At 70.3% G+C, this 112047-nt stretch carries 104 protein-coding genes (2 of these 104 cut by a window edge); 65 read left to right on the forward strand and 39 right to left on the reverse strand.

Annotation, left to right across the window (positions count from 1 at the left end; all coding sequences use genetic code 11):
* The 6 genes from JYJ93_RS34485 to JYJ93_RS34510 all read left to right on the forward strand — a co-directional run.
* A protein-coding gene (locus JYJ93_RS34485) for a PAS domain-containing protein (protein WP_206798761.1) crosses the window boundary here: on the forward strand, nt 1-797 show its end. The gene continues 1606 nt to the left of window position 1, outside the view; only the last 797 of its 2403 coding nucleotides appear in the window; its start codon lies beyond the left edge, outside the window; its stop codon occupies nt 795-797.
* Between the two features lie 69 nt (nt 798-866).
* Nucleotides 867-1691 carry an aminotransferase class IV gene (locus JYJ93_RS34490; RefSeq protein ID WP_206798762.1) on the forward strand — a complete coding sequence of 275 codons (825 nt, stop codon included), beginning with the start codon at nt 867-869 and terminating at the stop codon, nt 1689-1691.
* Nucleotides 1692-1695: 4 nt separating this feature from the next.
* Nucleotides 1696-2289: an alpha/beta hydrolase gene (locus JYJ93_RS34495; RefSeq protein ID WP_269013065.1), complete on the forward strand. Its 594-nt coding sequence runs from the start codon at nt 1696-1698 to the stop codon at nt 2287-2289.
* Nucleotides 2290-2386: 97 nt separating this feature from the next.
* On the forward strand, nt 2387-2560 hold the full coding sequence (locus JYJ93_RS34500) for a hypothetical protein (protein WP_206798763.1): 174 nt from the start codon (nt 2387-2389) through the stop codon (nt 2558-2560).
* A gap of 78 nt (nt 2561-2638) precedes the next feature.
* Nucleotides 2639-3100 (forward strand): carbonic anhydrase, encoded by a 462-nt coding sequence (locus JYJ93_RS34505; RefSeq protein WP_206798764.1) that lies wholly within the window; start codon nt 2639-2641, stop codon nt 3098-3100.
* Between the two features lie 44 nt (nt 3101-3144).
* Nucleotides 3145-4329 (forward strand): MFS transporter, encoded by a 1185-nt coding sequence (locus JYJ93_RS34510; protein ID WP_206798765.1) that lies wholly within the window; start codon nt 3145-3147, stop codon nt 4327-4329.
* Between the two features lie 414 nt (nt 4330-4743).
* On the opposite strand, the gene JYJ93_RS34515 is transcribed toward JYJ93_RS34510, so the two are convergent.
* Nucleotides 4744-5457 carry a tetratricopeptide repeat protein gene (locus JYJ93_RS34515; RefSeq protein WP_206798766.1) on the reverse strand — a complete coding sequence of 238 codons (714 nt, stop codon included), beginning with the start codon at nt 5455-5457 and terminating at the stop codon, nt 4744-4746.
* A gap of 91 nt (nt 5458-5548) precedes the next feature.
* Between JYJ93_RS34515 and JYJ93_RS34520 the strand changes: the two genes are divergently transcribed.
* Together JYJ93_RS34520 and JYJ93_RS34525 are read left to right on the forward strand one after the other, a co-directional pair.
* Complete coding sequence (locus tag JYJ93_RS34520) at nt 5549-6265, forward strand: hypothetical protein (RefSeq protein ID WP_206798767.1); 717 nt, start codon at nt 5549-5551, stop codon at nt 6263-6265.
* 39 nt (nt 6266-6304) lie between these two features.
* Nucleotides 6305-7135: an alpha/beta hydrolase-fold protein gene (locus JYJ93_RS34525; RefSeq protein WP_206798768.1), complete on the forward strand. Its 831-nt coding sequence runs from the start codon at nt 6305-6307 to the stop codon at nt 7133-7135.
* A 59-nt stretch (nt 7136-7194) separates the two neighbouring features.
* Here the strand turns inward: JYJ93_RS34525 and JYJ93_RS34530 are convergent, their stop codons facing one another.
* Both JYJ93_RS34530 and JYJ93_RS34535 read right to left on the reverse strand, forming a co-directional pair.
* Entirely contained in the window at nt 7195-8346 is a 1152-nt protein-coding gene (locus JYJ93_RS34530; RefSeq protein ID WP_206798769.1) for a GntR family transcriptional regulator, read from the reverse strand.
* A 658-nt stretch (nt 8347-9004) separates the two neighbouring features.
* Nucleotides 9005-9889, reverse strand: a complete 885-nt coding sequence (locus JYJ93_RS34535) for an SDR family oxidoreductase (protein WP_206798770.1) — start codon at nt 9887-9889, stop codon at nt 9005-9007.
* Nucleotides 9890-9959: 70 nt separating this feature from the next.
* On the opposite strand from JYJ93_RS34535, the gene JYJ93_RS34540 reads away from it, so the two are divergent.
* A complete protein-coding gene (locus JYJ93_RS34540) occupies nt 9960-10631 on the forward strand; it encodes a TetR/AcrR family transcriptional regulator (RefSeq protein ID WP_206798771.1) in 672 nt (223 codons plus the stop codon).
* 96 nt (nt 10632-10727) lie between these two features.
* Here JYJ93_RS34540 and JYJ93_RS34545 read toward each other — a convergent pair whose 3' ends face one another.
* The 13 genes from JYJ93_RS34545 to JYJ93_RS34605 form a co-directional block, all read right to left on the reverse strand.
* Entirely contained in the window at nt 10728-11531 is an 804-nt protein-coding gene (locus JYJ93_RS34545) for a heme ABC transporter ATP-binding protein (RefSeq protein WP_206798772.1), read from the reverse strand.
* 79 nt (nt 11532-11610) lie between these two features.
* Nucleotides 11611-12696 carry an iron ABC transporter permease gene (locus tag JYJ93_RS34550; RefSeq protein WP_206798773.1) on the reverse strand — a complete coding sequence of 362 codons (1086 nt, stop codon included), beginning with the start codon at nt 12694-12696 and terminating at the stop codon, nt 11611-11613.
* A complete protein-coding gene (locus tag JYJ93_RS34555; protein WP_206798774.1) occupies nt 12693-13574 on the reverse strand; it encodes an ABC transporter substrate-binding protein in 882 nt (293 codons plus the stop codon). Before JYJ93_RS34555 ends, JYJ93_RS34550 begins: the two co-directional genes overlap by 4 nt.
* Complete coding sequence (locus JYJ93_RS34560) at nt 13571-14653, reverse strand: ChuX/HutX family heme-like substrate-binding protein (protein WP_206798775.1); 1083 nt, start codon at nt 14651-14653, stop codon at nt 13571-13573. The genes JYJ93_RS34555 and JYJ93_RS34560 overlap by 4 nt, the downstream gene beginning before the upstream one ends.
* Nucleotides 14653-15309, reverse strand: a complete 657-nt coding sequence (locus tag JYJ93_RS34565) for an HmuY family protein (protein WP_206798776.1) — start codon at nt 15307-15309, stop codon at nt 14653-14655. The genes JYJ93_RS34560 and JYJ93_RS34565 overlap by 1 nt, the downstream gene beginning before the upstream one ends.
* A 31-nt stretch (nt 15310-15340) precedes the next feature.
* Entirely contained in the window at nt 15341-17323 is a 1983-nt protein-coding gene (locus tag JYJ93_RS34570) for a TonB-dependent receptor (protein WP_206798777.1), read from the reverse strand.
* 135 nt (nt 17324-17458) lie between these two features.
* Nucleotides 17459-17605: a hypothetical protein gene (locus JYJ93_RS34575; protein ID WP_242544039.1), complete on the reverse strand. Its 147-nt coding sequence runs from the start codon at nt 17603-17605 to the stop codon at nt 17459-17461.
* Nucleotides 17606-17756: 151 nt separating this feature from the next.
* Nucleotides 17757-18731, reverse strand: coding sequence for a metallophosphoesterase (locus tag JYJ93_RS34580; RefSeq protein WP_206798779.1), 975 nt, complete (start codon nt 18729-18731; stop codon nt 17757-17759).
* Nucleotides 18732-18783: 52 nt separating this feature from the next.
* Nucleotides 18784-19134, reverse strand: coding sequence for a hypothetical protein (locus JYJ93_RS34585; protein ID WP_206798780.1), 351 nt, complete (start codon nt 19132-19134; stop codon nt 18784-18786).
* Nucleotides 19135-19256: 122 nt separating this feature from the next.
* Nucleotides 19257-20636 carry a hypothetical protein gene (locus tag JYJ93_RS34590; protein ID WP_206798781.1) on the reverse strand — a complete coding sequence of 460 codons (1380 nt, stop codon included), beginning with the start codon at nt 20634-20636 and terminating at the stop codon, nt 19257-19259.
* Nucleotides 20637-20684: 48 nt separating this feature from the next.
* Nucleotides 20685-23750, reverse strand: a complete 3066-nt coding sequence (locus JYJ93_RS34595) for a hypothetical protein (RefSeq protein WP_206798782.1) — start codon at nt 23748-23750, stop codon at nt 20685-20687.
* A complete protein-coding gene (locus JYJ93_RS34600) occupies nt 23747-24913 on the reverse strand; it encodes an FAD-dependent monooxygenase (protein ID WP_206798783.1) in 1167 nt (388 codons plus the stop codon). The genes JYJ93_RS34595 and JYJ93_RS34600 overlap by 4 nt, the downstream gene beginning before the upstream one ends.
* 3 nt (nt 24914-24916) lie before the next feature.
* Nucleotides 24917-26842 (reverse strand): LodA/GoxA family CTQ-dependent oxidase, encoded by a 1926-nt coding sequence (locus JYJ93_RS34605; protein ID WP_206798784.1) that lies wholly within the window; start codon nt 26840-26842, stop codon nt 24917-24919.
* 200 nt (nt 26843-27042) lie between these two features.
* Here JYJ93_RS34605 and JYJ93_RS34610 point away from each other — a divergent pair, with 200 nt between their 5' ends.
* Nucleotides 27043-27501, forward strand: a complete 459-nt coding sequence (locus tag JYJ93_RS34610) for a YaiI/YqxD family protein (protein WP_014394487.1) — start codon at nt 27043-27045, stop codon at nt 27499-27501.
* A gap of 11 nt (nt 27502-27512) precedes the next feature.
* On the opposite strand, the gene JYJ93_RS34615 is transcribed toward JYJ93_RS34610, so the two are convergent.
* Together JYJ93_RS34615 and JYJ93_RS34620 are read right to left on the reverse strand one after the other, a co-directional pair.
* Complete coding sequence (locus JYJ93_RS34615) at nt 27513-27998, reverse strand: hypothetical protein (protein WP_206798785.1); 486 nt, start codon at nt 27996-27998, stop codon at nt 27513-27515.
* 111 nt (nt 27999-28109) lie between these two features.
* Nucleotides 28110-29444 carry an amidohydrolase gene (locus JYJ93_RS34620; RefSeq protein WP_206798786.1) on the reverse strand — a complete coding sequence of 445 codons (1335 nt, stop codon included), beginning with the start codon at nt 29442-29444 and terminating at the stop codon, nt 28110-28112.
* A 251-nt stretch (nt 29445-29695) separates the two neighbouring features.
* On the opposite strand from JYJ93_RS34620, the gene JYJ93_RS34625 reads away from it, so the two are divergent.
* The 7 genes from JYJ93_RS34625 to JYJ93_RS40385 all read left to right on the forward strand — a co-directional run bounded on the left by JYJ93_RS34625 (nt 29696) and on the right by JYJ93_RS40385 (nt 36565).
* On the forward strand, nt 29696-30313 hold the full coding sequence (locus JYJ93_RS34625) for an outer membrane beta-barrel protein (protein WP_242544040.1): 618 nt from the start codon (nt 29696-29698) through the stop codon (nt 30311-30313).
* Between the two features lie 7 nt (nt 30314-30320).
* The gene (locus JYJ93_RS34630; RefSeq protein ID WP_206798788.1) at nt 30321-32141 is read left to right on the forward strand and encodes a fatty acyl-AMP ligase; all 1821 of its coding nucleotides are present in this window, start codon (nt 30321-30323) and stop codon (nt 32139-32141) included.
* 370 nt (nt 32142-32511) lie between these two features.
* The gene (locus JYJ93_RS34635; protein ID WP_206800603.1) at nt 32512-33621 is read left to right on the forward strand and encodes an acyltransferase; all 1110 of its coding nucleotides are present in this window, start codon (nt 32512-32514) and stop codon (nt 33619-33621) included.
* A gap of 88 nt (nt 33622-33709) precedes the next feature.
* Nucleotides 33710-34450, forward strand: coding sequence for a DUF2071 domain-containing protein (locus JYJ93_RS34640; protein ID WP_206798789.1), 741 nt, complete (start codon nt 33710-33712; stop codon nt 34448-34450).
* 46 nt (nt 34451-34496) lie between these two features.
* Nucleotides 34497-34928, forward strand: coding sequence for a DUF2089 domain-containing protein (locus JYJ93_RS34645; RefSeq protein WP_206798790.1), 432 nt, complete (start codon nt 34497-34499; stop codon nt 34926-34928).
* 6 nt (nt 34929-34934) lie between these two features.
* Nucleotides 34935-35963, forward strand: coding sequence for a hypothetical protein (locus JYJ93_RS34650; protein ID WP_206798791.1), 1029 nt, complete (start codon nt 34935-34937; stop codon nt 35961-35963).
* Nucleotides 35960-36565 (forward strand): hypothetical protein, encoded by a 606-nt coding sequence (locus JYJ93_RS40385; RefSeq protein WP_242544041.1) that lies wholly within the window; start codon nt 35960-35962, stop codon nt 36563-36565. The genes JYJ93_RS34650 and JYJ93_RS40385 overlap by 4 nt, the downstream gene beginning before the upstream one ends.
* Nucleotides 36566-36569: 4 nt before the next feature.
* Here JYJ93_RS40385 and JYJ93_RS34660 read toward each other — a convergent pair whose 3' ends face one another.
* On the reverse strand, nt 36570-37220 hold the full coding sequence (locus JYJ93_RS34660; RefSeq protein ID WP_206798792.1) for a hypothetical protein: 651 nt from the start codon (nt 37218-37220) through the stop codon (nt 36570-36572).
* Nucleotides 37221-37229: 9 nt separating this feature from the next.
* Nucleotides 37230-38060, reverse strand: coding sequence for an endonuclease (locus JYJ93_RS34665; RefSeq protein WP_206798793.1), 831 nt, complete (start codon nt 38058-38060; stop codon nt 37230-37232).
* A 280-nt stretch (nt 38061-38340) separates the two neighbouring features.
* Between JYJ93_RS34665 and JYJ93_RS34670 the strand changes: the two genes are divergently transcribed.
* Together JYJ93_RS34670 and JYJ93_RS34675 are read left to right on the forward strand one after the other, a co-directional pair.
* Nucleotides 38341-39303: a TIGR01777 family oxidoreductase gene (locus JYJ93_RS34670; RefSeq protein WP_206798794.1), complete on the forward strand. Its 963-nt coding sequence runs from the start codon at nt 38341-38343 to the stop codon at nt 39301-39303.
* 2 nt (nt 39304-39305) lie between these two features.
* Nucleotides 39306-40187, forward strand: a complete 882-nt coding sequence (locus tag JYJ93_RS34675; protein WP_206798795.1) for an alpha/beta fold hydrolase — start codon at nt 39306-39308, stop codon at nt 40185-40187.
* Here the strand turns inward: JYJ93_RS34675 and JYJ93_RS34680 are convergent.
* Nucleotides 40179-41258, reverse strand: coding sequence for a helix-turn-helix transcriptional regulator (locus tag JYJ93_RS34680; RefSeq protein ID WP_206798796.1), 1080 nt, complete (start codon nt 41256-41258; stop codon nt 40179-40181). The two genes, JYJ93_RS34675 and JYJ93_RS34680, sit on opposite strands and share 9 nt — an antisense overlap.
* Before the next feature lie 325 nt (nt 41259-41583).
* Here JYJ93_RS34680 and JYJ93_RS34685 point away from each other — a divergent pair, with 325 nt between their 5' ends.
* Nucleotides 41584-42141: a hypothetical protein gene (locus JYJ93_RS34685; RefSeq protein WP_206798797.1), complete on the forward strand. Its 558-nt coding sequence runs from the start codon at nt 41584-41586 to the stop codon at nt 42139-42141.
* 9 nt (nt 42142-42150) lie between these two features.
* On the opposite strand, the gene JYJ93_RS34690 is transcribed toward JYJ93_RS34685, so the two are convergent.
* Together JYJ93_RS34690 and JYJ93_RS34695 are read right to left on the reverse strand one after the other, a co-directional pair.
* A complete protein-coding gene (locus tag JYJ93_RS34690) occupies nt 42151-43221 on the reverse strand; it encodes a helix-turn-helix transcriptional regulator (RefSeq protein ID WP_206798798.1) in 1071 nt (356 codons plus the stop codon).
* Between the two features lie 95 nt (nt 43222-43316).
* Nucleotides 43317-44399 (reverse strand): LuxR C-terminal-related transcriptional regulator, encoded by a 1083-nt coding sequence (locus tag JYJ93_RS34695; RefSeq protein ID WP_206798799.1) that lies wholly within the window; start codon nt 44397-44399, stop codon nt 43317-43319.
* A gap of 189 nt (nt 44400-44588) precedes the next feature.
* Here JYJ93_RS34695 and JYJ93_RS34700 point away from each other — a divergent pair, with 189 nt between their 5' ends.
* Nucleotides 44589-44927: a TerB family tellurite resistance protein gene (locus tag JYJ93_RS34700; RefSeq protein WP_206798800.1), complete on the forward strand. Its 339-nt coding sequence runs from the start codon at nt 44589-44591 to the stop codon at nt 44925-44927.
* Nucleotides 44928-44978: 51 nt separating this feature from the next.
* On the opposite strand, the gene JYJ93_RS34705 is transcribed toward JYJ93_RS34700, so the two are convergent.
* Nucleotides 44979-46349 (reverse strand): TAXI family TRAP transporter solute-binding subunit, encoded by a 1371-nt coding sequence (locus JYJ93_RS34705; protein WP_206800605.1) that lies wholly within the window; start codon nt 46347-46349, stop codon nt 44979-44981.
* 150 nt (nt 46350-46499) lie between these two features.
* Here JYJ93_RS34705 and JYJ93_RS34710 point away from each other — a divergent pair, with 150 nt between their 5' ends.
* The 7 genes from JYJ93_RS34710 to JYJ93_RS34740 all read left to right on the forward strand — a co-directional run bounded on the left by JYJ93_RS34710 (nt 46500) and on the right by JYJ93_RS34740 (nt 57534).
* Nucleotides 46500-48044 (forward strand): ELWxxDGT repeat protein, encoded by a 1545-nt coding sequence (locus JYJ93_RS34710; protein ID WP_206798801.1) that lies wholly within the window; start codon nt 46500-46502, stop codon nt 48042-48044.
* Nucleotides 48045-48121: 77 nt separating this feature from the next.
* Nucleotides 48122-49192 (forward strand): MBL fold metallo-hydrolase, encoded by a 1071-nt coding sequence (locus tag JYJ93_RS34715; RefSeq protein ID WP_206798802.1) that lies wholly within the window; start codon nt 48122-48124, stop codon nt 49190-49192.
* A 29-nt stretch (nt 49193-49221) separates the two neighbouring features.
* Nucleotides 49222-50124, forward strand: a complete 903-nt coding sequence (locus JYJ93_RS34720; protein ID WP_206798803.1) for a glycoside hydrolase family protein — start codon at nt 49222-49224, stop codon at nt 50122-50124.
* Between the two features lie 93 nt (nt 50125-50217).
* Entirely contained in the window at nt 50218-52176 is a 1959-nt protein-coding gene (locus JYJ93_RS34725) for a serine/threonine-protein kinase (RefSeq protein WP_206798804.1), read from the forward strand.
* An 86-nt stretch (nt 52177-52262) separates the two neighbouring features.
* Nucleotides 52263-54155: a serine/threonine-protein kinase gene (locus JYJ93_RS34730; RefSeq protein WP_206798805.1), complete on the forward strand. Its 1893-nt coding sequence runs from the start codon at nt 52263-52265 to the stop codon at nt 54153-54155.
* A gap of 101 nt (nt 54156-54256) precedes the next feature.
* A complete protein-coding gene (locus JYJ93_RS34735; protein WP_206798806.1) occupies nt 54257-56218 on the forward strand; it encodes a serine/threonine-protein kinase in 1962 nt (653 codons plus the stop codon).
* Nucleotides 56219-56310: 92 nt separating this feature from the next.
* The gene (locus JYJ93_RS34740) at nt 56311-57534 is read left to right on the forward strand and encodes an IS701 family transposase (protein WP_206788069.1); all 1224 of its coding nucleotides are present in this window, start codon (nt 56311-56313) and stop codon (nt 57532-57534) included.
* On the opposite strand, the gene JYJ93_RS34745 is transcribed toward JYJ93_RS34740, so the two are convergent.
* Nucleotides 57531-57674: a hypothetical protein gene (locus tag JYJ93_RS34745; protein ID WP_206788065.1), complete on the reverse strand. Its 144-nt coding sequence runs from the start codon at nt 57672-57674 to the stop codon at nt 57531-57533. The two genes, JYJ93_RS34740 and JYJ93_RS34745, sit on opposite strands and share 4 nt — an antisense overlap.
* Nucleotides 57675-57731: 57 nt before the next feature.
* On the opposite strand from JYJ93_RS34745, the gene JYJ93_RS34750 reads away from it, so the two are divergent.
* Nucleotides 57732-59762 carry a serine/threonine-protein kinase gene (locus tag JYJ93_RS34750; protein WP_206798807.1) on the forward strand — a complete coding sequence of 677 codons (2031 nt, stop codon included), beginning with the start codon at nt 57732-57734 and terminating at the stop codon, nt 59760-59762.
* On the opposite strand, the gene JYJ93_RS34755 is transcribed toward JYJ93_RS34750, so the two are convergent.
* Nucleotides 59759-60562, reverse strand: a complete 804-nt coding sequence (locus JYJ93_RS34755) for a pseudouridine synthase (protein WP_206798808.1) — start codon at nt 60560-60562, stop codon at nt 59759-59761. The genes JYJ93_RS34750 and JYJ93_RS34755 overlap by 4 nt on opposite strands.
* A 136-nt stretch (nt 60563-60698) precedes the next feature.
* Between JYJ93_RS34755 and JYJ93_RS34760 the strand changes: the two genes are divergently transcribed.
* Nucleotides 60699-61988, forward strand: a complete 1290-nt coding sequence (locus JYJ93_RS34760) for a threonine/serine exporter family protein (protein WP_206798809.1) — start codon at nt 60699-60701, stop codon at nt 61986-61988.
* Nucleotides 61989-61998: 10 nt separating this feature from the next.
* Here the strand turns inward: JYJ93_RS34760 and JYJ93_RS34765 are convergent, their stop codons facing one another.
* On the reverse strand, nt 61999-62415 hold the full coding sequence (locus tag JYJ93_RS34765) for a DoxX family protein (protein ID WP_206798810.1): 417 nt from the start codon (nt 62413-62415) through the stop codon (nt 61999-62001).
* Between the two features lie 137 nt (nt 62416-62552).
* Between JYJ93_RS34765 and JYJ93_RS34770 the strand changes: the two genes are divergently transcribed.
* Nucleotides 62553-63728, forward strand: coding sequence for an AI-2E family transporter (locus tag JYJ93_RS34770; RefSeq protein WP_206798811.1), 1176 nt, complete (start codon nt 62553-62555; stop codon nt 63726-63728).
* Nucleotides 63729-63732: 4 nt separating this feature from the next.
* On the opposite strand, the gene JYJ93_RS34775 is transcribed toward JYJ93_RS34770, so the two are convergent.
* The gene (locus JYJ93_RS34775; protein ID WP_206798812.1) at nt 63733-65919 is read right to left on the reverse strand and encodes a peptidase; all 2187 of its coding nucleotides are present in this window, start codon (nt 65917-65919) and stop codon (nt 63733-63735) included.
* A 245-nt stretch (nt 65920-66164) separates the two neighbouring features.
* Between JYJ93_RS34775 and JYJ93_RS34780 the strand changes: the two genes are divergently transcribed.
* The 8 genes from JYJ93_RS34780 to JYJ93_RS34815 all read left to right on the forward strand — a co-directional run bounded on the left by JYJ93_RS34780 (nt 66165) and on the right by JYJ93_RS34815 (nt 74782).
* A complete protein-coding gene (locus tag JYJ93_RS34780) occupies nt 66165-66518 on the forward strand; it encodes a hypothetical protein (protein ID WP_206798813.1) in 354 nt (117 codons plus the stop codon).
* Nucleotides 66519-66601: 83 nt separating this feature from the next.
* The gene (locus tag JYJ93_RS34785; protein WP_206798814.1) at nt 66602-67228 is read left to right on the forward strand and encodes a NapC/NirT family cytochrome c; all 627 of its coding nucleotides are present in this window, start codon (nt 66602-66604) and stop codon (nt 67226-67228) included.
* Nucleotides 67225-67422 (forward strand): hypothetical protein, encoded by a 198-nt coding sequence (locus JYJ93_RS34790; RefSeq protein WP_120622768.1) that lies wholly within the window; start codon nt 67225-67227, stop codon nt 67420-67422. The genes JYJ93_RS34785 and JYJ93_RS34790 overlap by 4 nt, the downstream gene beginning before the upstream one ends.
* A complete protein-coding gene (locus JYJ93_RS34795; RefSeq protein ID WP_206798815.1) occupies nt 67419-67751 on the forward strand; it encodes a c(7)-type cytochrome triheme domain-containing protein in 333 nt (110 codons plus the stop codon). The genes JYJ93_RS34790 and JYJ93_RS34795 overlap by 4 nt, the downstream gene beginning before the upstream one ends.
* Nucleotides 67738-70173, forward strand: coding sequence for a hypothetical protein (locus JYJ93_RS34800; RefSeq protein ID WP_206798816.1), 2436 nt, complete (start codon nt 67738-67740; stop codon nt 70171-70173). The genes JYJ93_RS34795 and JYJ93_RS34800 overlap by 14 nt, the downstream gene beginning before the upstream one ends.
* Entirely contained in the window at nt 70163-70597 is a 435-nt protein-coding gene (locus JYJ93_RS34805) for a hypothetical protein (RefSeq protein WP_206798817.1), read from the forward strand. The genes JYJ93_RS34800 and JYJ93_RS34805 overlap by 11 nt, the downstream gene beginning before the upstream one ends.
* Nucleotides 70598-70623: 26 nt before the next feature.
* The gene (locus tag JYJ93_RS34810; RefSeq protein WP_206798818.1) at nt 70624-72954 is read left to right on the forward strand and encodes an Ig-like domain-containing protein; all 2331 of its coding nucleotides are present in this window, start codon (nt 70624-70626) and stop codon (nt 72952-72954) included.
* Nucleotides 72955-73030: 76 nt separating this feature from the next.
* Nucleotides 73031-74782 carry a S28 family serine protease gene (locus JYJ93_RS34815; RefSeq protein WP_242544042.1) on the forward strand — a complete coding sequence of 584 codons (1752 nt, stop codon included), beginning with the start codon at nt 73031-73033 and terminating at the stop codon, nt 74780-74782.
* A gap of 60 nt (nt 74783-74842) precedes the next feature.
* Here JYJ93_RS34815 and JYJ93_RS34820 read toward each other — a convergent pair whose 3' ends face one another.
* The 3 genes from JYJ93_RS34820 to JYJ93_RS34830 all read right to left on the reverse strand — a co-directional run bounded on the left by JYJ93_RS34820 (nt 74843) and on the right by JYJ93_RS34830 (nt 77932).
* Entirely contained in the window at nt 74843-75463 is a 621-nt protein-coding gene (locus JYJ93_RS34820) for a glutathione S-transferase (RefSeq protein WP_206798819.1), read from the reverse strand.
* A gap of 101 nt (nt 75464-75564) precedes the next feature.
* Nucleotides 75565-77280 carry a lamin tail domain-containing protein gene (locus JYJ93_RS34825; protein WP_206798820.1) on the reverse strand — a complete coding sequence of 572 codons (1716 nt, stop codon included), beginning with the start codon at nt 77278-77280 and terminating at the stop codon, nt 75565-75567.
* A gap of 178 nt (nt 77281-77458) precedes the next feature.
* The gene (locus JYJ93_RS34830; RefSeq protein WP_206798821.1) at nt 77459-77932 is read right to left on the reverse strand and encodes a VTT domain-containing protein; all 474 of its coding nucleotides are present in this window, start codon (nt 77930-77932) and stop codon (nt 77459-77461) included.
* A gap of 191 nt (nt 77933-78123) precedes the next feature.
* Between JYJ93_RS34830 and JYJ93_RS34835 the strand changes: the two genes are divergently transcribed.
* From JYJ93_RS34835 to JYJ93_RS34875, 9 genes are all read left to right on the forward strand, one after another.
* Nucleotides 78124-78426 carry a hypothetical protein gene (locus JYJ93_RS34835; protein ID WP_206798822.1) on the forward strand — a complete coding sequence of 101 codons (303 nt, stop codon included), beginning with the start codon at nt 78124-78126 and terminating at the stop codon, nt 78424-78426.
* 161 nt (nt 78427-78587) lie between these two features.
* Nucleotides 78588-79904 carry a putative sensor domain DACNV-containing protein gene (locus tag JYJ93_RS34840; RefSeq protein ID WP_206798823.1) on the forward strand — a complete coding sequence of 439 codons (1317 nt, stop codon included), beginning with the start codon at nt 78588-78590 and terminating at the stop codon, nt 79902-79904.
* A gap of 7 nt (nt 79905-79911) precedes the next feature.
* Nucleotides 79912-81243, forward strand: a complete 1332-nt coding sequence (locus tag JYJ93_RS34845) for an AHH domain-containing protein (RefSeq protein ID WP_206798824.1) — start codon at nt 79912-79914, stop codon at nt 81241-81243.
* Nucleotides 81244-81254: 11 nt separating this feature from the next.
* Nucleotides 81255-81830, forward strand: coding sequence for a DUF1629 domain-containing protein (locus tag JYJ93_RS34850; RefSeq protein ID WP_206798825.1), 576 nt, complete (start codon nt 81255-81257; stop codon nt 81828-81830).
* Nucleotides 81831-81899: 69 nt separating this feature from the next.
* The gene (locus JYJ93_RS34855; protein ID WP_206798826.1) at nt 81900-83291 is read left to right on the forward strand and encodes a PLP-dependent aminotransferase family protein; all 1392 of its coding nucleotides are present in this window, start codon (nt 81900-81902) and stop codon (nt 83289-83291) included.
* A gap of 34 nt (nt 83292-83325) precedes the next feature.
* On the forward strand, nt 83326-85554 hold the full coding sequence (locus JYJ93_RS34860; RefSeq protein WP_206798827.1) for a DPP IV N-terminal domain-containing protein: 2229 nt from the start codon (nt 83326-83328) through the stop codon (nt 85552-85554).
* On the forward strand, nt 85554-86891 hold the full coding sequence (locus JYJ93_RS34865) for an AHH domain-containing protein (RefSeq protein ID WP_206798828.1): 1338 nt from the start codon (nt 85554-85556) through the stop codon (nt 86889-86891). The genes JYJ93_RS34860 and JYJ93_RS34865 overlap by 1 nt, the downstream gene beginning before the upstream one ends.
* 10 nt (nt 86892-86901) lie before the next feature.
* Nucleotides 86902-87471 (forward strand): DUF1629 domain-containing protein, encoded by a 570-nt coding sequence (locus JYJ93_RS34870; protein WP_206798829.1) that lies wholly within the window; start codon nt 86902-86904, stop codon nt 87469-87471.
* 58 nt (nt 87472-87529) lie between these two features.
* Entirely contained in the window at nt 87530-87955 is a 426-nt protein-coding gene (locus tag JYJ93_RS34875; protein WP_206798830.1) for a TfoX/Sxy family protein, read from the forward strand.
* On the opposite strand, the gene JYJ93_RS34880 is transcribed toward JYJ93_RS34875, so the two are convergent.
* Both JYJ93_RS34880 and JYJ93_RS34885 read right to left on the reverse strand, forming a co-directional pair.
* On the reverse strand, nt 87942-89585 hold the full coding sequence (locus JYJ93_RS34880) for an AMP-binding protein (protein ID WP_206798831.1): 1644 nt from the start codon (nt 89583-89585) through the stop codon (nt 87942-87944). The two genes, JYJ93_RS34875 and JYJ93_RS34880, sit on opposite strands and share 14 nt — an antisense overlap.
* A 39-nt stretch (nt 89586-89624) precedes the next feature.
* A complete protein-coding gene (locus tag JYJ93_RS34885) occupies nt 89625-90473 on the reverse strand; it encodes a DNA-formamidopyrimidine glycosylase family protein (RefSeq protein ID WP_206798832.1) in 849 nt (282 codons plus the stop codon).
* A 184-nt stretch (nt 90474-90657) separates the two neighbouring features.
* On the opposite strand from JYJ93_RS34885, the gene epsC reads away from it, so the two are divergent.
* Together epsC and cysK are read left to right on the forward strand one after the other, a co-directional pair.
* Nucleotides 90658-91503 carry a serine O-acetyltransferase EpsC gene (gene epsC / locus JYJ93_RS34890; protein ID WP_206798833.1) on the forward strand — a complete coding sequence of 282 codons (846 nt, stop codon included), beginning with the start codon at nt 90658-90660 and terminating at the stop codon, nt 91501-91503.
* A 43-nt stretch (nt 91504-91546) separates the two neighbouring features.
* The gene (gene cysK / locus JYJ93_RS34895; RefSeq protein ID WP_206798834.1) at nt 91547-92467 is read left to right on the forward strand and encodes a cysteine synthase A; all 921 of its coding nucleotides are present in this window, start codon (nt 91547-91549) and stop codon (nt 92465-92467) included.
* Nucleotides 92468-92497: 30 nt separating this feature from the next.
* Here cysK and JYJ93_RS34900 read toward each other — a convergent pair whose 3' ends face one another.
* Nucleotides 92498-93637 carry an aminotransferase class V-fold PLP-dependent enzyme gene (locus JYJ93_RS34900; RefSeq protein WP_206798835.1) on the reverse strand — a complete coding sequence of 380 codons (1140 nt, stop codon included), beginning with the start codon at nt 93635-93637 and terminating at the stop codon, nt 92498-92500.
* Nucleotides 93638-93695: 58 nt separating this feature from the next.
* Nucleotides 93696-94346, reverse strand: coding sequence for a hypothetical protein (locus tag JYJ93_RS34905; protein WP_206798836.1), 651 nt, complete (start codon nt 94344-94346; stop codon nt 93696-93698).
* 133 nt (nt 94347-94479) lie between these two features.
* Here JYJ93_RS34905 and JYJ93_RS34910 point away from each other — a divergent pair, with 133 nt between their 5' ends.
* From JYJ93_RS34910 to JYJ93_RS34945, 8 genes are all read left to right on the forward strand, one after another.
* Entirely contained in the window at nt 94480-95199 is a 720-nt protein-coding gene (locus JYJ93_RS34910) for a TetR/AcrR family transcriptional regulator (RefSeq protein ID WP_242544043.1), read from the forward strand.
* An 87-nt stretch (nt 95200-95286) separates the two neighbouring features.
* Nucleotides 95287-96525: an acyl-CoA dehydrogenase family protein gene (locus JYJ93_RS34915; protein ID WP_206798838.1), complete on the forward strand. Its 1239-nt coding sequence runs from the start codon at nt 95287-95289 to the stop codon at nt 96523-96525.
* Nucleotides 96526-96527: 2 nt separating this feature from the next.
* A complete protein-coding gene (locus JYJ93_RS34920; RefSeq protein ID WP_206798839.1) occupies nt 96528-97607 on the forward strand; it encodes a phosphotransferase family protein in 1080 nt (359 codons plus the stop codon).
* A complete protein-coding gene (locus JYJ93_RS34925) occupies nt 97607-98299 on the forward strand; it encodes a histidine phosphatase family protein (protein ID WP_206798840.1) in 693 nt (230 codons plus the stop codon). Before JYJ93_RS34920 ends, JYJ93_RS34925 begins: the two co-directional genes overlap by 1 nt.
* Nucleotides 98300-98326: 27 nt before the next feature.
* Nucleotides 98327-99616, forward strand: a complete 1290-nt coding sequence (locus tag JYJ93_RS34930; protein WP_206798841.1) for a LamB/YcsF family protein — start codon at nt 98327-98329, stop codon at nt 99614-99616.
* Nucleotides 99613-100530, forward strand: a complete 918-nt coding sequence (locus JYJ93_RS34935) for a biotin-dependent carboxyltransferase family protein (RefSeq protein ID WP_206798842.1) — start codon at nt 99613-99615, stop codon at nt 100528-100530. The genes JYJ93_RS34930 and JYJ93_RS34935 overlap by 4 nt, the downstream gene beginning before the upstream one ends.
* Entirely contained in the window at nt 100527-101891 is a 1365-nt protein-coding gene (locus JYJ93_RS34940) for a hypothetical protein (RefSeq protein ID WP_206798843.1), read from the forward strand. The genes JYJ93_RS34935 and JYJ93_RS34940 overlap by 4 nt, the downstream gene beginning before the upstream one ends.
* Before the next feature lie 97 nt (nt 101892-101988).
* Nucleotides 101989-102579 carry a hypothetical protein gene (locus tag JYJ93_RS34945; RefSeq protein ID WP_206798844.1) on the forward strand — a complete coding sequence of 197 codons (591 nt, stop codon included), beginning with the start codon at nt 101989-101991 and terminating at the stop codon, nt 102577-102579.
* Nucleotides 102580-102586: 7 nt separating this feature from the next.
* On the opposite strand, the gene JYJ93_RS34950 is transcribed toward JYJ93_RS34945, so the two are convergent.
* Complete coding sequence (locus tag JYJ93_RS34950) at nt 102587-104191, reverse strand: sigma 54-interacting transcriptional regulator (protein WP_242544044.1); 1605 nt, start codon at nt 104189-104191, stop codon at nt 102587-102589.
* A 232-nt stretch (nt 104192-104423) separates the two neighbouring features.
* On the opposite strand from JYJ93_RS34950, the gene JYJ93_RS34955 reads away from it, so the two are divergent.
* The 4 genes from JYJ93_RS34955 to JYJ93_RS34970 all read left to right on the forward strand — a co-directional run bounded on the left by JYJ93_RS34955 (nt 104424) and on the right by JYJ93_RS34970 (nt 107400).
* Entirely contained in the window at nt 104424-104978 is a 555-nt protein-coding gene (locus tag JYJ93_RS34955; protein ID WP_014394422.1) for a peroxiredoxin, read from the forward strand.
* A gap of 6 nt (nt 104979-104984) precedes the next feature.
* Entirely contained in the window at nt 104985-105512 is a 528-nt protein-coding gene (locus JYJ93_RS34960) for a carboxymuconolactone decarboxylase family protein (protein WP_120605839.1), read from the forward strand.
* A 97-nt stretch (nt 105513-105609) separates the two neighbouring features.
* Entirely contained in the window at nt 105610-106092 is a 483-nt protein-coding gene (gene dps, locus JYJ93_RS34965) for a DNA starvation/stationary phase protection protein Dps (RefSeq protein ID WP_206798845.1), read from the forward strand.
* Between the two features lie 39 nt (nt 106093-106131).
* On the forward strand, nt 106132-107400 hold the full coding sequence (locus JYJ93_RS34970) for a pyridoxal phosphate-dependent aminotransferase (protein ID WP_206798846.1): 1269 nt from the start codon (nt 106132-106134) through the stop codon (nt 107398-107400).
* A gap of 4 nt (nt 107401-107404) precedes the next feature.
* On the opposite strand, the gene JYJ93_RS34975 is transcribed toward JYJ93_RS34970, so the two are convergent.
* Nucleotides 107405-108097, reverse strand: coding sequence for an SIMPL domain-containing protein (locus JYJ93_RS34975; RefSeq protein WP_206798847.1), 693 nt, complete (start codon nt 108095-108097; stop codon nt 107405-107407).
* 82 nt (nt 108098-108179) lie between these two features.
* Here JYJ93_RS34975 and JYJ93_RS34980 point away from each other — a divergent pair, with 82 nt between their 5' ends.
* From JYJ93_RS34980 to JYJ93_RS34990, 3 genes are all read left to right on the forward strand, one after another.
* Complete coding sequence (locus JYJ93_RS34980; protein ID WP_206798848.1) at nt 108180-109430, forward strand: MFS transporter; 1251 nt, start codon at nt 108180-108182, stop codon at nt 109428-109430.
* A 145-nt stretch (nt 109431-109575) separates the two neighbouring features.
* Nucleotides 109576-110328 (forward strand): hypothetical protein, encoded by a 753-nt coding sequence (locus JYJ93_RS34985; protein ID WP_206798849.1) that lies wholly within the window; start codon nt 109576-109578, stop codon nt 110326-110328.
* Between the two features lie 147 nt (nt 110329-110475).
* Nucleotides 110476-110835: a GFA family protein gene (locus tag JYJ93_RS34990; protein ID WP_206798850.1), complete on the forward strand. Its 360-nt coding sequence runs from the start codon at nt 110476-110478 to the stop codon at nt 110833-110835.
* 13 nt (nt 110836-110848) lie between these two features.
* Here the strand turns inward: JYJ93_RS34990 and JYJ93_RS34995 are convergent, their stop codons facing one another.
* Together JYJ93_RS34995 and JYJ93_RS35000 are read right to left on the reverse strand one after the other, a co-directional pair.
* The gene (locus JYJ93_RS34995) at nt 110849-111286 is read right to left on the reverse strand and encodes a hypothetical protein (protein ID WP_206798851.1); all 438 of its coding nucleotides are present in this window, start codon (nt 111284-111286) and stop codon (nt 110849-110851) included.
* Between the two features lie 32 nt (nt 111287-111318).
* Nucleotides 111319-112047, reverse strand: the 3' portion of a protein-coding gene (locus JYJ93_RS35000; protein ID WP_206798852.1) for a zinc-dependent alcohol dehydrogenase. It continues 423 nt past the right edge of the window; only the last 729 of its 1152 coding nucleotides appear in the window; its start codon lies beyond the right edge, outside the window; its stop codon occupies nt 111319-111321.

The raw sequence follows: 112047 nt of genomic DNA on the forward strand, positions 1-112047 counted from the left end.
TGGAGGAGCTGGCGCGGCGGACCGCGCTGGCGCTGGAGAACGCGCGGCTGTACCGCACCGCGAAGCAGGCCGTCGCCGCGCGCGACGAGACGCTGGGCATCGTCTCCCATGACCTGCGCGCGCCGCTGAACACCATCTCCCTCCTGTCCCGCTCCGCGGAGCGCAGCCTGGTCCGGACGCACGAGGAGGCGAACGCAGCGGAGGCCTTGCGCAAGGTGCGCCTGGTGGTGGGCAACATGGAGGGGCTCATCGACGACCTGCTGGAGGTGGCGCGCGTGGAGTCGGGGCACACGATGCTGGACGTGGAGCCGCTGGACGTGCCCCGGCTGCTCCACCAGGTGCAGGCCTTGAACGAGCTGTTGGCGGCGGACAAGGCGCTGCGGCTCGAAGTGGAGGCCGAGCCGGGCCTCCCCCAGGTGCGCGCGGACCGGGCGCGCCTGATGCGCGTCTTCCAGAACCTGGTGGGCAACGCCATCCGCTTCACCCCGCCCGGAGGCCGCATCCTCCTGAAGGCCGAGCGCCGGGGTGAACAGGTGTGCTTCCGCGTGGTGGACTCGGGGCCGGGCGTCGACGCGCAGGCGCTGCCCCACGTGTTCGACCGCTTCTGGCAGGCCATCCACACGCGCAAGGCGGGCGCCGGATTGGGGCTCGCCATCGTCAAGGGGCTGGTGGAGGCCCACGGTGGCCGCATCTGGGTGGAGAGCCCGCCAGGCCACGGCGCCGCGTTCTTCTTCACGCTGCCCGGCCTCCCGGCGGCCTCCGCGGACCAGACCCGGGGCGACGCAGCCAGCCCGTGACGTCACCCGCGGAGCGCTGGCGCGGGTCTAGAATGGGCCCATGCCGCCCGCTTCCCGCCAGGCCTGAACATGTTCTCCACCGTCTCCGTCGATGGCGTCGTCCAGCGCTGGGAGGACCTGCGCCTGCACGACTTCTCCCAGGGCTTCTTCTTCGGCGCGGGCTTCTTCACCACGTTCCGCATCGACGCCGGGCAGCCCCGGTTCCTCGCGCGGCACCTGTCCCGCCTGCGCGGAAGCCTGGATGCGTTCCCCACCGCCGTGCGCGCTCCGGTTCCCTCGCTGCTTCGCGAGGACGCCGTGCGGGAAGCCCTGCGCCGCTGTCTCACCGCGGATGCGGCGATGGGTCTCCGCTTCACCGGCGTGGGCAAGCTCGCGGTCAGCGACGGACATGTGCTGTGCACCTTCCGTCCCCTCCCTCCGGAGCTCGAAGCCCTGCACCGGCAGGGCCGCGAGCTGGAGGGCGTGGAGGCCGGAACCTACCGGCGCGCGGAGCGCACGGTGAACCACAAGGGCCTGGCGTACTTCCGCCAGCACGCGCTGATGCCGTGGATGCCCGTGCTCACCAACGAGGCGGAGGAGGTCTGCGAGCTGCCCACCGCCAACCTCTTCGTGCAGGTGGACGGCGCGCTCGTCACCCCGCCGCTGTCCGCGCCGTGCCTGCCGGGCATCGCGCGAGCGGTGCTGTTGGCCATGGCGGCCCTGGACGGCCTGCCGGTGGTGGAGCGCGTGCTGCCGCTCACGGACCTGGCCCGGGCGCAGGCGTGCTTCTACAGCAACGCGGTGGCGCTGGCCGTGGGCGTCCCCAGGCTGCTGGGCCGGGAGCTCCCTGACAGCCTGCGGCTCGCGGAGCGGGCCCGCGCCGCGATGGAGGCCCGGGCCATTCGCGAAGGCTGAGCCCGTGGCACACTCGGCGGCCATGAACCGCTCGCTCGTCATGGTCCCCCGTTGGGCCGGCAGCCCCGACACGGACTTCTATCCGTGGCTCACCGCGAAGCTGCGCACGCCGCCGCCCCTCTTCGACGACGTCCGCACGCTGGCCATGCCCACGCCGGGCGCGCCCACCATCGACGGCTGGGTGTCCACGCTCGGCGCGGAGGTGGGCCCGGTGCCCGCGTCCTCCACCGTGCTCCTGGGCCACAGCGTCGGCTGTCAGGCCGTGATGCGCTACCTGTCCGCGCTGCCTCCGGGCCACACCGTGGAGGGCGCCGTGTTCGTCGCGGGCTGGTTCGAGGTCGACACGCCCTGGGACACGCTGCGGCCCTGGCTGGACACGCCCATGGACTTCGAGCGGATCCGCGCCGCGCTCCGCCGCTGCGTGGTGCTGCTGTCGGACTCCGACCCCTTCACGTCCGACTTCCGCCGCAACACGCGCCTCTTCGAGGAGCGCCTGGGCGCCGAGGTGCGGCTCGTCCCCGGCGGACGCCACTTCAACAATCCCCAGGAGCCCGCCGTGCTGGCCGCGCTCCAGGAGTGCTTCGGCGCCTCACGCTGAGCAGCCGGCCGGGCAGGCGCTGGACGTGGCAATCTTCGCGGGCACCCCCATCTTTGAGCGACTTGGAAGGACTTCCTTCAACGACAGGGGGCTCGACATGGAGACGAAGAAGCCAGACGAGAAGCAGGTCCAGCGCCAGGGCCTGAGCGAGGACGAGGACCTGCGGCACAAGGGCGGTGGGCGCGAGTCCGAGGCGGACCGGCACGCGGGCCCGAAGCCCGAGGGAAACGGCGGCACGGGGCAGCCCGCGGCGTTCCCGGAACACAACTGACGCCGGGCACCTCACCGGTTCCCACGGAACGGCCCGAAGCCGCTTTCGTGGGAGCCGGAAGCCGTTAACCTGGGGCGCATGAGCGCTCCCTACGTCTCCCGCGTCCCCTTCGAGTCCGTCCACCCGAAGACCCTGGCCGTGTACTGCTCGGACGGGCGCTTCACCGAGGCCGTGGAGGACCTGGCCCGCCACCTGGGCCACCCCCGCATCGACACGCTCACCATCCCTGGCGGCCCCGCGCTCCTCAACCGCTGGGCGTCGGACTACCTGGAGAGCGAGGGCTTCACGAAGGCCGCGCGCTTCCTCATCGAAGGCCACCACATCGAGGACGTGCTGCTGCTGGCGCACGAGGGGTGCGGCTACTACCACGCGAAGCACAGCGCGCTGGGGCCGGACATCGCCGTGGAGCAGCAGCTGAAGGACCTGCACTTCGGCGCGAAGGAGCTCCAGACGGCGTACCCGCACCTGCGCATCCACCTCTATTACGTGCGCCCCCACGGCAAGACGATCGAGTTCGAGCCCATCCCCCGCGGGGGCTGAGGCCCGAAGCGACAGGCGTCCGCCGACCTGATACGGGGACGCGCGTGAAGACACATGACGTAGGCAGGGCCCTGCTGGCGTTGTCCCTGGGTGGCTTCGGCATCGGGACGACCGAGTTCGCCACCATGGGCATCCTCCCGCAAATCGCGAGCGGGCTCGGGACGACGATTCCGCGGAGCGGGCATGTCATCGCCGCCTATGCGCTGGGCGTGGTCGTGGGAGCGCCGCTGGTCGCCATCGTGACGGCGCGGATGTCGCGCCGGGCGCTGCTGCTCTTGTTGATGGTGGCGTTCACCCTGGGCAACACGGCGTCGGCGCTGGCGCCGACCCTGGACACGCTCGTCGTGGCCCGGTTCATGGCAGGCCTGCCGCACGGCGCCTACTTCGGAGTGGCCTCCGTCGTGGGAGCGGAGCTGTTGGGAGCCGGGCGCAAGGGCCGCGCGGTGGCGCTGATCATGGCCGGGCTCACGGTCGCCAACATCGTCGGCGTCCCGGTGGCGACGTTCCTGGGGCAGCAGCTGGGCTGGCGGAGCACGTTCCTGCTGGTGGGCGCCATCGGGCTGGTGACGCTCGCGGCGCTCTGGCTGTGGGTGCCGCACGTGGCGTCCCTGGGAGGAAGCAGCATCCGTCAGGAGCTGTCCGCGCTGAAGCAGCCGCAGGTGTGGTGGACGTCGCTGGTGGGCGCGGTGGGCTTCGGGGGGCTGTTCGCGGTCTACAGCTACATCGCGCCGACGCTGACGCTGGTGTCGGGCCTGCCCGAGTCGGGGCTGCCGTGGGTGCTCGCCCTCTTCGGCGTGGGCATGACGGTGGGGGCGTTTCTGGGAGGCCGCCTCACGGACCACTCGGTGTCGCTCGCGATGTGGGTCGGATTCGCCGCGACGACGGTGGTGATGGGTCTGTTCGCGCTCACGGCCCAATCGCCCTGGGCGGCGGTCCCGCTGGTGTTCCTCATCGGCATCGCGGCGCAGTTCCTCGCGCCCGCGGTGCAGGTGCGGCTGATGGAGGCCTCACCCGGTGCGCCCTCGCTGGCCGCGTCGATGTCGCACTCCGCCCTGAACATCGCCAACGCGGCGGGAGCATGGCTGGGAGGACTGGTCATCGCGGCTGGATATGGCTACCTCGCGCCGGCCTGGGCCGCCGTCGCGCTCACGCTGGTCGGGGCAGCGCTCTTCGCGGTCGCGAACCGTGGGGGCGGCCGTCCCGCGCCAGTCCAGGCCGAGCACGCGTAGCCACGCGAGAGCGGCTCAACGGGGGTCCCCTGCCCACTCCGCGCGGAGGTTGGCGACCATCGTCAACAGCCCCTCATCCTCGAGGGACCGGGCCAGGGATTCAGCGCCTGCCAGAGACGCGCGCGCTGTCCGCTGGCCTGACCACCAGAGGACGTCCGTCAATGCAATCAAGACGATGGGGTCAGACGCATCCGTCGCAATAGCTTCTTCGTAATAGCGCGAGGCCTGATCAAGTCTCCCGGCGGCATCGCAGTAGCTTCTCGCGAGAAGGGATGTATCAGCGGGCCTTTCCTTGTCTGCTCAAGAGAGAGAAAGAGCCACTTCGAGGCAATCGATGGCTTCAGCCATCCTCCCTGCCAGGGCGCCTGGGTCGCGGCCCGAAGGGAATGCTCCCCTTGCGCCATGCCCCGAAGCCTACACGTCCTGGAGCCCGCGCCGGAGCGCGTCCAACAGTGACGGCGGGTCGCCCACGCGGAAGGCCTGGAGCCCCGCGTCGAAGTCGGCGCGCGCGCCCGCGACGTCACCGCGCTGAAGCCTGAGCACACCCCGCTCGTGAAGCAGCTCCGGATCCACGGCTTCGCCCTGCTGGGACGCGAGCGCTTCGGTGAGATCCGCCTCCGCGGCATCCGTCCGTCCCGCGCGGGCGCGGCACCGGGCCCGTTGCTGGAGCAGCCACGGATTGCCCCGGTCCTCGGCGAGGGCCGCCGTCCAGTCCGCCTCCGCCTCCGTCAGCCGGCCCAGCGCTTCCAGTGACTCCGCGCGCTTCATGTGCAGCACCAGCGCCTTGCGGAACCCCGCCGCCTCCACCTGCGCGAACTCCTCCACCGCCTCCGCGTGCCTGCCCAGCCGGGCGAGCGTGAGGGCCCGGTGGTAGCGCGTGGCCACGTGGCCGGGCGCCAGTTCCAGCACGCGGTCGTACCAGGGCAGCGCCTCCACCGGTTGGCCGCCCCACACGCCCAGCGTCAGCCCCACCTCCACCAGCACCCGCACCTGTGTCGGATGTGCCTCCGCCAGCGTCCGCGCCAGCGCGAGCGCCGACGTGTAGCGGCCTCCCCGGCGCAGGCGGTCCACCTCGTGCAGGGGCTCGGAGAGCTCCGGGGGCCACGCCTGTCGTCCGTTGCGTTCCATGGGGGGCGGTCGTCCGGCATTTCGCAGGCACGTCCCGGGGTGTCAAGGCAGCGACTTGACCCGGAAGCCCGGTCGCGCGAAGAGCGCTGGCATGAAGCCCTGGGAAACAGTGGAGCGAGCGCAGGTGCCGGACGTGGGCGAGGTCGTGCTCGCCCGGCGGGACGAAGAGTACGTGCTGCGCGTACGAGGCCAGACGTTGATGTCCAGCCGCCAGCATGGCTCGGAGATGGCCATGGCCGAGGCCGGCTGCGCGAACCTCGCGGCGGACGCGCCCGCCCGGGTGCTCGTGGGTGGGCTGGGCTTCGGCTTCACGGTCCGCGCGGTGCTCGACCGCCTGGGCCCCGGCGGCCGCGTCGTCGTCGCGGAGCTGATATCCCCGGTCGTGGAGTGGAACCGGGGCGTGCTCGCGCCGCTGGCGAAGGCGCCGCTGGAGGACCCGCGCGTCACCGTGGTGGAGGGTGACGTGGGCAAGGTGATGCGCAGGCAGCAGGGCGCCTTCGACGCCATCCTGCTCGACGTGGACAACGGCCCGAAGGCCATGACCCACCCGGACAACGACAGCCTCTACGACCTCACCGGCGTGTCGCACGCCTACAACTCCTTGCGCTCCAACGGAACGCTGGTGGTGTGGAGCGCCGGGCCCTCGGTCGCGTACGCGAAGCTGCTGGAGGAGGTGGGCTTCTCCGTCAACCTCCTCCACCCCCCGGCGCACGGCACCAAGGGGCCGAAGCACACCCTCTTTGTCGCCCGGCGCGTGCCCAAGGCGAAGTCGCCGTCGTCGTCCCGGCAGCCGTCTCGAAAGCGCTGAAGCACACGAGCATTCTTCCCGTTCCGGAGGTGGCAGCCCATGCGGTGCGTCCAACTGTTCCTGCTCGCCGTCATCCTCGTCAGCGGCGTGGGTCATGCCGCTGAAACGGAGCCCACGCCTCCGCACACGACGTTCACGCTGCCGTCGAAGAAGCTCCGGGAAACGCGGCGCATCAACGTCTACACGCCGCCCGGCTACGACGCGGCGAAGGGCGTGCGCTACCCCGTCCTCTACATGCCCGACGGCGGCGAGCAGGAGGACTTCCCGCACGTCGCCACCACGGTGGACACCGCCATCCGCGCCGGGGAGATGCGGCCCGTCATCCTGGTCGGCATCGAGAACACCGAACGGCGCCGGGACATGACCGGGCCCACGCAGGTCGAGGAGGACAAGAAGATCGCCCCGCGCGTCGGAGGCTCCGCGGCGTTCCGAGCCTTCCTGCGCGACGAACTGATGCCCCACGTCCGCCGCAAGTACCGCGTCACCGACGAGACGGCCATCATCGGCGAGTCGCTCGCGGGGCTGTTCATCATGGAGACGCTCTTCCTCCAGCCCGGGATGTTCGGCACCTCCATCGCGCTGAGCCCCAGCCTCTGGTGGAACAACGAAGAGTGGGTACGCAAGGCCGGAGACACCCTCAAGGCGAAGCCGGGCCTGAAGGCCACGCTCTACATGGCGTCCGCCGGTGACGACGTCGCGTCGGAAGCCGGACGCCTGGCCGAAGCGCTCCGCGCGAACGCGCCCACGGGTCTGAAGTGGAAGTACGAACCCCGGCCCGACCTGCGCCACGCCAACATCTACCGTTCGATGGAGGCGAAGGTGCTGCGAGAGGCCTTCGCCCCCGCCACCACCACGAAGGCCGTCCCTTGATCAGTTAGTCAGGCGCAAGCCGCCCCTGGAGCAATAGGGGACGCAGGCGCTGTCATCACTCACGAAGCAGACAGTCCCAGGGTCATGGAAATGAATCGCCACAGGCGAGCAGCCCACCGGCCCAGGGTCCCCCGGCTATCGTGAACCGGACCGCCATCTGAGCCCAAGGCGCCAGGACCTGTCCGACAGCCGGACACATGACCCAAGGCCGCGCTCATCGAATCCCCAGCGCACACCCCATCTGGCTCGCCAGGAACGAGCCCGATAGCGGATGGAGCCAGCGGCGTCCCGAGGGTTTGCTCCACGAGGAAACCCTGCTCCTGAAGACAGGGGGCACCCCCGAGCGCCTCGGCATCCTCTGGGGCGGGTACGCGGCAACCGGGGCTCCGCTCCTCGACAGAAGGGACTACCTCCGGCGCGTCCGCCATCCCAGTGGCTGCCACGTGAGCACCGGCGAGACCCTCCTGGGAGCATGGGGCCTCGGAGGACGCAGGCTTGACGGGGACGGGAGCGAAGGCATCGAGCACGCGCTCATCGCGAGCCTTCATCAGTGCCGGCAGCTCATGCTGAAGTGCCTGCACATCGCGCTCGTGCAGGATCGCCATCAGGCGGAAGGCCCACTCGCGCAGCGCCTCTCCGCCCAGATGAGGCAGCAGTTGGGCGGCTCCTCCCAGGAAGGCCCGCTGCAGGGACTGAACGAGGAGCACGTGCCCGGGACGTGCCGCCACTCGCGCTGCCTGCCGCAGCAACTCGAATTCCGCCTGCGCGCAGGCTTCCCCCGACTCCCAGCGCGCCGCGTCCTGAAGCCGGAAGCACGCGCTCCCCAGCCGGTCCAGGTCGAGGTCCGAAGCTTTCTCGCAGCAGTCGACCAGCAGCTCCACCAGCACCTGCCGCTTGAGGCTGAAGTAGCCCTCCAGAAGCCACCGGGCATCCGGGTTGCTCGCGTCATGCAGCGCCAGGCCCAGGTTCTCCAATGTCAGCGATTCATCCAGCGGCACCGCGCGCGTCTTGCGTCCGGGGCGCTGCACCACCAGGCCCCGCGCCGCCAGCCGTCGCAGCGCCTCGCGGATGGTGCCCCGGCATACCTCATAGCGCCGCGCCAGTTTCGCTTCGGAGCCGAACTGCCCGCTCGGGTGCAGCCGCCCCAGCGCGATATCGCGCTCGATTTGCGCCTCCACATAGGCCACGAGCCCTCGCCGTTCCATCCCCATCCCCTTCCTCGTTCCAGCATGGCCATCCAACCACAGGGGTCTGACATGGACGTGCGCGCCTGCCGAGCCAGCGCGCCCCCGGGCGGCATGGGGCGAAAACCTGTCCGACAGTCGGACAAGTTCGCGGGCTCCATGCGGCGAAAACCTGTCCGACTGTCGGACAGGTTTTGAGGCAACCGGGCCCGGGCGGGCGGCGCCAGGCTCCTCACCGAGAACTTCTGGCCACGAGATTGACCAACCCAGTCCTGGTCACCTGTTCGCCGGAGGGCGCTGTCGTCTGGCTCCCTGCTGGAAGACTCGCTCTTCCAGGCTTCAGTGCGGGCTCCGTGGCACCGGGCGCCATGCAGCACCTGGCCCTGAGCGTCCCGTCCGAACCGGAGCTGCTGGCGCTGCGCGACCGACTTCGCGCCCACGGTTCTCGGGTGGCGCCCCCCGTGAGCCACAACCGGTGCAAGTCGCTGCACGGCCAGGCGCCGGATGGACGGGGTTGGAGCTCGCGACGGAGGAGGGCACCTCGACACGGAGCAGTGGCTCGACCCGGTCGTGGTGGCCTTCCGTGGCATCAGCCGTTTGGAGCTGGCCAATCGCCGCGGCCCTGGACTCGCCCCTGCCGTCAGTGCTGAAGCGGCGTCTGGCGTCCTGTGCCAGGGGCATGCCTCTACGGCGTGAGCCGCGCGGCCTCCGTCCCCACCGCCTCCGGAGGCCGCATCATCCCGGCCGCCACGCGCAGGCCCAGCCAGCGCGGCGTGAAGCGCGTCAGGTTGGCCTGCAGCCAGTTGCGCCACCCCGGCACCACCGACGCCCGGCCCTGGTCCAGGGCCTTGAGCGCGTGCAGCACCACCTCCTCCGCCGTCGCCATGGGGCCGACCGCGGCCTGCTGGGTGCCCACCACGTCGAAGAACGCCGTCTTCACGGGCCCCGGGCACAGGGCCGTCACCCGCACGCCGCGCTCGCGCGTCTCCTCCGACAGCGCCTCCGTGAAGGACAGCACGAACGCCTTGGTGGCTCCGTAGATGGCCATGTACGGCACCGGCTGGAAGCCCGCGATGGACGCCACGTTGAGGATGCCGCCCACGCCGCGCGCGAGCATGTCCGGCAGGAACAGGTGGCAGGTGTCCGCCAGCGACGTGACGTTGAGCATCACCTGCTCGTGCTGCCGCGCGAACGGCGCCGCGTCGAAGGCCCCGTGCGTGCCGAAGCCCGCGTTGTTCACCAGCAGGTCCACCCGCAGGCCCTTCTCCTGGCAGCGCGCGTACAGCTCGCGGCCCGCGCCCTCGCGGCCCAGGTCCAACGCGATGACCTCCGCCTGGACGTGGTGGGCCTCCTTCAGCTCCGCCGCCAGCGCGCGCATCCGGTCCTCGGAGCGGGCCACCAGAATGAGGTCCATGCCTCGCGCCGCCAGCTCACGGGCGAACACCTCGCCCAGGCCGGAGGACGCGCCCGTCACGAGCGCGCGGTGGCCCGCGTAGGGGAAGGCCTTGCTCCGCGGGGCGGCGGGGGCGACAGACGAACGAACTGGGGACTGGGACGAGGTCGTTTGCATGGGGCTAGAATGTGAGCGGTCGCTCACGTTCTCAACTCGCGTGGTGCTCACGTTTCCTTGAGGAGGCCTCATGCCCCGCCGTCCCCCTCCCTCCCGTCGCAGGGCGCCCCGCCAGGAGCGTGCGCAGGCCACGGTGGAGGCCATCCTCACCGCGACTGCTCGCGTTCTGCTCAGGGATGGCTATGAGGCCGCGAGCACCAACCGCATCGCCCAGGAGGCAGGGGTGAGCGTGGGCTCGCTCTACCAGTACTTTCCCAGCAAGGAGGGACTGGTGACGGCGCTGATGGAGCAGCACCGCGCGCGGTCGCTGGCGGACTTCGAGGCCGGGCTGGTGCCGCTCGCCGGGCAGCCGCTCCCGGTGGCGATGCGCGCCATCATCCGGCAGGTGCTCGCTGTGAAGCGGGAGAACCCTCGATTGCAGCAGGCGCTGCACGAGCTGATGCCTCGGATGCGGCAGTGGGGCCTGTCGGATGTGTACTCGCAGCGGCTGCACCGGCTGGTGCGGGCGTTCCTCGCGCCCCGCATCGAGGACCTGCGCCCCCGGAACCTGGACATGGCGGTCTTCATCCTGGTGAACACCGTGGAGGCGCTGTGCCACACGGCGCTGACGGACCGGCCGGACTATGTAGAGGACGACGCGTTCGTGGATGAGATCGCCGCGCTCGCGGTCGGGTACCTGCGGCCGGAGCCGGCCCTGGCGCGTCCCCGGCGCGCGACGCGGGAGCGCGTGGCCCGCCTGTGAAGGGCACAACGTCCTTCCGCGAGGAGGGTCCGACGCGTGGCCTTGGAGGGGCGTTCGCGCGCGTGGACACCCTCCTCGCGGGAGGAAGACGGTGCGTCAGGGCGGCGCGGGTGCGCGGCCCAGGGGAATCACCAGTGGCCCGGGCAGGTCCGGCCGCGACACCACCTCCACCTGCAACCCGAAGGTGCCCGCGATGAGGCCGGGCGTCAGCACTCCCGAAGGCGTGCCCGTCTCCACGCACCGGCCCTGGTCCAACACCGCGATGCGGTCCGCGTACCTCGCGGCCAGGTTCAGGTCATGCAACACCGCGAGCACCGCGCCGCCGCCCTGCGCGAAGGCGCGGGCGCGCTCCAGCACCAGGTGCTGGTGGGACAGGTCCAGGCTCGCCGTCGGCTCGTCCAAGAGCAGGTAGCGGTGGCCATGCACGGGCGGCGTCCACAGCTGGGCCAGCACGCGGGCCAGTTGCACGCGTTGCCGCTCGCCACCGGAGAGCGTGGTGTACGCGCGTGAGGCCAGGTGCTGCGTGTCGGTGGCATCCAGCGCCGCGCGGGCGATGTCCAGGTCGGACGCGTCACCGCCCCGGCGGACATGCGGGCTGCGGCCCAGGACCGCCACTTCCAGCGCGGTGAAGCCGAAGCCCAGCGAGGACTCCTGGGGCAGCACACCCAGCCGCTGCGCGCGCTCTACCGAGGGCCACAGGTGCAGCGCGCGGCCCTCCAGGTACACGTCGCCCATCTTGCAGCGCAGCTCGCCCGACAGCGCCGCGAGGAGGGACGACTTGCCCGCGCCGTTGGGCCCCACCACGGCCAACACCTCGCCGGGCCGGACCTCCAGCGACAGCGGTCCGGCCACCCTGCCCCGCCCGCGCCACACCTCGATGCCGCGCGCCTCCAGGCTCATGCCGCCCCCTCGCGAGCAGACAACGCGATGGCGTCATCCCCCGGCACGGCGGCGCGCCCCGCTTCATGTGTCTCGTGGCTCATGCCGCCCCCTTGCGCGCGAGCAGCGCGATGAAAGCGGGCACGCCCAGCACGGACGTGAGCGCGCCTACCGGCAGCTCGGAAGGAGACGCCAGCGTGCGCGCGAGCAGGTCCGATGCGAGCAGCAGCGATGCTCCCGACAGCGCGGACGCGGCCAGCAACCTGCGGTGGTCCGGACCGAGCGCGATGCGCAGCAGCGCCGGCACCAGCAGGCCCACGAAGCCAATCATCCCGCAGAACGACACCGCGGCTCCCACGCCCAGCGCGGCGGCGAGGATGAGCTTGCGCTTGAGCCGCTCCACGTCCACGCCCAGGTGCCACGCTTCACGCTCCCCCAGGAGCATCAGGTTGAGCGCGCGTGCCTCACTCAGGAGCAAACCCAGCGTCACGGCCAGCGGGAGCGCCGCGGCGCCCACGGTCTCCCACGACGCGCCACCCAGGCTGCCCAGGCTCCAGAAGGTGATGGTGCGCAACTGCGCGTCCGACGCGCTGTGCGTGAGCAGCCCCATGCCCGCGAACGCGCCCGCGCTCACCGCCACGCCCGCCAGCAGCACGCGCGGCGTGTCCGTGCGCCCTCCTCCCGTGCCCAACCGCAGGGCGAGCACCGTCGCCGCCAGCGCGCCCAGGAAGGCCGCGCTCGGCACCACCAGCATCCGGAAGGCCCCCATGTGCGCGGCCAGCGTCACGTCCAGCACGATGGCCAGCACCGCGCCCAGCGCCGCCCCACTGGACGTGCCCAGCAGGCCGGGCTCCACCAACGGATTGCGGAAGAGGGCCTGGAGCGCGGCGCCCGTCGTCGCCAGCACCCCGCCCACCATCACGGCCATCAACACGCGCGGCAGGCGCAAGGTGAACAGCACCGCGCGCTGCCTTGCGTCCATCGGGTGGGAGGCCTCGCCCAGGCCCAGCGCCTCCCAGAGACTTCCGAGGATGGCGGACGGCGGCACCGTCATGGAGCCCACCGCCAGCGACACCAGGACCATCAACGCCAGCAGCAGCCCCAGCGTCACCCAGGGCCCCGCGCCCGGCACCCGCGAAGATACCGGACGCGACGCGGGCACGGGCATGGCCTCCGACGCGCTCATCTGCCGCCGCCCGTCGCCGGAGCTGGAGCCGGAGCCACCGCGTCCTGCACGCGCGCCACCGCCTGGCCCAGGTTGGGCCCCAGCCCCATGAAGTCCACGTCCTCCACGGTGACGAGCTTCCAGCCCTTCACCTGCGACAGCCCGGGCAGCTTCGCCAGTCCCTCCGCGCCGCCCACCGACGACACCGAGCTCGCGGGCAGGAGCACGAACTCCGGCGCCGCCGCCACCACGGCCTCCGCGCCCAGCGGCTTGTAGCCCGGCAGCGAGTCCGCCGCGTTCACCGCGCCCGTCAGGCGGATGAGCGTGTCCGCCACGGTGCCCGAGCCCGCCACCATCATCGTGCCCGCACCGCGCGCGTAGATGGCGAGGATGCGCGGCGGCTTCGAGCCCTTCACCCGCGCCGCGCGGTCCTCCGCCTTCTTCAGGTCCGCGTCCAGCTTCGCCACCAGCGCCCTGCCCTGCTCCGGCATGCCCAGACGCTCCGCGATGCCCTGGATGCGAGCGCGCGCACCCTCCACCGTGGGCTCGTTGGCGAACGTCTCCACCTTCATGCCCGCCTGCTTGAGCTGCTCCAGCACCGGCGGGGGCCCCGCCTCCGCGGAGCCCAGGAGCAGGCCGGCGCCCAGCGACAGCACCCCTTCCGCGGACAGCGCGCGCTGGTAGCCCACCGTGCGCACCTTCGACGCCTCCGGCAACGCCGCGCTGGAGTCGTCCACGCCCACCACCCGGTCGCCCGCGCCCAGCGCGAACACCGTCTGCGTGATGGCCGGTCCAATGGTGATGAGCTTCGGCGCGGGCTTCGCCACCGGAGGCGCCGCGTGCGCCGCCAGCGCGAACAGGGCCGCGGCGAGCCCCCACTTCGAGGCCGTGCGCCTCATGACGCCACCTCCACCGCGGGCAGCGTCCGGACCAGGTCCTCCATCAGCGCCCGCCACGTGGGGGACTCCAACTCGCCCGGCTTCCGCTTGCCGAAGAGCAGCGCGATGTTCTCCCCCGCCTTGTCGAACAGCTCCAGCGAGGTGACGTCGCCGTCGCGCGTGGGCTTGCGCACCACCCAGGCGGTGTGGACGTGGTCCGCGCGCACGTGCAGGTTGAAGCCCGGATCCATCACGTTCATCCACGGGCCCATGGGCCGCACCGTGCGCACCGGACCGGTGTGGATTTGAATGGCGCCCGGGTTGCCCACGAACACCATGATGGGCAGCTCGCTCGCCGCGGCGCGCTCCAGCGTCCAGCCCAGCGAGTCCGGCGTCACCGGCTTCGCGAACTCCGTCCCCGCCAGCCGCAGCGCCTGCGTGCGCGCCACCTTGAACCTGCCGAGCAGCGCGAAGAACTCGTGCGTGTCCTGGAGGGCCCGCCAGCCGGCCTTGAGGCCCGGCGTGTCGATCTCCGAGTCCGGCCGGGGCTCCGAGGGCGGAGACGCCGGCACCACGTCCAGCACGTGGCCCTGGTCCTCGTGCTGGAGCTCGCGCACCAGCCCCTCGAAGGCGGCGACGTTCGCGTCGTCCTGGAGATAGATTTTGTGCACCGCCGTGCCTGCGGCGTCGAACACCTGGAAGCTGCGGCGCACCTGGCCGGAGAGGTCCTCGCGCAGCGCGAAGACGAAGCACCAGCGCGACAGGAACAGCCGCAGGTCGATGTCCTCGTCCAGCACCAGCGCCCGGGCGCCGTGCAGTTCCACCTTGCGGTAGACGCCCTTCTTCTCATGCACCGCGGACGCGTTGCGCGTGAGCGCCATCACCCGGCCCAGCGACTCCAGCCGGGGCAACAGCACGTCCAGGCGCGGCTCCAGCCGCACCAACTCACCGCTCAAGCCGGTGGCGAGCAGCTCCGCCTCGCTCACGCCCAGCGTGTCCGCCGCGTCGCGGATGCGCAGGCGCGGCTCCGCTTCACGCAGCGCCCGCCAGCGCTCCCGCAGCGCCGCGAGCGGGCCTGCCACCTCCTCCGTGCGGCCCATCACGGCCCCACCCCGGCCGGCGCGGCCACCGGCGCCCAGAGCAGCTTCATCATCGCGGGCGTGCCGGCGGCGTCGTAATAGCCCTGCACCCGCAGCTTGAAGTACGCGCCGGAATCCGAGCGCACGACGTAGAGCTGGTCGCGAGGCGTGAGCGTGTGGGTCGGCAGGTCGTAGACGTACCAGCCGTCCCCCAGGTTGAAGACGGTGTCCGGGCTGTCACCGGTGTCCGGGCCGTCCGCCGCGTCCGTCAGGTAGCCGGACGCGGGCGCCTGGGTGAGCGCCGCGAACGCCGTGTCCGGCACGATGGCCACCTGCACGTTGCCCGTGCCGCTGACACCCCCGCGCGCCTTCACCGTGTAGCGCTGGAAGGCCAGGTCCCAGACCGCGTCCTCCGTCGCGCTCACCTGCTTGCCCGTATCCAGGTCCAGGCCAATCCACGCGTCCGCGTTGGTCGCGTCGACGACGGAGGTGAACGAGCCATCGCCGTTGTCGTGGTGCTTCAGGTTCGCGCCGTCCTGCGGCGTGACGATGGGGTCCTCGTCCTCGGGCCCGGGCGTGGGCTGGAGGTCGTCACCGCACGCGGTGCCCAGGCCCGCGATGAGCAGCGCCGCGCAGGCGCGGCCCAAGAGGCCGGAACGGAAGGGAATGGGGAACATGCGGACTCCTTGATGGGTGCTGGGTGAAGAATCAGAACCGGGTGGAGACACCGGCCTGGAGGGTGCGGGGCGGGATGGGCAGGTCCGTCGGATTGCCCGCACCGGTGAGGTTGCTGCCCACTGCGAAAAGCTGGAGCCCGCCCGCTGGCAGGAGCCAGGCGACCCGGGCATCCAGGGAGACGGTGGGGCTGGCACGGTAGGAATCCGCCACACCGTCTCCGTTGGTATCGGGATGGAAGGGACGCTCGCCGGTGAGCGCGCCGCGCACGTGGGCCTCCAGGCCCCACCGGCGATGGCGCCACGTGGCCTGCGCGGTGAGCCGGTGCCGCGCCTGGCCCTCCAGCGCGCGGTCCAGGTCCTGGTCGGTGCCGTCGGTGAGCGTGTAGCCCAGCTCCACCTGGATGCGGCCGGGCAGCGTCTGGCGCAGGCCCAGCTCGCCGCCGCGCACGCGGGCCCGGGCGATGTTGATGTACGAGTAGCGCAGGAAGTCGCCCTCGGACTGGAGCGACGCGGTGATCATGTCGCGCAGCGAGTGCTGGAACACGCCCGCCCACACCACGGAGTCTCGCGTGGGGCGCGTCTCCACGTTGAAGCTGAAGCTGCGCGAGCGCTCCGGCTTCAGGTCCGGGTTGCCGCGCACGGTGTAGCCCACGGACGGGTTCTCGAAGTCGATGAGCAGGTCCTGGAAGCTCGGCGCGCGGTAGCCCCAGCCGTAGCTACCGCGCACGGTGAGCCACGACAGCGGCTCCACCTTCAGCGCGATGCGCGGCGTGAGCGCGAGCCCGAACCGCGAATCCACGTCCACCCGTCCGCCGGGCACCGCCACCAGCCCCAGCCGCTCCCAGAGCGTCCAGTTGTCCTGCGCGTACAGCGAGCCGCGCCCGCGCCGTCCGCGTCCGCCATCCAGCCGGTCGGACTGCAACCATTCGCCCAGGTACTCGGTGCCCACCACCAGCGCGTGGCCGCCGCCGGGACGCGCGTCCAACTGCGCGCCCACGCGGGCCTGCTGGTCGCGCGTGTCCTCCACGCTGTCCAGCGCGGAGGCGTTGCGCTGGTCGCGCAGATAGCGCCGCGCGTAGTGGCTGTAGGACACGTCCGTGCGCAGCGACATCCCCTCCCCCAGCCGCCACGTCGGTGACAGGCGCGAGGTGAAGGTGTTGTCACGGGCGGCCCGGTCGAACACCGCGCCCGCGGCGCCCAGGTCCACGCCGCGCTGGATGCGGTGCGAATAGGAAGCGGTGCCCTCCAACGACAGCGTCTCCGAGCCACGCCAGTCACCGCGCGCGGACAGGTCGTAGCCGCTCAGCGTGCTGCCCGTGGTGCCAATGTCCGAGGTGTCCAGGTCGTAGGCGTCGCGCCGCTGGAGCCCGGCGCTCATGCGCAGGCCCCACGCGTCGCCGCGCGTCTCACCGGTGGCGTCGAGGTCCAGCCGGCCCAGCGTGCCGTACGCGGCGCGCAGGTCCGCGCCCAAGGTGCGCTGCGCGCGGCGGGTGATGAAGTTCACCACGCCCGCCACCGCGTCGCTGCCGTAGAGCACGGAGCCAGGGCCCTTCACGATTTCGACCTGCTCGATGTCCTCCAGCGACAGGCGCGACAGGTCGATGTCGCCGTCCACCTTGCCGGTGACGCGCTCGCCATCCACCAGCACCAGCACGTACTCCGGCGCCAGCCCCTGCATGGACAGCCCGGAGCCCGAGAAGCCTTGCTGCACCACGAAGCCCGGGCGCGCGTTCAACAACTCCGACGCGTCTCGCGCGCCGCTGGCGACGAGCTCCGAACGGGTGATGACCTCGGTGGCCACCGGCGTCTCGCGAAGACGCTCCTGAGTCCGGGACCCCGTCACCACCGTCTGGAGCGCGGGAGGCTCCTCCACCGGAAGCGCGGGCGGCGCGTCCGGCACCGACGGCGACGCGGCCTGCGCCACGCCCGCGTCCACGGACGTCACGTCCTGTGCCCGGGCCAGGCCGGACAGGGCACTCCACAGCAGCGCGCACAGCCACCAACGCCCGGACATCCGACGTCCTCCCGGCACGAAAGCCGGGGGCCTCCGCTCACGGGAAGCCTGTCGGGCGCTGGGCTCAGGGGCCTCGGGCCGCAGGAGATACACTGCCGCGAGCCCCTGACCGCGGGCCCGTTCCTTCAAACCGTCTCAGCCGCGCTCACCCCGGGGAGCACCACCGCCCCGTCGCTCCGCCGAAGGACCGGCCTCCAGCGGCACCACCTGCGTCCGGTGGCACCGGCGGCACTTCAGCTCCACGCCGCCCGGAACCAGTCGCGCCAGCAGGCTGCCGCACATGCAGCGCAGCTCTCCGGCACTTCCCTGTGGCCCGCATCCCTCGTGCATCGCGGCTCCCTGCGTTCGATGGGGCTGGACGATATTGATACTGACTATCAAAGTCAAAAGACTTCCAGTGAACCCTCCAAGTGGGCGTCCGGAGGAGGACCGGCTACTTCGTGCCCGTCTTCGCCTCGGGGCGCGGGGTGGGCGTGGCGGCCTTGGGGGTGGTGAGCAGGGGCACCCGGCCCTCCGGGTAGAGCGCGGTGAGGCGGTCGCCGCGAAGCTCCAGCGCGGCCAGGTGGCGGCCGTAGTGGGTGCTGAGGCCGGTGTCGATGACGATGACGCGGCCTCCGAAGCGGATGGAGAGCCGGCCATCCTTGGACGGCGTGTGGCCCATCACCATGCGGCGGGCGCCGAAGCGCTCCAGCACCTGCGTGAGGCCCGCGTCCCACTTCGCTTCGTCATCGATGGCGTAGCCGCGGAACCACACCGGGCCCTGCGGATCCACGCCGCCGCCCGGAGCCTGCCCCGGCGTCAGGTCCTGCCACACCCAACGGTTCACCTCCTCCAACGAGGTGCCGGGGACGGTGGGCGCCAGGCCGCCGTGGAGGAAAATCGTGTCGTTGATGCGGATGACCGCGGGGTGCGAGCGCAGCCACTTCCCGTAGCGTCCGTCCGCGGCGTAGGCGGCGGCGTGGCCACGGAGCCCCTTGGGCTCGCCCGGGCCGTCAGCGACGGAGGACTGATCCGCGAAGGAGGCGAACTCACCGGGCGTGACGTAGCGCAGGTCGCCGCGCATGTTCATCAGCTCGTGGTTGCCCAGCAGCGGGTGCACTCGGCCGCCGGCCTTGCGCGCCTCGGTCTCCAGGCGCATCAGCAATTCGAAGGCGTCGCGGGTGTGGTCGCCCCGGTCCGGCAGGTCCCCGGTCTGCACCAGGTGCGCCTTGCCTCCAATCCAGCGGTCCTTCGCGTCGATGAGGCCCGCGAGCCGCAAGACTTCCTTCAGCGCGTCCACGTCACCGTGCACGTCCGCCACGGCGACGATGCGCTCCACGCCCGTGAAGACGAACGGGTCCTGCGCCTTCGGGGCGGCGGCGCCCGCGAGCGCGGGCAGGAGCAGCAGGGACAGGAGAACGGGACGCACGGGCTTCCTTCCTTCGAAGAAGGAGCAAGCCTAGCGCACGTCCCGCTCGGGGCTACGCGTTCGCGGCGGCGTAGATGTCCAGCAGCGTGATGCCCGCGACAGCGCCGGTGGCGGCGAGCAGGCGGCCCTTGCGCACACCCGGCTCACGCAGGCCCTTGCCCATGGTGGCCAGGTCGAGCGCGTCACCGGCCACTCGCGCCCACAGCCACGGGCGCTTCTTCGCGGGGCTCAGCAGCGCCACACCGGCCGCGAGCTCCCGGGCACCGTAGGCCCGCACCCACCTGTCCCCGCGCGAGATGCCGAAGAACCGGAGCAGGTTCCACGCACCCAACAACTCCGTGACGCCCAGGCCCACGCTGAACCAGCCCAGCGCGCGCGGCAGCTTGCTCATCGCCTTCGCCATGACACCGCCTCCAACAGAAAGGTCCGGTGCAAAGCTGGAGGCGTCCCCGGCACACGCCAAGACCCCTGGCTGCCCAGACGCGGATGCATGCAGAAAGGCAGGCAGGCGACGGAGCCCCTGCCCTACGGGGCGTTGCCGCGGAAGCGGGCCGGAACGGCGCGCACGAGCTGCGGGTCCTTCCAGTCCCAGACGCGCTCCGGCGCGCTGTCCACGTCCACCGGCACGGAGTTCCACGCGTGCACGTCGTAGGAGGTGGAGGCGCGCCAGTGGAAGACGAAGCTGAACGCGGCCGTCACGGCGAGCACGCCCACCAGGGCGCGATGCTGGCGGGGCGCATCCACCGCGAGCCGCACGGGATACGCAAGGAAGACGGCGAGATAGGGCAGCACATCCGTGAAGAAGCGCGGCCCCACGGAGTGCCCCGCCCACCAGACGGGGAACGCGGAGATGGCGATCCAGTGCAGGAGCACGATGACGGCGAAGGCCTTCTCGGAAGGCTCCAGCTCCCGGCTCCGCCAGCGCTGGACGAACCCCACCCCGGCGAGCACCAGGAACGGCGAATAGAGCAGCAGCCCGCGCGACGGGCTCACCAGGTTCGTGGCCAGCGCCATGAGGAAGCGCGAGCCCATGACCTCCAGCGGGTGCGTGTAATACGGCGACAGGAGCGAACCGTAGAGGCGGAGGTTGTACCCGCAGAACGGCAGCGCCACGAGCGCCGCGCCCGCGAAGTACGCGGGCAGCAGCCGGCGGAAGCGCAGGACGAAGTACGCGGTGATGACGACCACGGAGAGGGAGTGCGTGGGCCGGCACACATACGCGAGCGCCACCGCGAGCCCGGCGAGGAACGCGGTGCGCTGCGTCTGCGCGGGCCTCGACAGCAGCAGCACGACGTAGGCGATGGCGAGCAGCCCGGGACCGTGCTGCCAGAGGACGCGGCTGGCGGTGGAGTACGCCGTCGTCCCCAGTCCGAAGAGCAGGACGGTGACGAGCGCGGCGCGGGCGGACACGCGCCTTCGCAGCGCGACGAGCAGCACGCCCGCGGCGGCGCAGACGTAGAACGAAGCGATGAGGTTCTCGGTGCGGTGGAAGGAGCCCAGGTCCACCTGGCCGGTGCTCCGGAACAACTCCAGCCACGCCAACGCGTTCGCGCCCGGAGCGCCCAGGTGCGTGAGCAGCGGCCGGCCCAGGGAGAACAGCCCCTCCGCCGCCGCGAGGAACGGGAGCGCGGCGACCATCACCCCGGGCGGGTACTCGTAATAGGTGTGGCCGCCGTAGACGCCCCGGGCGTACGCGGTCGCCGGGGTGAACGACGGCGCGTACTCATCCAGGTCGGCGTTGCCCTCGTGGAGGATGCTGGCCGCGGAGGGGATGGACCACAGCGAGTCCGTCTGCATCTGTACCTGGCTCGTGGTGTAGACCCCGAACAACCCCAGACACAGCAGCCAGACCGAGAGGGACGAAGCCGCGAAGCCGCGAAGGGACGGGGAGGACGCCGGAAGCATGCGCCGCTTCTAGCGAATCCCCGTCCACCCTGCGCGCCTTGATGTCACCTACGGCGTGGACACCTGCGTCCACTCGCCCATGACCATCGTCCAGTTGCTGAGGAAGTCGACCTTCTTCGACGGCTGGCTGGGGTCCGGCGCGTACGACAGACCGGACTGGTTGTTGAGCCGGCTGGTCATGTAGATGAGCCGCGACATGGCGGGGCCCGGCGTCTTCGGCTGGCCCTGGATGTTCGTCAGCCCCTCCTTGAAGCGCGCCGCCAGGTAGAAGGGCGGGATGGTCTGGTAGTTCACCCGCACCCGCGCGGACTTCCAGCCCGCCGTGCGGTTCGTCGGGATGCGGTACGTGATGTGGTCCATGCCCGGCGCGGACTTCGCGCTGTAGTCCGGGTCGCTGGTGACGCTCGTGTCGCCGGTCCCCAGCACCGTGCTCATGGGCTCCGTCAGCGTGGCGAGCTGCTGGAGGTTGAGCCCCAGCAACGCATCCGAGGGATTGCGCGCCGCGGGCGGCACCCAGCCCAGCGGCAGGATGCGGTTGTCCTTCACGCCCTGGAACTGCTGCAGCTCCGTGGAGGTGAGCTGCTTGTAGTCGTCCACCACGCGCAGCTCGTAGATCTGCGCCTGCGACTCGTCGGTGATGACCTGGCGGTGGGGCTGGAGCTGACCGGCGGTGGTGGCGAACTCGGAGGGCAGCGTGTTGCTGCCAGCCACGTTGCACGCGCCCTGGCAGATGGCACCCCAGGCGTTCGGCTGGCCGGACGCCCAGATGACCCGGCCGCCGTCGCCCAGCAGCTCGAACTGCACGAAGGCCCGGCGGAAGCCCGCGCCGCTGGGGAACTTGTGCCCCACGTTGTTGGTGACGGTGACGGCGAAGTCCTGTGTGGCGCCTGCGTTGGTGGGCGGCGCGACGGACACCTGGACCGCCGGCTTCAGCGGGTTGAAGACGCCCTGCGACGTGTTCACAGCCAGGTCCAGGATGGACTGCTCCGCGTTGAGCAGGTTCTTCGCCACCGCGTAGCTCCGGCTCGCGTCCGTCAGCTGGGGCGCGGCGGCCTCCGGCAGCGTCAGGGACAGGAACAGGTCATCCACCCCGAGGTTGGTCGGTACCACCACGGTGACCGAGCGGGTCCCCGGGCTGAGATGGACGTTCCGGTTGAAGCTCAGCCACGTACCGTAGGTCGGGTTCCTGAACTCGGGCATGTCCGGGATGTGGTTCGAGCCCCCGAACGTGAGCTTGATGGGGAAGTTGGCCTCGAAGGCGTTCTGGTAGAACACGCTCGCGCCCCAGTTCAGCTCCACCTCGCCGCCATTCCGGTCGATGTACTGGGCGTACTGGGACACGTCGAGCGTCAGCGTCGCCCCTTCGCTCCCGAGGGCGTCGCTGCGCACGGTGAAGAAGTACTGACCGTGGGCGGGCTTGACGTTCCCCTCGCTCTTGACGGCCTGCATCCGGGTGCCCGCTCTCACCGTCCAGCCCCGCGCGTCGCCGTTCTCCGCGCCCGGGTTCTGGATGAGGTTGCCCGTGCGCGTGCGGATGGGCGTCGACTGGAGGAACGGCGGCACCACCGAGTTCTCCGACGGGTAGTACTCGATGCCCAGCACGTCCGGGAACTGCTGGAACATCTCGTGGACGAAGAGGTTCACGCCCAGCAGCGAGTGCCGGTTGTACTGGCGCGGCGTCGTGGCCGTGTTGCCCTGGTAGAACTTCGCCAGGTCCGCGTTCACCTGCGCCACCGGCTCGAAGCCGTCGTTGGTGGACACGCTGGCCAGCTGCATGTGGCACGTGATGCAGGACGCCGTCTGGGTGGCGTAGCCGCTGTTGAGCCACTCGAAGTACGTCGTCTGCTCGTAGGCCAGGCCCACGCAGGGGTCCGTGAGGAAGTCGCCGGTGAAGTTCTTCTGCCCGGTGGGGCAGCTCGCTGGCTTCACGTAGCCGCCGCGCGACTGCGCCTCCTGGAGGGTCAGCGCGTTGCTGTACCGGTCCGGGACCTTGGGCAGCACCACCACGTGGCAGGAGCCGCACACCGTCGCGTCACGCAGGTACGGCTGGCCTCCCGCCGCGTTGGTGGCCGTCTCCAGCCCCAGGCCCGCCGCGGCCATGGGCGCGATGTTGAGCCCCGTGTCCGGCCCCACCACGGAGCCCGGCCGGGTGTTCATGTGCGAGGTGAACGGGAACGCCGGAGGCTGGTGGGAGTCACCCGTGTCCTTGAGGCGGTTGGACAGGTTCCCACCGAAGACGCTGTTGGCCTCGCTGCCGTAGAACGTCGTGAAGTCCTTGCCGTCCCAGGGCAGTCCCTGCTTGGGCGCCACGTCGTGGCACGCGGCGCACGACACGCCGTCCCGGCCCAGCGCGCCCAGCGTGGCGTTGGCGGGGCTCGCGTTCGGGTCGTGGACGGGGCTCGTGTAGCCGGAGCCCTCGGGCGTCGCGTACAGCATGAAGTGGCTGAAGGGCTTCCCCTGCTGGTTCGCCTGCCGCTGCCCCAGCGGCGAGTGGCAGCGCAGACAGAGGTTGTCCACCTGCTCCGGCTGGTTCGGCGAAAGGGAGCGCGTGTTCTCCACCTGCGCCAGGAAGACGGGGTCGCGCGCCGCCAGCGCCTTGATGGAGCCGCTCCAGTCCCCGAAGAGGGACCAGTTGGACGCGAGGTCCCTCTTGCCGGAGGGGTCCACCTGCGCCACGCCGGGCTGCGCCCAGAAGGACATCTGCGGCAGGTCCGTGCCGGACGCCTTCCAATCGCTGTCATGGCAGGACTGGCACACCAGCGACGAGTTGAAGTTGCCTGACGCCAGGTCCAACCCGTTGTGCGCGATGTCCAGCGACCGCTTGGGCAGCGCGAACAGCGAGGCGCGCGTCAGGTTGGGCACCGGCACGCCGGCCCGCTGGCTGTAGTACGTCAGGAACTGCTGCACCGCCGGGTGGTTGTCCGCCAGCGATGACGTGAGCGTGTTCCCGTGCGGGAACACCGGGAAGGGCGGCGACAGGTAGCCGTCCACCGCGGCCACGGCCTGGGTCGGAGGCACGTCGGCGGCGCGCTCCCATGAGGTGCACGCGCCCAGCGCGAGGACACCCGCGGCGGCGAGCAGGTGACGCGACGGTCGAAGACGTCCGGTTGTCATGCGTTCTTCCCAACGGAGAGGGGGTTCAGGGCTGCGACGAATGGAAGGGGTGCGTGGTATTGCTGGCGGTTGCGCCAGTACGGCGCGTGGGGCCAGCGGCGCTCCAGGCGGTAGTAGCCCTCGCGGATGCGCAGGTGCTCCTGGAACGCGTGCCGCGTGCTCGCCTCGTGGAGGCGCAACGCGGTGAAGTCACCGCGCAGGTGCCGGCCCACGGCTTCGGCGGCCTGATGCGCGGAGCGCAGGGCCTGGGACGTACCCTGCGAGGACAGCGGATCCAACGTGCACGCGGCATCCCCCACCGCGAGCCAGTCCTCGCCGTGCAGCCGGTCCAGGCAGGCGACGTTCGCGGACACCGCGCGCAGGGGCCCGCCGGTGAAGTCACAGGCCTCCAGGCGGCGGAGCGTCTCCGGCGCGCGCTCCATCCGCGCGCGCCAGGCCCCGGCGTCCTTCGGCGACACGCCCTGGAGCGAATCCCGGTCGCCCATCAGCCCGAAGACGACCTGGTCGCCGGGCATCCGCGCGGAGTACCACCAGCCGTCCTCGCACGCCTCCACCAGCGTGAGCGCGTCCACGGCGCGGCCGGGCTGGAGCGCGAACGTGCCGCACAGGCCGAAGGTGCGGTCCACCGTGTGGCGCCGGGCCCCCCGCGACGTGGCGAAGACGGCGCCGCGGCCCGTGGCGTCCACCACGAAGCGCGCGTCCACGAAGGCGCGGGGCGCGTCCCCTTGCAGGGGCAGGAAGAGGCGGTGGCCGCCGTGCGCCAGGGGCGTCCAGTCCGTCACCGCCGCGCCGGTGCGAACGTCCACGCCGAGGCGCGAGGCCTCGTCCGCGAGCATCCGGTCGAAGCGGGCCCGGTCCAGGTGCCAGCCCGTGCCCCACGGCGAGCGCAGGTGGTCGTTGTAGCCCAGCGCGGAGTCCCCCCAGCGCGAGCACGAGCCCATGGAGCGCAGGTGGCCCTGGCGCGCGAAGGCCTCCCAGACGCCCAGCCGCGCCAGGAGCCGCCGGCTGTCCGGAGGCAGCGTCTCGCCCAGGTGGGGCTGCGCGTAGGTGGAGCGCTCGAACAAGACGACGCGCAGGCCCGAGTGCCTGCGCAACGCCAGCGCCAGCGCCGCGCCCGCGGGACCGCCGCCCAGCACGGCGACGTCAAACCGGAGGTCGCCCACGGCTCAGGCCGTCCCGTCCTTGTGCTCCAGCGGCCGGCGCTCGACCTCCAGGAACAGCGGGCCCGTGCCGGACTGCTTGAGGATGAAGCCCAGGTCCTTCCAGTTGAAGACCATGGTCTCGTCGACGACGAAGTTGGCGCCGGCCGGACGCGTCCAGTAGTCCTGCTTCACCTGGCCGCCCTCCATGTACGAGACGAAGTACGGGCGCTGCGCGGGCCACCACCAGAGGTTGGTGTAGTCGGTGGTCTGGTTGGAGCACTCGTTGAAGTCCGCCTGCCACGGCAGCGCCATGTACTTGGTGGCGTCTCCCGGCTGGAGGCCGTGGCCCGCGGTGGGCTCGGTGTCCCACTGGAGGCCCGAGTTGCCGGTGGACGGCATGGGCTTGATGCGGAAGGGCTCCTCGTAGATGGCCGGGTCGCGGCACAGCCAGGTCATCTCGATGCCCGGGCAGAACGGCCCGCCCACGCAGTTCTCCAGCACCCCGCGGTCCCACTGCTCGCCGGGCCCCAGCGTGGACGCGGGCGGCGGTTGCTTGGAGTACACCTGCTGGCTGAACTGCTGGAGCAGGAAGTACTGCGTGCGCGTCAGCGTGAGGTACTTGCTCGGGGGGCTGGGGATGACGTTGGGCTCGCCCTGCAGCGGATCATCCCCGGCCAGCTTGGGCATCAGGCCCGGCGTCGGGTCGTTCTCATGGCCCGGCTGGCGCAGGTAGCCGAAGAAGTTGGACGGCGACCCGTCCTGCCGCACCACCCCGTCATGTCCCGCCGTGCCCTGCGAGTTGATGTTGGCGACCCATTGATAGATGGACGGCCGCGCCAGGATGGGGCGGATCTCCGCCTGATAGTTGGGCACGTAGTTGGGATTGAAGCCGTTGGGACCGTAGAGGTCCGGCGCCAGGTTCCGCGAGCGCACGAGCGCGTCGTAGATGGTGTCGTAGAGCGTCACCATGTTGAGGATCTGCGGCGCGTAGGCCGGCGGCGCCACCATCACCCAGGCGGGCGTGGCCTCCACGGGCGTGCCGTTCGGGAGGACGACGCGGGCGCTGACGGGACCGTCCGACGTGTCGTCCCACCAGTAGTTGTTGTTGGCGTAGTTGTCGATGCGCGGCTGCTCGTACGCAATCGCTTCCACGGTCGGGGCCAGGGCCGTGCCGAAGTTCTGGCCGAGGACGCCGATGATGGCCGCCCGGAACGCCTCCTCCGTGGCGTACCCGATGTCGGCGATCTGCCGCAGCAACCCGACGGCGCCGGGCGGCAGGTAGTCGGACTTGCTGCTATCGGTGGTGTTGACGGTGTTGAGCAGCGCCGTGGTGACCATCCACCGCGTGGAGCACCCGGAGCGCCCATAGCCGCCCCGGAAGTCCATGCGGCCCTGGGCGTCCACGGAGAGCTGCCCCAGCGTGGTGATGTCGCTGTTCTCCGGGACCAGGCCCGCCTCCGGGAAGTTCACCGGATAGCCGCGGGGTGCGCTCGGCGCGTCGAAGGCGGAGGAGGACGGCAGCCCCGCGGAGCCCCGGGCCGCGACGGTGCGCGGCCCCGGGTCGATGATCAGCGCATTGCGAAACCCCCTCGCAATCCTGGGATTGCGCAGCGGCTGGCCCCCGTGATTGCCGTCCACGCCGGAGAGCTGCTGGAACTCGTACCAGGCCGCCTTCTTGTTGGCCACGTGCACGGTCCACTGGACGTCCTGGACGTCCTGCCCCAGCGCCACCGGGCGGCCCTGCGGGCTCTGGTCGTCATAGACAAACACCTGGAAGCGCGCCGCCTGCCTCCGGATGCCACCTTGAGCGTCGCGGAAGGCCTTCACCTCCGTCTGGCCATCCTTCTCCAGCGGCAGTCCTCCGGCCGTCACCGGCCCCAGGTAGTAGTCCTCGCTGTTGCCAACGCGTGCGATGCCAATGGCAGGGTGGATTCGGTAGGTCGGGCTCATGGGCATGCCCCGCCCCCACTGCAAGCCGCACACCAGGAAATACCAGTACAAGCCGTAAATGATTCCTGGGGGTTGCGAAGGACGGTCGCGGAGGCCCCCTGGCCGCCGGACGCGTCAGGGGCTGTCCATGACGTGTCAGCGCGGGAGATGACGCGTCAACGCGCCTGACCCGGGCGGGTCAATCAGCGAGGATGGAGCGCATGAAAATCTGGGTCGATGCCGATGCATGTCCGGGGCCCGTGCGGGACATCCTGCTGCGCGCCGTGCAGCGCGTGAAGGTGCCCATCGTCTTCGTGGCGAACAAGCCGCTGGCGCTGCCGCGCCTGGCGTATGTGTCTACCGTGCAGGTGGGCGCAGGGCTGGACGTGGCGGACCGGCACATCGCCACGTCCGCGGAGGCCGGGGACCTGGCCGTCACGCAGGACATCCCGCTGGCCGCGCTGCTCGTCCCCAAGGGCGTCGTGGTGATGGACCCGCGCGGGGAACTCTTCACGCCGGAGACCATCGACGAGCGGCTGTCGATGCGCAACTTCATGCAGGAGCTGCGCGACAGCGGCGTGAACACGGGCGGCCCCGGCGGCTTCTCACCGCAGGACCGTCAGCAGTTCGCGGCCACGCTGGACCGCGAGCTGACCCGGCTGGTGAAGCAGCAGGGCTGAGGCGTCCGCGCCTAATGGCCGGCGCCGCCGCTGCCCTCGGCGGGAGGCGTACCGGTGGACGGCGCCACGGGGCTCGTGCCAATGCCCTTGTTGCGGTTCCAGGCCTCCGGAGTGATGTCCAACCGCGCTCCGGGGTTCTGCGACGGCACGGCCTCCGGGGCCAGGTTGTCCACGTCGCGCATGTCGATGCTGCCCGAGCCGCCCGTGCCCACCTCGTTGATGTCCACGCATTTGAAGTCCTCTGGCTTCGAGGACTTCTGGATGCCCGTGCCTCCGGTGGCTTCGGCGTTGGCCTGGGCCTCGGCGCCCACGGTGCCGTAGAAGTTCAGGTCATGGGTGCGCTGCATCTCCTGCGTGCGAGGAGACTCCTCCGCGTCCCAGGACATCTCGTCGCTGGCGAATGCCTCGGACGGGGACTCCTGTGGAACGGACGCGGTCTGCGTGGCACAGCCGCCCAAGAGGAGCGCGGTCATCGAGGCCATGAGCGGAAGCTTCATCGGGATGTCCTCCAGAAGTGTCGTCCGCCTTCAAGTTGGAGGCACTCGCGGCGGGGGCAAGCGACGGGGAGCCAGCCGGGCCAGCGGCCCCGTTCCAGGCCGGGGGCCCTCTCAGTGGTCCACGGACGCGGCGCCCCCATGCAGGCAGGCCAGGGCCGCCACGGTGAGTGACTCGCAGCCCGTGCGCAGCGAGCCCTCGCGGTCCGGCGCGTAGTGGCTGGAGTGCGGCCCCGGCAGGTGCACTGCCTTCTGCGGCGGCGTCGCGCCCGGCGCCTCCTCCCAGGCTCTTCGCGGCGTGATGCCCATGAACCAGTACGCGATGGGCACCGGGTGCTCCGGCCCCTGGGCGAAGAAGGGGAAGTCCTCGCTCGCGCTGGCGAGCACCCCCGGCACCAGCGCGTCGCGCCCGAACCACTCCGCGTGCGCGTCCCGAACGCGGCGAAGCAGCTCCGGGTCGTTGCGGTTCACCGGCCCGCGGTTGAGCACCTCCATCTGGGGAGGCCTCGGCGCGCCCGACGCCGCGGCCTCTCCCTTCGCGATGCGCTCGATGGCGGCGAGCACCCGCGCCTGCACCGCGTCGTCCTCCGTGCGCACCGTCAGCTCCAGCACGGCTTCGTCCGGAATCACGTTGGCGCGAGTCCCCGCATGGAAGGACCCCACCGTCACCACCGCGGGCTCCAGCGGTGACAGCGCGCGCGACACGATGGTCTGCAGACGCATCACCACGCTGGCTCCCAGCACCACGGGGTCCACGGACAGCTCCGGCTGCGCTCCATGCGCGCCCCGGCCGAAGAGGCGCAGGCGCACGTGCGCGGAGCCCATCATCGTCACGCCCTCGCGGTGCATGAAGGTGCCCACCGGCAGCGGCGCCGTGTGCTGCCCCAGCACCGCGTCCGGCGTGCCGAAGCGCGAGTAGAGCCCGGCGTCCAGCATCGCCTTCGCGCCCTGAAGGGTCTCCTCCGCCGGCTGCCCCACCACCATCACCGTGCCGCGCCACGCGTCGCGCGAGCGCGCCAGCACCGCCGCCGTGCCCACCAGGCACGCGGTGTGGACGTCATGCCCGCACGCGTGCATCACCGGCTCGCCCTCCGGTGTCCGCACGCGGCTCGCGTAGGGCAGCCCCGTCTTCTCCTCCACGGGCAGCGCGTCCATGTCCCCGCGCAGGAGCACCCTGGGCCCGTCGCCGTTGCGCAAGAGGCCCACCACGCCGTGGCCGCCCACGTCCCGGCTCACCTCGTAACCCTCCGCCTCCAGCCGGCGCGCCACCTGGGCGGCCGTGCGCGCTTCCTGGCCGGACAGCTCCGGGTGCTCGTGCAGGTCGCGGTAGAGGACGTCCACGTCTGGCAGCACCGCGCCCAGCTGCGCGAGGACGCGTTGGGCACGGGCACGGAGGCCTGAAGTCGTGGAAGGGCCCGCGACGGACGGGGGGTGGGCGGCGTCGTTCATGGCGGAGTGCTCCCGGCCCGGACGCGAAGGAGGAGGTGCCACGGGCATCCGGGTACGGCTCAAGGTGGAAGCCGCGCGCTGCGGGTCACAGGGGCCAGGCAGGGAGACGGCCAGGGGCCCGGCCTCGTGCGCCGCCACCCCCGCCCTCCGGGGTGCCGTGGGCCTCCGGGGTACCGCCTGTCCGTTCGTTGTCCGCCCCTCCCCCGGAGGTCACCTTCTGGCTGCGCAGGAGACACATGGAGGGAGCGGTCATGAGGCGAAACATCGCGTTGGGGCTCTGCCTGGCAGGACTGACGGGTGGCGCCGCCAGGGCCCAGGACCCGCCGTCGGACGCGCCCATGCGGGTGGACCGGGTGGATTGGCAGGGCCCCTACTTCCTCCTCGGAGTGGGCGTGGAGGGCTACACGGGTAAGCTCGCGCCCAACCTGGATCCGGGGCCGTCGTATGGCGTCCTCGTGGGCTACCGCGCCAATGACTACCTGGGCGTGGAGCTGGGCTACAGCGGCGGCGTGAGCAACCTGTCCGTCGCGAACGGCTCGTTCTTCGGCACGCCGGACATCGTGCGGAACGGAGCGCAGGCGGCGCTCACGGTCGGCTTCACCCACACCCGGGCGCAGCCCTATGTACTGGGGGGCATCGGCGTCGAGCGCTACTCGGTGCGCGAGGGCAACTTCTTCCGGTTCTTCGACGACACGGGGGGCTACGCGCCCGTGGGAGCGGGGGTGCGCTACAAGTTCAATCCCCAGCTCACGGCCGAGGTGCGCGGCACCTACAGCTTCCTCTTCGGGCAGGACTTCTCGCCCACGCAGGACCTTGGCGCGGGGGATGGCCGCTACGCGGGCATGCTGATGATTGGCGGCAGCTATTGAGGTGCGCATGTCCATCACGCTGATCGACCTCCTCGACGAGCGAAGCCGCCGTCCCGCGGATCCCCGCCTCTACACCTTCCTGGAGGACGACGCGGAGGTGACGCTCACCCGGTGCGCGCTGGCATCCAGCGCGCACCGCATCGCCGCCGCGCTCCAGTCGCTCGCGGCCAAAGGGGAGCGGGCGGTCCTGCTCTATCCCCCCGGCGCGGACTACCTCCGCGGCTTCTTCGGCTGCGTGTGTTCGGGGCTGGTGGCGGTGCCGGCCTATCCTCCGGACCCCTCGCGGCTGGAGCGCACCCTGCCCCGGCTGCGCGCACTCATCGCGGACTCCGGGGCCACGGTGGTGCTCACCACGTCCTTCATCCTGTCCATGGCGGAGCTGCTCTTCACGGACGCGCCGGAGCTGCGCGCGCTCAAGTGGGTGGCAACGGACGCGCTGGAGGAAGGCGACGCGGCGGCATGGAAGCGGCCGGACGTGACGGCGGACACGCTGGCCTTCCTCCAGTACACGTCCGGCAGCACGGGGACGCCCCGGGGCGTGATGCTCAGCCACGGCAACCTGCTGCACAACCTGGGGGCCATCCGCCGCGCCTTCCAGACGCACGACGACACCGTGGGCGTCATCTGGCTGCCGCCGTACCACGACATGGGGCTCATTGGCGGCGTGCTGGTGCCGCTGGCGCAGGGCTTCCACACGGTGCTGATGTCGCCGCTGAGGTTCCTCAAGCGGCCTCGCGCGTGGCTGGAGGCGCTCACCCGCTTCGGAGGCACCAGCAGCGGCGGGCCCAACTTCGCGTTCGACCTGTGCGTGCGGCGCATCCCGCCCGCGGAACGGGAGGGCCTGGACCTGAGCCGCTGGGAGGTGGCGTTCTGCGGCGCGGAGCCCATCCGTCCGGACACGCTGACCCGCTTCACGGAGGCCTTCGGACCGCATGGCTTCCGGCGCGAGGCGTTCTACCCCTGCTACGGCCTGGCGGAAGGGACGCTCATCGTCTCCGGTGGAGCGAAGGAGGCCGCGCCCATCCTGCGGGACGTGGACGCCGCCGCGCTGGAGGCAGGCAGCGCGAGGGCCCCCATTGGAGCGGCCCGGACGCTGGTGGGCAGCGGAGCGACGCTGCCGGATCAATCCCTGCGCATCGTGGAGCCAGAAACTGGCCAGGTGCTCCCGCCAGGAGAAGTGGGCGAGGTCTGGGTGAAGGGGCCCAGCGTGGCCAAGGGCTACTGGAGGCGCGAGGAGGAGTCCGCGAGGGTCTTCCAGGCAAGGACCGCGCAAGGGGACGGGCCCTACCTGCGGACCGGGGACCTGGGCTTCCTGGACGACGGCGAGCTGTACGTCACGGGGCGGCAGAAGGACCTGATCATCGTGCGAGGCCGCAACCTGTACCCGCAGGACCTGGAGTCGGTGGTGGAGGAGAGCCACCCCGCGCTCAGGCCCGGCTGCGGCGTGGCCTTCGGCGTGGAGGTGGACGGCGAGGAGCACCTCGTCGTGGTGCAGGAGGTGGATGCACGCAAGTGGGACGGCGAGGTGGCGCCGGTGCTGGGCGCCATCCGCGGACGTCTGGCCACGGTGCACGAGGTGAGGCCCCGAGCGGTGGTGCTCATCGAGCCCGGGAGCCTGCCCAAGACGTCGAGCGGCAAGGTGCAGCGCAGGGCCACGCGGGAGGCCTTCCTCGCCGGAGCGCTGCGCGAACTGCACACCTGGTGCACGACCGCGATGAACGGCGCGGACATCCACACCGAGCGTTCAGCCAGGGAGTTCCGAATCCTGGCACGCGTGCCGACGCGCTTGGGAGCAAGGGTGGAGGACCTGGATGCCCAGACGCCCTGACCCCCAAGGGCCGGATTCTAGGGAGAAGCCAAAGGGGGCACCGAGCATGCCAGACGCGCCCCATGCGCCGTCCGAAGCATGAAGCCGAGGGCGCCCAAGAGGCCTCCCCGGAGGCGGTTCTGCAAAACCTGTCCGACTGTCCTACAGGTTTTCGCGGCCCGGGCGGAACGGGGCGCTCCAACCGGTTCTCACCTTCTCATTTCGTTGAGGCGTGTTCGGGCGGGAGGCCTGCGTGAACGCGTGGCCGGCGCGGGTTGTGCGGCGTGTCTCTGGCAGCCCGGATGCACCTTGCTAGCATCGGAGGCATCCCCCCCGCTGAAAGCCGACTCCGCTGAACGCCACCGAACCGCGCCATCTGGCCGGCCTGGACCTGCTCCGGTGCCTGGCCATCCTCGTCGTCGTCGTCTTCCACTATCCCCGCCCCCAGGGGCACGAGGCCTACCAGACGTTCGCCAACTTCGGCTGGACGGGCGTGGAGCTGTTCTTCGTGCTCAGCGGCTTCCTCATCGGCTCGCAGCTCCTGGAGCCGGTGTCTCGCGGGGAGACGCCGTCCCTACGGCGCTTCTATCTGCGGCGCTCGCTGCGCATCCTCCCGTCCTTCCTCGTCGTGCTGGGCCTCTACCTCTTCGTGCCGGCCTGGACCGAGCGGCCCCTGGAGACGCCCGCGTGGCGCTTCCTCACCTTCACGCAGAACTTCGGCCTGCGCATCAACGGCTTCTCCCACGCGTGGTCGCTATGCGTGGAGGAGCACTTCTACCTGGTGCTGCCGCTCACCGTGCTCGCGCTGCGGGGACGCCTTCGCGCGCCGTCCCTCATCGCGATCGCCGCGGCCGTGATGGGCGGAGGGATGCTCCTGCGCGGTGCGCTGTGGCAGCACCACTTCTCCGCGCTCGGACCGGGCGAGCAGGGGTGGCGCGACTTCGACATGCTGCTCTACTACCCGACCTACGCGCGGCTCGACGGGCTGACGTGCGGCGTGCTGCTCGCGGCCCTGCGCGTCTTCCGGCCCCGGGCCTGGGAGCGCTGGACCCGGGGGGCCCGCGCGTGGGGGATGGCCGTCGTGGGGCTCGCGTGCCTGGGCGGCGTGCTCTACATCAACGAGGAACACTTCCGTTACCTCCCCTATGTCCTGCTGGCGTTCCCCCTGGCCGCGCTGGGCTTCGCGGCGCTGCTGATGGCGCTGGCGGGCCCCTCGGCCTCGCGCGTCTGTGCGCGCATCCCGGGCGTGAAGACCTTCGCGGTCCTGAGCTTCACCGTCTACCTCACGCACAAGGCCGTGCAGCACGGCGTGAGGGACGCGCTGGCGCCCCATGGCATGGACGCGTTCCAAGTCGTCACGGTGCTGGCCGGCGCCGTGGCGGTGCTGCTCGCCTCGCTCGCGCTGCACCATGGCGTGGAGCGGCCCGCGCTGAAGTGGCGGGAGCGGCTGGAGCGGGGGCTCGCCGCCAGGAAGCCCCAGGTGCAGCCCACCGTTCCCTGAACCGTGGTGGCCCGCGCTTCTGCGCGACAGAAGCCGCGCGAGGGGGTGGCCCTGGGCCCGGGCGTCGCGTGCGCGCTAGACCTCGCGCATGCGCCCCTTCCTGACGGCGACGTGGAAGTACCTGCTGATGCTCAACTACGAGGTGGATCCGGCGGTGCTGCGGCCCCTCGTCCCCCGTGGCACGGAGCTCGACGCGTGGCAGGGCCGCACGTTCGCGAGCATGGTCGGCTTCCGCTTCCTCGACACGCGCGTGCGGGGACTCGCGGTGCCGTTCCACCGGGACTTCGATGAGGTGAACCTGCGCTTCTACGTGCGCCGCCTGGGCCCCGAGGGCTGGCGGCGCGGCGTGGTGTTCGTGCGCGAAATCGTGCCCCGGCTCGCCATCGCCACCGTGGCGCGCGTCCTCTACAACGAGCCCTACGTCGCGCACCCCATGCGCCACGCCGTGAACATGGACGGCGCGGACACCGGCGCGCCCGGCCACGTCGAGTACGCCTGGAAGTCCCACGGCCGCTGGCACCGGTTGTCGGCCCGGACGCTCGGCACGCCGGCAGAGAGCGCCCCCGGCTCCCAGGAGGAGTTCATCACCGAGCACTACTGGGGCTACACCGCCCAGCGCGACGGCGGCTGCGCCGAGTACCGCGTGGAGCACCCCCGCTGGACCGTCTGGCGCGCCCGGGAGACCGCCTTCGACTGCGACGTGGCCCGCTTCTACGGCCCCGCCTTCTCCGAGTGCCTCCGGGGCACGCCCCACTCCGCCTTCGTGGCCACCGGCTCGGAAGTGTCCGTCCTTCCTGGAAATGAACTCCCGCCCTTGCCAAGCCCGTAGAAATCAATATTCTCAAACCCGAAATTGATTTTCTGAATAACCACCCATGACGAATTCCAAGTCCACCTGGCCCGTGCCCACCCGCTGCCCCGTCTGTGGAGGCGGCACCGTCATCGAACGGGTGCGCTGCGACGGGTGCGCATCCGCGGTGGAGGGGCGCTTCACGACGGGCTGGGTGCAGCAGCTGTCGCCGGAGCAGCTCGCGTTCGTGCGCGTGTTCATGGCGTGCCGGGGGAAGATCAAGGACGTGGAGCAGGCGCTGGGCCTCTCCTATCCGACGGTGGTGGCGAGGCTGGACGATGTGGTGGAGGCCCTGGGCCAGGCGCCCGGAGTCGCGCCGGCGCCCACGCCTCCCGCGCCGCCACCTCCGCCCCGGGAGCGTGGCGCTCCGCGCCGGGCGCAGATTCTCGATGACCTCGCGGCCGGGCTCATCGACGCGGACGAGGCCGCTCAACGTCTCAAGAAGGCACGGGAGTAACCACCCATGATGGACCCTGAAGCCACGCCGTCCTCCGACGCCTCGTCTTCTTCTCGCGACGGCACCCAGCGCCACGCGATTCCGTGGGGACAGCACGCGGAGCTGGTGCTGCACGCGCCCGCCGCCACGCTCGTGGTGTCGCCGCTGCCGGAGGGAGAGAAGCCCTACCTGGTGACGCACGGCCGGGTGGAGGCGCGCATCCAGGAGCACGGCCGGGTGACGAAGGTGGAGCTGGTGCCGCGCGAAGCGGGCTTCCTGTCCCTGTTCTGGCGCCACGGCGGACAGGCGGAGCTGTTCGTGCCGCCGGACGTGCGCGCGAAGCTCCTGCTGGACGCGGGCGCGGTGCGCATCTCCGGCCTGAAGGACTGCGAGCTGGAGCTGAACACCGACGCGGGCACGGCGAGCCTGCGCGACGTGCACGGCAAGCTGACGCTGCGCACGGGCGCGGGCCGCATCATCGGCGAGCGCGTGGGTGGCACCCTCCACGTCCACGCCGCCGCGGGCGCGGTGAAGCTGGACGTGGACGCGCTGGACGTGGGCGAGCACCGCATCGGGACGCAGGTGGGCGCGGTGGAGCTGCGCCTGGTGCCCGGGCTGGACGTGAACATCTCCGCCCATACGTCGCTGGGCTCCGCGCAGACGCGCTACCCGTCCAACCCCCAGGCGGCGACCACCATTCTGCTGGAGACGGAGCTGGGCTCGGTGCGCATCCGCGAGTCGGGCCGTTCACGCGGCGAGGACGCGGAGGCCTGGGAGGAGGACGCGCTGCGCTGGCAGCGTCAGGCGGAGCGCTGGCAGCGGCGCGCGGAGCGTCACGCGAACCAGTGGGCCCACGCCTGGGCCAACTCCTGGGGCGCGCCGCCCTGGGCGGGCCCGGGCGCCCGGCACCACCACCGGCCGCAGCCGCCCCAGCCGCCCCCGCAGCAGGCCCGGGGCATCCCCGACGAGGAGATGCGCCGCGTGCTGGACCTGGTGGAGGCCGGCAAGCTCAGCGCCGAGGACGCCCACAAGCTGCTCAAGGCGATGCAGCGGTGAGGATCATCCCTCGCCCCCCTGGGCGCGAGGCCGGGCCCTCGCGCCTGCTGTACGACGTGCCGGATGGCTCCTGGGGGCGGGAGGCCCTCCTCGATGTGCTTGAGGAGACCCTGCATTGGTGCGCCCCCCGAGCGGATCCGGACACGCCGGCCCTCTGCTTGCGCACGCCCGGCTTCCAGCCCCGGTTGATGGTGGATGGCGACCGCTTCCAGATGATGGAGCGGGTCATCAGCGAGCGGCGCCACGCCCTGCGGGGCAGGCCGCCGCGGGCCCTGCCACCGCGCGAGGGCGGACGTCTTCAAGGGGGCCGGCTGATCGTCTACTTCCCTGAGGACAACACCTGCGACGGCGGAGCGGAGCTGGCGACCCGGGGCTACTTCGACGTGGACAACCTTCCCCCGTGGGACACCTGGGTCGGCATGTTCCGCGAGGACCCGGAATCCCCCACCCAGTCGGCGGACTACCTCATCGCCTGGGTGCCGCCGGTGTTCCTCGACGCAGTGGCCCAGGGCATCTTCGTGAACCCGGAGCGCTGCATCCAGTGGCTGGAGGACTCCACGACGCTGATGGCGAAGCGCCTGAAGGACCTGACCTCGCCCTGAAGCTTCAGGCGCCCTGGGTGAGGAAGCGGAAGGGGCGCACGCAGTCTTCCCGGGTGCAGCGGAAGAGGTAGCCCCGGCCGTTGTCTCCGAAGTCCAGGCCGAAGGGCATCGCGGCCAGCTGCGCGACGAAGCGCATGGGCGCGTCACAGCACTCCGGCGTGGCCTCGCCGTTGAGCCACCCGGGCACGCCGCCCACCTTGCTCTCGGGCGCCTCCGCCTGCGCGCGGTCCAGCGCCTGGAGCTGCTCCTCGGTGGCCTCGTTGACGTCCACCAACAGGGCCTCGGTGTCCTCGGTGGCGGGCTCGAAGCCGAGCGTCCATTCCGCGTACGGCTCCACCGGCCCCGGCGGCGCGCCCACGGACGGCGCGCCGGCCTTCACCGGCACCGCCGCGTTGGCGCCCTCCTCCGGGTCCCACCGGAAGCAGGCAGTGTCGGGGTTCTCGCACTGGAAGACGTGGACCGACGCGTGCGGCGCCAGGTCCAGCCGTCCTTCGACGTGCGGCAGCTGGAAGAGGAAGCGCTGGGGCCCGCCGCACATCGCGCAGGCGGGCCACTCCAGGGGCCCCGGCGCCTCGGGCGTGCCCCCCACCTTCATCAGGGGGACACCGGTGCGGCCAGGGACGAGCGCCCACAAGGGCGCGAGCGGACGGGACATGCCCGGACTCTAGAAGTCCGCGATGCGGTCTGCCAGCGACGCGTCGTCCACGAAGGGGTTGCGGTTCTGCTGGTAGGTCTCGATGGCGTCGTTGCGAGCGATCTCCGCCGCGTCCACCTTGTCCAGCTGGTTCCACTGCTTGAGCACGGACTCGTCGTCCGCGGGGATGTGCTTGTTGTAGACGGTGGAGAAGTAGAACAGCGCGCGCGCCACGTTGCCCTTGTGCTCGTCGGGCGGCTCGAAGACGGTGCGGCCCTTCTCGTCGGTGCCGAACTTGGCGCCGTTCTCCTCCCACTTCACGTTCTTCACCGTGCCGAAGGGCCAGTTGCCGCGGATGGAGTTGGCCTTGCTGTCCGTGGGGAACAGGTGGTGCAGGTCCGCCTTCGCCGCGCCCGTGGCGCCCTTGGACTGGGGCCACGTGTGCTCGGTGTTCATCACGTTGCTGTTGGGAATCTTGTTCGTCTGCACTTCCTTGCCCGTGTAGACGCACTTCACCTTGCCGTCGTGGTTGTCGAGCGTGGTGAAGATGATCTTCCGCGCCTGGTTGTAGCCCAGGTCCTTGTGCTTGCTGACCGCGTCATGCAGCGCGTTGATCAGCGCTTGGTCCTTCAGGCCGTCGTAACGAGGATCCGACTTGGGCGGCACGTCCTCCACCGGCACCTGCGGCTCGGGCGGCGGCGTAGGCGTCGGCGTCGTCTGGGGCTTCTTCGCCGTCGGGCCGGCCTCGAACGTGGAGACCGACGAGAACGCCTTCGGGGTGATACGCGCCGTGTTGGCCGGAGCCGACGCGGAGTTCGTCGAGGGGCGGGTCGCGGAGAGCGGGCGGGACGGGATGATCATGACGGGCCCTCGGGCTTCGAGGTGGGGGGATGACGCATTGTCGTCCGGACCCGGGCCCGGTTGCGTGACGCGCCGCATTTTCCCTCCGCGCCGGTGGGTTTCTTCCACCCGACCCGGGACATCCCAGGAAATGCCCCGCCGCCGGGCTCCGGAGCCGGGGAAAAGCGGGGCTCATCGGCGGCACCAGGACGGCCCGGGGGCCCCTTTCCGGGAGCCGGGCGGCCTGGATGGGGCGCGCGCTATGCCTCCGGGCGTTGCATCACGTGAGGGGGTTTCGTCCATGAAGGTCGTGATTCCGGGTGGCACGGGGCAGGTGGGCGCCCTGCTGGCGCGGGCGTTCACCGCGAGGGGGGATGACGTCGTCCTCATCAGCCGGGGAGGCCGTGGCGAGGCGCGCACGGTGTCCTGGGACGGGCGCACCCTGGGTGACTGGGCGAAGGAGGTGGACGGCGCCGACGCGGTCATCAACCTGGCGGGGCGCAGCGTGAACTGCCGCTACACGGAGGAGAACCTGCGCCAGATGATGGACTCGCGGGTGGACTCCACGCGGGTGGTGGGCCAGGCCATCCAGCAGGCCGCGAAGCCGCCGCGCGTGTGGCTGCAGATGAGCACCGCGACGCTGTACGCGCACCGGCTGGACGCGCCCAACGACGAGGCCACCGGCATCATTGGCGGGAGCGAGCCGGGGGTGCCCGCGTACTGGAAGCGCAGCATCGACATCGCGCAGGCGTGGGAGCGCACGCTGGCGGAGGCAGACACGCCCTACACGCGAAAGGTCGCGCTGCGCACGGCCATGGTGATGAGCCCGGACCGGGAGGGCATCTTCGACGTGCTCCTGGGCCTAACGCGCCGGGGGCTGGGCGGCCCCGCGGGGAGCGGGCGGCAGTACGTGTCGTGGATCCACCACCGGGACTTCGTGCGCGCGGTGCAGTTGCTGCTGGAGCGCGACGACCTGGACGGGCCGGTGAACCTGGCCGCGCCGAACCCGCTGCCCCAGCGCGAGCTGATGGCGAAGCTGCGCGAGGCGGCGCACGTGAGCGTGGGGCTGCCGGCGGCGAAGTGGATGCTGGAGGTGGGCGCGTTCTTCATGCGCACGGACACGGAGCTCTTGCTCAAGAGCCGCCGCGTGGTGCCCGGGCGGCTGCTGGACGCGGGCTTCACCTTCGAGTACCCCGACTGGGGGGCCGCCGTGACGAACCTCGTCGAGCGCTGGCGCGCGGGGAGCGGCCCCGTCCGGAGCTGACCGTGTCCACGAAGAAGTACCGCGTCCGCTGGGGCCGCATCACCGCGCTGGGGCTCGCCCTGGGCGCGCTGGGCACGGGCGGGTTCACGGCGGCGCGAGGCCCGCGCACGGCCCAGGCGCTGGTGCACCCGGCGCGCATCCCGGTGACGCGGCCCTCCGGCCCGGACGCGCTGCCGGGCATGGAGGACGTGTCCTTCGAGGCCGCGGGGCGCAAGCTCCAGGGGTGGTACGTCCCGTCGCGCGACGGGACGGCGGTGGTGCTGGTGCACGGCTTCGCGGACAACCGCACGCGCCTGCTCTTCGAAGCGAAGGTGCTGTCGGAGGCGGGGCACGGCGTGCTGCTCTTCGACTTGCATGGCCAGGGCGAGAGCGAAGGCGACGCGGTGGGCTGGGGCGACAGCGAGCGCGAGGACGTGCGCGCGGCCCTGGCCTTCGTGCGGGCAAGGCCGGACGTCACCCCGGGACGCGTGGGCCTGTTCGGGTTCTCCATGGGCGGGACGACGGCGCTGCTGGTGGCGCAGGAGGACGCGCGGGTGAAGGCGGTGGCGGCGGCCGGTGCGTTCCCGGACCTGGCGAAGGACATGGGCTCCCACTACGGCCTGAGCACCTGGGCGGTGTTGTGGGGGCTGCGCCGGTCCGGCATCGACGTGGACGCGGTGCGCCCCGTGGACGGCATGTGCCGCCTGGAGGGCCGGCCGCTGCTGCTCATCAACGGCGGCAGCGACCCGGACGGCCCCCAGAAGCTGGACGGCCGCCTCTACCGCGCCGCCTGCGAGCCCCGCGAACTGTGGCTGGTGCCCCAAGCGGGGCACGGCGAGTACGCCCAGAAGGACCCCGAAGGCTACGCCCGCCACCTGCGCGACTTCTTCGCCCGCTCACTCTGAGCGCTGGCCTCGGGTGACAAGGTCCAGCCGTCCCTCTGCGCCGGTCTTCCGATAGACCGCTTTCGCGTGTTCCTTCGCCGTATTGAGCTTGAGATTGAGGTCCTGGGCGATGTCCTCGTCACGCGCCCCCTTCTTCATCAGGTCCGCCACCTGGATCTGCCGGGGAGACAACTTCCGGGACCAATCCTCCCGCATCCAGTGCAGTTCTTCGCGGATGCGCACCTCCCACAGCGTGCATCCCGGGCGCAGAACGGTGGAGGCCCTGAAGCTCACCTTTAAGGTGTTGAGGCCCCGCTTCCTGTCCGCGAAAGGCTTCTCGGTAGGAAGCAGGAGACCGTCCAGGCTCGAAAGCCACTTCACGTACTGAACCCACTCCTTCGGGACGTCATGGCTGAGCTCGTTGGGTCTGAACCACTGGTTCACCACGGCCCGGGAGGTGCCCGTCTCCTCGATACGGCGTCCCACGGCGTTCAGGACCATTCCGGGCCACGACTCCATGGACAGCGCCGCCAGGAGGTCCGCCTTGAATCCCTTGGCCTCGATGTATTGGACGGTGGACACCGCGTCGTTGATGAGAGGAATGAACGCTTGGAGCAGTGCCTCGTCCCGATCCGTGAAGGCCCGGGCGGTGTCCCTATACATCGCAAGGCCGCCCTTGAACTTCCGCCGGGTCTCGAAGAGCAGGGTGGCCAGCACGTGCCGCAGCTTCAAACCGGCCGCCCGGCTGCGCTCGTAGGTCTCGGTGCTTTCCAGGGGGCGCCCCGCGAGCATCTGGGGCTCCCTTGCGGCCTTGTTGGGCCGGTCCAGCGCGTACTGGTACACGAAGCACCGGGGTGCCCACGGCGAGTACCCCGCGAGCAGGGGCTGAACGGTCGGCGCGACCCACTCCAAGCCCCGAGAGCCATCCGCGTGGGTGAACCCCACCGCGAGGTGGTCCGCCCGACAGATGCACTCCATCACCTGCTGGATGGCCGCGTAGATGTCCTCGAAGGTCCGGACATTGCGCAGGCGTTTCTCCATTTCCCGGATCAGCCGCAGCTCGCGCGACGTGAACATCAAGACCGTGCCCATGGTGGGTACCTCCCTCCCTGCGTTTTCCTACTCCTCAAGCATGACATGACCGGGACCCGGGCCCACCCCCTCGAACGGGGGGTTGCCAGGTAACACCGGGGCCCATCCAGGGATTGGACAGACATGCTCCGGTTTCTGGAAAGCCATCCAGGGATTGAACAGACATGCTCCGGTTTCTGGAAAGCGGGAGCTCGCCACCCGCAATCGCCCTGGGGGCGATCCACCTTGAATTCCTCTCAACAAATCCTCTTTGAGACCCGCGACGTATTGCCGTGTGCGGGCCGCAAGGAAGCGGGGGGTTACTCAGATGGTCGACTTGATGAGCATGGTGGACGAAGTCCTGGAGCAGCAGGCGGCGCACGACGAGGCGCCGCTCCTGCCCCTCGGCGCGGAGCCCCGGAGGCCCCCCGCGGCGCCTTCGGAAGCGAAGCTGAACGTCGAGGTCGTCAAGACGCTGTTCCAGTTCATCACCCGCGACAACGACGTGGACCCGGTGGAGTTCGCCCACGCGGTCGCCACGGCGCGGACGCTGGGCGTGGCCGAGCTGGACATCACCATCCTCTGCCGGTGCGTCCGCGAGGGCTGGCCCCTGCCCCCGCCCAACCTGGGCATGCTGCGCACGTCGCCCACCGTCGTCCTCCAGGCCATCCAGATGCTGCTCTTCCGTAGCGGCCGGACGAACGCGTCGGGACTGGAGATGCAGCGTCAGCTGCGTGAGCTGCTCACAGGCGCGCACGCTCCTGCCCCGTCCGCCAGGCCGATGCCGCTTCCCTCCCGGCCGCCGCCGACGACGCGCGCAACGCCGCTGCGCCTCCTGCGGTCCCCCCAGCGCCGGATGATGATGGCCTTCCCCCGGAAGCAGCCCGGACGGCGCTCCGCCTGAGGCCGACCGCTACGCACGGCGGCCCTTGGCGACGAACTCCCCGCGGCTGTGGATGCCGGTCTTCTCGAACAGCGACTTGATGTGGACCTTCACCGTCTCCACGGAGCACCCGAGCCGGGAGGAGATCTCCTTGTTCGCCAGGCCCTCGTGAAGACAGTCCGCCACGCGTGACTCCTGCGCGGTGAGCTTCTCCTTCCAGTCCGGGCGCAGCCAGTGGACCCGCTCGTGCATCCGCACCTGCCACAGTGCGCGGCCTCCCCAGTTGACGGCGGAGGGGCCGAACGTCACGTCCAGCCGGTCCGCGCCGCGCTCCAGCGTGAGGGACTCCAGCCGAGGATCCGCCGCGCCATCGAAGCGGGCCAGCGCCCTCACCCGCTCCGCCCAGGCGCGGGGCACCCCGTCGCTCAAGTCGTGGGACGGAAACCACCGCTCCAGCAGCGGGATGGCCGGCCCCGTGTCCACCACCTTCCGCCCCAGGCTGTTGAGCACCAGCACCGGGCTCGCGCCCATCGCGATGGCCTTGAGCAAATCCCTTTCGAAGCGGATGGCGTAGAGTTCCTGGAGTCGCGCCACCGCGCGGGAGATGTACGGGATGATCTGCTGCAGGAACCACTGCGCCCGGAGCGTGAAGGGCCGGGAGGACTCGCGGTACATCGCGATGCCGCCCTTCAGGTCCTGCTCCGTGAAGAGGAGCGACGCCAGCACGCGCTTGAGCTTCAGCCCCGCGCCCTGGCTGCGCCGGAAGGTCTCCGTCTCCACCAGCGACTGCCCCCGCAGCATCTGGACATCGCTGAGCACCCGGTTGGGCTGCACCACCGTGGCGCGGAAGACGAAATCCTCCTGCACCCACTCCGCGTAATCCTTGAGGAGGGGGTGGACGGTGTCCGTCCTCCACTGCAACCCCGCCGTCCCATCCGGATTCGCGCAGCCCACCGCCAGGTGGTCCGCCTCGCAGAGCGAGAGCAGCGCCCGGGACAGGGCCTCGTAGACATCCTCGAGCGTCCGGGCGTTGCCCAGCGCCTCCTTCAACTCCGCGACCAACGCCTGCTCACGCGACAGGAACTTCCGTGCCTTGCCCATGGGTACGACCCCCGTTTGCAATACCCATCAAGTATTACGAGGGGGGAAACAGGGCCCATCCCCCCAAAGAGGGATGTCGGGGGCGTGGCCGGCGGCTACGCGCGACGGCCCTCGGTGAGGAACTTCATGCGGGCCCGGTCCCGGCCCCGGCTCTGCGTCCCGGTCTTCCGGTAGATGGCCTTCACCTGGTCCTTCACCGTCTGCACCGACTTCTTCATCTGGCGCGCGATGTCCTGGTTCGACAGGCCCAGGTAGAGGCCATCCGCCACCTTGCGCTCCTCGGGCGACAGCAATCGCAGCCAGTCCTCGCGCAGCCAGTGCGGACGCTCGACGATGCGGACCTGCCACAGGGGATTGCCCGCCCAGAGGATGGTGGAGAGCGAGAACGTCATCTGCAATTGCTCGCCGTCCTTCTCCATCTCATCCTTGAGCAGGTCCGGAGGGAACATCCCCCTCACGCGCGACAACGCCTCCACGCGCTTCACCCACGCCATGGGAATCCCCCGCGGCGTCAACTCCGAGCGCGTGAACCACTTCTCCAACAGCCGCGTGGCCGCGTTCGTCCGGACCATCTCCCGGCCCCAGGGCGTCAGCACCAGCAGGGCCCCGGACTCGACGGCGCCGGCCTTGAGCAGGTCCAGCTCCAATCCCTGGGCATGGAGCCGCTGCACCCGGCCGACCGCGCGGTGGATGGCGGGCACCAGTTGCTGCAACAGCTGCTGGCTGCGCGCCGGGAAGGGCCGCGAGGCCTCGCTGTACACCGCGAGCCCGCCCTTGAGCCCCTGCTGCTCTTCAATGAGCAGCGTCGCCATGACGTGCCGCAGGTCCAGCCCCGCCTCCACGCTGCGCTGCCGGGTCTCCATGGCGTCCAGCTTCTGCCCCTGGAGCATCTGCGCCGTGTTCAACACGAGGTTGGGCCGCGCGAGGGTGGCCTGGAAGACGAAGTCCTGCGTCACCCATTCGGAGTAATGCTTGAGCAGGGGCATCGTCGTGCGGCTCGTCCACTGGAGCCCCACGGAGCCATCCAGGTTGGCGCAGCCCAGCGCGAAGTGGTCCGCCCTGCACAGCTGGAGGACGCGCGTCTCCAGGACGTCGTGGATGTCCTTGTAACTGCCCACGTCGATCAGGTCCGTCAGCAGCTCGCGCTGGATCGACTCCTCACGTGACGTGAATCGCAAGGCCCTACCCATGCGGAATGCCTCCCCCGGCAATGCCATCCATCCCAAGCATGACACGGAGGAGACCCGGGGCTGGAGGCCCCTCCCCCACCCACCCGCCTTTCCGCTCTCCGACGAGGCGGTGACGTCGGGCTGGACGGCTCCCCCCCTGGCAGGTCAGCCTGGACATCCTTGGAGGATGCAACCCACATGGCCGCCCCGCTGCCCCCTGAAGCCCAGTTCCACATCGAGGTCATCAAGCTCCTGCTCCAGGTGGCCACCAGCGACGACCGCGTCACCCGCGAGGAGATTGACTCCATCATCGACACCGCGCGCGGCTTCAGCGTGCCCCTGACGGAGCTCAGCGTCCTCACCCGCTGCCTCCAGGAGGGCCATCCGCTCCCGCCGCCGAACCTGGGCCTGCTGCGCGAGGACCCCAAGGCCGTCCTCGACGCGGTCCACGCGCTCATCGCCGGTGACGGCCACGTGCACGAGTCGGAGATCGCCATGGCCCGGCAGATCCGCGAGCTGCTCGGCCTGGCCCCCTGAAGGCTCCGCTGGCGGCCCGAGGCCCGGGCCGCCGCGAGACCGCCTCCTGAATCACGCGGTGACGTGCAGCGGGTGTCCTTCCTTGTGCTCGGGCGCGCCCGCCAGCCTGCGGGTGAGCCGGCGGCGCACGACGTCCACGTGCTCGCGGAAGAAGTACAGGTTCTCCGCGTAGGCGAGCGGCACGGCGATGCGGTTCACCTCGCGCTCGGCCTCCTCCAGCCGCTTGAGCATGTCCTGGAGCAGCTCCTGGTCCGGGTCCTCCTCCAGCTGGATTTCAATCTCCTTCAGCCGCGCGTACCACCGGTGGATGCGCGAGCGCACCCGCCACAGGAACACCGCGGGCACCGCGCGCCCCAGCGGCACCACCACCGCGATGATGGGCACCAGCATCACCCACAGCCGGTCCACCAGGTTCGCCGCCCAGAACGGCAGGTAGCGCTGCAGGAGCGGAACGCCCGTCGCGTAGTAGCGCTTCGCCTCGCTGCTCAGGGCGAAGCCCGCCGCGAGCGGCGCGGGGAACTCGCCCGTCTTGTCCAGGATGCCCGCCGTGCCGTGGATGTCGCTGGCCGCGCGCATCAGCAGATACGCGAGCGCCGGGTGCAGCGAGTCCTTCGCCAGCAGGAGCGCGTTGGGCGCGAGCAGCACCACGTCCTCGTCCGGCACGTTCTTCGCGAAGTCGAACACGCCCTGCGGCAGCACGTGGCGCGACAGGTACGGGTAGCGGCGCGTGTAGGCCTCCGCGCGCTTGAAGCTCAGGAGCCGCACGTCCTTCACCGCCGCCAGCTTCTGGATGCGCGGCGACTCCGCGGGCGACACCAGGAACACCGCGTCCACCTTGCCCTGCGTCAGCGCGTCGATGGCGGCGTCCCGGTCCAGCGGCAGCAACTCCGTGGGCGCCGCGTCCGCCTTGTTCGCCTGGAGCAGCGTCATCGCCAGCGCGCGCGTGCCGCTCTCCTCGGGCCCCACCGCGATGCGCTTGCCCCGCAGGCCGCGCACGTCGTCCACGGGTTCGCCCCGGTAGAAGACCCACAGCGGCACGTAGGAGAGGCTCCCCAGCGACAGCACGCGCTCCGGCACCTCCTGCCCCTTGCCGCCGGTGGTGCCGCTCTGCGCGAAGGCGATGTCCACCCCGCTGTCCTCCGCGTTCAGCAGCGCCACGCTGCCCACGGAGCCCTTCGTGTTGCGCAGCTCCAGCGTCACCCCGTGCTGCGCGAGGAACTTCTGGTAGCGCTTCGCCATGTAGTTGAAGCCGCCCTCTTCCGGCGCCAGCGCCATCACCAGCGTCTTGGGCGGCGCGGGCTTGACGAAATAGAACGTCACCGCGAACGCCACCGCGATGAGCAGCGTCGCCGGAGCGACGGCGATCCACAGGTCGCGCCGCAACGTGCGCTTGAGCTGCGCCTTCAACGAGTCCGTCTTCATGAGGCCGCGCAGTATACCGGTCACGCCGCGCGCGGCCCCGCCGTACACCGCGTCGGTCCAGGCAGGCGAGCACGTCACGACCCGGGGCCACTTGGCGCAACCCCTTGCGCGACACACCCTCCCTCCCAGGCCTTTTTGAAGGGGTGTGGCATGGGTTGGCGCGGCGGGTGGGTGTTGTCCTTGCTGGTGGTGGGGGTGGGCTGCGGCGGGGCGCTTCCCGAAGAGCAGACGGAGGCGGGGCTCGCACAGGAACCCACCTTGGCGCCAGAAGTGACAGCGGAGGGCCTCTGCCTCCCCACCGCCGCGGGCACCCAGCGGGTGAAGACGATTCTTCCGCCTTCGGAGCTGGGCATCCCGCGCTTCGCGATGGGGCCGGGCAGCTTCGTGGACTTCAAGGGGGCGCTGCACTTCGCGGTGAACGGCGAGGATGGCCGCCGCGGCCTGTGGCGGAGCACCGGCACGGACGCGGGCACCACGGAGGTGCGGTTCTTCCCGCCGACGCAGGGCCCTGAGACGCCGTTCCTGTCGGGGCTCACCGCCACGCCGGAGCGGCTCTTCTTCCAGGCACCGGACGCGGCGCACGGGCTCGAGCTGTGGGTGAGCGACGGGACGACGGCCGGCACCCGGATGGTGAAGGACCTGACGCCGGGCGTGGAGAACTCGTACCTGACGCACCTGGCGGCGTCCGGCGCCACGCTGGTCTTCTTCAAGGAGACGTACGACGCCACGGCGTCCACCACGCGCCATGAGCTGTGGCGCTCGGACGGCACCGCCGCGGGCACGGTGCGCGTGCGCGACTTCGGCACGAGCGTGGAGGTGAGCTACCTGGACGCGAAGCAGGGCAACGCGCTGCTGTTCTTCGTGCGCGAGCCGCAGGGCGCCACCTCCTTGTGGCGCACGGACGGCACCGCCGGGGGCACCTTCCCACTGAAGCGGCTGGACGCGGGCCCCGACACCTACCTCAACGACGTGCGCACCGTTGGCGCGCTCACCCTCTTCAAGCTGGAGGAGGGCAGCGGCTTGCAGGAGCTGTGGAAGACGGATGGAACGGCGGGCGGCACGCTGCGGCTGGCGTCCTTCGGCCCCACGCGCTCCATGCGCGTGCTGGGCGCGCTGGGCCCGTACGCCTACGTCACGACCACGTCCTTCAGCACCCAGTACATGGTCGTCTACCGCGTGCCGCTCACCGGCGGAAACCCGGAGCCCGTGGTCACCCTGCCCAATGACTACGCATCGCAGGGCCCGGCGTTCCCCTCCATCGACGCCGTGAGTCAGGCACCGGGCGGCACGAAGCTGTACTTCTCGGTGGCCATCGGCAGTGACGGCCCCGCGCCGCGCGACACGCAGCTGTGGGTGACGAACGGCACCGCCGGGGGAACCACGCTGCTGCGCCGGCCGCTCAGCCTGTCGGACGAGTACAGCTCGCCGGTGTACGCGGCGGCGGACAACCTGGTCTTCTTCAGCGCCTATGAGACCCCGGCGGGAATCGAGCCCTGGGTGAGCAACGGCTCGGCGGCCGGGACGCGCCGCCTCAAGGACATCGCCGCGCCCGCGCAGGGAGGCTCCTCCTACCCGCGCGAGTTCTTCCGCCTGGGCGGCCGCGTCTACTTCAGCGCCTATGACGACACGCTGAACGCGCAGCTCTGGTCCAGCGCGCTCAGCAACACCTGCGTGGCGCCGGAAGACGCACAGTAGGCGCGGGGAGGCTTCCCCGCCTGGGCTCCAGGCGGGTGACCGTGCCGGGCGGAGGCGTGGGTGTTAGTAAGCGCCTCATGCCCACCGTCAGCGACAGCGCGCGCAGCGCGGGACTCCGCCTCGAACGCAGCCGGGCCTCCCGTCAGTTCGAGGGTCACGGCTTCCGCAACACCGCCCCCGTGGGGCCTGGCCTCCAGGGGAACGCGCTGCCCCTCTTGGGCGAGTACTTCTTCGGCGGCACGCAGCGCACGCCGCCCGCGCCGCTGCCGGTGGAGGATCCGCGCGGCGCCTGGGCGCGCGCGCCGGACACCGGCCTGCGCGTCACCTGGCTGGGCCACAGCACGATGCTGCTGGAGGTGGACGGGGCGCGCGTGCTGACCGACCCCGTCTTCGGCGACCGGGCCTCGCCCGTGTCCTTCGCGGGCCCCAAGCGCTTCCACGCCACGCCCGTGCCGCTGGAGGCGCTGCCGGACCTGGACGCGGTGCTGGTGTCACACGACCACTTCGACCACCTGTGCCGCGGCACCATCCAGTCCCTGGCGAAGCGGCGCGTGCCCTTCGTCACCGCGCTGGGCGTGGGCCGCCACCTGGAGGCCTTCGGCGTGGCCCCGGAGCTCATCACCGAGCTGGACTGGTGGGAAGAGCACCGCGTGGGCCCGGTGGCGTTTCGCGCCACGCCCTCGCAGCACTTCTCCGGCCGGGGCCTGGGCGACCGCAACAAGACGCTGTGGGCCTCCTGGGTGCTCACCACGGACAAGCACCGGCTGTTCTTCAGCGGCGACACCGGCCTCACGACGGAGTTCGAGGAGATTGGCCGTAGGTGCGGCCCCTTCGACCTGGTGATGCTGGAGGTGGGCGCCTTCCATCCGAGCTGGGGCGCCATCCACCTGGGCCCGGAGAACGCGCTCAAGGCGCACGCGATGCTGGGCGGCGGCACGCTGATGCCGGTGCACTGGGGCACCTTCAACCTGGCGCTGCACGCGTGGGACGAGCCCGTGGAGACGCTGGTGAAGCTGGCCACGGAGCAGCAGGTGCGCCTCTTCACGCCGGGCCTGGGCCGGAGCCTGGAGCCCTCGCGCGTGGAGGGTGTGACGCCGTGGTGGCGCGAAGTGGGCGAGCCGCGCCTCGTGCCCCGGCTGGCACCGTGATTTGACGCCAGGGCGTAGAGTGATGGGCCATGCGCCACCTCCTCCGGCTCCCCGTCGCGCTGTCCCTGGCCGTCCTTCTGTCGCCGCTCGTGGGGTGCGACCCCGCGGCCGGAGGGCCCTCCAAACCGGATGATCCGGCCCCCGGCGTGGCGAAGAGCGCGAAGCGGGGCCTCGGGTATGGCTATCACTCGGCGGAGGACCTGAAGGCGCTCTCCCCGGGGATGAGCTGGTGGTACAACTGGTCGCCCAAGCCGGAGAGCGGCGCGGCCAGCGTCTACGTTTCGCAGAAGGTCTCCTTCGTGCCCATGGCCTGGGGCGGCACGCCCACGGTGGCCCAGCTCGAGTCGGAGATTCCCGCGGGCGCGCAATACCTGCTGGGGTTCAACGAGCCCAACTTCAAATCACAGGCGAACAAGACGCCCCGCCAGGCCGCGGCGCTCTGGCCCGTGCTGGAGGAGGTGGCCCGCCGCAAGGGGCTCAAGCTGGTGTCCCCCGCGGTGAACTACTGCGGCGACTGCGTGTCCGAGGACGGCGTCACCTTCGGCGACCCGGTGGTGTACCTGGATGCCTTCTTCAAGGCCTGCGCCGACTGTCAGGTGGATGCCATTGCCATCCACTGGTACGCGTGCGACCTGAGCGCGCTCAAGTGGTACGTGGGGCAGTTCAAGAAGTACAACAAGCCCCTCTGGCTGACGGAGTTCGCCTGCGGCGACCGGCCGCACAACGAAATCACCGTGGACGTGCAGAAGAAGTACATGGTGGATGCCATTGGCTACCTGGAGTCGGAGCCCGCCATCGAGCGCTACGCGTGGTTCTCCGGGCGCAACAATGAAATCCCCGCCATCAACCTGCTGGGCGCGTCTGGAGAGCTGACCGAGCTGGGCCGCCTGTACGTCACGCTCGCCGCCGGGACCGAGAAGACGTCACCCTGACCGGGGTGAGGTTCCAACCTACACACGGGGTTGGACAGACGCGGAGACGTCTATTCGGTGGTCCCAGGATTCTGGGGCTAAGGTAGACGTCTCATGGCGCTCGACGCGGGGGACACCTTCGGAAGGTATGAGCTGGTGTCCTGGCTGGGCCGGGGCGGCATGGCGGAGACGTGGCATGCCCAGTTGGTAGGCGCGGCGGGAGTCACCAAGCCGGTGCTCATCAAGAAGGTCCTCCCGGAGTACGCGGATGATGAGGCCTTCATCTCCATGTTCATCAGCGAGGCGCGCATCTCCGCCACGCTGTCGCATGGCAACGTCGCGCAGGTCTTCGACTTCGGGCAGGTGGAGGGCGAGTACTTCCTCGCCATGGAGTTCGTCGACGGCAAGCCGCTCGACAAGGTGCTCAAGCGCGCGATGAAGAGCGGGCTGCCCGCACTGCCCATCCCGGTCGCGGTCTTCATCGCGATGGAGATGTGCCGGGGCCTGCACTACGCGCATTCGCGCACGGACAGCAGCGGCAAGCCGCTGGGCATCGTCCACCGCGACATCTCTCCGGACAACGTGCTCGTCAGCTACGAGGGCCAGGTCAAGATCGTCGACTTCGGCATCGCCAAGGCGCAGCTACAGCGCGGCTTCAAGACCGCGCCGGGAGTCGTGAAGGGCAAGTACCTCTTCTTCTCCCCGGAGCAGGCGCGCGGAGAGGACGTGGATGCGCGCACGGACGTCTGGGCCACGGGCGTCGTGCTGTATGAGTTGCTGTGCGGCCGGCTGCCCGTGGATGGCCCGCCGCATGTCGTGATGATGAAGATTGCTCACGGCGAGATTCCACCGTTGAGCCAGCTGCGGCCGGACCTGCCGGAGGCGCTCAACCACATCGTCCTCCAGGCGCTGAATCCGGATCCGGCGCGGCGCTTCGCCACCAGTCACGCTTTCGGGGACGCGCTGGCGGGGTTCCTGTATGCGAATCATCCGCGCTTCTCGTCGTTGAGCCTGGCGCACCTGCTGCGGGTGCTGTTCCGGGGAGACCTGCTGAACGAAGGCCGGGAGCTGGCGGTCCCGGACGACTTCCTGGCGGAGCTCAAGGCCTGGCGGAACCCCGTGACGCGGGATCAGCTCCCCACCGTCCCCCACCTCCGGGCCATCCAGACGCCCCGGCCGTCCCCCGCGCCGGTCGTCGTCACGCGCGAGTCCCAGGAGGAGGAAGCGCCGGATGTGCCCACGGCGGAGATCGCGCCGGTCCGCCGCTCCCGCCGGCCCTGGGTGTGGCTCGCGGTGGGGAGCGCGGCGCTGCTCGCGCTGGGCGGAGGCGTCTGGTGGACCCGGTTCCGCCACGCACCGGAAGCCCCGCGAGCGGAGAGCGCCCTCGTGCCGCCCCTGGCGACGACGGTATCGGAGCCAGCCCCAGCACCGGAGGAGCCCGTGGAGGTGGATGCGGGAGTGACTCCGGAGCCTCCGCCCTCGCCCCCGGCAGCCCTTGCGTGGAGTGAGACCCGGGTGCGCTCCCTGCTCGATGACGTGTACCGCCTGAACAAGAGCAACAAGGAGCTGGCCCGGGCGGCGAAGCTGGTCCAGACCTGCGTGGACGCCGTACCGGACAACGCGGACTGCCGGCTGGCGGCGGGGCTCACCTACGAACGGCTCCGTGCCTTCGACAAGAGCGCGCTCCACTACCGGGCCTTCTTGCAGAACACGCCCACCACGGACCTCCGGCGAGGCGCGGTCTCGGAGCGCCTGGCGGCCCTGCCCTTGCGCAAGCCGCTGGAGTCCACGCCCGCCAACGAAGCGGACCTGGAGTCCGCCCGAAGCGCCGTCCTGATGCACCTGACGCGAGGTCAGTTGAAGGAGGCGCTCGACGCCGCGAGCCAATGCGTGTCACGGCTGCCCCGCGAGCCCGAGTGTCACCTGCTACAGGGGGACGTCCTGGCGAAGATGAACCAGGTCCCGGAGAGCACGCGCAGCTACGAGCGTTTCCTGACGTTCGCGCCCGCGGATCATCCCCGGCGCCCCTCCGTATTGCGGAAGCTCGTGGAGTTGAGGGCGACCGCCCCCTGAGAAGCCACACCGCACGCTCGTGAGCAGGGCAGGCGGGAAGCCTGCGTTCGGGCTTTTCAGGGTTCCGTATAGGATGCGCGCCCCATATGGAACTGCAAGCCGGAGATACCTTCGGACGGTATGAGTTGGTGTCCTGGCTGGGCCGGGGCGGCATGGCGGAGACGTGGCGCGCCCAGTTGGTCGGCGCCGCCGGTGTCACGAAGTCCGTGCTCATCAAGAAGGTCCTCCCGGAGTACGCGGATGATGAGGCCTTCATCTCCATGTTCATCAGCGAGGCGCGCATCTCCGCCACGCTGTCCCATGGCAACGTCGCGCAGGTCTTCGACTTCGGGCAGGTGGAGGACGAGTACTTCCTCGCCATGGAGTTCGTCGACGGCAAGCCGCTCGACAAGGTGCTCAAGCGCGCGATGAAGGCAGGCCTGGGGACGCTGCCCATCCCGGTGGCGGTCTTCATCGCGATGGAGATGTGCCGGGGGCTGCACTACGCGCACACGCGCACGGACGGCAGCGGCAAGCCGCTGGGCATCGTCCACCGCGACATCTCTCCGGACAACGTGCTCGTCAGCTACGAGGGCCAGGTCAAGATCGTCGACTTCGGCATCGCCAAGGCGCAGTTGCTGCGCGGCTTCAAGACGGAGCCCGGCGTGGTGAAGGGCAAGTACCTCTTCTTCTCTCCGGAGCAGGCGCGCGGAGAGGAAGTGGATGCGCGCACGGACGTCTGGGCCACCGGCGTCGTGTTGTACGAACTGCTCTGCGGGAAGCTCCCCCTGGAGGGGCCGCCGCAGACGGTGATGATGAAGATCGCCCATGGGCAGATCCCCGCGCCGACGACGCTCCGCCAGGACCTGCCCGAGGAGCTGAACGCGCTGGTGATGAAGGCGCTGGCTCCGGACCGGGAGCGGCGCTTCGAATCCAGCCATGCCTTCGGGGATGCGCTGGCGGATTTCCTCCATGCCCACTCCCCGCGCTTCTCCTCGCTGAGCCTCGCGAACCTGCTGCGGGTGCTGTTCCGCGCGGACCTGACGCACGAGGGCCGCGAGCTGTCCGTGCCCGCGTCCTTCCGAGACGAGGCGAGGAAGTGGGGCGCGCCCGCGCTGGCGAAGCTCCTGGATGCCCCACCGCCAGAGCAGGTCCAGACCCGGCGGATGGCGCGCGCCGTCGCGAAGCCTCCGCCCCCCACGGAGACGACGCAGCCAGATGCGCCCACGGTTCCGTCGGGGCCCTCGCGCAAGGTGCTCTACGGCGCGGGCGCGGCGGGAGGCCTGGCCGTGGCCGGGGCCTGCCTCTGGTTCTTCATGGGCTCCCGTTCGCCGGAGCCCGTCACGCGGCTCACGCCCATCCCCGTGCCCCAGACGGTCGCGGTCGAAGCCCCCGCACCGAAGGTCGAACCCGAGCCGCCCGCCCCGACTCCAGCGCAGGAGCCAGAGGTCGTGGCGGAGGTCCCTTCCGCGAGTCCCGCCGAGCCAGAACCCGCGCGCCCCATGCCCTCCTCCCGGAAGGCGTCCAGGCCCGTCCGCGCGACCCAACGCGTCCAGGCCGAGGAGCCAGAGCCCGTGCCGGTCGTCGAGCAGCCCACGATCGTCGCGGCCAGCGCCGTCCAGGAGCCGCCGCCCGCGGTTCCAGAGAGCGAGCCCGCGCCAAAGAAGGGCGTCTTCGGACTGCTCGACTCCAAGCGGCAGGAGGTGCAGCAGAAGGTCTCCTCGCTCGTGAAGACGAAGCAGCAGGAGGTCCAGCAGAAGGTCTCCGGCCTGCTCCAGAGCAAGGACTACGACGCGGCATTGGAAGCGGCCAACGACTGCGCGGCAAAAAACCCCGACATGCCGGAGTGCCATCTCATGCTCGGGGCCGTGCACGCGAAGCTCAACCATCCACGGGAGAGCACGCAGCACTACGAGACCTTCCTGAAGCTCGCGCCCGCGGACCACCCGCGCCGGGCGAAGGTCGTCGAGCTGTTGGGAAAGGCCGGCAACGCGGGTTGAGAGGTTCGCCTTTCCACTCGCTGACACCCCGGGCAGACAGGCAGGAGAAAGACAGCCCCGATTCTGCCATCCCTGGAATCTGGGTTTAGAGTGTCTGCCACATGGCACTGCAAGCGGGCGACGTCTTCGGGCGGTATGAGCTGGTGTCCTGGCTGGGCCGAGGCGGCATGGCGGAGACGTGGCGCGCCCAATTGGTAGGCGACGCGGGCGTGACGAAGCCCGTGCTCATCAAGAAGGTCCTGCCCGAGTACGCCAACGACGAAGCCTTCATCTCCATGTTCATCAGCGAGGCGCGCATCTCCGCCACGCTGTCCCATGGCAACGTCGCGCAGGTCTTCGACTTCGGCCGCGTGGACGGTGAGTACTTCCTGGCCATGGAGTTCGTGGATGGCCAACCGCTGCACCGCGTCCTCAAGCGGGCCCTGAAGAGCGACATGGGTGCCCTGCCTGTCCCTGTCGCGGTCTTCATCGCAATGGAGATGTGCCGAGGCCTGCACTACGCGCACACGCGCACGAACAGCAGCGGCCAGCCGCTGGGCATCGTCCACCGCGACATCTCCCCGGACAACGTGCTGCTGGGGTACGAGGGCCAAGTCAAGATCGTCGACTTCGGCATCGCCAAGGCGCAGCTCATCCGGGGCTTCAAGACGGCGCCGGGCGTGGTGAAGGGCAAGTACCTTTTCTTCTCCCCGGAGCAGGCGCGCGGAGAGGACGTGGACGCGCGCACGGATGTCTGGGCCACGGGCGTCGTGCTCTATGAATTGCTCTGTGGGAAGCTGCCGGTGGAAGGCCCGCCCCCCGCGGTGATGATGCGGATCGGACGCGGCGAGTTCCCGGCGCCCAACGTCTTGAGGCCCGACCTTCCGGACGCATTGAATGGACTCCTCCTCCGGGCACTCGCACCGACCCGGGACATGCGCTTCGAGTCCAGTCATGAGTTCGGGGATGCGCTGGCGGGGTTCCTCTACTCGAGCTTCCCGCGCTTCTCCGCGATGACCATCGCGCACCTGCTGCGCTCCCTCTTCAAGGCGGAATTGTCCCAGGAGGGCCGGGAGCTGGCGGTACCGCACTCCTTCCTGGAGGAGATGAGCGCCTGGCGCGCGCCTCCGCCAACCAAGGCTCCTCGCACGCGGAGCACCACCGCGACAGGCGAGCCGCGCGCTTCACGCCTTGAAACCCATCCGTCTGGCTCGGAGACACCCGCTCCCATCCAGCAGGTGCCACGTCAGCTTCTCTATCCGCTGGCCCTGGCGACACTCTTGGGACTCGGCGCGTCCTTCTGGCTCCTGTCGAACGCGAATGCCCCGGAGGTCCAGCCCCTCCCCCCTGCTGCCAGGAACATTCCGCGGCCTGTCCGGGAAATGCCAGCGCCCACGCCCGCGGTCACCCCTCCGCCGCCTGGCCCTCCTCCCGCCACGGCCAGCCCCACGGCGACCACCGCGAGCACCCAGCCCCCCACCATCGGTGACTTCCTGTTGAAGCTCCGCGGCTTCATCGGGCAGCAGGACTTCAATAGCGCGCGGCTCGTCGCCAATGACTGCGTGGCCCGGTATCCGCAGGCGCCGCAATGCCATCTGTTCCTGAGCGTGGTCGAGGCCAAGTTCCGGAATCTGCAAGCCAGCGCCGACCACTACGAAGCCTTCGTGCGGCTGTCTCCTGAAGGCGACCCCCATCGCAGCCGCATCATCGATCTGCTGTATTCATCGGACTTCGATCCCAATCCATTCGACGTGGCGCTCCTGCTGTTGCAGGTGACCGAGGAGCCGTCCGGGACGGCCCCGCCCGCCTCCACGGCCCCCGGGCGCAGTGACCTTGATTGGAGCAAGCTCTTCCACAAGAAGGCCGCCGAGCTCTCCAAGCGAAAGCGCAAGGAGGAAGCGCTGGGCCCAGCGCGGATGTGCGTCCTGCTCGACCCCCAGAACGCCGAATGCCATCTCATCCTGGGCGACAGCTACAACCGGATGTACAAACGCAAGCAGAGCCGCGAACACTATCTGCGGTTCCTGACGCTTGCACCCAAGGACCATCCCGACAGGGCGCACGTCAGCGAAATGACCGAATAACGATTCTGCGATTAGTCCTACAGCTGTAGTTCGGAAGACTCCGCAGGCTTCCTCCTGTTGAAGAAACAGGAGGGGGAGGAACGAGACCTCCCATGCAGCAGCCATCAGCCACAGAAGCGCAGGCACCGGAAGTCCGGCTGGTTGGCCGTCTCGTGACGGAGCTGGAGGAGATAGGCGCCTGGCTGCAGCCGCACTTCCGCAGGCGCGAGGCGCACGCCACTGCGGTCGAGTACGTGAAGGCCCTCCTGGGACGGGCACAGCGCAAGAATGTGTGGGGCCTTTCGGAGGATGCGGGGCATCAAGCGCCCTATGCCTTCCAGCACCTGCTGCTGCGAGCGAAGTGGGACGCGGATGCAGTACGCGACGACGTGCTGGAGTACGCGCGCAGGGCGTTGGGCGAAGGCGGCATCCTGGCGATGGACGAGACGGGCTTCCTGAAGAAAGGAGAGAAGTCCGTGGGCGTGGCGCGCCAGTACACGGGCACCGCGGGCAAGGTGGAGAACGCGCAAGTGGGCGTCTTCCTCTCGTACGTGACGCCTCGCGGGCATGCGCTGGTGGACCGGGAACTGTACCTGCCGGAGCCCTGGACGGAGGATGCGGCCCGCCGCAAAGCGGGAGGGATTCCGGACGAAGTGGGCTTCGAATCCAAACCGGCCCTCGCGCAAGGCATGCTGCAGCGGGCGCTGGGCGCGGGACTGAAGCCGGCGTGGGTGGTGGGGGACGAAGTCTATGGACGCGACAGCACCCTGCGCCGCTTCCTCGAAGACTTGCACCAGCCCTACGTGCTGGCGGTGGCCTCCAATACGCACGTCTGGCGCGGCTTCTACCAGGTGAAGCCTGGAGACATGGTGGAGGAGGTCCCTCCGGAGGACTGGACACGTCTGTCCGCAGGCGCGGGCACCAAGGGCCCTCGCCTCTATGATTGGGCGCGCATGCGGCTCAACCGGCACCTGGGCCTGTCGCGGTGGCTGCTCTTTCGCAGAGGCCTCGCGGACGGCAAGGTGGCCTTCTACGTCGCCCATGCCCGGCGCAATGCCTCACTGGAGTCGATGGTGCGCGCCGCGGGCAGCCGGTGGGCCGTGGAGGAGGACTTCGAATCCGCCAAGAACGAGGTGGGCCTCGCCGACTATGAGGTGCGCACCTGGACGGCCTGGCACCGGCATATGACGCTGTGCCTGGTGGCCCACGTCTTTCTCGCCGCCGCGCGTGCCGTGGCCAATCAGCAACTCCAGGAGGGCCTGCCCCCAAAAGCACTCGGCCTGCCGAGGCGCAGAAACCCCATGCGCGCGTTTCTCGCCCGGCGCGGCCTTCACTAACGGCCTTCGTCCGCTACTCCGTCCAGGAAGTGCGAGTGCTTCTGGTAGCGCTTCTGCGGCGTGTGGCGGCTCCGCTTGCGCATGTCCTCGCGTGGAGTCGCTGGCGACGCCACCACCAAGCCGTGGCCATGCAGTGCCACTATCGGGCCCGAAGGGCTCGGTTCAAACTGCAGCTGTAGGATTAGGATGCCCGACCCATGGCACTCCAACCAGGCGACACCTTCGGGCGGTATGAGCTGGTGTCCTGGCTGGGCCAGGGCGGCATGGCGGAGACGTGGCGCGCGCAGCTCGTAGGCGACGCGGGCGTCACCAAGCCGGTCCTCATCAAGAAGGTCCTGCCCGAGTACGCCAACGATGAGGCCTTCATCTCCATGTTCATCAGCGAGGCGCGCATCTCCGCCACGCTGTCCCATGGCAACGTCGCGCAGGTCTTCGACTTTGGCCGCGTGGACGGCGGGTACTTCCTCGCCATGGAGTTCGTGGACGGCCAGCCGCTCCACCGCTTCCTCAAGCGCGCGATGAAGAGCGGCATGGGCGCCCTTCCCGTGCCCATCGCCGTCTTCATCGCGATGGAGATGTGCCGGGGGCTGCACTACGCCCACACGCGCACGGACAGCAGTGGCCAGCCGCTGGGCATCGTCCACCGCGACATCTCCCCGGACAACGTGCTCGTCAGCTACGAGGGCCAGGTCAAGATCGTCGACTTCGGCATCGCCAAGGCCCAGCTCATCCGGGACCTCAAGACCGAGCCGGGCGTGGTGAAGGGCAAGTACCTCTTCTTCTCCCCGGAGCAGGCGCGCGGAGAGGACGTGGATGCGCGCACGGACATCTGGGCCACCGGCGTCGTGCTCTATGAGTTGCTCTGCGGGAAGCTCCCCCTGGAGGGACCGCCCCAGGTCGTGATGATGCGCATCGCGAACGGCGAGCTTCCGCCGCTGAGCGACTCACGGCCGGACCTGCCAGCGGCGCTCCAGCGCATCGTCCTCAAGGCCCTGCATCCGGACCGGTCCGAGCGCTTCGAATCCAGCCACGCCTTCGCGGAGGCCCTGTCTGGCTTCCTGTACGCGAACCACCCGCGAGTCTCCTCGCTGAGCCTCGCGCACCTGCTGCGGATGCTGTTTCGTCAGGACCTGCTCTCGCACGGCCGCGAGCTGTCCGTGCCAGGCTCCTTCCAGGAGGAGCTGGAGTCCTGGCGCGAGCAGGAACCAGAGCTCGCGAAGAAGACTCCGCGCCCCAGGCCGCTGCTCCATACCGGCAGGATTCCCCTCCCCGAATCCTCCAGCGTCGAAATCGTGGAGGAGGAAGACGCCCCGGCCGCGCTCGCCCCCGCGACATCGCGCAAGTGGATGCTGGGATTGAGCACCACGGGCGTGGCGCTCGGGGCCAGCGTCCTGTGGTTCTTCTCCACCTCCGTGCCTCAGGAGCACCCGGGAGCCCCGCGCCCCATCGAGCGTCCCTCCAGCGCGGTGCAAACCCTTCCCAATGATGCACGGCCTCTCGCGGTCCCCCAGACGATAGGCAGCGCGCCCCTCACGGTGGCAGCGATTCCGGAAGCGCCCCTGTCGCTGGCCAGCTACCAGGACCGCGTCCAGGCGCGCGTACAACAGGGAGCGCTCCAGGACGCCGTGGACCTGGCGCACCAGTGCGCGAAGCAGTTCTCCCAGGAGGCGGAGTGCCAGTTGCTGCTCGGGATGCTGTACGCGCGCCTCAATGACAGCCGCAGCAGTGTGACGCACTACCAGCGCTTCCTGGAGTACGCCCCCGATACGCACCCCAGCCGCGCGAAGGTGGTGCGGGTCCTGGACGACGCGAAGGCCCTCTCCTCGTCTTCGGGCCGCATCGTGAAGCCGGAGACCTTCGCCGACATGATGGAGACCGGCCGCGCGGCCTTCCGCGACGAGAAGTACCCGGAGGCCGCCGCCACCTACCGGAACGCGGTGGCCATGAAGCCGGGCTCGCTGGAAGCAAAGCTCGAACTGGGCCTGACGCTCATCAAGCTCAAGCCGGGCACGTCCAAGGACCACCGGGAGGCCGTAAAGCTCCTGGAGGCCGTCACCTGGAAGGACCCCGGCATCCGGCGCGCCTGGCTGGGTCTGGAGACCGCCTATACCCTGACCGGCAACAAGGCCAAGGCCAAGCGGGCTCACGACCGGTACATGCTGATGTCCCCCAGGAACATGGCGAACCCGGCGAAGGCGCACGAGCGGATCAAGAACCTCGGCTTCTAGGACGCACCGGGCTGGAACGCCAACCCCTCCACCACCTCCACGTCCGTCAGCTCGCGCCACGCCGCTTCCGCCACGTCCAGCGCCACCCGGCCCACCGCCTCACGGTGCAGCGCGAGCACCGGGTGCCCCACCGCCGCGAGCATCCGCTTCACCTGGTGGTGCCGTCCTTCCGTGAGCGTGAGCGCCACCACGTCGGGCTCGCGGAGCATGGCCTCCGCCGGGCGCGTGGGGCCGTCCTCCAGCTTCAATCCCTCTCGCAGCCTCGTCAGCGCCGCTTCCGAAGGCTGCCCCTCCACGCGCGCCACATACCGCTTGGGCAGGTGCGTCTGTGGCGCCGTCGCGTGCCGCACCAGCCGCTCGTCGTTGGTGAAGAGCAGGAGCCCCGTGGTGTCCCGATCCAACCGGCCCACCGCGTACCACTCGAAGCCTTGAAGCTCCGGCGGCAGCACCGCGCGCAGCCTTTCGAAGACGGTGCCCACGCCTTCGGGATCCGACCCGTGCACCACCGGCCCCGAGGGCTTGTGGAACATCAGCACGCGCACCCGGCGCGTCAGCGCGCGCTCCACGCCGTCCACGCGCACCCGCGTCCCCTCCCCCACCGGCGCGAACGGCTCGCGCTCCACCCGGCCATCCACCTCCACGCGGCCGTCGCGGATCGCCTGCTCGGCCTCGGTCCGGGGCAGGACGCCGGCCCGGCCCAGCGCTCGCGCCAGCCAGTCCGCGTCCGGCCCCGCCGGGGCTTCCGGTCCCCTGCGCCTCGCGGCCTCCAGCCACCTGGGCGTCCGTTGCTTGCGCGCCATGCGTCCTCCCGTGTGCCGCCCGCTGTATCAGATGCGTCACACCCGGGGAGTTCCCTGAACACCCTGGCAATCAATACGAGCAGGAAGGCTTGCAGGGGGGCTCCACGCCGTTTGACTCCCCCGGGCGGCTCTGCGCATGTGCGCGCCCGCCGTGTCCACGCGTCCCTCCGAAACCGCTGAAGCCCCGCCCGAGCTCGCCGCCTCGCTCGCGCCCCCGCCGCCCGGCCCCGCGGTGGCCTTCGTGCTGCGCCTGGGCCAGGCCCTGCACCGCCACGGCACGCCGGCCCACCGCCTGGAGGGCCTGATGATGCGGGTGAGCGAGCGGCTGGGCCTGGAGGCCCGCTTCTTCTCCACGCCCACCTCCATCTTCGCGTCCTTCGGCCCCCCCGAGGACCTGCGCACCAGCCTCATCCGCGTGGAGCCCGGCGACTTCGACCTGGAGCGCCTCATCCTCCTGGACATGCTCGCGGACGACGTCATCCAGGGGCGCCTTACGCCGACGGAGGGCGCCACCCGCGTGGAGACCATCCTCGCCCGGCCTCCCCGCTACGGTGCCGCCCTGCAGCTGCTGTGCTGGATGCTGGCGGGCGCTTCCGCGGCGCTGCTGTTCGGCGGCGGCTGGAAGGAGATGGGCGTCGCGGGCTTCAGCAGCCTGGCCATTGGCGTGGTGGACCTGCTGACGCGCAAGCAGCCCACCACCGCCCGCGTGCTGGAGCCCGTGGCGGCCGTGCTGTCCGCCGCGTTCGCGGGCATCGCGGCCCACTTCTTCGGCCCGCTGCACGGCGAGGTGGCCACGCTCGCCGGCCTCATCGTCCTGTTGCCCGGCCTCACGCTCACCATCGCCGTCAACGAGGTGGCCACGCGCAACCTCATCTCCGGCACGTCGCGCCTCACCCACGCCGCGCTGGTGTTCCTCCAACTGGGCTTCGGCGCGGCCCTGGGCAGCCGCGTGGCCACGGTGCTGCCGCCCGTGCCCGTGCCCACACCGACCCTGCCCACGGTGCTGCCCCCGGGGGTCGCCATCGTCGCGCTCGTGGTGGCGGGCTTCGCCATCGCGGTGCTCTTCCGCGCCCGGCCTCGGGACTGGGGATGGATTGCCCTGGCCGGCGCCGCCGCGTTCATGGGCGCGCGGCTGGGAGCGCTGCTGCTGGGGCCTCAGCTGGGCGCCTTCGCGGGCGCGCTCTTGTTGGGCATCGGGAGCAACGCGCTGGCGCGGCTGCGCAACCGGCCCGCCGTCACCACCGTGGTGCCGGGGCTGATGCTGCTCGTCCCCGGCAGCGTGGGCTTCCGCAGCCTCGCGTCGCTGCTGGAGCGCGACGTGGTGGCCGGCGTGGACACGGCCTTCTCCATGCTGATGGTCGCGGTGGCGCTGGCGGCGGGGCTGCTGTCCGCCAACGCCATCATGCCTTCGCGCAAGGTGCTCTGAAGGGCCGGCCTCAGGCCAGCCGCATCAGGTACACACCCGCGAGCGCGACGATGAAGTACGGCACCAGCACCGCCGCGCCCGCGTACTCCTTCGCCATGCGCTGACCGAAGAAGAGCGCCAGCAGCGACAGCGCGGAGAGCACCGCGCCCAGGTACGCGAGGAACGGGTTGCCGTTCACCAGCAGCGCCACCGCGCCCGCGCCGCTCAGCGCCCCGGCGGCCAGCTCCATCAGGGTGATGACCGCCAGCATCGGGGTCACCACGCCCTTCAGGGGCGACTTGGAGAAGTGGCCGGTCAGCCACCCCAGGTTCCCCTTCCAGTCCACGACCTTATCCAGGCCGGACTGCAGGAAGAGGATGGCCAGGAAGGCGGCGCACAGGAGTTGCGGGAGCCAGAGCGTGAAGCGGGCGGAGTCGAAGGGCGGCATGCGCGCACTCTAGCGCCCCCTCCGCCGCTCCCAAGCTCCGTGAGCAGGCAGGCGGCCGGGCCGAGGGGAATGTTCTCGCGACAATCCGGCCGGGCAGGCTCCCGGCGACAGGTCCGGCTCCCTAACTTGGCAAGGCCATGGCCTCCGATCAGGTAGCGCGCCGCGTCTTCGTGGGTCTCATCCTGCTGTCCATCGTCCTGTTGTGCCTGGTCATCCGGCCCTTCGCGGAAGCGTTCTTCCTGGCGGCGGTGCTGGCGGGCACGTTCTACGGACTGCACACCCGGCTGAAGAAGCGGCTGAGAGGCCACGGCAACGTGTCCGCGGGCCTCATCGTCACCGGCATCCTGCTGGCGCTGCTGCTGCCCCTGGGCGGCCTCACCGCCTTCGTCGTCGCGGAGGTGTCCGAGGGCGCGCGCTTCGTCACGCAGACGGTGCAGAAGGACGGCATGACGGGCCTGGTGGAGAAGCTCCCCAGCGGCGTCCGGGGCCCGGTGACCAAGCTGATTGAACGGCTCCCGCTGGAGCAGGCCGAGCTGGACCAGAAGCTCCAGGAGCAGGTGACGACCCAGGGGGGCACCGCCGCCAAGGCCGTGACGGGAGCGGTGGCCGCCACGGGCACCATCATCCTCCAGCTGACGATGATGCTCATCGCCCTCTTCTTCTTCCTCACCGACGGCGCGCGCCTGGTGCAGTGGTTCGAGAGCGTGTCACCGCTGAGGCGCGGCCAGACGCGGGAGCTGTTGCGCGAGTTCAAGAGCACCTCCGTGTCGGTGCTCGTCTCCACCATCGCCACCGCGGGCGTCCAGGCCGCGGTCGCGCTCATCGGCTTCCTCATCGTGGGGGTGCCCGCGCCGCTGTTCTTCGCGGGCCTCACCTTCTTCCTCGCCCTCATCCCCGCGGTGGGCGCCGCGGTGGTGGTGCTCTTCGCCGCGGGCCTGATGTTCCTCAGCGGCCACCCGTGGGCGGCCCTCTTCCTGGCCATCTGGGGCGTGGTCGTGGTGGGGCTCGTGGACAACGTCGTCAAGCCGCTGCTGGCGCGCAAGGGCATGAACCAGCACGGCGCCATCGTCTTCTTCGCCCTCTTGGGCGGCCTGGCGGCGTTCGGCGCGGTGGGCCTGCTGCTGGGGCCCCTCATCGTCGCCTTCTTCCTCTCCGTGGTGCGCATCTACGAGCGCGACTACGGCCGGCCCAACGGACGGATGGGCGACCCGGCCACGCCGGGAGGCCCCATCCCGCCGGGCTCCCAGCGCGTCGTGCTCACCACGGAGTCCGGCACGCCCCTCTCGGACGCCGACACGCCGTCCAACCACTGACGGCTCAGGGCGTGGACTTCACCGGCGCCGCACCCTTCTTCGCGGGGGTCGGCGCCGGAGCCGTGTCCGGCCCCAGCTCCTTGAAGGCCTCGCGCACCGCGTCCGGCGAGCCCGCCACCTTCGCGGCGACGCGGCTGGCCTCCGAGGGCGACAGCCGGCCCAGCAGGCTGCGCTCCAGGTGCTGGTCCACGAAGGCCTGGGTGGTGTCCTCCTTCAGGTCCACCAGCGCCCCCTTCGCGTCGAGCACCGGCACCACGCGCGGCGAGTTGAGCAGCAGCACCGTGGGCACGTCCACGGCCTTCACCCGACGGGCGACCTCGTCGCGCAGCTTCGGGTCGAAGTGGATGCCCTTCTCCTGCACCAGCGCGCGGATGCCCTCGTAGTCGCCGGTGGCCTTGATGACCATCAGCTGGGAGAGCAGCTCGCCCACGGCCTCGCGCATCTTCGCGTAGTCCGGAATCACCAGGTACGTGCGGCCGTTCTCCATCACCTGCTTCACGGCGCCCTTCTCCTCCAGGAACGTCACCGTCATGTGGTGGCCCCGCTGGTGGTCCTCCTCGAAGGCGTTGCCTTCTTCCACGCGGCGCAGGTTGGTGAGCCCCTCCACCAGGAAGTCCCGGTACATCTGCTTCGCGATGGCCTCGTGGTCCGGCGACAGCTCCGCGAGCGCCGGGTCGAACGCGTGCCACAGCGCGACCAGGTCCGCTCGCGCCTCCTCCAGCGTGTTGTCGTACTCCTTGAGGAAGACGGACGGGGACTGGCCCTTGAGCTTGGGGTCCACCTGGCCGGAGGCGTGGCCCAGCACCTCATGGAAGGCCACCAGCCACTTGCGCGCGGTGACGGAGTACTTCTGGGCCTGCTCGCGGTCCTCCGCCGTGCGGGAGAACTCCAGCGCCAGGGGCAGCCGCGTCACGGCGGAGGCGGCGTCCATGACGTTGGTGATCATCACGCTCTTGCTGCCGTACTTCTCCCGGATGTGCTGCTCGTTGGGCAGGTTGATGCCCGCGGGCGGCTCCGGGTTGGACGTGATGAGGTTGATGGCCTTGGCCACCGGCAGCGACACCTTCTTGCGGCGGTACTTCTGGGGCCAGGGCAGCCGGTCCTCGAAGTACTGGGCCTTCTGGCCCATGAGCACCATGATCTGGTTCTCCGCCGTGTCGCGGTAGTTGACCAGCGCTTCCCACTGGCCCTTGTGGCCGCGAGGGTCGACGTAGGTCTCGATGAAGCCCAGGTTGGCGTCCACCTTCGGATCCACCTTGAGCCACGCGATGTTGTACGCGTCCCAGTCCTTGGGGCTGCCCGTCTGGAAGTAGCGCACCAGCTTGCCCAGCGCGGCCTTCTGCGCGGGCTCGGCGGACTTCATCGCCTCCTGGAGGTGCGCGATGACGCGCGAGAGCTCCTTCGCGTACAGCCCCGGCTTCACCTTGCCGTCCGGCGTGCCCGCGCGGAACACCTGCTCCGTGAGCTTCCCGTCCTGCTTCACCACGCGCGAGTTGAGCGGGTACTTCTCCTTGAAGCCCACCAGGTCCTTCTCCGTCACGCCGGGGCCGTAGGCGGTGTTGGAGGACGCGGTGAGGAGGTCCTGTCCCGGCGGCGGGGCCTTGGACGTGAGCTGCGGTTCGAAGGCCGCGTCGAAGAGGGTGGGCGTCAGCTCCTGGAGCCAGGCCTGGAGCGCGGCGTCGTCCTTCACCGACCAGGGCGCGCCGGCCTTGAGGGCGCGGGAAGCACCGGCCGCGAGCTGCTCCGCGGTGAAGCCCGGGACGAACTTCTGGCCGGTGGTGCTGTCGTGGTTGCCGCCGTGCCCGTAGAAGCGCAGCAGGTAGTCCGCCAGCTTCGCGTCGAAGCCGGACGCGGCGCTCTGCGCGTCGCGTCCGAAGAGCCAGACGCCTTCGAGCAATTGCTTCGCGGGCACCAGCTTCCAGCCGAGCTGATCCAACGCGATGTCCTCGCCCGCGTGCGCCGCGAGCGTCAGGGACCACGCCACGCGCTTCTCCGCCAGGGACAGCTCCGCGATGCCCGGCGCGAACATCTGGGCGACGGCGGTGTTGCCGGAGCGTGCCCGGAGGAACTTGCCTCCGGGCACGGTCAGGGAGGGCTGCGCGGCCTGCGCGAGGCCGGCGTCAGGCGCCGGGGACTTCTGCGGGGTGGCGGGCGCGGCGGCGAGGACGGCGGCCAGCAGCAGGGGTTTCATGGAGGGCTCCAAGGAAGACGTGACGGGACGTGGCTACTCCGCGAGCGGGGTGGACTCAAGCCGCGCGCCGCAAAGAATGCGCGGGATGCCGCCGGCTCGCGCAAGGTTTGCGCCGGGCCCCGGGTTGGAGACGCACCCGCGCCCGGGCCCACCTCCACGAGGGGCACGAGTCCACCCCGGTACGGGGCATGCAGTGTCGAAGGCCGGACAGGTTTCATTCCTCCCCTCTGTTCGAGCCAGCGACCATGACCTCTTCGTTCTCCCTGCGCCGCGCCGTCCTGCTCGCCGCCCTCAGCGCCGCGGGGTGCGCGGGGTCCTCGATGCAGACGCGCGCGGATCCTTCGCCCCCGCTGCCGCCACCGCCCACCTCGGTGGCGCTCACCGTGGGCTACGAGGAGGCGGTGAGGCTGGGGGCCGCATTCGCACGGAACCAGGGACCGGCGCTGGAACTGGTGATGGCGAAGCAGGGGGAGTCGTCCTGGTGGCTGCGTTATGCGTCGCCGGAGGGCCATGCCCTCCTGGACCTGCGCGTGGACGGGCAGACAGCGAAGGTGGAGCCCATCCCCCTCCCGCCCTCCGCCGGTGCGCCCTCCCGGTAGCGCGAGACGCCGTGGCGGCGGCCCTCCGGGTCCCCCAGCGCTCCTGAATCACCTCACTGCACGGTTGTCACGACCCAGGCTCCATGGAGGCTCCACTGCCCACGCTCATGATTGTGATTGTCAGCGCGGTGGCCGTGCTGGTGGCGATGATTGCCCATGCCGCGGGCCATCTCACCGCGAATCGGCTGGGACGCCTGGTGCTGCTCGGAGGACTGGCCCTGCTGCCGCTGGCCGTCAGCGGCGCGGGGGTCGCGGTGGGCGTGCGCGAATCCAGCCAGACCCCGTTCTGCATGGGCTGCCACGAGATGGAGCGCTACGGGCAGAGCCTGTTCGTGGACAACCCCAACGCCATGGCCGCGGTCCACTACCAGAAGCGGCTCATCAACCGCGACTCCACCTGCTTCTCCTGCCACACGGACTACGCGCTCTTCGGGGACGCGAAGGCCAAGCTCAACGGCCTGCGGCACGTCTGGGTCCACTACTTCGGGACCATCCCCCCGGAGCCCCGGCTCTATCAGCCGTATCCCAATGACAACTGCCTCCACTGCCACAACGATGCGCGCGGCTACCTGGAGGCCGGGCCGCACCGCGAGCTCCAGGCGGAGCTCCAGAGCGGCGCCCGCTCGTGCCTGAGCTGTCATGACCTCGCGCACGACCTGGAGGGCGTGAAGGCCCAGAACTTCTGGCTGCCGGAGCGACCGCGTCCATGAGCCACGACAAACGCATCCGGGTGGCGGCCCTCTTCGTCCTGGCCGGGCTGCTCATCCAGCTGTTTGCCTACCTCCATTGGACGCCCCTGACCTTCGTCATCTCCACCGCCGTGGGCGTGCCCGGGGTCCTGCTGGGAGTCCTGCTCTACGGCGTCACGGTCTGGAAGATCTTGAAGGAGCAGAAGGCCCTATGAAGCGGCGCTCCGCTCGCGATGGACGGTGGCGGGTGGGGCTCGTCGCCCTCCTCTTGTTTACGACGCCCATCTTCGCCGTGAACACGCCGCAGGACGTCCGGCTGCCTCCGCTCAAGGAGCGCACCGCGCCCGCTCCGGCGCTGTTCTCCCATTGGGGGCATGGCTCCATGTACTGCTACAGCTGCCACCCCGGCACGTTCCCGCAGGCCCGGCTGGGCTTCACGCATCAGGACATGCGGGAGGGCCGCTCCTGCGGGCGCTGCCATGACGGACGGACCGCCACGGACTGGCGCTCCATGAACTGCGAGGCGTGCCATGCGCGTCGCTGACCCGGGCACCTGGGCGCTGTTCGCCTGCGCGCTGGTGCTGTCCGTCCCGGGCCCCGCGCGGGCACAGTCGCAGGAGGAGAAGCGGCGGCAGCTCCAGGAGCGGCTGGGAATCAAGCCGCCCCCCGCGCAGGCAACGCCGGACGCGGGCGTCCCCGCCCCGGGAACGCCGTCCCCCGCGGAGGCCACCAGGAGTCACGCCGCGCCCACCGCGCGGACGCCTGCGGGTGTGAACCGGCCCCGCGTGCCGGGCTTCGCGGAGGACATCCGGCCCCTCCTGGAGAAGGAGTGCGGGTCCTGCCACGGTCCGGACGGAATGGCGTCCCGGTCCCGCTGGGTGCTCCGGGGCGAGCCGGCGGACTACGAGGCCACCCTGCGCTTCGTGCAGCCCGCCACCGCCGCCCAGAGCCCGCTGCTCAAGAAGGGCACCGGCACCACGCTCCACGGAGGCAAGAAGGTCTTCGCGGTGGAGTCGGCGCAGTACGCGACGATCCTGCGGTGGATTGAAGGAGGCGCCCCGCCCGGCAAGTCACGCGGGGTCTCCACCTCCGCGCCGGCCATCTCCGCCGGCCCTGGCGCGCCACGTCCCTCCCACGACGGCGCGCCCGCGTCTCACGGCGCAACTCCAGCGCCCGGCACGACCACGCCTCCTGGCGCCAATCCCGTGACCGGCGCGGCAGTGTCTCCCGGCGCCACTCCAGTGCCCGGCGCGTCCGCATCACCCAGCGCCAATCCGGTGACCAGCGCGGCCTCGCTTCCTGGCATCACTCCAGCGCCCGGCGTGTCCACATCACCCGGCGTCACTCCAGTGCCCGGCACGTCCACATCGCCCGGCGCCACTCCGGTGACCGGCGCGTCCGCATCTCCCGGCGCCACTCCGGTGACCGGCACGTCCACATCGCCCGGCGCCACTCCGGTGACCGGCGCATCCGCATCTCCCGGCGCTACTCCAGGGCCCGGCGCGTCCGCGAGCGCCGGCCCGACTTCCGAGGACGCCTCGGCCGCGCCGCGCTTCGCTCCCCAGGTGCACGAGGCGCTGCTGGCGGATTGCTCCAGCTGCCATGCCTCGGACGGGATGGCTGGCGCCAGCCGCTACGTGACGCACGCGGATCCGGAGCAGCACCTGCGTTCGGTGAAGCCCCTGGTCGTCCCCGGATCCGCCGACACCAGCCTCCTCTACCAGCGCGCGAAGGGCGACGCGCACCCGGGCGGCGCGGTGTGGGAACCCGGCAGCACACAGCTGGCGCTCCTGGCCCGGTGGATTGACGCAGGCGCGACGGGAGTCCCCTCACCCACCGCCGTGGTCACCGCTCCGCCCGCGCCCACCGCTCCCGGGCCCGCCGTGGGGCCCACGGCACCGCCGTCCACTCCCGCGAATCCACACGGTCCAGCGGGCCCTCACGGCGGCGTGTCACTGGGGACGTTTCCGGTCCTCGGATCGCTGAGCCTGAACGGCCGCTTCGACCTCAACTACGAGCGCGTCAGCTACAACGACCACCCCTTCAAGTCGGAGGGAGAGAGCGCGCTGCGCAGCTACCACCACTTCCTCTTCCTGACGCGGCAGTCCGCCGAGGACCCGGTGACCCTCACCCTGGAGGTCCTGTCGCTCCAGTTCTGGGAGGTGGGCTACCGGGTGAGCGGGACCACCTGGCCGGTGAAGGTGTTCGCCAAGGGCGGCAAGGTGCTGGTGCCCTTCGGCGGGGATCCGCTCTTCCATCACAGCTACGGAGGCCTCGCGGGCTTCGACCAGCGGGTGCTTCCGGTGGTGTTCGCCCGGGAGGGGCTGACGGTGAACGTGGAGCGCCGTCTGGGCCCCATCGCCCTCTCCGGCGACGCCTACGTCATCGCCGGCTACCGGCTGAAGCGCGCCGACGCGGTGCTCAATCTCCAGTCGGACCTGGCGCCGCTGGAGGACACCCGCCTGGGCGTCGGGGCGAGGCTTGGCGGCGCATGGGGCCCCATCAACGTGTGGTACTCGCCCTACTTCAATTCGCTGGGATTCGGGCGCCGCCTGTTCCTCCAGGCGCTGGACGTGGCGGTGTGGCGTCCGCGCGGGCTTCCGGTGCTGGAGCACTTCTCGCTGGGCGCCGGGCTGCTGCGCGCGGATGTCTCCGGAGGAGAGGCGGAGGGCTACGGCGGGCCGGGCGCGGACTACTACCACTTCGCCAGCTACCTCCAGCTGCGCTACCACCCCACGGACTGGCTCTACGTCCAGTACCGCCAGGGGCTGCGCACCTTCGGAAACCGGCGAGGCCTCATCCTGGACTCGAACGCGCTCACCCGGGAGGACGCCTCCAGCCACAACGTGGGCGTGGTCGCACGGTGGCGGGGCTTGAGCGCCGGCCTCTTCCAGTTCTGGAACCTGGAGAAGACAGACGAGACGCCGGACGACTTCACCCGGCTGGTGGTGGCGTATGAGTTCTGACTCCCGCATCCAGACACGGGCCGCCGTCCTCACCGCGATGTTCGCGCTGACCGTTGGCTGCGCGGACTTCGAGCGAGGCCCCGTCGCCGCCGACGCCGGCGCGACTCCCAGCGATGGCGGTGGCGAAGGGGACGGAGGAAGCACCGTGTCGTTCACGAGCGACGTCCACCCGCTCCTCACCACCGGCTGCCAGAGCTGCCATCGCGAAGGGGGCGCCGCGGGCAGCACCTCCTTCCTGCTCACGGGCGACGCCGACGCGGACTACGCGGCGGTCATCTCCCTCACGGACACCTCCAACCCTTCCGCCAGCCGGCTGCTGCGCAAGGCCTCCGGCGCGGGCCACGGCGGCGGTGCCGTCTATGGAGCGGACACCCCGGAGTACCAGACCCTCCTGGCGTGGATCTCCGGAGGCGCTCAACCATGACGCACCTTCTCCCCGAGGCGGCCCCCATGCGACGACCCCTCCTGCTCCTGGCCGGACCGCTGCTCCTGGCCTGCGCGCTGAGCGCCTGCGCCAAACTGGAGACACCCCACCCGGAGGTCCTCACCGACGGACCGCATTCGGTGCTCGTGGGCCAGACCATCCAGCTCACCGCCACCACGCGCGAGGCCACCGACGACGGCTACCGCTGGGAGAGCGCGGACCCGGCCATCGCGACCGTGGACGGCTCCGGGCAGGTGACGGGCGTGGGCGCGGGAGAGACCGCCATCAAGGTCACCGGCACGAGCTCCAGGCTCGAAGCGCGCCATGTGGTGGTGGTGATGAGCGGCCTCGCGGGCGACGCCGGTGTCGACCCCGCCCAGGTGCCCTACTACCTCGCCTGGTCAGGCTCTCCGCACGCGGACACCACCGCCGAGGCCTTCTCCCACTGGAACGAGGACGGCCTCGTCCCCGCCACCTGCGCGCGGTGCCACAGCTCGGAGGGCTACATCGACTTCCTGGGCGGTGACGGCTCCGCCCCTGGCAGGGTGGACGCCCCCGCGCCGACGGGTTCGGTGGTCCGCTGCGAGACGTGCCACGACAGCGCCGCCGCGAGCCTGACCTCGGTCACCTTCCCCTCGGGCAAGCAGGTCACCGGCCTGGGCCCGGAGGCGCGGTGCGTGGTGTGTCACCAGGGGCGCGCCGCGGGCAGGGACCTCGACGCGCAGGTCGCGGACGCGGGCGTGGTGGGCGAGGACACCGCCTCGCCGACCCTGGGCTTCACCAACATCCATTACTACCCCGCGGGCGCGACGCTCTTCGCCGGTCAGGCCGCGGGCGGCTACCAGTACGCGGACCAGGTCTACGACTCGCGCTTCCGTCACGTGCCTGCCTTCGACAAGTGCAACGAGTGTCACGACCCGCACACCACGCGCGTCCGCTGGGAGGCCTGCGCCACCTGCCACCCTGGCGTGACCGACGTCACGAAGGCCTGGGACATCCGGCAGATCGCCTCGCGCAACCAGGACTACGACGGGGACAACAACCGCGCCGAGGGCATCTACTACGAGCTCCAGGGGCTGAGTGACCGGCTGCTCGCCGCCATCCAGCGGTACGGCGCGGAGCGGTCCCAGCCCCTCTGCTACGGCAACACCCACCCGTACTGGTTCCGCGACACCAATGGGGACGGGACCTGCGCCCAAGGCGAAACCACTCCGGCCAACACGTTCGCCAGCTGGACCCCTCGCCTGCAGAAGGCGGCGTACAACTACCAGCTGTCACGGGTGGACCCGGGCGCGTTCGCGCACAACGCGAAGTACATCATCCAGTTGCTGCATGACTCCATCCAGTCGTTGAACACGGCGCTGAGCGTGCCCTTCGACACGTCGCTGCTGGTGCGCAATGATCCGGGCCACTTCAACGGCGCGAGCAAGGCGGCGCGAAACTGGGATTCGAGCGAGACCGTCCAGGCCAGCTGCTCGCGCTGCCACAGCGGCGCGCAGGGCTACCGCTTCTTCGTCCAGTACGGGGTCGGGCAACTGGTGCCGGAGACCGCCAACGGCCTGGAGTGCTCCACCTGCCACGAGAACTTCGAACCGGACTACGACGTCTTCGTCCCCACCCAGACGTGGCTGCCGGACGGCAAGACGGTGAACCTGCCGGGCCAGGACAACCTCTGCGCCAACTGCCACATCGGCCGCGCGTCCAAGGCCACCATCGATACGGCGCTGGGCGCGGGGGGCACGCCGCGCTTCCAGAACGTGCACTACCTGCCGGCCGCGGGGACGCGCGAAGGAACGTTGGCGAGGATCGGCTACGAGTACCCCAACAAGACCTACGCGGGCCGGCTCACGCACATGGGCGGGGTGCAGTGCACGAGCTGCCATGTCCCGGGCAAGAGCAACCACACCTTCCGCATCAAGGACGTGTGGAACGAGCGCTGTGAGACATGCCACGCGGACCAGAGCGCGGCGGAGCAGATCCGGCTCGTCCACGTGTCGGACTACGACGGCGACGGGAACACGGCGGAGTCCCTGGAGGCGGAGGTGGAGGGCATGGCCGCGCGCCTGCTGACCGCCATGCGCGGAGTGACGAGCAACGGCCTCTGCTACAACGGCGACGTCAATCCGTACTTCTTCAAGGACACGGACAAGAACGGGACCTGCGGCGCCACCGAGTCCGTCTCCGCCAACGCGTTCGCGCCGTTCACACCGGCGCTCGTGAAGGCCGCCCACAACTACCAGCTGAGCAAGAAGGACCCGGGCGCCTGGGCGCACAACTTCAACTACGTCGGGCAGCTGCTCTACGACAGCGTGGAGGACCTCACGGGGGCGGCCCCCTTGAACATGCTCCGGCCTTGAGGCTGGAATCCGCGCGTGAGCACCGTTGCTCGCCGGGACAAACCCGGCGAGTGCGGTCGCCGAGGAACGCGGACCCATGAAGCCCCTCCTGTTCTCCCAGTCCTCCATGCCGGCGCGTCTGGCCGCTTGGGTTTCGCTCGTCCCCCTGCTCATGCTGCTGGGAGGACCGGTCGCCTGTGGTGATGACGGGCCGGACGACCCGCGCCCCGACAGCGGCACCCAGACCGTGGATGGCGGCTCGGACGCGGGCACCAACACCGATGCGGGCACCGAGGCCGATGCAGGCTCCGATGCTGGCGCCGACGCGGGTACGGACGCCGATGCAGGCACGGAGGCCGATGCAGGCACAGACGCGGACGCGGGTACGGACGCCGATGCGGGCACGGACGCTGATGCGGGCACCGACTCCGATGCGGGCACGGACGGTGGCGTGGTGGCGTGCACTCCGAGCGGCTGGGTCGACACGCCCCCGGCCCTGAGCATCCTCCAGAACACGTCGTTGGACATCCGGACCCGGCTGGAGGCCATCCCGGGCCTCACCGTGGACCAGGACCGGACCGGCGGCAGTGTCCCCGCGGGCTACCGGCACTTCGTCCTGCGCTACAACCAGCCGGCGGACCACGCCCACCCGGAGTGCCAGCGCTTCGAGCAGCGCCTGACGCTGATGCACAAGGGGGACACCAGCCCGATGGTGCTCTCCACCAGCGGATACAACGTCTCCACCGGTACCAGCCGCTCGGAGCCCGCGCAGCTCCTGGCCGCCAACCAGGTCGCGGTGGAGCACCGCTTCTTCCCGCCGAGCATCCCGTCCCCCGCGGACTGGAGCCAGCTCACCATCCGGCAATCCGCGGATGACTTCCACCGCATCACCCAGGCGCTCAAGCCCATCTACACCGGCAAGTGGGTGTCCACCGGCGGCAGCAAGGGCGGCGAGACGGTGGTGTTCTTCCGCCGCTTCCATCCGGACGACGTGGACGCCACCGTGGCGTACGTGGCGCCCATCGCGAAGCGAAACGACGAGCGCTTCGTGACGTTCCAGGACACCGTGGGCGGCGACGCGCAGCGGGCCTGCCGCGAGCGGCTATGGGCCTTCCAGCGCGAGGTGCTCTCGCGCCGCGACAAGATGCTCCCCCTCGTGGACGCCTACGCGGCGAGGTTCAACCTGACGTATTCCCAGTTGGGCCGGGAGCTGACGCTGGAGCACGCCGCCATCGAGACCTACTTCGCCTTCTGGCAGTACGACTCCGCGGCGAACTGCACTCGGAACATCCCCACCGCCACTGCCACGGACCAGGAGCTGTTCGACGCGATGGACTCCGAGGTGGGCATCGACTCGTTCTCGGACCAGGGCATCACCCCGTATGCCGCCTACTACTACCAGGCTGCGGCGGAGCTGGGCTGGCCCCAGCCCTATGAGAAGCACCTGGGCGCGCTCATCCACTTCCCGGACACCGACACCGGCGAGGTGTACTCGCCCCCCGGCATCCCGTTCGTGTTCCGTCCCGAGGCCATGCCGGACATCCAGGACTGGGTGTCCTCGCAGGGACAGCGCCTGATGTTCATCTACGGCAGCTACGACCCGTGGACCGCGGCGGCCTACGTGCTGGGCAACTCGCAGGACTCCTACCTGTACACGGTGGAAGGCGGGAACCACAACGCGCGCATCAGCCAGCTCCCGGCGCCCCAGCAGGCGGAGGCGAAGGCCACGCTCAACCGCTGGATGGGCATCTCGCCGCTGAAGCGCGCCCCGAAGTTCGTGCCGTCGGAGGAGCCGCCCGCCTTCGGCCCCCACGTGCCGCCCCGTCTGCGCGAGGCGTCGCCGAACTAGTCCGACAGTCGGACAGGCTGCGGGCCGTCCCGGATGCACCGGGGCGGCCCGTCGTCTTTTTCAGCGGCCCATCTTGTACGGCCCGCCCCGCTCCAGGGCCCGCTGGTACGCGGGGCGCGCGTGGAGCCGGTCGAGGTAGGCCGTGAGGTTCGGCAGCTCCGCCAGCAGCCGGAACGACTTCGCGGCCTCCAGCACGAAGGAGAGCTGGACGTCCGCGCCCGTCAGCGCGTGGCCCACCAGGTACTCGCGGCCCTGCAGCGCCCCTTCCAGGTAGCCCAGGTGGCTCTTCAGCTCGGAGTCGATGCGCGGCTTGATGGGCGCCGCGGCGTCGCCCAGCCGCTTCACGTAGAGCAGTTGCACGATGGGCAGCATCGCGGAGCCCTCCGCGTAGTGCAGGAAGTGCGTGTACCGGTCCAGGTCCTCCGGCGCGGGCGAGAGCCGGCCCTGGCCGTACTTGCGGATCAGCGACTCGATGATGGCGCCGGACTCCGCCAGCACCCGGCCACCGTCCTCCACCAGCGGCGACTTGCCCAGCGGGTGGACGGCCTTGAGCTCCGGCGGGGCGAACCCCGTCTTCGGATCGCGCTCGTAGCGGACGACCTCGTAGTCCAGCCCCAGCTCCTCCAGGAGCCAGAGGATGCGCTGCGAGCGGGATTCAGAGAGGTGATGGACCTTCAGCATGATGGGAGGGCTCCTCGCGTCCGGAAGCAGGACGTTCCGGGGGCACACTCTCCCAGGTTGCTCCTCCGGACCCGCGTCGTCCGGAGGAGCGGTGTTCAGGATTAGAACGCGGTGCCGCTGGCGCGCTTGCCCGGAGAGCTGCTCAGGCTGGACACGCCCGTGTGCAGCACGAAGCCGGCCGTGGAGGACGCGTCCGGGCTGCGGTTGGCGGACACGCCGTCCGTGCCCGCGAGCGACGAGGCGAACGTGGCCGTGTCCACCACGGTGCCGGCGCTGTTCTTCACCGTGACGGTGTCACCGCTGTTGCCCAGGACCAGCGAGCCCGTGGACGCGGCCACCGCGCCCGGCGTGCCAGAGGGGATGCCGGACGCGCCGCCGAACACCACCACTGCCTTGCCCGCCGCCACCGTGGTGCCGCTGGCGAAGGTGTGGCGCACGGCCGTGCCGTCCGACACCGTCCAGCCGCTCAGGTCCACCGCCGCCGTGCCGCTGTTGACCAGCTCCACGAACTCGCCGTTCACGTCCGAGCCCGGCTCATTGATGAGCACCTCGTTGATGAACACGTTGCCCGTGCCGCCGGTGCCGCCCGTGGTGATGGTGAAGGCCGCGTTGGACAGGTCGGTGACGGTGGCGTTGCTCGCGTCGCTCACCCGCACCCACGCGTTGGTGGTGGCGCTGGAGGGCACCGTCCACGCCACGCTGCCTCCGGACGCGCTCGTGCTGGACGTGAGGGTCGTCCAGGTGGAGCCGTTCAGCGAGTACTCCACCTTCACGTTGGAGACGCCGGAGGAGCTCCAGGTGATGGTGCGCGCCGAGCCGGCCGTCCAGCTCTCACCGCCGTTGGGCGACAGCACCGTCACGGTGGAGGCCGTCGTGCCGTCCCCCGGGATGAGGAAGTCCTTGATGACGCCCATGTGCTGCATGCCGGACGCGCCGCTGTCACCCGACAGCGCCGGGGAGATGTCGGACAGGGGCGAGTACACGCGCGTGTCCACCACCAGGCCGTTGGCGAAGGTGCTGGAGCCCATCACCACCGACGTCTGGTAGGCGCGCAGGTCGTTGTCCACCAGCACGTGGTCGTACGGCGAGTTGCGGCCCGCGTTGGTGTTGGTGTTGCCGTTCTTGTCCGCCGGGTACGGCGACGCCGTGGACACCACGCTGGAGAAGGTGCTGAAGGTCGCCTCGCTGCGGCTGCCGGTGTTGAAGTCACCGCCAATCACCAGGTAGTCGCTGGCGGGCACGTTGGCGTTGATGAACTTCACCAGGTTGGACGCCTCCGTGTTGCGGACGCTGGAGCTGGTCGTCAGCAGGTGCACGCTGATGGCCCACAGGTCCTTGGGGCCCGGGATGTCGATGCGCGCCCACGCGAAGTCGCGGTTGGACACCTGCGTGTCGTCCCACTCACCGGAGGCGATGATGGGGTAGCGGCTGATGATGCCGTTCGGAATCTGCGCGCCGGACTCGCGGTAGTAGGAGAAGCCCGTGCCGAAGGCCGTGTCCACGAAGCTGCGGATGTCCGCCGCGGAGTCCGTCCTGTAGTTGAACTCCTGAATCATCACGACGTCCGCGTCCGTGCCCTGGAAGATGCGGATGCCGTGGCCCGGGTCGTAGTCCTGCCCGTTGCCGCTGCTCAGGTTGGCCGCCATCAGGCGCAGCCGCACGTTCGCCAGCGAGTCCTCGCGCGCGACGAACTCCGGCGCCGTCTCCTCCGCGTCCACCGAACCAGCGCACGCGCTGAGCGCCGCGCACACCAGCGTGAAGGACCACGTACGCCAGGAGGCGGCAGGCCGCCGGAAGAGGTCTTGTTTCAGGCTCACGATGTTTCATCCTGCTCCCGGCAAACCCGGGAGCCGTAGAGGTTCATGGACGTCACGGCAGCGCCGCGGACGCAGTATTCCGCGTACACGACGCCACCGCCGTTTATCCGTCACATTCCTCGAAACGTTGCGCGAGCGGCGCATCCCCCCCGCCAGGGACGCGCAATGTTACACATTGTTACATCGCGGCCGTGGTGGACAGCGCGACGAAGGCGTAGCGAATCCCCTTCCCCAGGGTGACGAAGACGACGAAGGGCAAGGGGCGCACGCCCACGAAGCCGCCCGCGAGCACGAACGCATCTCCCAGGATGGGCAGCCACGACATCAGCAGGGCGGGAGCCCCCCAGGTGCGCAGGTTCGCCTCCACGCGCGCCATGCGCGGGCCTTCCTTCTCCCGGCGGCGCGCCACCCAGCGGCCCACGGCCCCGCCTCCGCCGCGCGACACCCACTGGCCCAGGATGTAGAGCGTCAGCGCGCCCAGCACGTTGCCCACGGTGGCGACGACGGTGGCCATCAGCGGCGGCGTGCCGTTGTAGATGAGGGCGGCGAGCATCGCCTCGGAGGGCACCGGCACCACGGAGCCCGCCAGCATGGCGACGAAGAACATCCCGGGAAGGCCCCAGGTGGACAGGGTGGAAGGCTCGGCGGGCATGGGAGGCCTGGGGCCATACACCCGCACGGGGCGTTCGTCTTGTGCGGCGTCAGCGCTCCCTTGCCCGCCATCCTGGCCCCCGGGGCCAGAGGCTGTCCGGCGACGCGCCCCCCCTGGGGCAGGGGTTGTAGGCGCGGGTGGGGGTCACCATCGTCCCCGCCATGCGACGCTCGACGCACGAACGCTCAGGCATGCGGTCCATCGACACGGAGGACGAGCGCATCGCCTCCCTGCTGGTGGCGGAGCCCCCGGCGCTGCACTTCGAGGGCTCCCGGAACCTGGTGGTGCGGCTGCGCGACGGGCGCACCTTCGTCCTCACCGTGCTCACCCTGGAGGCGCTGGAGGCACGGTTGGGCGGCGCACCGTCCTACGTGGCGACCGGCATCGTCCTGGTGCGGCGGCTGTCGGACGGCGCCCTGCTCCACGCGGTGCGCTCCGCGCTGGACCAGGGGCTGGAGCGGTTCGGCACGCTCCAGCCGCCCATCGAGGAGTGAAGCTCATCACGCCCTCCACGAGGAAGAAGTCCGCGCGCAGGCCGGGCGGGTCGTGACGTCGGTGCTACAGGCCGGGCGCACGGTGGGAACCCAACGCCGCATCGCGGCGCGCGTGCGACTTCCACCGGGAAGCACGGCGCCGTGATTATGCTGCCCGCCCGATGGATGAACCCGGCCTGCAATATCCCGGAGAAGCCCTGCGCGGGTGGCTCCGGCAGTTCGCCAAGACGCCGCTCGCCGAGCCGACGCTGAAGCTGCTGGTCGTGCTGGCGGACACGGTGTTCTTCGCGAGCCTGGGCCGCGAGGAGGGCGAGGCCACGCGCGTGCGCATCGCCTACCACGCGCAGGGGTTGCAGGGCCTGCAGGCGGTGCGAGAGACGGTCTACATCGGCGGACAGAAGGGCAAACGTCAGGCGTGGGAGACGCTGCCCCTGGAGGCCAAGTCGAGCATCACCGACTTCAGCGTGGAGGCGCTGGTGAAGCTGGCGCCCGCGGCGAACCTGCCGCGCACGGCCGTGGTGGTGGGGCCGCGCGAGGGCAAGCTGCGCATCCAGGGACTGGCGCGCCGGGTGGAGTACACGGAGTTCCACGCCGAGGGAGAAGAGGACGTCTTCATCCTCCACGCGCCGGAGCCGGGCCACCTGGTGGTGAGCACGCAGGGGCGCGAAGTGTTTCGCTACGAGCAGGGCGCGCCGGTGCCACCGGGCCGGCGCGTGGCGCTGCACGACCTGCTCTTCCACGAGGACAGCGCGGTGCGCGCGGCGCTGATGGAGATGTGCTCCACGCTGGTGGAGTCCCTGCCCAAGGTGCAGCCGCTGATGGGCGGCAACCGCGAGTGGTACGTGTCCAACGCGGTGCAGGGACTCATCCGGAGGATGGCGGGCCTGCATCACGGAGGGCTCATCGCGTTTCTGCCCAAGCAGCACGACGTGGAGCGCTTCCGGGCGCGAGGCAAGTACGTCCTGCCGCCGGAGCAGGGCTCGCTCTTGCGTCAGCGCTTGCAGCGCTTCGTGCAGGCGCGGGCGGACCTCATCAACGGCGCCTGGCGGGCGGAGGCCGGCAAGGCGGCGGAGGAGGAAGAGGATCCGGAGTTGAAGAAGGCCGCCGCCGAGCACGACGACAAGGCGACGGAGAGCGACTTCCAGGCGCTGGTGGAGAGCATCGGGCAGTTCACGGCGGTGGACAACGCGCTGGTGCTGGGGCCGGAGCTGGAGGTGCTCTGCGCGGGGTATCAGATCGCGCTCCCGCGCAGCGGCCCGCCGCAGGTCTTCGAGGCGCGCACGCTCCAGGGGCGTCCCGGCCCGCACTACCCCATCCATCAGCACGGCTCGCGCCACCGCGCCGCGGCCGTCTTCGCCAACCAGCACTCCGGAGCCATCGTGTTCGTGGCCTCCCAGGACGGCCCGCTCCGCTGCCTGCACCGGCCGCCGGGCAAGAAGAAGGTGCTGCTCTGGAGCCTCCTGCTGACGGAGGACTGAGGCCGGAATGAAGCGGCTGGGTTGGGTGCTGTTGTTGGGACTGCTTCTGTCAGGCTGCGCGACGACACGGGTCGTGCGCCTGGACGTCGATGGCGACGACAGCGTTGTCGTCACGCCCCGGGAGGAGGAAGACGCGTCCCCCTCCGAGGCCCGGCTGGAGGAGGACGAGTTCAAGGCGGCGGTGAAGACGCTCGCCAGGGACGTGCGGCCCTTCGCTCATCCGTTGCGGCAAGCCCGCGAGCTGTTCGGCCTGCCGGAGCGCAGCGGCCTCTTCGGCTTCCGGGAGCGGACCCGGCAAATCATCCCACTGGGTGAGGAAGAGGCACGGGAGCTGCGGCTTCTCGACACGTCCGACGACCTGACGCGCGGCTACCGGCAATGGTGCGGCAAGAAGCGCCAGCAGCCGGGAGACTGCCTGCGCTTGCTGGAGGAAGGCCCCTTGCTGGGCAGCGACGGCCGCTATGCGCTGGCGATGGCCATCGCGATGGACTCCGTCTGGAACGAGACGGCCGAAGCCCTGGCGGGCATGGCGAGTCCCCAGGCCGTCATGGCCACGATGACCTCCGCCGTGACGATGTACCTGCTGCTGTGGGCCATGCCGGAGCCTGTGTCCAAGGGACTGGCCGCGCTTATCACCGCCACGGCGATTGCGTACCTGGGCGTGGACACCGTGTGGACCCTCCTCGACGGCTGGGTGACGCTGGTGCGCCACGTGGACGGGGCCACCACCTTCCTCCAGGTGCGCGAAGCGGGCGAAGCCTACGGAGCGGTGATGGGAAGGAACGCCGCGCGCGTCTTCGTGATGCTGGCCACGGCGGCGATTGGCAACACGGCAGGCCTGGCGATGAAGGCGCCTACCCTGCCCGGCTCCGCGCAAGCGGCGGTCGCGGTGGAGACGCAGGCGGGCCTGCAGTTCGTGGCCCTCGGAGGCGTGCGCTCGGTGGCCATGACGGCCGACGGTTTCACCATCGCGCTGGCGCCCAACGCGGTGGCGATGTCATCGCGCTCCGGCAAGCCCCAGCGCCACCACCTCGCCACCATCCGCAATGAGAAGTCCTCAAGAAATGGAGGCCCATGGACTCCGCTCTTCCGGCGCATCTTCAAGCGGGCTGGGATGGAGCTGAAGGACCCGGAAAACATCGTCGAAGTCCCAGGCCACCGAGGCCCCCATCCCGCCGAGTACCATCAACTCGTCTATGACAGGTTGAGGCAGGTGACCTCCGAATGTCGGAGCGTAGAGGCATGCCGCGAAGCTCTGACTGATGCCCTCAAGATTCTTGGCGAGCAGGCTAGAACTCATGGCACGGAGCTCAATCGACTGCTGACTCGGGGCCGCTGACCCACACGACCATGACCGCCCGTTACTTCAGATTGTCAGAAGACGTCTACGCGCCGGGGCGCTGGTATCTGGGTGATCCCGTGGATGACAAGTCCATGGAGGTCGAGAACCCATGGATGTTCAGCGCCGGGAAGCCCGTCCAGGCCCCTGGCTCCCTCCGGTTTCCCATCGACGAGCCCGGACGGCCGTTGGACTACTCCGAAGCAGGCATCGGCAGTACGCCCATCCTCCACGTGAAGCTGGCCACCGTGTTCGCGGAGCTTGCGCCGGATGACGTCCAACTGCTCGCAGTGGACATCCCTGGCCATCCCGAACAGTTCAACATGCTCGTCGCCACCCGATTGATCCGCTGCATCGACGACAAGGCGTCCCGAGAAGTGGAGTACTGGGACCCCATCAAGCACAAGCAGCCCGAGAAGGCAGGCCAGTACTACTCCGTCGCGGGAATGCGCATCGACACGTCGAAGGTAGGCCAAGCCAAGGTCTTCCGAACGTGGGGCTGGTCCATGGCTCTGATCGTTTCCGAGGACCTCAAGACGGCCCTGGAGCGCACCGGCGCTACCGGCATGCGGTTCACGGAAGTGTAGAGCCTCCCCCAGTGGAAGCCCGCCAGGGCACTGTTACAAGCCCCATATTGTCATGGTACAATCTGAACCATGTCCCGCTCCAACTGGAAGCCACGCCTGAAGCGCTCCGAGGGCCCTCTGTATGGCGCGCTCGTTGATGCGCTCACGGCGGACATCAGCGCGGGGAAGCTTCGCGCCGGGGATCGGCTGCCCACGCACCGGGAACTCGCGAGCACTCTGGGGACATCTCTGGGGACGGTGACCCGTGCCTACGCCGAAGCGGAGCGGCGGGGACTCATCTGGAGCCAGGTGGGCAACGGAACATTCGTGCGGAACCTCCGGGACGGAGCCCGATACACGCCCCAGCTCGACCGGACACGCATCGACCTGGGGCCCACGGCGGTGCCCATCGTCCCTGGCGATATGGGACACCTCGCGTTCGCCGCCGCGCTCCGGCGGCTCAGTGAACGCGCGGACCTGGGCGCGCTCAGTGGCTATCAGGCCCATGCGGGCACGGAGGCCCAGCGGGCGGCGGGGTCCCGCTGGTTGGAGCTCGCGGGCGTTCCTGCCACGCACGAGAACGTCGTCGTGAGCAACGGGGCCCAGCACGCGACCCTGATGGTGTTGTCCCTGCTCGCGAACCCGGACGGCCTGCTGGTGGAGGACGTCACCTATCCTGGGGTCCTCGCCGCCGCGGAGTGGCTCCGGCTGCCCACGCATCCGGTGGCGCTCGACGCGGAGGGGCTCGTGCCCGAAGCGCTCGCGGAGGCCTGCCGGAGGAGCAAGGCACGGGTGCTCTACTGCACACCCACGAACCACAACCCGACCACGGTCGTCATGCCCTTGAAGCGGCGGCAGGCACTGGTGGAGGTCTGCCGGAAGTTCGACGTCACCATCATCGAGAACGGCGCGCTGGCCCCGCTCGTGGCGAAAGCGCCCGCGCCCCTGGCCGCGCTGGCGCCCGAGCGGACCTATCACCTGGGCAGCCTGTCCAAGGCGGTGCTCCCCGCGCTGCGCGTCGGCTACATCCGGACGCCGGTCCCGTCGTCGCAGACCCTGGAGCACGCGGCAGCTGCGACGGTCTGGTCGGGGTCTCCCCTGCTGATGGAACTGGCTACGCAGTGGGTGATGGATGGGACCGCCGAGTCCCTGCGCGATGCGAGGCGCGCCGAAGCCACGGCCCGGCAGACCCTGGCGGCGAAGGTGCTGAAGGGCCACCCCTATGTCTCGCACCCCAGCGCGTACTTCCTGTGGATGCCCATCCCCGAGCAGCGCCGCGCCACGGAGCTGGTGGAAGCCGCCGCCGAGCGCGACGTGCTGCTCGGCCCGGCGCACCTGTTCGCGGCCCGTCCGGGCCAGGCACCCAACGCGCTGCGGGTGTCGCTGGGCGCGGCTGGCTCCCGCGAGGAGCTGGAGCGGGGATTGAAGACGCTGGCCGAGCTGCTCGGCGCCACGTCCCCGGCACCGCGCCGCCTGGCCTGACGTTTCCCTTCACTTCGTTCCCAAGAGAGTGCCCATGACGCCTTCCCTGCCCCACCGTGGTGGACGCCTGTCGCGTGCGTGCCTCGCGCTCCTGTTCGCGGGACTCGCCATCCCCTGGCGAGCGGTGGGAGCGGAAGCCGGGGACGCCCTCCAGGCGCGGCTCGACTTCTCGGAGGCGTCGCTGCGCTGGCCGGACCGCATCCGGGACACCCTGACGCCGCCCCGGTGGCTGCCGGAAGGAGACCGGTTCGTGTACTGGTCCCGGGTGGAGCCCTACCGGGACACGTGGGTCCTGGTGGATGCACATAAGCGCACCCAGCAGCCCCTGCTGGATTCGGAGTCGCTGCGGTCCCAGCTCACGGAGCGGTTCGGCAAGCCAATGACGTTGCCCGCCGTCATGCCCTTCACGCTCACCACCGATGCGAAGGGCATCGTCTTCACCGTCCAGGGCCGGGCCTTTTCCTTGGGCCTCACCGACAAGCGGCTCGTGGCGCTCGAGCCCACGCATCCGGCCGCACTGTCGCTCGTGCCTGGCAACAGCCTGTCGCCGGACGGGAGGACGGTCGCGGTGCAGCGGGACACGGGCTTCGCCGTGATGGACGCCAAGGGCGCGACACGGATGGAGCGCACCGGCACGGAGGATTCGCCCTGGCGGCTGCCCGAAGGGGCCTGGTCTCCCCAGGGCCGGTTCCTCGCGGTCTGGCGCGACGACATGCGGGGCATGCACCGGCTCCCGCTGGTCGACTACAGCACCCCGCTGGAGAAGGTGACGTGGGTGCCCTACTCGAAGACGGGCACGCCCCTGATGCGCTCGGAGCTGCACTTCGTCTCGGTGGAGACGGGGCAGGTGACGCCCGCGCCCGGTGACGCGGCAGAGCGCTACGACTGGTTCGCGGGCTGGCGTCCGGACGGCAGTGAAGCGCTGGTGCTCCAGTTGTCGCGGGACGGCAAGCGGCTGGACCTGGTGGCGGTGGATCCGCTGACGGGCAAGCGCCGCCGTGTGCTGCGGGAGGAGCGCAAGGAGACCTTCGTCGCGGCGCTGGAGTTCTCGGTGGGGGGCTGGTCCCAGCAGGTGAAGCCGCTGCCGGACAACCAGCACTTCCTCTGGATGTCCGAGCGTGATGGCTGGCGTCACGTCTACCTGTATGACTATTCCGGCAAGCTCGTGCGCCAGCTCACCCGGGGCGCGTTCCCGGTCCACGCGGTGGTGGGCGTCACGCCGAAGTCGGACGCCTTCTTCGTCACCGCCTCCGCCGAGCCTGGGGCGCCCTATGACCGGTCGGTGTACCGGGCACGAATCGAGGGCGGAGCGCTGAAGCGGCTGACGCCCGGGCCTGGGCTCCACCGTCCCTGGCTGTCCCCCTCCACGGCCTACTTCGCGGATGGGCACTCCACCCGGGAGCAGCCGAGGGTCTGGGAGGTGGTGTCCACGGAGGGGCGCCCCTCCTTCCGCTACGCGAAGTCAGACACGAGCGCCCTGGCGGAGCTGCACTACACGCCGCCGGAAGGCATCACGGTCAAGGCCTCGGATGGCGTCACACCCCTGTACGGCGCGCTGTACAAGCCGTGGGACTTCAATCCGAAGAAGCGCTACGCGGTCATCGACGTCATCTACGCGGGACCGTTCACGACGGTGGTGCCCTGGAGCTACGTGGGCCCGTATGAATCGATCATCGCGCATTCGCTGGCGCAGCTCGGGTTCATCGTGATGGTGCTGGACGCGAGGGGCACGCCAGGGCGGAGCAAGGCCTTCCAGGACGTGAACTACGGCCGCGTGGGCCAGACGGAGATTCCCGACCACGTCGAGGCGCTGAAGCAGGCGGCAGCCAGCCGGCCCTACATGGACCTGGAGCGGGTGGGCATCCACGGCCACTCCTGGGGTGGCTACTTCGCGCTGCGAGGCATGCTGACGGCGCCGACGTTCTTCAAGGCAGGCTACGCGGGAGCACCGGGAGCCCTGACGGAAGAGGCCATCATCAACGAGCCGAACATGGGCCTGCTGTCAGAGAACCCAGAGGGCTACGCGGCGGGCTCCAACGAAGCCCTGGCGGACAAGCTCCAGGGAGCGCTCAAGCTGATGCACGGGACAAGCGACGTGAACGCATCGCTGTCCACGACGATGAGGATGGTCCAGGCGCTGGTGAGCGCGAACAAGCACTTCGACCTGCTGATCATGCCCGGAGAAGGCCACGGCCCCGAAGGCAGGTACTACCGGGACGACGTGCGCCGGTTCTTCCTGCGGGAGCTGGGAGAACCCCGGTGATGAAGCGGCTCGGTTATGCGCTGCTGTTGACGTTGTTGGCCTCCGGCTGCGCGACGACGCGGGTCGTGCGCCTGGAACCGGACGACGGCGAGCGGGTCGTCGTCACGCCCCGGGAGGAGGAAGACGCATCTCCCGCCGAGGCCCGGCTGGAGGAGGACGAGTTCAAGGCGGCGGTGAAGACGCTCGCCAGGGACGTGCGTCCCTTCGCCCATCCCCTGAGACAAGCCCGCGAGCTGTTCGGCCTGCCGGAGCGCAGCGGCCTCTTCGGCTTCCGGGAACGGACCCGGCAAATCATCCCACTGGGCGAGGAGGAGGCGCGCGAGCTGCGGCTTCTGGATGCGTCCGACGACCTGACGCGCGGCTACCAGCAGTGGTGCGGCAAGAAGCGCCAGCAGCCGGGAGACTGCCTGCGCTTGTTGGAGGAAGTCCCCTTGCTGGGCAGCGACGGCCGCTACGCACTAGCGATGGCCATCGCGATGGACTCCGTCTGGAACGAGACGGCCGAAGCCCTGGAGGGCATGGCGAGCCCCCAGGCCGTCATGGCCACGATGACCTCCGCCGTGACGATGTACCTGCTGCTGTGGGCCATGCCGGAGCCTGTGTCCAAGGGACTGGCCGCGCTCATCACCGCCACGGCGATTGCGTACCTGGGCGTGGACACCGTGTGGACCCTCCTCGACGGCTGGGTGACGCTGGTGCGCCACGTGGACGGGGCCACCACCTTCATCCAGGTGCGCGAAGCGGGCGAAGCCTACGGAGCGGTGATGGGAAGGAACGCCGCGCGCGTCTTCGTGATGCTGGCCACGGCGGCGATTGGCAACACGGCAGGGCTCGCGATGAAGGCGCCCACCCTGCCCGGCTCCGCGCAGGCAGCGGTCGCGGTGGAGACGCAGGCGGGCCTCCAGTTCATCTCCCTCGGAGGCGTGCGCTCCGTCGCCATGGCGGCCGACGGTTTCACCATCGCGCTGGCGCCCAACGCAGTGGCCATGTCATCGCGGCCCGGCAAGCCCCAGCGTCATCACCTGGCCACCATCCGCAATGAAAAGTCCGCGAGGAATGGCGGACCGTGGACTCCTCAATTCCGACGGCTCTTCAAGCGAGCTGGCATGGAACTGAACGACCCGGAGAACATCGTCGAAGTCCCGGGCCACAGGGGACCGCATCCCAGGGCGTATCATGAGCAGGTCTTGCAGGAATTACGTGCTGCCATGGAAACCTGCCGGACCGTCGTGCAATGCCGCGAAACCTTGACGAATGCACTCCGAGTACTCGCCAAGGAAGCCTCCACTCAGGGGACCCCGCTCAATCAACTCCTGACCTCCCGGAAGGGGCGTTAGAAACACCTCCATGGCTCCCCGATTCTTCGAACTCACCGAGGACGTTCAAGAAGGCATCTGGGTACTCGAGGTCCCCTGGAATGAGCTACGCCAGGAGGAGGAAGACCCCTGGATGTTCACGAAGGGGAGTCGCGTCCATGTGGAAGGACACCTGACCGTTCCCATCGGGGAGTCTGGCCGTCCCCATGACTTCTGCCGGATTCCTTTTGGCCTGACGCCCATCGTTCACATCAAGCTCGCCAATGTGCTTCTGGAGCACGCGGCCGACGACGTGCAGTTCATCCCCGTCACCATCCCGAAGCACCCCGACCAGTACGCACTCCTCGTTGCCACGAAGCTCATTCGCTGCATCGACGAGAAGGCCTCCACAGCGGTTCGCCACTGGGAAGCCCAACATGGTCGTCCAGAAAAGATGGGGCAGTACCGCTCCGTCTACGGCATGCGCATCGACACGTCGAAGGTGGGGGACGCGAAGCTCTTCCGTCCCTGGGGCTGGAACGGCTCGCTCATCGTCTCCGAAGAGCTGAAGACGGCGCTGGAGCGCACCGGCGCCACCGGCATGTACTTCACGGAGGTGTAATGAGCCCGCCCGCCACGAACGCGGGCCGCTAGAGTCCACGGTCCGGAGGACTTCGCCCATGCCCCGCTCGGACAGCTTCATGGAGTACACGGTCGAACTGCTGAAGCCGCTCGGCCTCGTGCAGGCCCGCTCGATGTTCGGTGGCTGGGGGCTGTACTTCGGCGGCCGGATGTTCGGCCTCATCATCCAGGGCCAGCTCTACCTGAAGACGGACGAGGTCACCCGCCCCGACTTCGAGGCCGAGGGCTGCCGGCCCTTCATCTACCAGAGCCGGGGCAAGGAACAGCCCATGAGCTACTGGACCCCGCCCGCGGACGCAGAGGACGATGGCCGCCGGATGCTGCCCTGGGCCCGCCGCGCCGTGGACGCCGCCAACCGCGCCGCGATGAAGAAGGCCGCGAAGAAGAAGCCCGTGGCCAAGAAGAAGGCCCCTGCGGCCAAGAAGACACCTGCCGCGAAGAAGAAGCCCATCAAGCGGTCTTGATGCTGGCCACGTCACCGAGCCCCAACTCGGTGATGGAGAGCTCGCGCATGCGGAACTTCTGCACCTTGCCGGTGACGGTCATCGGGAAGTTATCCACGAACTTCCAGTGGCGGGGAATCTTGAACGTGGAGATGCGTCCGGTGCAGAAGGCCGTCAGCGTCTCCGGCGTCAGCGATGCACCGGACTTCAAGCGCACCCACGCCATCACCTCCTCGCCGTACTTCACGCTGGGCACGCCAATGACCTGCGCTTCGGAGATCTCCGGGTGCGTGTGGAGGAACTCCTCCACCTCGCGCGGGTACACGTTCTCACCGCCCCGGATGATCATGTCCTTGATGCGGCCGACAATCTTGACGTAGCCCTCCCCGTCCATGGTCGCCAGGTCACCGGTGTGCATCCACCCCGCCCGGTCGATGGCCGCCGCCGTGGCCTCCGCGTTGTTCCAGTACCCGAGCATCACGCTGTAGCCGCGCGTGCACAGCTCCCCCGGCTGCCCCAGCGGCACCACCGCGCCCGAGTCCGGATCCACCACCTTCACCTCCAGGTGCGGGTGCACGCGCCCCACCGTCGCCACGCGCTTCTCTAGCGTGTCGTCCAGCGGGTTCTGCGTGGACACCGGCGACGTCTCCGTCATGCCGTAGCAGATGGTGACCTCCTCCATGTGCATCCGCGACTGCACCTGCTTCATCACCTCCACCGGACACGGCGAGCCCGCCATGATGCCGGTGCGCAAGCTGCGCAGGTCGAACTCGCCGAAGCGCGGGTGGTCCAGCTCCGCGATGAACATCGTGGGCACGCCATAGAGCGACGTGCAGCGCTCGGCCTGCACCGTCTGGAGCACCGCCAGCGGGTCGAACGCCTCGCCCGGAATCACCATGGCCGAGCCGTGCGACGTGCAGGCCAGGTTGCCCATCACCATGCCGAAGCAGTGGTAGAACGGCACCGGGATGCACACGCGGTCCTCCGGCCCGTAGCGCAGCACCTCGCCCACGAAGAAGCCGTTGTTGAGCACGTTGTGGTGGGACAGCGTCGCGCCCTTCGGGAAGCCCGTGGTGCCGGACGTGTACTGGATGTTGATGGGGTCATCGAACTGGAGCGACGACTCCCGCGCCTCCAGCACGTCGTCGCCCACGTTGGCGCCGCCCTTCACCAGCCGGTCCCAGTCCGAGTCCAGCACCAGCGCCTCGCGCAGGCCCGCGCACCGGGGCCGCACCTCCGCCAGCATCCGCGTGTAGTCCGTCTGCCGGAAGCCCTTCGCCAGGAGCAGCACGCTCACCCCCGCCTGGTTGAGCGCGTACTCCAGCTCCGACGTGCGGTAGGCGGGGTTCAGGTTGACCAGGATGGCGCCCGTGCGCGCGAGCGCGTACTGCGACACGGTCCACTCGAAGCGGTTGGGAGACCAGAGCCCCACCCGGTCCCCCTTCTGGATGCCCAGCGCCAGCAGGCCCTTGGCCACCGCCGTGGTCGCGTCCCAGAACTGCCGCCAGGTGACGCGGTAGTTCTGCGAGGCAACCACCAGCGCCTCGCGGTCGCCGTACTTCTCGACGGTGCGGCGCAGGTTCTGACCGATGGTCTCTCCCAGCAGCGGGGTGGTGCTGGTGCCATGGGCATAGGACAGGGCGGTCGTCATGCCCTCATCGTCCCCAGGGTGGCCCCGGGTCGGCAAGCGTCAGCGGGGAGCAGGGCCTCCGGCTGTCCGCTCGTGTCCACGGCGCGGCCGTCGCATGCGGTCCACGCCCTGACACGCGGCGCAGAAGTAGAGCGTGCGCGCCGCCAGCACCTGCCCCGTCACCCTCCCTCCACAGCGAGGACACGGCAGGCCCGCGCGGCTGTACACGCAGAAGCGCTCCGCCCGCTTGCGCCCGGGTGAAGGCAGCGGCGGCGCACCGGGCGTGACGATGAGCCCGTCGCGAACGCCGTCCTGCAACAGCGCCCGCATCACGGCCCACAACCGGTCGAACGCGCCCCGCTCCAGCTCGCACGCGGGCATCAGCGGCGGCAATCCCGCGACGAACAGCGCCTCCGCACGCACGATGTTCCCCACGCCCGCGATGCGCCCCTGGTCCAGGAGCGCCTGCGCCAACGGCATGCGCCCCTTCGTCAGCCGCGCATACGCCCGGTCCGGTGACGCATCCATGCGCAGCGGATCCTCCCCCAGCCTCGCGCGCAGCGCGGCCTCCTCCTCCAACGACAGCAGCTCGCACGCGGACGGCCCCGACAGGTGCAGCGTCGCCCCGTCCGAAGCCAGCCGCAGCCGGCAGGCCGTGGAGGGCTCGGGCGCCTCCGCCCGGAAGTGACGGATGCGCCCGAAGAGCCCCAGGTGGATGTGCAGCCGCACGCCCCCCTCGAACGTGTGGAACAGGTGCTTGCCGTGCGCATCCACGTTCAGCAACGCCCGCCCGGACAGCCCATGGGCCACCTCGCCCCGGCCCTGGGGAGAGTCTGCCGTGAAACGCCGCCCCACCAGCCAGCGGCGGTGGACCCGGGCGACCCGGTGGATGCTGTGACCTTCTGGCATCCCCCTGGGTAATCCCCGCGCCCCACCAGCGCCGTGGCGCACCACGCCCCGGCCCCTGGACGACCGGGCATCCGCGACGTTTTCCCTCCGGAGGCATCCACGTCCAGACCCCGGCCGTTTGCGCGCCGGGACGCCGGAAACAAGGAAAACGCCGGCACGGCACGCTATCCTGACGCAACGCCCCATGGACGATCCAAACGCCCGATTGGTTGCCACCCTGCTGGAGGCGCGTCAGCGCCACTGCTTCCCCCCGGACGTGCGCAAGGCCGCGCCGGAGTTCGTCTCGCAGGTGCTGGGGTTGCTCTTCCCGCACTTCGCGGAGCGGCTGGAGTGCAACGCCGCCGCCGTGCGCCGGGACGTCACCGCGGTGGAGGCGAGCCTCCAGCGCATCCAGTCCCTGCTCGCGCCGCACTACCCCGTCACGGACGCGGGCATGTCCTCGCGCTTCATGGCGAAGCTGCCGGACCTCTACGAGTGGCTCCAGCAGGACGCGCGCGCCATCTTCGAAGCGGACCCCGCCGCGCGCAGCGTGGACGAAGTCGTGCTCACCTACCCGGGCTTCTACGCCATCGCTATCTACCGCGTGGCGAACGCGCTGCACCGGCTGAACTTCCCCCTGCTGCCGCGCCTGCTCACCGAGTACGCCCACCAGCGCACCGGCGTGGACATCCACCCGGGCGCCACCATTGGCCGCAGGTTCGTCATCGACCACGGCACGGGTCTGGTCATCGGCGAGACGACGGTGATTGGCGACAACGTGAAGCTCTACCAGGGCGTCACGCTGGGCGCGCTGATGGTGGAGAAGGCGCTGGCGGACAGGAAGCGCCACCCCACCATCGAGGACGACGTCGTGGTGTACGCGAACGCCACCATCCTCGGAGGCGGCACGGTGGTGGGCAAGGGCAGCATCATCGCCGGCAACGCGTGGCTCACGCAGAGCGTGCCCGCCCAGTCCGTCGTCACCCGCCGCAGCGAGGTGCGGGCGCGCCACGGCGAAGAGGGACTGGACGTCCTCGACTACCAGATTTGAGTCTTCCCCACGCAGTGCCCGTTCCCCATTCACAGGAGACGCCATGAAGGTCGACAACATCCTGCAGACCATTGGCAACACGCCGCACGTGCGCATCAACCGGCTGTACCCGTCGCGCGTGACGGTGCACCTGAAGCTGGAGCGCGCCAACCCGGGCGGCAGCATCAAGGACCGCATCGGCCTGGCGATGATTGAAGACGCGGAGAAGAAGGGCCTCCTCAAGGAGGGCAGCGTCATCATCGAGCCGACGAGCGGCAACACCGGCATCGGCCTGGCCATGGTGGCCGCGGTGAAGGGCTACAAGCTCATCCTGGTGATGCCGGAGTCCATGAGCATCGAGCGCCGCCGCGTGCTCGCCGCCTACGGCGCCCAGTTCGACCTGACGGAGCGCGCCAAGGGCATGAAGGGCGCCATCGCCCGCGCCCAGGAGCTCGTCGCCCAGACGCCCAACGCGTGGATGCCGCAGCAGTTCGAGAACGAGTCCAACATCGAGATCCACAAGCGCACCACCGCGCAGGAGATCCTCAACGACTTCCCGGACGGGCTGGACTACCTCATCACGGGCGTGGGCACCGGCGGCCACATCACCGCGTGCGCGGAGGTCCTCAAGGCGAAGTGGCCCAAGCTGAAGGTGTTCGCGGTGGAGCCGGTGAAGTCCCCCGTCATCAGCGGCGGCCAGCCGGGCCCGCACCCCATCCAGGGCATCGGCGCGGGCTTCATCCCGAAGAATCTGCACACGGACGCGATCGACGGCGCCATCCAGGTGGATGAGAAGGACGCCTTCGAGTTCGCCCGCCGCGCCGCGCGCGAGGAGGGCATCTTCGTGGGCGTGTCCTCCGGCGCCTCGCTGTCCGCGGTGAACCAGAAGCTGGCGGAGATGCCGGACGGCAGCCGCGTGCTCGCCTTCTGCTACGACACCGGCGAGCGCTACCTCTCCGTGGAGAACCTCTTCCCCGCGCAGTAGCCGCCGTCGTGCGCGCCGGTCCGGGGGAGCTCACCCGGGCCGGTACGCGCGCACCAGCTCCACCAGCCGGTCCATCTCCTCGTTCGTGTTGTAGAAGTGCGGCGACAGGCGGATGCGCCCGCGCCGGACGGAGTGGGACACCTTCTGTCCCGACAGGTACGCGCTGAGCGCATGGACGTTCGCGCCCGGCGGCAGGAAGGTGAGGATGCCCGCGCGGTCCTTCGGCGCGGGGCCCACGTCGCAGCCCAGGTCGCGCAGGCCCGAGTCCAGCCGGGCCAGCAGCTCCCCAATCCGCGCGCCGATGGCGTCCGTCCCCACCTCCAGGAGCAGCTCCAGCGCGGCGCCCATCGCGTAGATGCCGGGGTACGCGGCGCTGCCCTCCTCGAACTTCGCCGCGTCCGGGCGCAGCTCGAAGTGCGAGCGGTTGAAGTTCCACGCGTCGGTGGTGCTGCGCCAGCCCACCAGCGCGGGCCGCACGCGCGGCAGCACGTCCTTCGCCACGTACAGGAAGCCGATGCCGGAGATGCCCAGCATCCACTTGTGGCTGTCCGCGCTGAGGAAGTGCACGCGGCTCTTCTTCACGTCCACCGGGATGCAGCCCACGCTCTGGATGCCGTCCACGCACAGGAGCACGCCCGAGCGCTCGCACAGTGCGCCCAGCGCATCCAGGTCCGTGCGGTGGCCGGTGGCGAACTGCACCGACGACACCGCCACCAGCCGCGTGCGCGGGGTGAGCACGGACGCCACGGCCTCCGGCGTCACGCCCCCGTGCGGCGTGGGAATCTCGCGGACCTCCACGCCCCGGTGCTTCAAGTGCAGCCACGGGTAGACGTTGGAGGGGTACTCCAAGCTCGTGGCGACGGCGACCTCGTCCCCGGGTCGCCAGTCCAGCCCTTCGGCCACCAGCCCCAGGCCGTGGCTGGTGTTGCGCACGAAGGCCACTTCTTCCGGAGAGGCTCCGATGATGCGCGCGGCGAGCCCGCGCACCTTCTCGCTCTGCGCCTCCCAGCCGCGCTCGTGGAGGACGCCGTGATTCACCACGTCGTCCATCCAGGACTTCACCGCGGCGGCGGCGCGCGTGCTGGTGGGCGCGACCCCGGCGTGGTTGAGGTAGAGCTGTTCCTTCAGGACGGGGAACTCGGCGCGGTAGGACTCGAACGGGGAGCTCATGGGTGGCGAGTGTAGCCACCCCTCCACCGCTCACGGCACGCTCCGGAGCCCCCGTCGACTACAGGACGACCAGCAGGCCCAGCGACGCCGTGGGGTACACCGTGCGCAGGCCCAGGTTGTTGTTGCCCACCTGGAGCTCGCGCACGTCCGTGAAGGTGAAGCCCGGGCCGGCCCGCGCGGACAGGCCCACGCGCCCGGAGCCCGGCCGCCACATCACGCCCAGCGTCGGCTCCAGGAAGGCCGTCGTCGTGTAGTCCTTGCGGTCCGGCATCGCCGCGCCGTCCGGGCGCGCGACGAACTCCTCCAGGCCCAGCGTCATCCCCACGAACGGGCGCACCGTGCCGTCCGCCAGGAAGGCCAGCGTGTAGCGGCTGTCCACGCCCACGCCGAAGTTGAGCTTCACGTCGCTGCCACCCACGCCGCTGAAGCGCGCCTTCGCCCCCAGCGACCGGTTCCACCCGCCCGCGCGCCCCAGGATGCCGAACGCCAGCCGCGAGTCACGCGAAGGCGCGACCTCCGCCCGGATGCCGTACAGCGAGCCGTCCAGCGCGGGCGGCTGCAGCTCCAGCAGGAACGCCCCGCGCCGCTGCTGCTCCTGCCCCGTGGACGAGGACGCCATGTCCTGGGCCATCGCCGGCACCGACACCAACGCCGCACCCACCGCCACCGCCTTCACCCACTGCATCGACCGCTTGGACTCGACTCGCATGGCCCGTCTCCTTCGGTTTAGCCGGACGACTAACTTAGTCACACGACTAACTAAGACCGACAACGCGGGATGTCAAGGCGGCGAGCGGTCGCCGGCCTTGCGGGGGTGGGAGGCGGTGCCCTATGGGTCTGGGATGCCATCCCCCCGCCGTGGCAAGACGCCGCCTCCCCCCGCTGCTCCGGAGCCTGATGCCCGGGCGCGCCTCATCGCCGCCGGACAGCGCGTGTTGGGGGAGCGCGGCTACGACGCCGCGACGGTGAAGGAGGTGGCGCGCGAGGCCGGGGTGAACCAGGGCCTGGTGCACTACTACTTCGGCAGCAAGGACGCGCTGCTGCTGGCCGTCACGCAGGAGGCGAGCCGCCAGTACCTGTCGGAGCTGGAGCGGCTGCGCGCGCAGACGCCCGCGGAGGAGCTGGCCGAGACGGCCTTCGCCTGGGGCGAGAAGCTGGCCACGGACGCGCCGGGGACGTGCCGGTTGCGTTACGAGCTGTTCGCGCTGGGCCTGCGCAACCGGGAGCTGACGCCCGCCGTGGCGCAGCTGTTGGGCCAGGGCGACGAGGAGATCGCCCGCACCGTGGCGCACGTGCGCACGGGCCACGACTCGGCCCCCACCGCCGAGGACCTGCACTACGCGGTCATCATCAAGGCCTGCGTGGACGGGCTCGCGCTGCACCACCAGTTGGACAAGGGCTTCGACCCGCTGCCCGTATACGCGCTCTTGCGGCGGATCATCCTCGCGAGCATCGAGCAGCCCGCCCCGCCCCGCGCGCCCGCGCGCAAGCCGAAGGCCCAGGGCCGTCGCGGAGCGCGAACGTCACGCACTCGCAAGACGCCGGGCCCCCGCCGCCGCTGAAGGCAGCGGCCAGGCCAGCGCCAGCCCCAGAACAGACATTCAACATTCAGTGGCATCGCCAACCCGGCGGGGCGCAGGATGCCTCGCATGGACTTCCAGCCTTCCGCCAGGACAACCGAATACCTGGAGCGCGTGAAGCGCTTCATGGCTGACCACATCGAGCCGGTGGAGGCCGGGTACCTCCAGGCCCTGCACGCGATGGAGGCCGGCGGGGATTGGCGCCAGTGGAAGGTGCCGCCGGTGATGGGAGAGCTCAAGGCCCGCGCGAAGGCCGAAGGGCTGTGGAACCTGTTCCTCCCGGACGCGAAGCTGGGCGCGGGGCTGAGCACGCTGGAGTACGCGCCGCTCGCGGAAGCCATGGGCCGCAGCTTCATGGCGCCCGAGGTCTTCAATTGCAGCGCCCCGGACACCGGCAACATGGAGGTGCTCTGGCGCTACGGCTCCCCGGAGCAGCAGGAGCAGTGGTTGAAGCCGCTGCTCGCGGGCGACATCCGCTCGGTGTTCTGCATGACGGAGCCGGACGCCGCGTCGTCGGACGCCACCAACATGCAGGCCACCGCGGAGGTGGACGGCGACCACGTGGTCCTCAACGGCAAGAAGTGGTGGTCCAGCGGGCTGGGCCACCCCAACGCGAAGGTGGCCATCTTCATGGGCCGCACGTCGCAAGCGGGCGCGGACCGCCACCACCAGCACTCCATGGTGCTGGTGCCCATGGACGCGCCGGGCGTGGAGATCATCCGCATGCTGCCCGTGTACGGCGACCATGACGCCCCGCATGGCCACGGCGAGGTGCACTTCAAAAATGTGCGGCTGCCGGTGTCCGCGCTCATCTCCGGGCCGGGCATGGGCTTTGAAATCGCGCAGGGCCGCCTGGGCCCCGGCCGCATCCACCACTGCATGCGCTGCATTGGCGCGGCGGAGCGGGCGCTGGAGCTGATGATCGACCGGGGCATGGGCCGCACCGCGTTCGGCAAGCCGCTGATCAACCTGGGCGGCAACCGGGAGCGCGTGGCGGAGGCGCGCATCGCCATCGACCAGGCCCGCCTGCTCACGCTGTACGCGGCGTGGAAGCTGGACGACGTGGGCGCGCTGGGCGCGATGACGGAGATTTCGGCCATCAAGGTCGTGGCGCCCAACGTGCTCCAGAAGGTGGTGGACGACGCCATCCAGTTGCACGGTGGCGCGGGCGTGTCGCGCGACACGCCGCTCGCGGGCTTCTTCGCCCAGGCGCGCAGCCTGCGCATCGCGGACGGCCCGGATGAGGTCCACAAGGGCGTCATCACCCGCATCGAGCTCGCGAAGCGCGGCTTCAGCAAGGGAGGTTGAACATGACGGCTCCGGTCTCCATCCCCCTGGACGAGGGCAAGGCCGTGCGCTCCGGCGAGGCGCTGGACGTGCCCGCGGTGGACGCGTGGCTGAAGGCCCAGGTGCCCTCGCTCGTGGGCACGCCGGAGGTGACGCAGTACACGGGCGGCGCCTCCAACTGGACCTACCGGCTCAAGTACGAGAACCGCGACCTCATCCTGCGCAGGCCGCCCTCGGGCACCAAGGCGAAGTCCGCGCACGACATGTCGCGCGAGTACACGGTGCAGCAGGCGCTCAAGCCCGTGTACCCGGTGGTGCCCACCATGGTGGGGCTGTGCCAGGACCCGGCCGTGCTGGGCGCGGAGTTCTACGTGATGGACCGCATCCCCGGCCTCATCCCGCGCAAGCACCTGCCCAAGGGGCTGGACCTGGACAAGGCCCGCACGCGCCAGTTGTGCCTCAACGTGGTGGATCAGCTCATCGCGCTGCACGGCGTGGACGCGCAGGCGGTGGGGCTCCAGTCGCTGGGCAAGGGGCCGGGCTATCCGCAGCGTCAGATTTCCGGCTGGTCCGACCGCTACGAGAAGGCGCGCACCTGGAACGTGCCCCGCATGAAGCGCACGCGCGAGTGGCTGGCCGCGCACGTCCCGCCGGACATCAAGACGTGCGTCATCCACAACGACTGGCGCTTCGACAACGTGGTGCTCAAGCCGGAGGACCCCACGCAGGTCATCGGGGTGCTGGACTGGGAGATGGCCACACTGGGCGACCCGCTGATGGACCTGGGCAACACGCTGGCCTACTGGGTCCAGGCGGATGACGACGCCTTCCTGCGCATGACGCGCCGTCAGCCCACGGACCTGCCCGGGATGCTCACGCGCGAGGAGGTGGTCGCGTACTACCTGGAGCGCACCGGCCTGAAGCCCGACAACTGGACCTTCTACGAGGTCTACGGCGTGTTCCGGCTCGCGGTCATCGCGCAGCAGATCTACTACCGCTACCACCACAAGCAGACGCGCAACCCGGCGTTCAAGAACTACTGGCTCATCGTCAACTACCTGGCCTACCGCTGCCAGCGGCTCATCAAGAAGGCGGGCGGCTGATGGGCGCGCTCTACCTCATCCGCCATGGCCAGGCGTCCTTCGGCGCGAAGGACTACGACAAGCTGTCGGACGTGGGCGTGCAGCAGGCGCGCGTGCTGGGTGAAGCGCTGCGCGCGCGGCTGCCCAAGGTGGACGCGGTGGTGACGGGCACGATGCTGCGCCACCGAGAGACGGCGGACGCGTGCCTCCAGGCGCTGGGCCTTGAGCTTGCGCCCGTGCGGACGCCAGGGTTCAACGAGTTCGACCACGAGGAGGTCGTGCACCGGCACACGCCGCGCTACGCGGACTTCGCCGTGCTGCGCGAGGAGCTGGCCGCGACGAAGGACCCGCGCCGCGCGTACCAGGACCTGTTCACCCAGGCCGTGGGACGCTGGGTCGCGGGCGGACACGACAGCGAGTACCGGGAGTCCTGGAGCGCGTTCAAGGCGCGCTGCCTGGAGGCGCTGGCGACGCTCGTGGCGTCGCTGGGGCCCTCCAGGACGGCGCTGGTGTTCACTTCCGGCGGCCCCATCACGGCCATCAGCCAGGACCTCCTGGGCATCCCGGACGAGCACGCGTTCCGGACGAACTGGACGCTGGCGAACTGTGGAATCACGAAGGTCCTCTACAGCGAGCGGGGCAGGTATCTGTCCACCCTCAACGAGCACGGACACTTCGAGGGCGAACACCGCGCGCTCATCACCTACCGCTGAAGTGGGGGGCTCGCGTAGCGTGAGCCCATGACGCGGTGCCTGCTCAATATCGACCTGGGGGAGCTGCCCGGGGAGGACGAACAGCTCTACGCGCTCGCGCACCTGGCGAACATCGCCTGCGGAGGCCACGCGGGCGATGCGGCGTCCATGCGGCGGGCGCTGGAGCTGTGCGAGCACCACGGCACGCTGGCGGGCGCGCACCCGTCCTACGCGGACCGCGACAACTTCGGACGCAAGGCGCTGGACGTGGCGCCAGAGGTGCTGCGCGCGCAGGTGGCGGAGCAGTGCGGACAGCTGGCCGCGCTGGCCCGTGAGCGCGGCGTGCCGGTGCGGCATGCGAAGCCCCATGGAGCGCTGTACCACGCGGCCAACAAGTCCCCGGCGTTGGCGCGCGCGGTGGTGGACGGCGTGGTGGAGGCGCTGGGGACGGACGTCACGGTGGTGGGCCCTGGCGCTGGCGCATTGAGGGATGCGGCCCGGGTGGCGGGGCTCGGGTATGCGCGCGAGGGCTTCGCGGACCGGGGCACGCTGCCGGACGGGTCGTTGATTCCGCGCGGACAGCCCGGCGCGGTGCTGACGGACGTGGAACAGGCGAGAGAGAACACGGTGCGGCTGGCCACGGGAGGCACGGTGGACACGCTGTGCGTGCACGGCGACACGCCCGGCGCGGTGGTGCTGGCCCGCGAGGTGCGCGCGATGTTGGACGCACTGGAGCAGCCGCCGGAGCCCCTGGGCGACAGCGCGCTGAGGCTGGTGCTGCCGGAGTCGGTGGACCGGAGCCTGGCGCGCGAAGCCCTGAGCGCGTTGCCGGGCGTACGGGACGCGGTCATCACCGAGTCCCACGCCTGCGTGTACTTCGACCCGGAGACCCCGCCCGAATCCCCGGCGCTCGTGCTGACCCGGCTGCGCGTGGCACCGGCCACGCACGTGGAGCATCCGCTCATCCGGATCCGCGTGCGCTACGACGGCGAGGACCTCGCGAAGGTCGCCGAGCACGCGGGCCTATCGGTGGAAGAGGTGGTGCGGCGCCACACGGCGCGCGAGTACCGGGTGCGCTGCGTGGGCTTCCTGCCGGGCTTCGCGTACCTGGGGGACGTGGATCCGAGCATCGCGTGTCCCCGGCTGCCGGTGCCGCGCACGCGGGTGCCAGCGCTCGCGGTGGGCATCGCCGGGATGCGCACGGGCGTGTATCCGTTCGCGTCGCCGGGAGGCTGGAACCTCGTGGGCACCGCGCTGGACTTCACCGCCTTCGACCCCCAGCGCGGCACGGCGCTCCAGTTGGGAGCCCGCGTGCGCTTCGAACAGGTGCAGCCATGACAGCGTGGCTGGAGGTCACGGGCCTGGGCGCCCCCGCCACCGTGCAGGACGGTGGCCGGCCCGGCGTCATGCATCACGGCGTGCCACCCGGCGGCGCCTGGGTGCCGGAGCTGCTCGTCGCGGCGAACCGCGCGGTGGGCAATGCACCTGGCGCCGCGGCGCTGGAAGCCTTCGGCCGGATGGAGCTGCGCGCCCGGGGCCGCGACGTGCGCGTGTCCGTGGATGGCGAAGCCCTCTGCCTCCTCGCGGACGGCGCCACGCTCACCGTGCCCGCGCCCACCGGACATGCCGTGCGCTACGTGGCCGTGGATGGCGCGCTCGCCGTGCCTGAAGTCCTTGGCGGCCAGGGCACGCTTTGGGTGGCCCGCCTGGGTGGCTGGGAAGGCCGCCCCCTGCGCACCGGCGACCGGCTCCCGCTGGGGCCCCCCGGCACCGTCCCCTCCCCAGCCGACCTGACACGGCTCACGGAGGCCCTGGACCCCGCCGCCCCGCTGCGCGTGCTCCTGGGCCCGGACGCGTCCTCCTTCAGCGACGCGGCCGTGGCGCTGCTCTTGGGCAGCACCTTCACTGTGTCGCCCTCCAGCGACCGCGTGGGCCAGCGGCTGGACGGACCTCCCGTGCCCCACGGCGACGAGGGCGGGGGCACCTGCCGTCCCATGGTGCGCGGCGCCATCCAGGTCACCCTCTCCGGCACGCCCATCGTGATGGGCCCGGACCACCCCACCACCGGGGGCTACCCCCTCATCGCCGCCGTCATCCGCGCGGACTGGGGCCGCCTGGGGGCCCGCCGTCCTGGCGCCCCGGTGCGCTTCCAGGCCGTGACCCTGGAGGTCGCTCGCGACGCCTGGAGGAACCACCCTGCCCGGCCGGACAGGGCAACTTCGGCCCCGTCCGGGCCGATACTGGGGGCATGACTCCTCCGAAGATTGGCCCGCGCCCCACCGCCACGCCCCGCACGCCGGAGCCGGCCCTCCCGCCGCGCCCCCGCAACGAGGCGAAGCCCGGCGCCAACACGGGCACCTCCCTCTTCGAGTCGTCCCAGGCCCGGAAGGCCCCGGTGGCCCTGTCCACCCCCGCCGCGGCCCCCCAGCAGGGCGGCCCGCGCCCCACGCCGGGCAGCTACCCCACCGCCGCGGACGTGGCGAACATCGCCGCGATGCAGGACCCCGTCGCGCGCAACCTAGCCATCACCCAGGGCTACCACGACCTGTCCGACGCCATGGGCACCCTCCTGGGCAAGGAGAACGCCAACTGGTCCACCTTCGCCACCTGGGCCTCGAAGCAGGCCGGCGTGAGCATCCGCCAGGAGGACATGCCCAAGGCCTTCGTGGACGTCCTCAAGGGCGGCGGCGTCGTGGGCGAGGCCATGTCCAAGGTGGACGACCTCCTGCGCAAGCTGGGCCTGCCCGCCATGCCCACCGGCGACATCGCCAAGGCCGGCGCGGACGCGCTCAACAACGTCAGCAAGGCCATTGGCGACGGCAACCAGTTCGTCTTCCGCGAGGTGGGCCACGAGTTCGCCCGCTTCGTGGACACCTTCCAGGGTGACACCCAGTTGGACCCGGCGAAGCTCCAGCAGTACCTGGACGGCTTCCCCCAGGACAAGCCGCTGCTCAAGGAGGCCTTCGGCACCTACGCGCAGGCCATGTTCGAGAAGGACCCGAACAAGAAGGCCGAGATGATGCTCCGGGCCAACGACACCGTGGGCCTGCACGAGCAGACCCAGCTCCAGGGCTTCGTGGAGAAGGCGCTCAACGCCCCGGTGAAGGAGGTCTTCGCCAACATCCTCAAGCAGAGCATCGAGGCGGGCGCCAACGCGCTGCCCTTCCCCGCCAACCTCGCCGCCAAGGCCGCCATCAAGACGGGCGCGGTGGACCTCGTCGTCAACCCGCTGGTGGACAAGCTCGCCGGCGTGTTCCGGGGCATCGCCACCGAGCACATGATGAAGCTCGCGGTGCCCGGCGGCGCGCTGAAGCTGGGCAACGACCTGCCGCCCCCCGCCGGCATGGAGTCCACGCTCTTCCCGCCGCACCTGCGCACCGTCGAGGATCCGATGCTGAAGGCGCTGCTGAGCCGGCTGGACAAGACGCCCGACAGCCTCACCGGCACCGCCGCGAAGGACTGGAGCAAGCTGGACCAGCGGATGAACTACATCGTGGACCTCTTCCGCTCGCGCCAGTCGGATCCGCACCTCTTCGACCAGCCCTTCGGCAAGGAGGCCCACTATCCCGTGGCGCCCTCCAAGCCGCGCCCGGCCGCACCCGCGGTGTCGTAGGCCCCGCTCCCACCCATGGGGGAATGTCCGCCGCCGTTGAATTCGCGGCGGCGGGCCGCGTCCATCAAGACATCCGACGCACTTGATGGAGCCCCCCATGTCGAAGTGGCTGCTGGCAACGATGGCGCTGTCCCTCCCGGTCCTGGCTCACGCGGGCGGTCCCCGCGGCAACAACCACGAGCAGGCCCGTGACCGTCAGGAGCTGCGGCAGGACGCGCGCGAGACCCGGGATGATCACTACGACCTGCGGCAGGTGGAGTCGCTGCTCTCCCGGTACGACTCCGCCCGGGGCCGCGCGGCGCGCCGCGACCTGCTCCAGGTGGAAGAGGACGTTCGCCGCTACGTGGCCTCCGAACTGAACGAGACCCGCCGCGAGCTGTCCCAGGACAAGCAGGAGGCGCGCTCCAGCGCCCGCGAGGTGCGCAACGACGGCTACCGCTACGACGACCGCAAGGACCACCGCGACGACGTGCGCGACGCCCGCCAGGAGTCCCGCGCCCTGCAGAAGACGCGCTCCATCTCCCAGGAGCTCAACAACCTCTACGGCCGGATGGACAGCGGCAGCCTCTCGCGCAAGCGCATGCTCATCGCCGACCTGGTCCAGCTGGCCCGCACCGAGACGGCGCAGAACCGCCAGGAGACGCGCGAGGACCGCCGCGAGGTCCGCGAGGACAGCCGCTGGCACTGAGCCAGCGTCACGCGTCCTCGGCGGCGGTGAAGCCCTCCAGCCGCTCGATGCCCAGCTTCTTCATCCGGCTCTGCAGCGTGGACGGCTTGAGCCCCAGCAGCGCCGCCGCGCCGCCTTCACCGTAGACGCGGCCCCGGGTGAGCGTGAGCACCCGCAGGATGTGCTCACGCTGCACCGCCGCCAGCGTGGGCACCTTCGCCCCCGCGGGCAGCGGCGCCGGGGTCTCCTCCGCCGGTACCGTGCCCGGCACCTCCCGCGCGCGCTCGCCGGTCGGCAAGTCGAAGGACTGCGCCGTCAGCTCCTGGCCGCGCGTGAGGATGGTGGCGCGCTCCAGCGCGTTCGCCAGCTCGCGCAGGTTGCCCGGCCAGTCGTAGGACGCCAGCCGCACGAGCCCTGACGCCGACACCCGCATGCCCCGCCGGCCCGTGCGCTTCGCCTGCTCCTCCAGGAGGAACACGGTGAGCTGCGGCAGGTCCTCGCGCCGCTCGCGCAGGGGCGGCAGCCGCAAGGGGAAGACGCTCAGCCGGTAGAAGAGGTCCTCGCGGAAGCGCTTCTGCGCGATGGCCTGGTGCAGGTCCACGTGCGTCGCCGCGAGGATGCGCACGTCCGCCCGCACCGTCTTGTCGCTGCCCACCGGCTCGAAGGCCTTCTCCTGGAGCGCGCGCAACAACTTCGCCTGCAGCTCCACCGGCAACTCGCCAATCTCATCCAGGAGCAGCGTGCCCCCGTGCGCCATCTGGAAGCGGCCCGCCCGGTCGCGGTTCGCGCCGGTGAAGGCCCCCTTCACGTGGCCGAACAGCTCGCTCTCCAGGAGGCCCGCCGGAATGGCCGCGCAGTTGAGCGACACGAAGGGCTGGTCCGCCCGCGCGCTCCAGCGGTGGATGGCCCGCGCCAGCCGCTCCTTGCCCGTGCCCGTCTCTCCCGTAATCAGCACCGGCGTGTCCGTCTCCGCCACCTGCCGCGCGCGGCGGGACAGGTCGCGCATCACCGGGCTCAGGGACGTCTCCAGGATGCCTTCGGAGTCCCCGCCCAGCTGCGACTCCAGGAGCTTCGCGTGCTCGTGGTCCTGGCGGTGCAGCCGCTCCGCCGTCGCGCGCTGCTCGGCGCCCTGGAGCGCAGTGGCCAGCATCTGGCCGTAGACCTCCACCAGGTCCACCACCGGCTGCGCGTACGTCTCACACTGCGCGCGGTCCAGCGTCAGCACGCCGTAGCAGCGCTCCCCCGCGCACAGCGGCACCACCATGCACGAGTGCCCCGCCGGCAGGTCCAACACCCCGTCGAACGGGTCCCCGTCCCCGTGCGAGTGGTCCTCCTCCGTGAAGGCCCGCGCGCGCCGCGTCTCCAGCGCCTGCTTCAGGGACGGGAAGTCCGCCAGTTTCAGGGAGTGCTTGCGCACGGCCTGGTTCGCGAGCGGGCCGCGCGCCGCCACCGCCTCCAGCCGCCCCTCCTTGAGGAGGAACAGCGTGGCCAGGTCGAAGGGCACCACGCGGGACACCCAGTCCAATCCCCGACGGAGCAGCTCCCCCACCCCCTCTTCGGTGGTTGCCAGCTCAACCAGCTCCCGAGCATCCTGCGTCACTTCCGGGTGGCGCCCCATCAGTTCATCCGGCATGTGTTACCGATAATAGCGGCCCACCGAAATTGCAGTGGCGAAAGCCACCGGGATTTCGTTAGACACCGACCCGGCGTCACCGCCCCGCCGGTGCAAGCCACAGAGGGAGCTGCAACCCTCTGGAATCACAGCAGTTGAAGCATTGGCACGGTGGCTGCTTTACCCCGTAGCAACCCACAACCTCTGGGGTGGACCACGGTGGCCCGCCCCCATCCCCAAGGAGTCGAATCCCATGCTGACCGTTGGCGACAAGCTTCCGAACTTCAAGCTGAAGGGCACCGTGAGCCTGGAGAAGAACAAGGAGTTCCAGGACATCTCCAACGACACGTACAAAGGCAAGTGGACGGTCCTGTTCGCGTGGCCGAAGGACTTCACGTTCATCTGCCCGACGGAGATCGCGGAGTTCGGCAAGCACAACAAGGACTTCCAGGACCGTGACGCGCAGGTGCTGGGTCTGTCCACCGACAGCGAGTTCGTGCACCACGCGTGGCGCACGCACCACCCGGACCTGAAGAACCTGCCCTTCCCCATGCTGGCGGACATCAAGCGCGAGCTGTCCAGCGCGCTGGGCATCCTGCACAAGGAGGAGGGCGTGGCCCTGCGCGCCACGTTCATCGCGGACCCCGAGGGCATCATCCGCCACGTGTCCGTGAACGACCTGTCCGTGGGCCGCAACGTCAAGGAGACCGTCCGCACCCTGGACGCGCTCCAGACCGACGAGCTGTGCCCGTGCAACTGGCAGAAGGGTGAGGAGACCCTCACCTCCAAGCTGCAGAAGGCGGGGTAAGAATCCATGGCTTCGCTCGAAGTCGTCCGCAGTGAGCTCGCGGACGCCCACAAGGACACCCGCCTCAACCTCTCCGCGGTCCTGGAGGGGGGCAGCCTCACCCCCGAGCAGCGCTGGGGGACGGCCGTGGCATGCGCCTTCGCCGCCCGGAACGAGCGGCTGAAGGAGGCCATGCTCAACGAGGCGAAGCAGGCACTGGGCGACAAGGCCACGCCGGTCATCGAGGATGCCCGCGCGGCGGCCTCGCTGATGGCGATGAACAACGTCTTCTACCGATTCCGTCACATGGTCGGGAAGGAGTCGTACGCGACCAAGCGGGCCGGGCTGCGGATGAACCGGCTGGCCCAGGTGCTGACCAACAAGGTGGACTTCGAGCTGGTCTGCCTCGCGGTCAGCGCCATCAACGGCTGCGAGATGTGCATCCAGTCGCATGAGAAGGTCGTGCTGGAAGGCGGCCTGAGCGAGGAGCACGTGCACGATGCGGTCCGCATCGCGAGCGTCATCCACGCGGCGGCGGTTGGGCTGGAGTCCTAGTCCCCTCGTCGTTATCTCTGAGCTGTGATTGCGCCCTCCGGTGGATGACACCGGGGGGCGCTGTCTTTTCCTCTCACCTGAAAGGAACGTGTTCGTCATGGCCCTCTACAAGAGCCCGAGTCCCCTCTCCGAGCAGGCCCGCACCGCCATCGCCGCCACCCTCAACGAGCGGCTCGCGGACGGGTTGGACCTGCACTCGCAGATCAAGGTCGCCCACTGGAACATCAAGGGCCCGCAGTTCGCCGCGCTGCACCCGCTGTTCGAGACCTTCGCGGTGAGCCTGGCCAACCACAACGACTCCATCGCGGAGCGCGCGGTGACGCTGGGCGGGCGCGCGTACGGCACCAGCCGCCACGTGGGCAAGAACAGCCGCCTGCCGGAGTACCCGCAGGAGACCTCGCGCGACCTGGAGCACGTGAAGCTGCTGGCCGAGCGCATCGAGGTGTACCTCAACGGCCTGCGGGAGAGCCGCACGACGGTGGAGGGCCACAAGGACACGGACACGGTGGACCTCTTCACCGGCATCATCACCGAGTTCGAGAAGCACGCCTGGTTCCTCCGGGCCTCGCTCGAAGGCTAGGGGCTGCACCGCGGCAGGGGGCGCGCTAGCGTAGGGAGCGTGAGCGACAGCGTCCCCCTGCATGCGTTTCGCACCGTGCCCCGCACGGGCGTCATCTTCGTCACCGCCGAGGCCACGCGCCGCGGCTACCGTCCCGGCGACCCGGAGTGGTGCAACCTGGGCCAGGGTCAGCCGGAGACGGGCGACCTGCCCGGCGCCCCGTCGCGCGTGCACTCGGTGACGGTGGACATGGCGGACCAGGAGTACGCGCCCGTGGCGGGCCTCTGGGAGGTGCGGGAGGCCATCGCGGCGCTCTACAACCGGCTCTACCGCAAGGGGATGCCCTCCCAGTACAGCGCGGAGAACGTGTGCCTGTCCGGCGGTGGCCGCGCGGCCCTCACCCGCGCCGCGGCCAGCCTGGGCCAGGTGAACCTGGGCCACTTCCTGCCGGACTACACCGCGTACGAGGAGCTGCTGGACGTCTTCAAGGCGTTCACCGCCATCCCCATCCTGCTGGAGGGCGAGCGAGGCTACGCCTTCACGCACGACGACCTGCGCCGGGAGATTCAAGGCCGCGGGCTGTCCGCGCTGCTCTTCTCCAACCCGTGCAACCCCACCGGCAAGCTGGTGCAGGGCGAGGAGCTGGCGCGGTGGGTGGGCGTGGCGCGCGAGCTGGAGTGCTCGCTGCTCATCGACGAGTTCTATTCGCACTACATCTGGACGGGCCGCCCCGGCGTGCTGCCGGTGGAGAGCGCCGCCAGGTACGTGGAGGACGTGAACCGCGACCCGGTCATCCTCTTCGACGGGCTCACCAAGAACTGGCGCTACCCGGGCTGGCGCATGACGTGGACGGTGGGGCCCAAGCAGGTCATCGACACGGTCTCCAGCGCGGGCAGCTTCCTGGACGGCGGCGGCAGCCGGCCCCTGCAGCGCGCGGCGATTCCACTGCTCCAGGAGGACACGGTGGTGGCGGAGACGCGCGCCATCCACCACACCTTCCGGGAGAAGCGGGACCGGTTCCACTCGCGGCTGGAGCGGCTGGGCATCCGCACGGACCGCGCGCCGGACGGGACGTTCTACGTCTGGGGCAACCTGTCCGGGCTGCCCGCGCCGCTCAACGACGGCATGGCCTTCTTCCGCGCCGCGCTGGAGCACCAGGTCATCACCGTGCCCGGTGAGTTCTTCGACGTGAACCCCGGCAAGCGCCGCGCGCGGGCGTCACGCTTCCGCAACTACGTGCGCCTGTCCTTCGGCCCGTCGTGGGAGACGCTGGACAAGGCGCTCCAGCGGCTGGAGGCGCTCGTGCTCCAGCACACGCCCGCCCCCTGAGGAATCACGGGGTGGGCGACGTCTGGAACTCCGCGGTGGCCATCACGTGCACCTTCTTGCGGTGGGACACGGGGAAGCCCAGCGAGGCCGTGCGCGCCTGCTTCAAGCCGTAGCTGCCGGAGGGGGCCATGGGCATCACGTCCTCGCTCCCGCCGCCGTAGCCCCCGCCCCTCGCGCCGAGGGCCTGTGACTCCCAGGTGCGCTCGGAGAAGCGGTGCAGCCCGGCCAGCGTCACGCCCAGCCCGGCCGCCACGCGGCGCGCCTTCTTCACCGACTCCCGGGCCAGCGCCTCCAGCCAGTCCTGCCGGGCCTCCGGCTCGTGCGTGTAGCCCCAGCGCAGTTGGCGCAGCGTCGCCTGCTTCAGGCCGGACAGCGCGGCGAGCACGTCCCCCACCCGGGCCATGTCCATCAGGCGGATGCGCACCGTGTAGAGCGCGGACGAGGAGCGCGTGAGCAGCCCCTCCTGGGTCTCCGCCTGCACCGACTGGAGGGTGAAGCCCGTGGAGGGCACGCCCAGGTCCTCCATGAGGCGCACCAGCGCGGCCACCTCCTTCGCGTTCGCGAAGGCCGCGTTGCCGGTGAAGAACGAGGACGCCTTCACCTCCACCACCGCGTCCACGTGGTCCGCCTCCAGTTCGTGCTCGGCGGACAGCTCCACGACGATGATCCCCGACTCGGTTGCGGCTCGCTCCGGCATGCGGCTCCCTGGGACTGACTGGAACGGCGAGTATAGGCGCACGACTCAGGCCAGGGGGCATGCCTATGCTCCGGCCACGACCATGCGACGCATCCCGTCCCGGCTGTGGCTGTTGTGCGCGCTGTACTTCGTGCAGGGGCTGCCCTTCGGCTTCCAGGTGACGGCGCTGCCCGTCTACCTGCGCACGCGCGGCGTGTCGCTGGCCGCGCTGGGGTTCGCGGGCGCGCTGTCGCTGCCGTGGATGCTCAAGGCGCTGTGGGCGCCGCTGGTGGACCGCTACGGCTCCGCGCGCGTGGGGCGCAGGCGCTCGTGGATATTGCCCATGCAGGCGGGCCTGGCGCTCGCGTGCGCGGGGGCGGCCTTCGCGGCGGGGCGGGACTCGCTGCCCTTGCTGCTGGGCCTCATCTTCGTGATGAACCTCTTCGCCGCGACGCAGGACATCGCGGTGGACGGCTTCGCGGTGGACCTCTTGCGTCCGGAGGAGCTGGGCCTGGGCAACACCGCGCAGGTGGTGGGCTACAAGCTGGGCATGCTCACCGGCGGCGGGCTGCTGGTGTGGGCCAGCGCGAGCATCGGCTGGTCCGGGCTGTTCCTCGTCATGTCGGCGCTGTGCCTGACCGTCTTCACCCTCATCCTCTTCGTGCGCGAGCCGCCCCCACGCGAGCCCGAGGGCCACGAGTCACCGAAGCTGGACTGGCCCGCGCTCTGGGCCCGCATCCGGTCCGCGCTCACCGTGCCGGGCACCGGGTGGCTCCTGCTCTTCATCGGCACGTACAAGCTGGGCGAGACGATGTCCGACGTCCTCTACAAGCCCTTCCTCGTGGACGCGGGCTACACGCCCGCGCGCATCGGCCTGTGGGTGGGCACGTGGGGCACCGCGGCGTCGCTGCTGGGCTCCACGTGCGGGGGGCTCCTCGCCGCGCGCCTGCCGCTCTTGCGCGCGGTGGCCCTCACCGGAACGCTGCGTTTGTTGCCGCTCCTGGGGCGGTGGCTGCTCACGCAGGCCGGCGTCAGCGACGCGGGCGTGCTGGGCGTCACGCTCACCGAGGAGTTCTTCGGCGGCGCGCTCACCACCGTGATGTTCGCGTTCATGATGTCGCGCACGGACCGGAGAATCGGCGCCACGCACTACACGCTGCTGGCCAGCGTGGAGGTCGCGGGCAAGGCCCCTGCCGGGCCCCTGGCGGGACTGCTCGCGGATCCGAAGTACGGAAACCTGGGCTACGGGAACATGTTCCTGCTGGGCGTCGCGCTGTCCGCCGCGTTCCTCGCGCTGCTCGCGCCCCTGCGCCGCAACGCACCCACGCCCGCGGCGCCGCAGCCCGCATCGTGAAAGTTTCCAGCCTCGCGACACGCTCTTTCACGGGCGTGTCACGGGGCGCGCGTGTCCTGGGAACCGAATTCGGGCCGTGTCAGGGGAGCGTGGTACTCGCCAGCGCGCTGCTCGCGGTACTCCCCCTTGAATGAAGAGGTTCTCCATGAAGACCCTGTCGATGAAGTCGCTGGTGGGCGCCCTGATGCTGTTCTCCGCTCCGGCGTTCGCTGACTCCACCACCAGCATCCCCGCCTTCGAGGCGGCCATCACCGCCGCGAAGCTGCCCAGCAGCCCCGGCGGCGCGACCATCCAGCGCTCTGAGATCCGCACCGCGCTGGATGCGTTCCTCAACGACATCGGCCTGGGTGTGGACAGCACCGAGCGCGCCTACCTCACCACCCGCCTCAACGACACGCCCTTCCAGCAGTCCATGACGGGCACCGCTGCGAAGTACTTCGCGGACTTCTACGAGCTGAACGACGCGACCTTCACGGGCTACCCGCTGAACCTCTACCCCGTGACCCAGACGCCCGCGGTGCTGTTCGGCGCCACCGGCTCGTTCTCCTCCGCGCGCATCTCCGAGGGCTACATCCCCAACGGCCAGGGCGTCGCCAACCAGCAGACGCTGGGCGAGGCGTTCAGCAACGCCTTCGGTCCGCAGGCCAGCGATTTCGAGCCCATCACCGTGAAGGAGCTCATCGCGCAGCTCAGCGCGTACAGCTACAACGTGGACGAGGTGGAGGGCGCGGTGGCCTACATCACGCAGATTTCGCGCAACAGCAACCGGCTCTACCGGACGGGCTGGAGCTGCCGCGGCTGCGGCGCGCCGGGCTACACGCAGGGCTTCGCCATCGCCGCGGTGAGCACGGACCGCCGCTTCGTGCGGATGATCTCCATTACGACGTACGCGGACTGACGTGACGCACCGCCGCAAGCGCGCCGGGAGGACACCGGGGCGCTTGCGGTTCCCGCCGCCTCCGTTCATTGATGCGCGTCACACGCACCGGGTGGGCGGAAGCCCGCTTCCGGCCCGGGCATCACGCAGCAACCGAGAGGGAGCACCATGGCGGAGATGAAGACGTATACCGGCGGTTGCCACTGTGGACAGGTCCGCTACGAGGCGACCACGGACCTGGCGCAGGTGGTGAGCTGCAACTGTTCCATCTGCCACAAGCTTGGCGCGGTGCTGACGTTCGTCCCGCCGGAGCAGTTCAAGTCCCTCTCCGGCGCGGACGTGGTGAAGACCTACCAGTTCAACAAGAAGGTCATCAACCACCTGCACTGCCCCACCTGCGGCGTGCAGTCCTACTCCACCGGCAAGGGTCCCGACGGCAAGGCGATGTACGCCGTCAACCTGCGCTGCGTGGACGGCGTGGACCTGTCCACCCTCAACCCGTTCCCCTACAACGGCCGGGACGCGTAAGGGTCCGCGCGCCTCAAGCCCGACGGACGCGCCAGATCAGGCCCCCTGCGAGGAGGGCCGCCGCGGAAGGGCCGGCCCACGGCAGGGACCTCCGGAGCCGGTGCTCCCAGACGTCCACCCGGTCCGCCAACAGCAGCAGCATCCAGTGGCCGGGCTTGTGGTCCGGCTTCGCGTAGGCCGCCTTTCGCAAGAGGCCGCTCAGCCCCTTCGGAGGCTGGGCGGTACCGAACACCGGCGGCATCTCCTTGCGGCCGGCGTGCTTGAACACCGGCACCTCCGCGTGCTGGAGCGCGATGGGCACGCGCGCCCCCGCCAGCGGCTTCGGCGCCGTCTCCATGGGGACGCCCGGGCGGTTGGCCGGGTCCTGATCCACGGCCAGCGGCGCCTTCGCCTTTGCCTTCGCGTGGCCGTTCTTCGCGCGGCTCGTTCTCCGCGGCGTCTTCTGGGGCATGTCGTGCCTCCTGTGATGGCGAGTGGTGGGGTTCACGCGTGGCCGTGCGGCATGAGCACGCACTTCACGCACCCGTCCCGCTTCTGCGCGAACAGGTGGTAGGCGTCCGGCGCCTGCTCCAGCGGGAAGCGGTGGGTGATGATGCCCTTCGCGTCGATGCGGCCCTTCTGGATGTGCTCCAAGAGGTGCGGCATGTACCGGCGCGTGTTCGCCTGGTTCATGCGCAGGGTGAGCCCCTTGTTCATCGCGGTGCCGATGGGCACGAAGTTCCACGGCGGCCCGTACACGCCGATGATGGAGACGTTGCCGCCCTTGCGCACGGTGTTGATGCACCACTCGATGACGGTGGGCGCGCCGGCCTCCAGCTTCAGCCCCAGACCCAGCACGCGGTGCGCGCGCGAGCCTTCGGCCTCCATGCCCACCGCGTCGATGCAGACGTCCGGGCCGCGGCCCTCGAACATCTCCTTCAGGTGCAGGACGATGTCGCCCACCTCCTTGAAGTTCACCGTCTCCACGTTGGCGAACTTGCGCGCGAACTCCAGGCGGTACGGCACGTGGTCCACCGCCACCACGCGGCCCGCGCCCATCAGCCACGCGGACTTCATCGCGAAGAGGCCCACCGGGCCCGCGCCGAAGACGACCACCGTCTCCCCGCCCTTGATTTCGCCCATCTCCGCGGCCTGGTAGCCGGTGGGCAGGATGTCGGAGAGGAAGAGGACGGACTCGTCATCCATGTCGTCCGGAATCTTCATGGGCCCCAC

The organism is Corallococcus sp. NCSPR001 (genome assembly GCF_017309135.1).
GTDB lineage: Bacteria > Myxococcota > Myxococcia > Myxococcales > Myxococcaceae > Corallococcus.

Coding starts and splice junctions, on each gene's coding strand:
- JYJ93_RS34690 (WP_206798798.1), bottom strand. CDS start 43,221: ATGGGCAAGGCACGGAAGTTCCTGTCGCGTGAGCAGGCGTTGGTCGCG.
- JYJ93_RS34885 (WP_206798832.1), bottom strand. CDS start 90,473: ATGCCAGAAGGTCACAGCATCCACCGGGTCGCCCGGGTCCACCGCCGC.
- JYJ93_RS34980 (WP_206798848.1), top strand. CDS start 108,180: ATGCGACGCATCCCGTCCCGGCTGTGGCTGTTGTGCGCGCTGTACTTC.
- JYJ93_RS34830 (WP_206798821.1), bottom strand. CDS start 77,932: ATGCCCGCCGAGCCTTCCACCCTGTCCACCTGGGGCCTTCCCGGGATG.
- JYJ93_RS34790 (WP_120622768.1), top strand. CDS start 67,225: ATGAGCCACGACAAACGCATCCGGGTGGCGGCCCTCTTCGTCCTGGCC.
- JYJ93_RS34565 (WP_206798776.1), bottom strand. CDS start 15,309: ATGTTCCCCATTCCCTTCCGTTCCGGCCTCTTGGGCCGCGCCTGCGCG.
- JYJ93_RS34535 (WP_206798770.1), bottom strand. CDS start 9,889: ATGCAAACGACCTCGTCCCAGTCCCCAGTTCGTTCGTCTGTCGCCCCC.
- JYJ93_RS34795 (WP_206798815.1), top strand. CDS start 67,419: ATGAAGCGGCGCTCCGCTCGCGATGGACGGTGGCGGGTGGGGCTCGTC.
- JYJ93_RS34555 (WP_206798774.1), bottom strand. CDS start 13,574: ATGAGGCGCACGGCCTCGAAGTGGGGGCTCGCCGCGGCCCTGTTCGCG.
- JYJ93_RS34800 (WP_206798816.1), top strand. CDS start 67,738: ATGCGCGTCGCTGACCCGGGCACCTGGGCGCTGTTCGCCTGCGCGCTG.
- JYJ93_RS34870 (WP_206798829.1), top strand. CDS start 86,902: ATGGCTCCCCGATTCTTCGAACTCACCGAGGACGTTCAAGAAGGCATC.
- JYJ93_RS34755 (WP_206798808.1), bottom strand. CDS start 60,562: ATGGCGCGCAAGCAACGGACGCCCAGGTGGCTGGAGGCCGCGAGGCGC.
- JYJ93_RS34930 (WP_206798841.1), top strand. CDS start 98,327: ATGACGCGGTGCCTGCTCAATATCGACCTGGGGGAGCTGCCCGGGGAG.
- JYJ93_RS34850 (WP_206798825.1), top strand. CDS start 81,255: ATGACCGCCCGTTACTTCAGATTGTCAGAAGACGTCTACGCGCCGGGG.
- JYJ93_RS34935 (WP_206798842.1), top strand. CDS start 99,613: ATGACAGCGTGGCTGGAGGTCACGGGCCTGGGCGCCCCCGCCACCGTG.
- JYJ93_RS34910 (WP_242544043.1), top strand. CDS start 94,480: ATGCCATCCCCCCGCCGTGGCAAGACGCCGCCTCCCCCCGCTGCTCCG.
- JYJ93_RS34650 (WP_206798791.1), top strand. CDS start 34,935: ATGATGGACCCTGAAGCCACGCCGTCCTCCGACGCCTCGTCTTCTTCT.
- JYJ93_RS34660 (WP_206798792.1), bottom strand. CDS start 37,220: ATGTCCCGTCCGCTCGCGCCCTTGTGGGCGCTCGTCCCTGGCCGCACC.
- JYJ93_RS34760 (WP_206798809.1), top strand. CDS start 60,699: ATGTGCGCGCCCGCCGTGTCCACGCGTCCCTCCGAAACCGCTGAAGCC.
- JYJ93_RS34810 (WP_206798818.1), top strand. CDS start 70,624: ATGCGACGACCCCTCCTGCTCCTGGCCGGACCGCTGCTCCTGGCCTGC.
- JYJ93_RS34985 (WP_206798849.1), top strand. CDS start 109,576: ATGAAGACCCTGTCGATGAAGTCGCTGGTGGGCGCCCTGATGCTGTTC.
- JYJ93_RS34525 (WP_206798768.1), top strand. CDS start 6,305: ATGCGGTGCGTCCAACTGTTCCTGCTCGCCGTCATCCTCGTCAGCGGC.
- dps (WP_206798845.1), top strand. CDS start 105,610: ATGGCCCTCTACAAGAGCCCGAGTCCCCTCTCCGAGCAGGCCCGCACC.
- JYJ93_RS34620 (WP_206798786.1), bottom strand. CDS start 29,444: ATGAACGACGCCGCCCACCCCCCGTCCGTCGCGGGCCCTTCCACGACT.
- JYJ93_RS34875 (WP_206798830.1), top strand. CDS start 87,530: ATGCCCCGCTCGGACAGCTTCATGGAGTACACGGTCGAACTGCTGAAG.
- JYJ93_RS34585 (WP_206798780.1), bottom strand. CDS start 19,134: ATGGCGAAGGCGATGAGCAAGCTGCCGCGCGCGCTGGGCTGGTTCAGC.
- JYJ93_RS34865 (WP_206798828.1), top strand. CDS start 85,554: ATGAAGCGGCTCGGTTATGCGCTGCTGTTGACGTTGTTGGCCTCCGGC.
- JYJ93_RS34915 (WP_206798838.1), top strand. CDS start 95,287: ATGGACTTCCAGCCTTCCGCCAGGACAACCGAATACCTGGAGCGCGTG.
- JYJ93_RS34990 (WP_206798850.1), top strand. CDS start 110,476: ATGGCGGAGATGAAGACGTATACCGGCGGTTGCCACTGTGGACAGGTC.
- JYJ93_RS34770 (WP_206798811.1), top strand. CDS start 62,553: ATGGCCTCCGATCAGGTAGCGCGCCGCGTCTTCGTGGGTCTCATCCTG.
- JYJ93_RS34805 (WP_206798817.1), top strand. CDS start 70,163: ATGAGTTCTGACTCCCGCATCCAGACACGGGCCGCCGTCCTCACCGCG.
- JYJ93_RS34715 (WP_206798802.1), top strand. CDS start 48,122: ATGCCCACCGTCAGCGACAGCGCGCGCAGCGCGGGACTCCGCCTCGAA.
- JYJ93_RS34880 (WP_206798831.1), bottom strand. CDS start 89,585: ATGACGACCGCCCTGTCCTATGCCCATGGCACCAGCACCACCCCGCTG.
- JYJ93_RS34730 (WP_206798805.1), top strand. CDS start 52,263: ATGGAACTGCAAGCCGGAGATACCTTCGGACGGTATGAGTTGGTGTCC.
- JYJ93_RS34515 (WP_206798766.1), bottom strand. CDS start 5,457: ATGGAACGCAACGGACGACAGGCGTGGCCCCCGGAGCTCTCCGAGCCC.
- JYJ93_RS34720 (WP_206798803.1), top strand. CDS start 49,222: ATGCGCCACCTCCTCCGGCTCCCCGTCGCGCTGTCCCTGGCCGTCCTT.
- JYJ93_RS34665 (WP_206798793.1), bottom strand. CDS start 38,060: ATGATCATCCCGTCCCGCCCGCTCTCCGCGACCCGCCCCTCGACGAAC.
- JYJ93_RS34845 (WP_206798824.1), top strand. CDS start 79,912: ATGAAGCGGCTGGGTTGGGTGCTGTTGTTGGGACTGCTTCTGTCAGGC.
- JYJ93_RS34570 (WP_206798777.1), bottom strand. CDS start 17,323: ATGTCCGGGCGTTGGTGGCTGTGCGCGCTGCTGTGGAGTGCCCTGTCC.
- JYJ93_RS34900 (WP_206798835.1), bottom strand. CDS start 93,637: ATGAGCTCCCCGTTCGAGTCCTACCGCGCCGAGTTCCCCGTCCTGAAG.
- JYJ93_RS34835 (WP_206798822.1), top strand. CDS start 78,124: ATGCGGTCCATCGACACGGAGGACGAGCGCATCGCCTCCCTGCTGGTG.
- JYJ93_RS34815 (WP_242544042.1), top strand. CDS start 73,031: ATGAAGCCCCTCCTGTTCTCCCAGTCCTCCATGCCGGCGCGTCTGGCC.
- JYJ93_RS34765 (WP_206798810.1), bottom strand. CDS start 62,415: ATGCCGCCCTTCGACTCCGCCCGCTTCACGCTCTGGCTCCCGCAACTC.
- JYJ93_RS34725 (WP_206798804.1), top strand. CDS start 50,218: ATGGCGCTCGACGCGGGGGACACCTTCGGAAGGTATGAGCTGGTGTCC.
- JYJ93_RS34540 (WP_206798771.1), top strand. CDS start 9,960: ATGCCCCGCCGTCCCCCTCCCTCCCGTCGCAGGGCGCCCCGCCAGGAG.
- JYJ93_RS34615 (WP_206798785.1), bottom strand. CDS start 27,998: ATGAAGCTTCCGCTCATGGCCTCGATGACCGCGCTCCTCTTGGGCGGC.
- JYJ93_RS34645 (WP_206798790.1), top strand. CDS start 34,497: ATGACGAATTCCAAGTCCACCTGGCCCGTGCCCACCCGCTGCCCCGTC.
- JYJ93_RS34780 (WP_206798813.1), top strand. CDS start 66,165: ATGACCTCTTCGTTCTCCCTGCGCCGCGCCGTCCTGCTCGCCGCCCTC.
- JYJ93_RS34735 (WP_206798806.1), top strand. CDS start 54,257: ATGGCACTGCAAGCGGGCGACGTCTTCGGGCGGTATGAGCTGGTGTCC.
- JYJ93_RS34505 (WP_206798764.1), top strand. CDS start 2,639: ATGAGCGCTCCCTACGTCTCCCGCGTCCCCTTCGAGTCCGTCCACCCG.
- JYJ93_RS34680 (WP_206798796.1), bottom strand. CDS start 41,258: ATGGGCACGGTCTTGATGTTCACGTCGCGCGAGCTGCGGCTGATCCGG.
- JYJ93_RS34750 (WP_206798807.1), top strand. CDS start 57,732: ATGGCACTCCAACCAGGCGACACCTTCGGGCGGTATGAGCTGGTGTCC.
- JYJ93_RS34705 (WP_206800605.1), bottom strand. CDS start 46,349: ATGAAGACGGACTCGTTGAAGGCGCAGCTCAAGCGCACGTTGCGGCGC.
- JYJ93_RS34560 (WP_206798775.1), bottom strand. CDS start 14,653: ATGGGCCGCACGGAGGAGGTGGCAGGCCCGCTCGCGGCGCTGCGGGAG.
- JYJ93_RS34925 (WP_206798840.1), top strand. CDS start 97,607: ATGGGCGCGCTCTACCTCATCCGCCATGGCCAGGCGTCCTTCGGCGCG.
- JYJ93_RS34920 (WP_206798839.1), top strand. CDS start 96,528: ATGACGGCTCCGGTCTCCATCCCCCTGGACGAGGGCAAGGCCGTGCGC.
- JYJ93_RS34530 (WP_206798769.1), bottom strand. CDS start 8,346: ATGGGGATGGAACGGCGAGGGCTCGTGGCCTATGTGGAGGCGCAAATC.
- JYJ93_RS34785 (WP_206798814.1), top strand. CDS start 66,602: ATGGAGGCTCCACTGCCCACGCTCATGATTGTGATTGTCAGCGCGGTG.
- JYJ93_RS34490 (WP_206798762.1), top strand. CDS start 867: ATGTTCTCCACCGTCTCCGTCGATGGCGTCGTCCAGCGCTGGGAGGAC.
- JYJ93_RS34740 (WP_206788069.1), top strand. CDS start 56,311: ATGCAGCAGCCATCAGCCACAGAAGCGCAGGCACCGGAAGTCCGGCTG.
- JYJ93_RS34955 (WP_014394422.1), top strand. CDS start 104,424: ATGCTGACCGTTGGCGACAAGCTTCCGAACTTCAAGCTGAAGGGCACC.
- JYJ93_RS34640 (WP_206798789.1), top strand. CDS start 33,710: ATGCGCCCCTTCCTGACGGCGACGTGGAAGTACCTGCTGATGCTCAAC.
- cysK (WP_206798834.1), top strand. CDS start 91,547: ATGAAGGTCGACAACATCCTGCAGACCATTGGCAACACGCCGCACGTG.
- JYJ93_RS34855 (WP_206798826.1), top strand. CDS start 81,900: ATGTCCCGCTCCAACTGGAAGCCACGCCTGAAGCGCTCCGAGGGCCCT.
- JYJ93_RS34905 (WP_206798836.1), bottom strand. CDS start 94,346: ATGCGAGTCGAGTCCAAGCGGTCGATGCAGTGGGTGAAGGCGGTGGCG.
- JYJ93_RS34700 (WP_206798800.1), top strand. CDS start 44,589: ATGGCCGCCCCGCTGCCCCCTGAAGCCCAGTTCCACATCGAGGTCATC.
- JYJ93_RS34710 (WP_206798801.1), top strand. CDS start 46,500: ATGGGTTGGCGCGGCGGGTGGGTGTTGTCCTTGCTGGTGGTGGGGGTG.
- JYJ93_RS34550 (WP_206798773.1), bottom strand. CDS start 12,696: ATGAGCGCGTCGGAGGCCATGCCCGTGCCCGCGTCGCGTCCGGTATCT.
- epsC (WP_206798833.1), top strand. CDS start 90,658: ATGGACGATCCAAACGCCCGATTGGTTGCCACCCTGCTGGAGGCGCGT.
- JYJ93_RS34670 (WP_206798794.1), top strand. CDS start 38,341: ATGAAGGTCGTGATTCCGGGTGGCACGGGGCAGGTGGGCGCCCTGCTG.
- JYJ93_RS34960 (WP_120605839.1), top strand. CDS start 104,985: ATGGCTTCGCTCGAAGTCGTCCGCAGTGAGCTCGCGGACGCCCACAAG.
- JYJ93_RS34575 (WP_242544039.1), bottom strand. CDS start 17,605: ATGTGCGGCAGCCTGCTGGCGCGACTGGTTCCGGGCGGCGTGGAGCTG.
- JYJ93_RS34545 (WP_206798772.1), bottom strand. CDS start 11,531: ATGAGCCTGGAGGCGCGCGGCATCGAGGTGTGGCGCGGGCGGGGCAGG.
- JYJ93_RS34950 (WP_242544044.1), bottom strand. CDS start 104,191: ATGCCGGATGAACTGATGGGGCGCCACCCGGAAGTGACGCAGGATGCT.
- JYJ93_RS34685 (WP_206798797.1), top strand. CDS start 41,584: ATGGTGGACGAAGTCCTGGAGCAGCAGGCGGCGCACGACGAGGCGCCG.
- JYJ93_RS34590 (WP_206798781.1), bottom strand. CDS start 20,636: ATGCTTCCGGCGTCCTCCCCGTCCCTTCGCGGCTTCGCGGCTTCGTCC.
- JYJ93_RS34840 (WP_206798823.1), top strand. CDS start 78,588: ATGGATGAACCCGGCCTGCAATATCCCGGAGAAGCCCTGCGCGGGTGG.
- JYJ93_RS34520 (WP_206798767.1), top strand. CDS start 5,549: ATGAAGCCCTGGGAAACAGTGGAGCGAGCGCAGGTGCCGGACGTGGGC.
- JYJ93_RS34595 (WP_206798782.1), bottom strand. CDS start 23,750: ATGACAACCGGACGTCTTCGACCGTCGCGTCACCTGCTCGCCGCCGCG.
- JYJ93_RS34625 (WP_242544040.1), top strand. CDS start 29,696: ATGAGGCGAAACATCGCGTTGGGGCTCTGCCTGGCAGGACTGACGGGT.
- JYJ93_RS34500 (WP_206798763.1), top strand. CDS start 2,387: ATGGAGACGAAGAAGCCAGACGAGAAGCAGGTCCAGCGCCAGGGCCTG.
- JYJ93_RS34945 (WP_206798844.1), top strand. CDS start 101,989: ATGTCGAAGTGGCTGCTGGCAACGATGGCGCTGTCCCTCCCGGTCCTG.
- JYJ93_RS34860 (WP_206798827.1), top strand. CDS start 83,326: ATGACGCCTTCCCTGCCCCACCGTGGTGGACGCCTGTCGCGTGCGTGC.
- JYJ93_RS34775 (WP_206798812.1), bottom strand. CDS start 65,919: ATGAAACCCCTGCTGCTGGCCGCCGTCCTCGCCGCCGCGCCCGCCACC.
- JYJ93_RS34610 (WP_014394487.1), top strand. CDS start 27,043: ATGAAAATCTGGGTCGATGCCGATGCATGTCCGGGGCCCGTGCGGGAC.
- JYJ93_RS34995 (WP_206798851.1), bottom strand. CDS start 111,286: ATGCCCCAGAAGACGCCGCGGAGAACGAGCCGCGCGAAGAACGGCCAC.
- JYJ93_RS34820 (WP_206798819.1), bottom strand. CDS start 75,463: ATGCTGAAGGTCCATCACCTCTCTGAATCCCGCTCGCAGCGCATCCTC.
- JYJ93_RS34940 (WP_206798843.1), top strand. CDS start 100,527: ATGACTCCTCCGAAGATTGGCCCGCGCCCCACCGCCACGCCCCGCACG.
- JYJ93_RS34605 (WP_206798784.1), bottom strand. CDS start 26,842: ATGAGCCCGACCTACCGAATCCACCCTGCCATTGGCATCGCACGCGTT.
- JYJ93_RS34630 (WP_206798788.1), top strand. CDS start 30,321: ATGTCCATCACGCTGATCGACCTCCTCGACGAGCGAAGCCGCCGTCCC.
- JYJ93_RS34975 (WP_206798847.1), bottom strand. CDS start 108,097: ATGCCGGAGCGAGCCGCAACCGAGTCGGGGATCATCGTCGTGGAGCTG.